This window comes from Actinomadura luteofluorescens, assembly GCF_013409365.1.
Classification (GTDB): Bacteria; Actinomycetota; Actinomycetes; order Streptosporangiales; family Streptosporangiaceae; genus Spirillospora; species Spirillospora luteofluorescens.
The window spans coordinates 6117402-6226824 of record NZ_JACCBA010000001.1; the positions used below are offsets into that span (position 1 = coordinate 6117402).

The 109423-nt window shown below is 72.1% G+C and carries 120 protein-coding genes, 1 tRNA gene, 1 pseudogene and 2 riboswitches (2 of these 124 only partly in view); of the genes and pseudogenes, 64 read left to right on the forward strand and 58 right to left on the reverse strand.

The annotated features are described in order from the left end of the window. The 9 genes from atpE to BJY14_RS28500 all read left to right on the forward strand — a co-directional run. Positions 1-157, forward strand: partial view of an ATP synthase F0 subunit C gene (atpE, locus tag BJY14_RS28460; RefSeq protein ID WP_179846409.1) — the 3' portion only. Its footprint begins 74 nt before the window's first position; only the last 157 of its 231 coding nucleotides appear in the window; its start codon lies beyond the left edge, outside the window; it ends in the stop codon at positions 155-157. Positions 158-189: 32 nt separating this feature from the next. Then, entirely contained in the window at positions 190-747 is a 558-nt protein-coding gene (locus BJY14_RS28465; RefSeq protein ID WP_179846410.1) for a F0F1 ATP synthase subunit B, read from the forward strand. Next, complete coding sequence (locus BJY14_RS28470; RefSeq protein WP_179846411.1) at positions 744-1565, forward strand: F0F1 ATP synthase subunit delta; 822 nt, start codon at positions 744-746, stop codon at positions 1563-1565. The genes BJY14_RS28465 and BJY14_RS28470 overlap by 4 nt, the downstream gene beginning before the upstream one ends. A gap of 41 nt (positions 1566-1606) precedes the next feature. Next, entirely contained in the window at positions 1607-3241 is a 1635-nt protein-coding gene (atpA, locus tag BJY14_RS28475; RefSeq protein ID WP_179846412.1) for a F0F1 ATP synthase subunit alpha, read from the forward strand. Between the two features lie 5 nt (positions 3242-3246). Then, positions 3247-4143, forward strand: a complete 897-nt coding sequence (locus tag BJY14_RS28480) for a F0F1 ATP synthase subunit gamma (protein ID WP_179846413.1) — start codon at positions 3247-3249, stop codon at positions 4141-4143. 7 nt (positions 4144-4150) lie between these two features. Beyond that, complete coding sequence (gene atpD / locus BJY14_RS28485) at positions 4151-5581, forward strand: F0F1 ATP synthase subunit beta (RefSeq protein ID WP_179846414.1); 1431 nt, start codon at positions 4151-4153, stop codon at positions 5579-5581. Positions 5582-5659: 78 nt separating this feature from the next. Beyond that, a complete protein-coding gene (locus BJY14_RS28490; protein WP_179846415.1) occupies positions 5660-6046 on the forward strand; it encodes a F0F1 ATP synthase subunit epsilon in 387 nt (128 codons plus the stop codon). Between the two features lie 22 nt (positions 6047-6068). Next, the gene (locus tag BJY14_RS28495) at positions 6069-6548 is read left to right on the forward strand and encodes a DUF2550 domain-containing protein (protein WP_179846416.1); all 480 of its coding nucleotides are present in this window, start codon (positions 6069-6071) and stop codon (positions 6546-6548) included. Positions 6549-6719: 171 nt separating this feature from the next. Then, positions 6720-8258, forward strand: a complete 1539-nt coding sequence (locus BJY14_RS28500) for a M28 family peptidase (protein ID WP_179849693.1) — start codon at positions 6720-6722, stop codon at positions 8256-8258. A 30-nt stretch (positions 8259-8288) separates the two neighbouring features. On the opposite strand, the gene BJY14_RS45715 is transcribed toward BJY14_RS28500, so the two are convergent. The 3 genes from BJY14_RS45715 to BJY14_RS28515 form a co-directional block, all read right to left on the reverse strand. Further along, the gene (locus BJY14_RS45715) at positions 8289-8864 is read right to left on the reverse strand and encodes a DUF4913 domain-containing protein (RefSeq protein ID WP_179846417.1); all 576 of its coding nucleotides are present in this window, start codon (positions 8862-8864) and stop codon (positions 8289-8291) included. A 108-nt stretch (positions 8865-8972) separates the two neighbouring features. Then, positions 8973-9899, reverse strand: coding sequence for a DUF4097 family beta strand repeat-containing protein (locus BJY14_RS28510; protein ID WP_179846418.1), 927 nt, complete (start codon positions 9897-9899; stop codon positions 8973-8975). A gap of 119 nt (positions 9900-10018) precedes the next feature. Then, a complete protein-coding gene (locus BJY14_RS28515) occupies positions 10019-10633 on the reverse strand; it encodes a cob(I)yrinic acid a,c-diamide adenosyltransferase (protein ID WP_179846419.1) in 615 nt (204 codons plus the stop codon). A 70-nt stretch (positions 10634-10703) separates the two neighbouring features. On the opposite strand from BJY14_RS28515, the gene BJY14_RS47415 reads away from it, so the two are divergent. The 3 genes from BJY14_RS47415 to BJY14_RS28530 all read left to right on the forward strand — a co-directional run bounded on the left by BJY14_RS47415 (position 10704) and on the right by BJY14_RS28530 (position 14611). Continuing rightward, positions 10704-12296 (forward strand): GMC family oxidoreductase, encoded by a 1593-nt coding sequence (locus BJY14_RS47415; protein ID WP_179846420.1) that lies wholly within the window; start codon positions 10704-10706, stop codon positions 12294-12296. A gap of 764 nt (positions 12297-13060) precedes the next feature. Continuing rightward, complete coding sequence (locus BJY14_RS28525; RefSeq protein ID WP_179846421.1) at positions 13061-14158, forward strand: DUF6745 domain-containing protein; 1098 nt, start codon at positions 13061-13063, stop codon at positions 14156-14158. 12 nt (positions 14159-14170) lie between these two features. After that, the gene (locus BJY14_RS28530; RefSeq protein ID WP_218905619.1) at positions 14171-14611 is read left to right on the forward strand and encodes a DUF8820 family protein; all 441 of its coding nucleotides are present in this window, start codon (positions 14171-14173) and stop codon (positions 14609-14611) included. Positions 14612-14617: 6 nt separating this feature from the next. On the opposite strand, the gene BJY14_RS28535 is transcribed toward BJY14_RS28530, so the two are convergent. The 4 genes and pseudogenes from BJY14_RS28535 to BJY14_RS28550 all read right to left on the reverse strand — a co-directional run bounded on the left by BJY14_RS28535 (position 14618) and on the right by BJY14_RS28550 (position 18731). After that, positions 14618-15097 (reverse strand): GNAT family N-acetyltransferase, encoded by a 480-nt coding sequence (locus BJY14_RS28535; protein WP_179846422.1) that lies wholly within the window; start codon positions 15095-15097, stop codon positions 14618-14620. Positions 15098-15150: 53 nt separating this feature from the next. After that, positions 15151-16650, reverse strand: coding sequence for an aldehyde dehydrogenase family protein (locus BJY14_RS28540; RefSeq protein WP_179846423.1), 1500 nt, complete (start codon positions 16648-16650; stop codon positions 15151-15153). Between the two features lie 66 nt (positions 16651-16716). After that, positions 16717-18076 (reverse strand): annotated as a pseudogene (locus BJY14_RS28545) (carotenoid oxygenase family protein). A gap of 37 nt (positions 18077-18113) precedes the next feature. After that, positions 18114-18731, reverse strand: a complete 618-nt coding sequence (locus BJY14_RS28550) for a hypothetical protein (protein WP_179846424.1) — start codon at positions 18729-18731, stop codon at positions 18114-18116. Between the two features lie 95 nt (positions 18732-18826). On the opposite strand from BJY14_RS28550, the gene BJY14_RS28555 reads away from it, so the two are divergent. Then, entirely contained in the window at positions 18827-19435 is a 609-nt protein-coding gene (locus BJY14_RS28555; RefSeq protein WP_179846425.1) for a PadR family transcriptional regulator, read from the forward strand. Positions 19436-19459: 24 nt separating this feature from the next. On the opposite strand, the gene BJY14_RS28560 is transcribed toward BJY14_RS28555, so the two are convergent. Further along, on the reverse strand, positions 19460-20281 hold the full coding sequence (locus BJY14_RS28560; RefSeq protein ID WP_179846426.1) for an NAD(P)H-binding protein: 822 nt from the start codon (positions 20279-20281) through the stop codon (positions 19460-19462). An 83-nt stretch (positions 20282-20364) separates the two neighbouring features. On the opposite strand from BJY14_RS28560, the gene BJY14_RS28565 reads away from it, so the two are divergent. Further along, the gene (locus BJY14_RS28565) at positions 20365-21051 is read left to right on the forward strand and encodes a TetR/AcrR family transcriptional regulator (protein WP_312879449.1); all 687 of its coding nucleotides are present in this window, start codon (positions 20365-20367) and stop codon (positions 21049-21051) included. Here the strand turns inward: BJY14_RS28565 and BJY14_RS28570 are convergent. The 5 genes from BJY14_RS28570 to BJY14_RS28590 are packed head-to-tail and all read right to left on the reverse strand — an operon-like array spanning position 20984 to position 23546. Then, positions 20984-21805 (reverse strand): site-2 protease family protein, encoded by an 822-nt coding sequence (locus tag BJY14_RS28570; protein WP_179846428.1) that lies wholly within the window; start codon positions 21803-21805, stop codon positions 20984-20986. The two genes, BJY14_RS28565 and BJY14_RS28570, sit on opposite strands and share 68 nt — an antisense overlap. A gap of 52 nt (positions 21806-21857) precedes the next feature. Beyond that, positions 21858-22466 (reverse strand): TetR/AcrR family transcriptional regulator, encoded by a 609-nt coding sequence (locus tag BJY14_RS28575; protein WP_179846429.1) that lies wholly within the window; start codon positions 22464-22466, stop codon positions 21858-21860. A 31-nt stretch (positions 22467-22497) separates the two neighbouring features. Beyond that, on the reverse strand, positions 22498-22905 hold the full coding sequence (locus BJY14_RS28580; protein WP_179846430.1) for a DUF3224 domain-containing protein: 408 nt from the start codon (positions 22903-22905) through the stop codon (positions 22498-22500). A 51-nt stretch (positions 22906-22956) separates the two neighbouring features. Continuing rightward, the gene (locus BJY14_RS28585) at positions 22957-23160 is read right to left on the reverse strand and encodes a hypothetical protein (protein ID WP_179846431.1); all 204 of its coding nucleotides are present in this window, start codon (positions 23158-23160) and stop codon (positions 22957-22959) included. Next, positions 23157-23546, reverse strand: coding sequence for an ATP-binding protein (locus BJY14_RS28590; protein WP_179846432.1), 390 nt, complete (start codon positions 23544-23546; stop codon positions 23157-23159). The genes BJY14_RS28585 and BJY14_RS28590 overlap by 4 nt, the downstream gene beginning before the upstream one ends. A 122-nt stretch (positions 23547-23668) precedes the next feature. On the opposite strand from BJY14_RS28590, the gene BJY14_RS28595 reads away from it, so the two are divergent. Genes BJY14_RS28595 through BJY14_RS28605 form a run of 3 tightly spaced genes read left to right on the forward strand, consistent with a single transcriptional unit; the run spans position 23669 to position 24788 of the window. Next, the gene (locus BJY14_RS28595; RefSeq protein ID WP_179846433.1) at positions 23669-24448 is read left to right on the forward strand and encodes a helix-turn-helix domain-containing protein; all 780 of its coding nucleotides are present in this window, start codon (positions 23669-23671) and stop codon (positions 24446-24448) included. Next, positions 24439-24612: a DUF397 domain-containing protein gene (locus BJY14_RS28600; protein ID WP_179846434.1), complete on the forward strand. Its 174-nt coding sequence runs from the start codon at positions 24439-24441 to the stop codon at positions 24610-24612. The genes BJY14_RS28595 and BJY14_RS28600 overlap by 10 nt, the downstream gene beginning before the upstream one ends. Then, entirely contained in the window at positions 24603-24788 is a 186-nt protein-coding gene (locus tag BJY14_RS28605) for a DUF397 domain-containing protein (RefSeq protein ID WP_179846435.1), read from the forward strand. Before BJY14_RS28600 ends, BJY14_RS28605 begins: the two co-directional genes overlap by 10 nt. Here BJY14_RS28605 and BJY14_RS28610 read toward each other — a convergent pair. From BJY14_RS28610 to BJY14_RS28620, 3 genes are all read right to left on the reverse strand, one after another. Then, positions 24730-25278: a GNAT family N-acetyltransferase gene (locus tag BJY14_RS28610; RefSeq protein ID WP_179846436.1), complete on the reverse strand. Its 549-nt coding sequence runs from the start codon at positions 25276-25278 to the stop codon at positions 24730-24732. The genes BJY14_RS28605 and BJY14_RS28610 overlap by 59 nt on opposite strands. A gap of 118 nt (positions 25279-25396) precedes the next feature. Next, positions 25397-26776: an amidase family protein gene (locus tag BJY14_RS28615; RefSeq protein ID WP_218905620.1), complete on the reverse strand. Its 1380-nt coding sequence runs from the start codon at positions 26774-26776 to the stop codon at positions 25397-25399. A gap of 500 nt (positions 26777-27276) precedes the next feature. Beyond that, on the reverse strand, positions 27277-27717 hold the full coding sequence (locus BJY14_RS28620) for a YybH family protein (protein ID WP_179846438.1): 441 nt from the start codon (positions 27715-27717) through the stop codon (positions 27277-27279). A 164-nt stretch (positions 27718-27881) separates the two neighbouring features. Between BJY14_RS28620 and BJY14_RS28625 the strand changes: the two genes are divergently transcribed. Continuing rightward, positions 27882-29702, forward strand: coding sequence for a serine/threonine-protein kinase (locus BJY14_RS28625; protein WP_179846439.1), 1821 nt, complete (start codon positions 27882-27884; stop codon positions 29700-29702). A 227-nt stretch (positions 29703-29929) separates the two neighbouring features. On the opposite strand, the gene nucS is transcribed toward BJY14_RS28625, so the two are convergent. Both nucS and BJY14_RS28635 read right to left on the reverse strand, forming a co-directional pair. Continuing rightward, a complete protein-coding gene (gene nucS / locus BJY14_RS28630; RefSeq protein ID WP_179846440.1) occupies positions 29930-30610 on the reverse strand; it encodes an endonuclease NucS in 681 nt (226 codons plus the stop codon). Between the two features lie 33 nt (positions 30611-30643). Further along, entirely contained in the window at positions 30644-32014 is a 1371-nt protein-coding gene (locus BJY14_RS28635; RefSeq protein WP_179846441.1) for a HEAT repeat domain-containing protein, read from the reverse strand. A 161-nt stretch (positions 32015-32175) separates the two neighbouring features. Between BJY14_RS28635 and BJY14_RS28640 the strand changes: the two genes are divergently transcribed. Continuing rightward, complete coding sequence (locus BJY14_RS28640; RefSeq protein WP_179846442.1) at positions 32176-32367, forward strand: hypothetical protein; 192 nt, start codon at positions 32176-32178, stop codon at positions 32365-32367. 155 nt (positions 32368-32522) lie between these two features. After that, complete coding sequence (locus tag BJY14_RS28645) at positions 32523-32909, forward strand: SCO5389 family protein (protein ID WP_179846443.1); 387 nt, start codon at positions 32523-32525, stop codon at positions 32907-32909. A gap of 498 nt (positions 32910-33407) precedes the next feature. On the opposite strand, the gene BJY14_RS28650 is transcribed toward BJY14_RS28645, so the two are convergent. Further along, positions 33408-34391 carry an LLM class flavin-dependent oxidoreductase gene (locus BJY14_RS28650; protein ID WP_179846444.1) on the reverse strand — a complete coding sequence of 328 codons (984 nt, stop codon included), beginning with the start codon at positions 34389-34391 and terminating at the stop codon, positions 33408-33410. 55 nt (positions 34392-34446) lie between these two features. On the opposite strand from BJY14_RS28650, the gene BJY14_RS28655 reads away from it, so the two are divergent. From BJY14_RS28655 to BJY14_RS28670, 4 genes are all read left to right on the forward strand, one after another. Continuing rightward, positions 34447-36018 (forward strand): 3-hydroxyacyl-CoA dehydrogenase family protein, encoded by a 1572-nt coding sequence (locus BJY14_RS28655; RefSeq protein ID WP_179846445.1) that lies wholly within the window; start codon positions 34447-34449, stop codon positions 36016-36018. Positions 36019-36076: 58 nt separating this feature from the next. Then, entirely contained in the window at positions 36077-36388 is a 312-nt protein-coding gene (locus BJY14_RS28660) for an Rv1322 family protein (RefSeq protein ID WP_179846446.1), read from the forward strand. Between the two features lie 58 nt (positions 36389-36446). Then, positions 36447-37169: an alpha/beta hydrolase gene (locus tag BJY14_RS28665; RefSeq protein WP_179846447.1), complete on the forward strand. Its 723-nt coding sequence runs from the start codon at positions 36447-36449 to the stop codon at positions 37167-37169. A 63-nt stretch (positions 37170-37232) separates the two neighbouring features. Next, positions 37233-38024: an alpha/beta fold hydrolase gene (locus BJY14_RS28670; RefSeq protein ID WP_179846448.1), complete on the forward strand. Its 792-nt coding sequence runs from the start codon at positions 37233-37235 to the stop codon at positions 38022-38024. Between the two features lie 28 nt (positions 38025-38052). Here BJY14_RS28670 and BJY14_RS28675 read toward each other — a convergent pair whose 3' ends face one another. From BJY14_RS28675 to mce, 3 genes are all read right to left on the reverse strand, one after another. Continuing rightward, positions 38053-39594 (reverse strand): AI-2E family transporter, encoded by a 1542-nt coding sequence (locus BJY14_RS28675; RefSeq protein WP_312879450.1) that lies wholly within the window; start codon positions 39592-39594, stop codon positions 38053-38055. Between the two features lie 100 nt (positions 39595-39694). After that, positions 39695-41020 (reverse strand): DivIVA domain-containing protein, encoded by a 1326-nt coding sequence (locus BJY14_RS28680; RefSeq protein ID WP_179846449.1) that lies wholly within the window; start codon positions 41018-41020, stop codon positions 39695-39697. A gap of 329 nt (positions 41021-41349) precedes the next feature. Next, complete coding sequence (gene mce, locus BJY14_RS28685) at positions 41350-41784, reverse strand: methylmalonyl-CoA epimerase (protein WP_179846450.1); 435 nt, start codon at positions 41782-41784, stop codon at positions 41350-41352. A 107-nt stretch (positions 41785-41891) separates the two neighbouring features. Between mce and mmgA the strand changes: the two genes are divergently transcribed. Next, the gene (mmgA, locus tag BJY14_RS28690; RefSeq protein ID WP_179846451.1) at positions 41892-43091 is read left to right on the forward strand and encodes an acetyl-CoA C-acetyltransferase; all 1200 of its coding nucleotides are present in this window, start codon (positions 41892-41894) and stop codon (positions 43089-43091) included. A gap of 209 nt (positions 43092-43300) precedes the next feature. On the opposite strand, the gene BJY14_RS28695 is transcribed toward mmgA, so the two are convergent. Both BJY14_RS28695 and BJY14_RS28700 read right to left on the reverse strand, forming a co-directional pair. Continuing rightward, positions 43301-44014, reverse strand: coding sequence for a DUF4230 domain-containing protein (locus BJY14_RS28695; protein ID WP_179846452.1), 714 nt, complete (start codon positions 44012-44014; stop codon positions 43301-43303). Between the two features lie 34 nt (positions 44015-44048). Continuing rightward, the gene (locus BJY14_RS28700; protein ID WP_179846453.1) at positions 44049-44846 is read right to left on the reverse strand and encodes a DUF2127 domain-containing protein; all 798 of its coding nucleotides are present in this window, start codon (positions 44844-44846) and stop codon (positions 44049-44051) included. Positions 44847-44969: 123 nt separating this feature from the next. Here BJY14_RS28700 and BJY14_RS28705 point away from each other — a divergent pair, with 123 nt between their 5' ends. Continuing rightward, complete coding sequence (locus BJY14_RS28705; RefSeq protein WP_179846454.1) at positions 44970-45284, forward strand: DUF3817 domain-containing protein; 315 nt, start codon at positions 44970-44972, stop codon at positions 45282-45284. 41 nt (positions 45285-45325) lie between these two features. On the opposite strand, the gene BJY14_RS28710 is transcribed toward BJY14_RS28705, so the two are convergent. Next, positions 45326-46612 carry a hypothetical protein gene (locus tag BJY14_RS28710; protein WP_179846455.1) on the reverse strand — a complete coding sequence of 429 codons (1287 nt, stop codon included), beginning with the start codon at positions 46610-46612 and terminating at the stop codon, positions 45326-45328. Next, positions 46605-47591, reverse strand: coding sequence for an ATP-binding cassette domain-containing protein (locus BJY14_RS28715; RefSeq protein WP_218905623.1), 987 nt, complete (start codon positions 47589-47591; stop codon positions 46605-46607). The genes BJY14_RS28710 and BJY14_RS28715 overlap by 8 nt, the downstream gene beginning before the upstream one ends. Before the next feature lie 379 nt (positions 47592-47970). Here BJY14_RS28715 and BJY14_RS28720 point away from each other — a divergent pair, with 379 nt between their 5' ends. Continuing rightward, the gene (locus BJY14_RS28720) at positions 47971-48921 is read left to right on the forward strand and encodes a tetratricopeptide repeat protein (protein ID WP_179846457.1); all 951 of its coding nucleotides are present in this window, start codon (positions 47971-47973) and stop codon (positions 48919-48921) included. Between the two features lie 406 nt (positions 48922-49327). Further along, positions 49328-50731 carry an NAD-dependent malic enzyme gene (locus tag BJY14_RS28725; protein ID WP_179846458.1) on the forward strand — a complete coding sequence of 468 codons (1404 nt, stop codon included), beginning with the start codon at positions 49328-49330 and terminating at the stop codon, positions 50729-50731. 214 nt (positions 50732-50945) lie between these two features. Here the strand turns inward: BJY14_RS28725 and BJY14_RS28730 are convergent, their stop codons facing one another. Continuing rightward, positions 50946-51617 (reverse strand): hypothetical protein, encoded by a 672-nt coding sequence (locus BJY14_RS28730; protein ID WP_179846459.1) that lies wholly within the window; start codon positions 51615-51617, stop codon positions 50946-50948. A 160-nt stretch (positions 51618-51777) separates the two neighbouring features. On the opposite strand from BJY14_RS28730, the gene BJY14_RS28735 reads away from it, so the two are divergent. From BJY14_RS28735 to BJY14_RS28750, 4 genes are all read left to right on the forward strand, one after another. Continuing rightward, entirely contained in the window at positions 51778-52353 is a 576-nt protein-coding gene (locus BJY14_RS28735; protein ID WP_179846460.1) for a YqgE/AlgH family protein, read from the forward strand. Positions 52354-52363: 10 nt separating this feature from the next. Next, positions 52364-52627, forward strand: coding sequence for a DUF3039 domain-containing protein (locus BJY14_RS28740; RefSeq protein ID WP_179846461.1), 264 nt, complete (start codon positions 52364-52366; stop codon positions 52625-52627). A gap of 207 nt (positions 52628-52834) precedes the next feature. Continuing rightward, positions 52835-53890, forward strand: a complete 1056-nt coding sequence (locus BJY14_RS28745) for a zinc metalloprotease (protein ID WP_312879451.1) — start codon at positions 52835-52837, stop codon at positions 53888-53890. A gap of 36 nt (positions 53891-53926) precedes the next feature. Next, complete coding sequence (locus BJY14_RS28750; protein ID WP_179849696.1) at positions 53927-55669, forward strand: DEAD/DEAH box helicase; 1743 nt, start codon at positions 53927-53929, stop codon at positions 55667-55669. Positions 55670-55673: 4 nt separating this feature from the next. On the opposite strand, the gene BJY14_RS28755 is transcribed toward BJY14_RS28750, so the two are convergent. Continuing rightward, entirely contained in the window at positions 55674-56060 is a 387-nt protein-coding gene (locus BJY14_RS28755; RefSeq protein WP_179846463.1) for a hypothetical protein, read from the reverse strand. Between the two features lie 97 nt (positions 56061-56157). Here BJY14_RS28755 and BJY14_RS28760 point away from each other — a divergent pair, with 97 nt between their 5' ends. Further along, complete coding sequence (locus BJY14_RS28760; protein ID WP_218905624.1) at positions 56158-57147, forward strand: GNAT family N-acetyltransferase; 990 nt, start codon at positions 56158-56160, stop codon at positions 57145-57147. Positions 57148-57264: 117 nt separating this feature from the next. Further along, positions 57265-57483 (forward strand): DUF397 domain-containing protein, encoded by a 219-nt coding sequence (locus BJY14_RS28765; RefSeq protein ID WP_312879453.1) that lies wholly within the window; start codon positions 57265-57267, stop codon positions 57481-57483. Positions 57484-57524: 41 nt separating this feature from the next. On the opposite strand, the gene BJY14_RS28770 is transcribed toward BJY14_RS28765, so the two are convergent. Continuing rightward, the gene (locus tag BJY14_RS28770) at positions 57525-58697 is read right to left on the reverse strand and encodes an epoxide hydrolase family protein (protein ID WP_179846464.1); all 1173 of its coding nucleotides are present in this window, start codon (positions 58695-58697) and stop codon (positions 57525-57527) included. A gap of 81 nt (positions 58698-58778) precedes the next feature. Here BJY14_RS28770 and BJY14_RS28775 point away from each other — a divergent pair, with 81 nt between their 5' ends. Beyond that, the gene (locus BJY14_RS28775; protein WP_179846465.1) at positions 58779-59354 is read left to right on the forward strand and encodes a CGNR zinc finger domain-containing protein; all 576 of its coding nucleotides are present in this window, start codon (positions 58779-58781) and stop codon (positions 59352-59354) included. A gap of 136 nt (positions 59355-59490) precedes the next feature. On the opposite strand, the gene BJY14_RS28780 is transcribed toward BJY14_RS28775, so the two are convergent. The 4 genes from BJY14_RS28780 to BJY14_RS28795 form a co-directional block, all read right to left on the reverse strand. Continuing rightward, positions 59491-59754 (reverse strand): hypothetical protein, encoded by a 264-nt coding sequence (locus tag BJY14_RS28780; RefSeq protein WP_179846466.1) that lies wholly within the window; start codon positions 59752-59754, stop codon positions 59491-59493. Between the two features lie 241 nt (positions 59755-59995). Then, positions 59996-60529, reverse strand: coding sequence for a gluconokinase (locus tag BJY14_RS28785; RefSeq protein WP_179846467.1), 534 nt, complete (start codon positions 60527-60529; stop codon positions 59996-59998). 2 nt (positions 60530-60531) lie between these two features. After that, on the reverse strand, positions 60532-61113 hold the full coding sequence (locus tag BJY14_RS28790; protein ID WP_179846468.1) for a nicotinamidase: 582 nt from the start codon (positions 61111-61113) through the stop codon (positions 60532-60534). 76 nt (positions 61114-61189) lie between these two features. Continuing rightward, a complete protein-coding gene (locus BJY14_RS28795; protein ID WP_179849699.1) occupies positions 61190-62542 on the reverse strand; it encodes a nicotinate phosphoribosyltransferase in 1353 nt (450 codons plus the stop codon). Between the two features lie 122 nt (positions 62543-62664). Here BJY14_RS28795 and clpS point away from each other — a divergent pair, with 122 nt between their 5' ends. From clpS to rdgB, 11 genes are all read left to right on the forward strand, one after another. Then, positions 62665-62961 carry an ATP-dependent Clp protease adapter ClpS gene (clpS, locus tag BJY14_RS28800; protein WP_179846469.1) on the forward strand — a complete coding sequence of 99 codons (297 nt, stop codon included), beginning with the start codon at positions 62665-62667 and terminating at the stop codon, positions 62959-62961. A 4-nt stretch (positions 62962-62965) separates the two neighbouring features. Beyond that, entirely contained in the window at positions 62966-63493 is a 528-nt protein-coding gene (locus BJY14_RS28805; protein WP_179846470.1) for a DUF2017 domain-containing protein, read from the forward strand. 21 nt (positions 63494-63514) lie between these two features. Beyond that, complete coding sequence (locus BJY14_RS28810) at positions 63515-63928, forward strand: M67 family metallopeptidase (protein ID WP_179846471.1); 414 nt, start codon at positions 63515-63517, stop codon at positions 63926-63928. A gap of 7 nt (positions 63929-63935) precedes the next feature. Continuing rightward, positions 63936-64124 carry a hypothetical protein gene (locus tag BJY14_RS28815; protein WP_179846472.1) on the forward strand — a complete coding sequence of 63 codons (189 nt, stop codon included), beginning with the start codon at positions 63936-63938 and terminating at the stop codon, positions 64122-64124. A 91-nt stretch (positions 64125-64215) separates the two neighbouring features. Next, positions 64216-64488 carry a MoaD/ThiS family protein gene (locus BJY14_RS28820; RefSeq protein WP_173391950.1) on the forward strand — a complete coding sequence of 91 codons (273 nt, stop codon included), beginning with the start codon at positions 64216-64218 and terminating at the stop codon, positions 64486-64488. Between the two features lie 21 nt (positions 64489-64509). Continuing rightward, positions 64510-65457, forward strand: coding sequence for a PLP-dependent cysteine synthase family protein (locus BJY14_RS28825; protein ID WP_179846473.1), 948 nt, complete (start codon positions 64510-64512; stop codon positions 65455-65457). A gap of 111 nt (positions 65458-65568) precedes the next feature. Continuing rightward, positions 65569-66366: a thioesterase family protein gene (locus tag BJY14_RS28830; protein ID WP_179846474.1), complete on the forward strand. Its 798-nt coding sequence runs from the start codon at positions 65569-65571 to the stop codon at positions 66364-66366. Between the two features lie 146 nt (positions 66367-66512). After that, the gene (murI, locus tag BJY14_RS28835; RefSeq protein WP_179846475.1) at positions 66513-67352 is read left to right on the forward strand and encodes a glutamate racemase; all 840 of its coding nucleotides are present in this window, start codon (positions 66513-66515) and stop codon (positions 67350-67352) included. A 29-nt stretch (positions 67353-67381) separates the two neighbouring features. Then, complete coding sequence (locus tag BJY14_RS28840) at positions 67382-68131, forward strand: MBL fold metallo-hydrolase (protein ID WP_179846476.1); 750 nt, start codon at positions 67382-67384, stop codon at positions 68129-68131. Positions 68132-68223: 92 nt separating this feature from the next. After that, positions 68224-68943 (forward strand): ribonuclease PH, encoded by a 720-nt coding sequence (gene rph, locus BJY14_RS28845; RefSeq protein WP_179846477.1) that lies wholly within the window; start codon positions 68224-68226, stop codon positions 68941-68943. Next, positions 68940-69554, forward strand: a complete 615-nt coding sequence (gene rdgB / locus BJY14_RS28850) for an RdgB/HAM1 family non-canonical purine NTP pyrophosphatase (RefSeq protein ID WP_179846478.1) — start codon at positions 68940-68942, stop codon at positions 69552-69554. Before rph ends, rdgB begins: the two co-directional genes overlap by 4 nt. A 27-nt stretch (positions 69555-69581) precedes the next feature. On the opposite strand, the gene BJY14_RS28855 is transcribed toward rdgB, so the two are convergent. From BJY14_RS28855 to BJY14_RS28870, 5 genes are all read right to left on the reverse strand, one after another. After that, positions 69582-70502, reverse strand: a complete 921-nt coding sequence (locus BJY14_RS28855) for an anti-sigma factor RsbA family regulatory protein (protein ID WP_179846479.1) — start codon at positions 70500-70502, stop codon at positions 69582-69584. After that, on the reverse strand, positions 70502-70858 hold the full coding sequence (locus BJY14_RS45720; protein WP_312879454.1) for an STAS domain-containing protein: 357 nt from the start codon (positions 70856-70858) through the stop codon (positions 70502-70504). The genes BJY14_RS28855 and BJY14_RS45720 overlap by 1 nt, the downstream gene beginning before the upstream one ends. Then, entirely contained in the window at positions 70849-71406 is a 558-nt protein-coding gene (locus BJY14_RS45725; RefSeq protein ID WP_246396146.1) for an MEDS domain-containing protein, read from the reverse strand. Before BJY14_RS45725 ends, BJY14_RS45720 begins: the two co-directional genes overlap by 10 nt. A 79-nt stretch (positions 71407-71485) precedes the next feature. After that, positions 71486-72502, reverse strand: a complete 1017-nt coding sequence (locus tag BJY14_RS28865; RefSeq protein WP_312879456.1) for an anti-sigma factor RsbA family regulatory protein — start codon at positions 72500-72502, stop codon at positions 71486-71488. Between the two features lie 156 nt (positions 72503-72658). Continuing rightward, entirely contained in the window at positions 72659-73273 is a 615-nt protein-coding gene (locus BJY14_RS28870; protein WP_179846480.1) for a TetR/AcrR family transcriptional regulator, read from the reverse strand. Positions 73274-73314: 41 nt separating this feature from the next. Between BJY14_RS28870 and BJY14_RS28875 the strand changes: the two genes are divergently transcribed. Next, entirely contained in the window at positions 73315-74928 is a 1614-nt protein-coding gene (locus tag BJY14_RS28875; protein ID WP_179846481.1) for an MFS transporter, read from the forward strand. Next, a tRNA-Leu gene (locus tag BJY14_RS28880) sits at positions 74891-74975 on the forward strand. Before BJY14_RS28875 ends, BJY14_RS28880 begins: the two co-directional genes overlap by 38 nt. A 45-nt stretch (positions 74976-75020) precedes the next feature. Here BJY14_RS28880 and bcp read toward each other — a convergent pair. After that, positions 75021-75488, reverse strand: coding sequence for a thioredoxin-dependent thiol peroxidase (gene bcp, locus BJY14_RS28885; protein ID WP_179846482.1), 468 nt, complete (start codon positions 75486-75488; stop codon positions 75021-75023). 154 nt (positions 75489-75642) lie between these two features. On the opposite strand from bcp, the gene BJY14_RS28890 reads away from it, so the two are divergent. Then, a complete protein-coding gene (locus BJY14_RS28890) occupies positions 75643-75951 on the forward strand; it encodes a DUF3618 domain-containing protein (protein ID WP_179846483.1) in 309 nt (102 codons plus the stop codon). On the opposite strand, the gene BJY14_RS46750 is transcribed toward BJY14_RS28890, so the two are convergent. From BJY14_RS46750 to BJY14_RS28910, 4 genes are read right to left on the reverse strand one after another with little or no spacing between them, the layout of a single operon-like run. Then, positions 75902-76177, reverse strand: a complete 276-nt coding sequence (locus tag BJY14_RS46750) for a zf-HC2 domain-containing protein (RefSeq protein WP_179846484.1) — start codon at positions 76175-76177, stop codon at positions 75902-75904. The genes BJY14_RS28890 and BJY14_RS46750 overlap by 50 nt on opposite strands. A gap of 49 nt (positions 76178-76226) precedes the next feature. Continuing rightward, positions 76227-76901: an SIMPL domain-containing protein gene (locus BJY14_RS28900; RefSeq protein ID WP_179846485.1), complete on the reverse strand. Its 675-nt coding sequence runs from the start codon at positions 76899-76901 to the stop codon at positions 76227-76229. A gap of 30 nt (positions 76902-76931) precedes the next feature. Continuing rightward, a complete protein-coding gene (locus BJY14_RS28905; RefSeq protein ID WP_179849701.1) occupies positions 76932-78116 on the reverse strand; it encodes an amino acid deaminase/aldolase in 1185 nt (394 codons plus the stop codon). Positions 78117-78158: 42 nt separating this feature from the next. Then, complete coding sequence (locus tag BJY14_RS28910) at positions 78159-79100, reverse strand: CE1 family esterase (protein WP_179846486.1); 942 nt, start codon at positions 79098-79100, stop codon at positions 78159-78161. A 177-nt stretch (positions 79101-79277) separates the two neighbouring features. On the opposite strand from BJY14_RS28910, the gene purU reads away from it, so the two are divergent. The 3 genes from purU (at position 79278) to BJY14_RS28925 (ending at position 81458) form a co-directional block, all read left to right on the forward strand. Beyond that, positions 79278-80147 (forward strand): formyltetrahydrofolate deformylase, encoded by an 870-nt coding sequence (gene purU, locus BJY14_RS28915; RefSeq protein ID WP_218905626.1) that lies wholly within the window; start codon positions 79278-79280, stop codon positions 80145-80147. Between the two features lie 118 nt (positions 80148-80265). Continuing rightward, positions 80266-80880 (forward strand): DUF6286 domain-containing protein, encoded by a 615-nt coding sequence (locus tag BJY14_RS28920; RefSeq protein WP_179846488.1) that lies wholly within the window; start codon positions 80266-80268, stop codon positions 80878-80880. Then, positions 80880-81458 carry a hypothetical protein gene (locus BJY14_RS28925; protein WP_218905627.1) on the forward strand — a complete coding sequence of 193 codons (579 nt, stop codon included), beginning with the start codon at positions 80880-80882 and terminating at the stop codon, positions 81456-81458. The genes BJY14_RS28920 and BJY14_RS28925 overlap by 1 nt, the downstream gene beginning before the upstream one ends. Positions 81459-81510: 52 nt before the next feature. Here BJY14_RS28925 and BJY14_RS28930 read toward each other — a convergent pair whose 3' ends face one another. Then, on the reverse strand, positions 81511-82881 hold the full coding sequence (locus tag BJY14_RS28930; RefSeq protein WP_179846490.1) for a cation:dicarboxylate symporter family transporter: 1371 nt from the start codon (positions 82879-82881) through the stop codon (positions 81511-81513). 305 nt (positions 82882-83186) lie between these two features. Between BJY14_RS28930 and BJY14_RS28935 the strand changes: the two genes are divergently transcribed. The 5 genes from BJY14_RS28935 (at position 83187) to BJY14_RS28955 (ending at position 87790) form a co-directional block, all read left to right on the forward strand. Then, positions 83187-84881: a sensor histidine kinase gene (locus BJY14_RS28935; RefSeq protein WP_312879458.1), complete on the forward strand. Its 1695-nt coding sequence runs from the start codon at positions 83187-83189 to the stop codon at positions 84879-84881. Further along, on the forward strand, positions 84878-85549 hold the full coding sequence (locus BJY14_RS28940; RefSeq protein WP_179846491.1) for a response regulator: 672 nt from the start codon (positions 84878-84880) through the stop codon (positions 85547-85549). The genes BJY14_RS28935 and BJY14_RS28940 overlap by 4 nt, the downstream gene beginning before the upstream one ends. 48 nt (positions 85550-85597) lie before the next feature. Continuing rightward, entirely contained in the window at positions 85598-85759 is a 162-nt protein-coding gene (locus tag BJY14_RS28945; protein WP_179278653.1) for a hypothetical protein, read from the forward strand. A 377-nt stretch (positions 85760-86136) separates the two neighbouring features. Continuing rightward, positions 86137-87300 carry a thiolase family protein gene (locus tag BJY14_RS28950; protein ID WP_179846492.1) on the forward strand — a complete coding sequence of 388 codons (1164 nt, stop codon included), beginning with the start codon at positions 86137-86139 and terminating at the stop codon, positions 87298-87300. 46 nt (positions 87301-87346) lie between these two features. Then, complete coding sequence (locus BJY14_RS28955) at positions 87347-87790, forward strand: winged helix-turn-helix transcriptional regulator (RefSeq protein ID WP_179846493.1); 444 nt, start codon at positions 87347-87349, stop codon at positions 87788-87790. 42 nt (positions 87791-87832) lie between these two features. Here the strand turns inward: BJY14_RS28955 and BJY14_RS28960 are convergent, their stop codons facing one another. The 8 genes from BJY14_RS28960 to BJY14_RS28995 all read right to left on the reverse strand — a co-directional run bounded on the left by BJY14_RS28960 (position 87833) and on the right by BJY14_RS28995 (position 95152). Continuing rightward, positions 87833-88453, reverse strand: a complete 621-nt coding sequence (locus tag BJY14_RS28960) for a LysE family translocator (protein WP_179846494.1) — start codon at positions 88451-88453, stop codon at positions 87833-87835. Positions 88454-88524: 71 nt separating this feature from the next. Further along, complete coding sequence (locus BJY14_RS28965) at positions 88525-88896, reverse strand: MerR family transcriptional regulator (protein WP_179846495.1); 372 nt, start codon at positions 88894-88896, stop codon at positions 88525-88527. Between the two features lie 47 nt (positions 88897-88943). Continuing rightward, complete coding sequence (locus BJY14_RS28970) at positions 88944-89693, reverse strand: SDR family NAD(P)-dependent oxidoreductase (RefSeq protein WP_179846496.1); 750 nt, start codon at positions 89691-89693, stop codon at positions 88944-88946. 188 nt (positions 89694-89881) lie between these two features. Beyond that, a complete protein-coding gene (locus tag BJY14_RS28975) occupies positions 89882-91255 on the reverse strand; it encodes an L-serine ammonia-lyase (protein WP_179846497.1) in 1374 nt (457 codons plus the stop codon). Positions 91256-91325: 70 nt separating this feature from the next. Further along, on the reverse strand, positions 91326-92582 hold the full coding sequence (glyA, locus tag BJY14_RS28980) for a serine hydroxymethyltransferase (protein WP_179846498.1): 1257 nt from the start codon (positions 92580-92582) through the stop codon (positions 91326-91328). Further along, on the reverse strand, positions 92579-92968 hold the full coding sequence (gene gcvH, locus BJY14_RS28985; protein WP_179846499.1) for a glycine cleavage system protein GcvH: 390 nt from the start codon (positions 92966-92968) through the stop codon (positions 92579-92581). The genes glyA and gcvH overlap by 4 nt, the downstream gene beginning before the upstream one ends. 72 nt (positions 92969-93040) lie before the next feature. Next, positions 93041-94135, reverse strand: a complete 1095-nt coding sequence (gene gcvT, locus BJY14_RS28990) for a glycine cleavage system aminomethyltransferase GcvT (RefSeq protein ID WP_179846500.1) — start codon at positions 94133-94135, stop codon at positions 93041-93043. A 73-nt stretch (positions 94136-94208) separates the two neighbouring features. After that, positions 94209-94298: riboswitch (glycine riboswitch) on the reverse strand. Between the two features lie 4 nt (positions 94299-94302). After that, positions 94303-94398: riboswitch (glycine riboswitch) on the reverse strand. A 409-nt stretch (positions 94399-94807) separates the two neighbouring features. Further along, positions 94808-95152 carry a hypothetical protein gene (locus BJY14_RS28995; RefSeq protein ID WP_179846501.1) on the reverse strand — a complete coding sequence of 115 codons (345 nt, stop codon included), beginning with the start codon at positions 95150-95152 and terminating at the stop codon, positions 94808-94810. Between the two features lie 232 nt (positions 95153-95384). Here BJY14_RS28995 and BJY14_RS29000 point away from each other — a divergent pair, with 232 nt between their 5' ends. Then, the gene (locus BJY14_RS29000) at positions 95385-96683 is read left to right on the forward strand and encodes a M50 family metallopeptidase (protein WP_179846502.1); all 1299 of its coding nucleotides are present in this window, start codon (positions 95385-95387) and stop codon (positions 96681-96683) included. Here BJY14_RS29000 and cds1 read toward each other — a convergent pair. Beyond that, positions 96673-97773 carry an L-cysteine desulfhydrase Cds1 gene (gene cds1, locus BJY14_RS29005; protein ID WP_179846503.1) on the reverse strand — a complete coding sequence of 367 codons (1101 nt, stop codon included), beginning with the start codon at positions 97771-97773 and terminating at the stop codon, positions 96673-96675. The genes BJY14_RS29000 and cds1 overlap by 11 nt on opposite strands. Positions 97774-97854: 81 nt before the next feature. On the opposite strand from cds1, the gene BJY14_RS29010 reads away from it, so the two are divergent. Continuing rightward, entirely contained in the window at positions 97855-98994 is a 1140-nt protein-coding gene (locus tag BJY14_RS29010) for a hypothetical protein (protein ID WP_312879459.1), read from the forward strand. On the opposite strand, the gene BJY14_RS29015 is transcribed toward BJY14_RS29010, so the two are convergent. Further along, on the reverse strand, positions 98984-100543 hold the full coding sequence (locus tag BJY14_RS29015) for an ATP-dependent DNA ligase (protein ID WP_179846504.1): 1560 nt from the start codon (positions 100541-100543) through the stop codon (positions 98984-98986). The two genes, BJY14_RS29010 and BJY14_RS29015, sit on opposite strands and share 11 nt — an antisense overlap. A gap of 123 nt (positions 100544-100666) precedes the next feature. Between BJY14_RS29015 and BJY14_RS29020 the strand changes: the two genes are divergently transcribed. Further along, positions 100667-101416 (forward strand): hypothetical protein, encoded by a 750-nt coding sequence (locus tag BJY14_RS29020; protein ID WP_179846505.1) that lies wholly within the window; start codon positions 100667-100669, stop codon positions 101414-101416. A 328-nt stretch (positions 101417-101744) separates the two neighbouring features. On the opposite strand, the gene BJY14_RS29025 is transcribed toward BJY14_RS29020, so the two are convergent. Genes BJY14_RS29025 through BJY14_RS29035 form a run of 3 tightly spaced genes read right to left on the reverse strand, consistent with a single transcriptional unit; the run spans position 101745 to position 104785 of the window. Next, a complete protein-coding gene (locus tag BJY14_RS29025; RefSeq protein ID WP_179846506.1) occupies positions 101745-102716 on the reverse strand; it encodes an AurF N-oxygenase family protein in 972 nt (323 codons plus the stop codon). Positions 102717-102770: 54 nt separating this feature from the next. After that, a complete protein-coding gene (locus BJY14_RS29030; RefSeq protein ID WP_179846507.1) occupies positions 102771-103631 on the reverse strand; it encodes an SDR family NAD(P)-dependent oxidoreductase in 861 nt (286 codons plus the stop codon). 44 nt (positions 103632-103675) lie between these two features. After that, positions 103676-104785, reverse strand: a complete 1110-nt coding sequence (locus BJY14_RS29035) for a ferritin-like domain-containing protein (RefSeq protein ID WP_179846508.1) — start codon at positions 104783-104785, stop codon at positions 103676-103678. A 125-nt stretch (positions 104786-104910) separates the two neighbouring features. Here BJY14_RS29035 and BJY14_RS29040 point away from each other — a divergent pair, with 125 nt between their 5' ends. After that, on the forward strand, positions 104911-105579 hold the full coding sequence (locus BJY14_RS29040; protein WP_179846509.1) for a TetR/AcrR family transcriptional regulator: 669 nt from the start codon (positions 104911-104913) through the stop codon (positions 105577-105579). Here BJY14_RS29040 and BJY14_RS29045 read toward each other — a convergent pair. Beyond that, on the reverse strand, positions 105536-106171 hold the full coding sequence (locus tag BJY14_RS29045; RefSeq protein ID WP_312879460.1) for a TetR/AcrR family transcriptional regulator: 636 nt from the start codon (positions 106169-106171) through the stop codon (positions 105536-105538). The genes BJY14_RS29040 and BJY14_RS29045 overlap by 44 nt on opposite strands. Before the next feature lie 82 nt (positions 106172-106253). Between BJY14_RS29045 and BJY14_RS29050 the strand changes: the two genes are divergently transcribed. The 3 genes from BJY14_RS29050 to BJY14_RS29060 all read left to right on the forward strand — a co-directional run. Next, entirely contained in the window at positions 106254-107717 is a 1464-nt protein-coding gene (locus BJY14_RS29050; RefSeq protein ID WP_179846510.1) for a flavin-containing monooxygenase, read from the forward strand. Positions 107718-107888: 171 nt separating this feature from the next. After that, a complete protein-coding gene (locus tag BJY14_RS29055) occupies positions 107889-109064 on the forward strand; it encodes a threonine synthase (RefSeq protein ID WP_179846511.1) in 1176 nt (391 codons plus the stop codon). Further along, positions 109061-109423 carry the 5' portion of a helix-turn-helix transcriptional regulator gene (locus BJY14_RS29060; protein WP_179846512.1) on the forward strand. 303 nt of this gene lie beyond the right edge of the window, so 363 of the gene's 666 nt are visible here — the first part of the coding sequence; the start codon lies at positions 109061-109063; its stop codon lies off the right edge, out of view. Before BJY14_RS29055 ends, BJY14_RS29060 begins: the two co-directional genes overlap by 4 nt.

Consider the following 109423-nt stretch of genomic DNA (forward strand, 5'->3'; position numbering starts at 1 on the left):
CGGCGTCGGCATCATCTTCGGCCAGGGCGTGAACGCCATCGCCCGCCAGCCCGAGCTGACCGGTGTCATCCGCACCAACATGCTGCTGGGCTTCGTCCTTACCGAGGCGCTCGCCCTGATCGGCCTGGTCGCGCCGTTCATCTTCAAGAACATCTGAGACCCATCCGAACCTGAGGAAGGGCTGCAGACATGACCACAGCAGCTTCCGTCCTGGCGGCGGAGAGCAACAACCCTCTCATTCCGCACCCGTTCGAGCTGGTCGTCGGCATCTTCTCGTTCCTCGTCGTCCTGATCGTTCTCGGCAAGATCCTCACGCCGCGCATCCAGAAGACGCTGGAAGAGCGGACCGAGGCGATCGAGGGCGGTCTCCTGCGGGCCGAGCAGGCGCAGCAAGAGGCCGCCCAGGTCCTCGAGCAGTACAAGGCCCAGCAGAAGGCGGCCGCGGTCGAGGCGTCCAACGAGCGACGCAAGGCCGAGGAGCAGGGCGCGCAGATCATCGCCCAGGCCAAGGAGCAGGCCCAGGTCGAGGCGCGCCGCATCGTCGAGAACGCCAAGGCGCAGATCGAGGCCGAGCGGCAGCAGGCGCTGCAGTCGCTGCGCGCCGAGATCGGGGCCATGTCGGTCGAGCTGGCCGGACGCGTCGTGGGTGAGTCCCTCGAGGACAGCGCGCGGCAGAGCCGGGTCGTCGACCGGTTCCTCGAGGAGCTCGAGGAACGCGCTCGCACCCAGGAGCAGATCACATCATGACCATCACGGGAGCGGTGAGCAGGGCGTCGCTGGCCGAGGCCATGGAACGGCTGGAGGCCGCGATTGCCTCCGCCGACCTGGCTCGGCTCGGCGGCGACCTGTTCGCGGTGCTGCACCTGATCGACCGCGAGCACGGCCTGCGGCGGGCGGTCTCCGACCCGTCGCGCGACGGTGCCGAGAAGGCGCAGCTCGTCCAGATCCTGCTGGAGGGCAAGGTGTCGCCGGCCGCTCTCGGGCTGGTCGCCGACGTCGTCCGGCTGCGCTGGTCGAGGCCCTCGGAGCTGTCGGACGCGCTGGAGATCCTCGCGGTCTCCGCCGAGTCCGCCCGCGCCGAGGCCGACGGCAGGATCGACGACCTGGAGGACGAGCTGTTCCGGTTCTCCCGGGTCGTCGAGGGCGAGCCGGACCTGCGCGGCGCCCTGGCCAACCCGGCGCTGCCGGACGAGAACAAGCTCGGCCTGGTCAACGCGCTGGTGGAGGGCAAGGTCACCGACGCGACGCTGACGCTCGTCACCGAGCTGGTGCTGCGCCCGCGAGGACGTAGCCTGGAAAGCGGGCTGGCCGACTACGGCAAGCTCGTCGCCCAGCGGCGGCAGCGGCTGGTCGCCCTGGTCCGCACGCCGGTGGCGCTGTCGGCGGCGCAGCGGACGCGGCTCGCCGCGGTGCTCGCCGCCGCCTACGGCCACGAGGTACATCTGAACATCGAGCTCGACCCCACCGCGATCGGCGGCCTTTCGGTCCAGATCGGGGACGAGATCATCGACGGCACGATCGCCGGACGGCTGGACGACGTCCGCCGGCGGCTCGGCACCGGCTGACCCGCCGGCTAGCTGACCCCATAGGGAGCAAGAGAGGAATCATGGCGGAGCTGACGATCCGTCCGGACGAGATCCGGAACGCGCTGGAGCGCTTCGTCCAGGAGTACGAGCCCGAGGCCGCCGCGCGCGAAGAGGTCGGCACCGTCGTCGATTCCGGCGACGGTATCGCCCACGTCGAGGGCCTGCCCTCCGCGATGGCGAACGAACTCCTTGAGTTCGAGGACGGTACCCGTGGCCTGGCTCTGAACCTGGACGTACGTGAGATCGGCGCCGTTGTCCTTGGCGACTTCAGCAAGATCGAAGAGGGCCAGAAGGTCCGCCGGACCGGCGAGGTCCTCTCGGTCCCCGTCGGCGACGGCTTCCTTGGCCGCGTCGTGGACGCGCTGGGCAACCCACTGGACGGCCAGGGCCCGATCGAGACGACCGAGCGCCGCGCGCTCGAACTGCAGGCCCCCACGGTCGTGCAGCGGCAGTCGGTGAGCGAGCCGCTGCAGACCGGCATCAAGGCGATCGACGCGATGACGCCGATCGGCCGCGGCCAGCGGCAGTTGATCATCGGTGACCGGCAGACCGGCAAGACGACGGTCTGCGTGGACACGATCATCAACCAGAAGGAGAACTGGGAGTCCGGCGACGAGAGCAAGCAGGTCCGCTGCATCTACGTCGCGATCGGCCAGAAGGGCTCCACGATCGCCAACGTCCGCCGCTCCCTGGAGGAGGCCGGCGCGCTGGAGTACACCACGATCGTGGCTGCTCCCGCGTCCGACCCGGCGGGCTACAAGTACATCGCCCCCTACACCGGGTCCGCGATCGGCCAGCACTGGATGTACCAGGGCAAGCACGTCCTGATCATCTTCGACGACCTGTCGAAGCAGGCCGAGGCCTACCGCGCGGTGTCGCTGCTGCTGCGCCGCCCCCCGGGCCGCGAGGCCTACCCCGGTGACGTGTTCTACCTGCACTCGCGCCTGCTGGAGCGCTGCGCGAAGCTGTCGGACGAGATGGGCGGCGGCTCGATGACGGGCCTGCCGATCATCGAGACCAAGGGCAGCGACGTGTCGGCCTACATCCCGACGAACGTCATCTCGATCACCGACGGGCAGTGCTTCCTGGAGACGGACCTGTTCAACCAGGGCGTCCGGCCGGCGATCAACGTCGGTATCTCGGTCTCCCGGGTCGGCGGCGACGCGCAGATCAAGGTGATGAAGACGGTCGCCGGCACGCTGCGCCTGGCGCTGTCGCAGTTCCGCGACCTGGAGGCGTTCGCCGCCTTCGCGTCCGACCTGGACGCCGCCTCGCGCGCGCAGCTGGAGCGCGGCGCCCGCCTGGTCGAGCTGCTGAAGCAGCCGCAGGGCAGCCCGTTCCCGGTCGAGCAGGAGGTCGTGTCCGTGTGGGCGGGCACCTCCGGCGCGCTGGACGACGTCCCGGTGGCCGACATCCGCCGCTTCGAGCGCGAGTTCCTCGACTACATGGAGCGTGAGGAGGGCGGCGTGCTGACCTCGATCCGCGAGACCGGCAAGCTGTCCGACGACGGCTTCACCAGCCTCAAGAACGCCATCACGGAGTTCAAGAAGGGCTTCCAGACCAGCGAGGGCGACCTGCTGGCCGAGGAGCCCGTCGAGGCGATCGAGGACGAGGACGTCAAGCAGGAGACGATCACCCGCGTCAAGAAGGGCTGACGGCGATGGCCGCACAGCTTCGTCAACTCCGGCAGAAGATCAAGACGGTCAAGTCGACCGCCAAGATCACTCGTGCCCAGGAGATGATCGCCACGTCGCGGATCGTCAAGGCCCAGCAGGCGGTGGCGGCCTCCAAGCCGTACGCCGACCAGATCACGCAGGCCCTGACCGCGCTGGTGAGCCATCACGTCGGGATCGACCACCCGCTGCTGGAGGAGCAGCCGGCCGACAACCGCAGCGCCGTGCTGATCATCACCAGCGACCGCGGGTTCTGCGGCGCCTACAACGCCAACGTCCTCCGCGAGGCGGAGTCGCTGATCAAGGCGCTGCGGGACGAGGGCCGCGAGCCGGTCCCCTACGTGGTCGGCAACAAGGGCATCACCTGGTACCGGTTCCGGGGCCGGGACGTCGCCGAGACCTGGCGCGGGTTCAGCGACCGCCCGAACTTCGGCAACGCCGAGGGGATCGGGCGGCGGCTGGCCGAGGACTTCCTCAAGACCGACGCCGAGGGCGGGGTCGGGGAGATCCACGTGGTCTACACCGAGTTCGTCTCGATGCTGACCCAGACCGTCCGGGTCACCCGGCTGATGCCGCTGGAGATCGAGGAGGCCGAGTCCTCCAAGGTCCCGCCGGCGTACGAGTTCGAGCCGTCCGCCCAGGCCGCGCTCGACCTGCTCCTGCCGAACTACATCGAGAGCCGCATCTTCCACATGCTGCTGCAGTCGGCGGCGTCCTTCCAGGCGTCGGTCCGGCGGGCCATGAAGTCGGCGACCGACAATGCCAACGAACTGATCGGGGTCTACACGCGCCAGATGAACCAGGCGCGGCAGGCGGCGATCACCCAGGAAATCAGCGAGATCGTCGGTGGCGCTGACGCGCTCGCCGATTCTGGCGGGGAGTGAGAAGGGTATGACTGCTCAGGTAGAGACGGCGACCGCGACCGGGCGCGTCGCCCGTGTCATCGGACCGGTCGTCGACGTGGAGTTCCCCGCCGACGCCATCCCGGAGATCTACAACGCCCTCAACGCGCAGGTCACCCTGGGCGGCGAGGCGAAGACCCTGACGTTCGAGGTCGCCCAGCACCTCGGCGACAACATGGTCAGGGCGATCTCGATGCAGCCGACGGACGGCCTCGTCCGCGGCGCTCCGGTGACGGACTCGGGCCGCTCGATCGCGGTGCCGGTCGGCGACATCACCAAGGGCCACGTGTGGAACGCCCTCGGCGACGCGCTGGACGTCCCGACCGCCTCGCTGGAGATCAACGAGCGCTGGGGCATCCACCGCAGCGCTCCGCCGTTCGACCAGCTGGAGTCCAAGACCGAGATGCTGGAGACCGGCATCAAGGTCATCGACCTGCTGTGCCCGTACGTCAAGGGCGGCAAGATCGGTTTGTTCGGCGGCGCGGGTGTGGGCAAGACCGTCCTCATCCAGGAGATGATCCGCCGCGTCGCCCGCAACTTCGGCGGCACCTCGGTGTTCGCCGGCGTTGGCGAGCGCACCCGTGAGGGCAACGACCTCTGGGTGGAGATGGACGAGGCGGACGTCCTCAAGGACACCGCGATGGTGTTCGGCCAGATGGACGAGCCGCCGGGCACCCGGCTGCGGGTGGCGCTGTCCGCGCTGACGATGGCGGAGTACTTCCGCGACGTGCAGAACCAGGACGTGCTGCTGTTCATCGACAACATCTTCCGGTTCACGCAGGCCGGTTCGGAGGTGTCCACGCTGCTCGGGCGCATGCCGTCCGCGGTGGGGTACCAGCCGACGCTGGCCGACGAGATGGGCGTGCTCCAGGAGCGGATCACCTCGACGCGCGGTAACTCGATCACCTCGATGCAGGCGATCTACGTGCCCGCCGACGACATCACCGACCCGGCGCCGCACACCACGTTCGCGCACCTGGACGCCACCACGACGCTGTCGCGAGGCATCTCCGAGAAGGGGATCTTCCCGGCGGTGGACCCGCTCGACTCCACCTCGCGGATCATGGACCCGCAGATCCTGGGGAACGAGCACTACGCGGTCGCCCAGGAAGTGATCCGGATCCTGCAGAAGTACAAGGAGCTGCAGGACATCATCGCGATCCTCGGCATCGACGAGCTCTCCGAGGAGGACAAGGTCACCGTCCAGCGGGCGCGGCGCATCGAGCGCTTCCTGTCGCACCCGATGTACGTGGCCGAGCAGTTCACCGGCCAGCCCGGTGAGACGGTGCCGAAGGACGAGACGATCTCCTCGTTCAAGGCGATCGCGGAGGGCAAGTACGACCATCTCCCCGAGCAGGCGTTCTTCATGTGCGGCGGCATCGAGGATGTCGAGAAGAAGGCCAAGGAGCTGGAGAAGTAGTCCGCTCCGGCGGGCCGCGCCCGGGCCCCGCGCCCGGGGCGGCCCGCCGGATCCGCTCCAGTAGTCGGAGGGAATGACGTGGCAACCCTGAAGGTCGGGCTGGTCTCGCCGGAGCGCGAGGTCTGGTCCGGCGAGGCCAAGATGGTGGTCGCGCAGACCATCGAGGGCTCGCTCGGCATCCTGCCGGGGCACGCCCCGGTGCTGGGCGTCCTCCTCGACGGCAGCGTGGTGAAGATCGAGCCCGCGGACGGCGGTGCGCCGGTCCTGGCGGCGGTCGGCAGCGGGTTCTTCTCCGTCGCCGCCAACGAGGTGTCGGTGCTGGCCGAGCAGGTCGAGCGGGACGAAGAGATCGACGTCAACGACGCCAAGCGGGCGCTGGACGAGGCCCTGTCCGCCGAGGGCGAGGACGCGACGCCGGAGCGGCGCGCCAGGGCGCGGCTGCGCGCGGCGGGCGTCGAGGCCTAGGTTCGGGCGGACGGCGGGGGACTTGGGCGAGCACCTGGCACTGGACGTCGGCGGGGTGCTCGCCGTGCTCGTCCTGGCGGCGGCGCTGCTGTTCGCCTCCATGGCGGTGCGCCGCTGGCTGTTCACGCGCGGCGGCGGCACCGTGGAGTGCAGCCTGCGCGAACTGCCCCAGGAGGGCGGAGCCCCCGGAGTGTGGAGGCTCGGCATCGGCCGCTACAAGGGCGATGTCCTGCACTGGCACCGCGTGTTCGGTTTCCGCAGACGGCCCCGGCAGGTGATCCACCGCCGGGGCCTCGTCGTGTCCAACCGGCGCGTCCCGGGTCGTGAGGAGGCCGAGGGCCTGCTGCCGGACGTGAGCGTCATCGAGGTCAGGGACGGCGACCTGGTGGTGGAGCTGGCGATGGGCGCGGCGGCCCTGACCGGGTTCCTGGCGTGGCTGGAGGCGGCCCCGCCCGGCTTCCCGGTGGACCTGCACTCCCCGAATGAGCACGGGCCCGAATGAGCAGGGGCCCGGACGAGGGCCGGCCCGGATGAGGGCGGTCCGGGAATGAGCTGGTAAGACCCCGGTATCGAAACGGCCTTGCCGTGCCGTCGCTGCTTGAGGCGGCCGGGGGCGCGGGGTGAGGATCGCGCTGGTCCGCTCCCTACTCCGTCCGCTGGAGTGCACGTGCGCATGCTCCTCACCGGCCGCAGGCATCCCGTCGCCCGCAGGCTCCTGTTCGGCACGGCCGTGGCGCTGCCCGCCGCCTTCTTGCCGCTCGCCCTGCCGATGGCCGGTGCCGCCCCGGCGCGGCCCGATCTCGCGGCGCTGGTCACGCTGAAGGACATCCAGCCGCATCTGGCCGCGTTCCAGGAGATCGCCGACTACAACGGCGGCAACCGTGCGGCGGGCAGGGCCGGCTACGACGTGTCCGTGCGGTACGTCACCGGCCGGTTGAAGAGGATCGGGTTCTCGCCGAAGGTGCAGAAGTTCACCTACCCGTACTGGCGGGAGCGGTCGCACGCGACGTTCGCGCGGACGGCGCCGTCGAAGGCGTCCTACAAGCGGGAGGTCGACTTCCTCACGCTCGCGTACTCCGGTTCCGGGGATGTGACGGCGCCGGCGGCGGCCGTGGACGTCCCGGCCAAGGGCGAGGGGACGAGCGGCTGCGAGGCCGGCGACTTCAAGGGCTTCGCGAAGGGCTCGGTCGCGCTCGTCCAGCGGGGGACCTGCACGTTCGCGGTCAAGGCCGCCCGCGCGAAGGCGGCCGGCGCGTCCGCCGTGGTGATCTTCAACAAGCCGGGGGAGAAGGGGCCGGTGAACGGGACGCTGTCCAAGCCGGCCGCGATCCCGGTCGTCGGGCCGACCCACGCGGTGGGCGCCGCGCTGGTGAAGGCGGCGCGCAAGGGCGGCGTGAAGCTGCGGGTGAGGACCGACGCCGTGCACGGCAGGCGGACGTCGGCCAACGTCATCGCCGACACGCGGCAGGGGCGGGCCGACAACGTCGTGGTCGTCGGCGCGCATCTGGACAGCGTCCCGGCGGGCCCGGGGATCAACGACAACGGCACCGGTGCCGCCACCCTGCTGGCCGTCGCCGCCAAGATCAAGGAGCTCGGTAAGGACGGCCTGCGCAACCGGGTGCGTTTCGCCTGGTGGGGGGCCGAGGAGGAGGGGCTGCAGGGGTCGGAGCAGTACCTGCGTTCGCTGCCCGCGGCCCAGCGGGAACGGATCGCGCTGAACCTGAACTTCGACATGCTCGGTTCGCCGAACGGCACCCGGGGCGTCTACGATGGCGACCACTCGACCGGCACGGGCACGCAGGCCCCGGCCGGGTCGGGGGCGATCGAGAGGATGTTCCGGCAGTACTTCAAGGGCCGCCGCCTGCCGGTGACCGAGAGCCAGTTCAACGGGCGCTCCGACTACGGGCCGTTCATCGAGCGGGGCATCCCGGCCGGCGGGATGGACACCGGCGCCGAGGGAGTGAAGACCGCCGCCGAGGCCAAGGCGTTCGGCGGTAGGGCGGGCAAGGCGTACGACCCGTGCTACCACGCCAAGTGCGACCGCCTGCGGAACGTCAACCTCAAGATGCTCGACAGCAACGCCGACGGTGTCGCGCACGTCCTGCAGCACCTGGCCCGGACGACGGTCGCGGTGAACGGCGGCGCCCGCCGCGCTCCGGCCCTGGACAGGGCCTACGAGCCGCTCTGGCAGGGCCCGTACCTGGTGCGTTAGCGGCGGGCAGGGGGCTCGTCCGAGGCGGCGTCACTCCGGAGGCGACAGAGGCGACCCGAAGTCCTCGATGGGGGTGGCGGGGTTCGCGTTGTGGGCGGGTCGCGCGGGATCGAGCATGCACTCTGCGAAGGGGCCGTCGGGGGCGCGGAGGCGGGCGAGCGCGGGATCGAGGTGGTCGCGGTGCCAGACGCTGGGGCCTGTGTGCCCGCAGGCCGGCGCGTCGGTGAGCCCCTGCCAGGCGATCCAGAGAGCGTGCAGGCGGGCGAGCGCCTCGGGATGCTCCCACCAGTGCGAGCACCACGGTCGCAGCGGGCTCACCTGGTTGATGTAGACGGGGACCAGAAGGTAGTTCACCCACTTGGCCATGGTCTCGAGTTCGAGGGTGTGCTCCGGGCCGTCCAGATACAGCAGGAAGGACGGTACGAGCGGATGTTCGTCATCGGGCCGGCCGGCGGTCTCGTCGGCATCGATGGAAGCGGGCGAACCGATCCGGTCGCGAAGTCCCTTGATGACCTCTGCGTGCCTGGCGAGACCGTGGCCGTGGATCTCGACGACCGCGCGCAGGTCGGCGAGATCCTCGGCGAGGCCGTCGGGTGAGTCGGTCATGGTGAGTCTCCATCGTGCTACTGGCCGCGAGCACCATGGTTGACCGTCCGGAAACTGCGGGGCGGGTCAACTCCGGCGTGACCGATAGTCCGGTATGACTGTGATGACCTATTTCGGGGTGACGGTGATGTCTCCGTCGCGGGTGCGCAGGTCGACGCGCCGCGCGGACCGCGAGTCCTGGTGGACGGCCGGGTCGATCCGCTTGCCCCCCTGGGCGGACAGGGCGATGGCGTAGCTCTCCCCGGCCGGCAGGCGCAGCCGGATCGAGCCGGTGCCGGCGGTGGCCCGGACGTTCGCGGGCGGCGAGTCCAGCCGCATCGTGATGCCGCCGTCGTCGGTCCGCACGGTGAGCCGGTCGGCGGCGAGCCCGTCCAGGGAGATCGAGCCGGTGCCGGTGCCGAGGTCGGCGGCGGCGACGCGCCCGCTCACCTCGACGCGGCCGTCGGACGCGCGGACCTTCAGCCGGTCGGCGGTGAGGTTCTCCGCGGTGACGGAGCCGGTACCGGCGTGCAGGTCGGCGGTCGCCGCGCGGCCCGTCACGCGCACCGAGCCGTCGCCGGCACTGATCGACGCCGTCGCCCCGCGCAGGTCCGTCGCCCTGATCGCGCCGCTGCCGCTGCGCAGCCGCACCGTCCCGGCGAGCCCGGACGCCTCGATCGCCCCGTCCCCGCTGTCGACCTGCACGGGCGTGCCGCGCGGGACCTGGACGCGGTAGGAGACCCCGCACGCCGCGAACCCCATCACGTTCCTGCCGCACGAGGACGACAGCGCCAGCGTGGAGCCCTCCGACACGTGCCGTGCCTTCGGCTTGTTCTTCTCGTTCGACCAGCGCAGCCGCTCGGTGATCCTGATGCCGGGGGAGTCGGACGCGGTGATCTCGACCCGGCCCCCGTGCGCCGTGATCCTCAGTCCGGCGGTGCCCGCGGGCGCGCTGTAGGAGCGGTCCTGCTGGTGCCGGCCGACGCTCACGTTGCCGCAGCCGGCCAGCGCCGCCGCCGTCACCGCCGCGGCGGCCGTGGCTGTCAGGGTCCTCACTGGTCTCTCCCCGTCGTCGGCGTGCGCCCGTCCGGCCAAGCCTGCTCCAGGCGCGCCGGCGCCGCCAGGAGGAGAGCCGGTCGACCGGGGGTGGGGTTAGCCCCACCCCCGGGGACGCCTCAGCGTTCCCCGCCGGGCTTCCAGAGGACGTCGCCGTGCTCGGCGTTGGCGACGCGGCAGAGGATGAACAGCAGGTCCGACAGCCGGTTGAGGTACTTGGCCGTCAGCGGGTTCACCCCGCCCTCGGGCGTGACGCCGGAGTCGCCGTGGGCCTCGATCGCGGCCCAGGCGGACCGCTCGGCGCGGCGGGCCACCGTCCGTGCGACGTGCAGGAGCGCGGCGCCGGGCGTCCCGCCGGGGAGGATGAAGCTGCGCAGCGTCGGAAGGTCGGCGTTGTACTCGTCGCAGGCCTCCTCCAGGCGCTCGATGTAGGACGGCTCGACGCGCAGCGGCGGATACTTCGGTTCGGGGACGACGGGCGCGCACAGGTCGGCGCCCACGTCGAACAGGTCGTTCTGGATGCGGGTCAGCAGCGTGACCAGAGCCTCGGGCAGGGATCCGAGCGCGAGCGCCGTGCCGATCGCGGCGTTGGCCTCCTCCACGTCGGCGTAGGCGGCCAGGCGCGGATCGGTCTTGGACGTGCGGGACGCGTCGCCCAGCGCGGTGGTGCCGTCGTCCCCCGTGCGGGTGTAGATCCGGGAGAGCACGACGGGATTGTCCCTGTTCTTCGCCATGGTGGCAGCCTAGCCCTGCCGCTGGCAGAAGCCCGTTCGGTAGGGTTTCGGAAAGACCCCGGAGGCCGCCGTGTACGACTACATCATCGTGGGAGCGGGCAGCGCGGGCTGCGTCCTGGCCGCCCGACTGACCGAGGACCCCTCCGTGAAGGTCCTGCTGCTGGAGGCGGGCCCGCCCGACGACGCCCCCGAGATCCACATCCCGGCCGCCGTGGCCACGCTGATCAAGGGGCCGTTCGACTGGGACTACGCGACCGTCCCGCAGGAGCACGCGGCCGGACGCAGCGTGTACTGGCCGCGCGGGCGCACGCTCGGCGGCAGCTCGTCCACCAACGCGATGATCTACATCCGCGGCGCCCGGTACGACTACGACACCTGGCGCGACTCCCACGGCTGCGCCGGCTGGGGCTACGAGGACCTGCTGCCCTACTTCGTCCGCGCCGAGGACCAGCAGCGCGGCGAGCTCCCCTACCACGGCGTCGGCGGCCCGCTGCGCGTCGAGGACCTGCGCTACCGGCACCCCCTCACCCGCGCGTGGGTGCAGTCGGCCAAGGCGTACGGCCTCGCCGCCAACCACGACTTCAACGGCGCCGACCAGGACGGCGTCGGCTTCTACCAGGTCACCCACAAGCGCGGCCGCCGCTGGTCGACCGCCGCCGGCTACCTGCACCCGATCGAGTACCGCCCGAACCTGACGGTCGTCACCGACGCCCTCGCCACCCGCGTCGTGATCGAGGACGGCCGCGCCACCGGCGTCCGCTACGAGGCGCGCGGCGAGACGATGTCGGCCCGCGCCGAGGCCGAGGTGATCCTTTCGGGGGGCGCGGTGAACAGCCCGCAGCTCCTCATGCTCTCGGGCGTCGGCCCCGCCGACCACCTGCGCTCACACGGCATCGACGTCCTGGTCGACTCCCCGGTGGGGCAGCGCCTCCAGGACCACCCGTTCGTGAACGTCATGTTCGCCACCCCCCGCACCAAGCCCATCTGGGAGCTGGCGAACGCCCGCTCCTTCGCCCTCTACCAGGCCCTGGCGCGCGGCCCCTTCGCCTCGAACGTCGCCGAGGCGGGAGGGTTCGCCCGCACGGTGGAGGGCCTGCCCGCCCCCGACCTGCAATACCACGTCCTGCCGACGCCCTTCGTCGACCAGGGCCTCACCGAGCTGTCCGAGCGGCTGCTGTCGGTCATGGTCACCGCCGTGGCGGTCGCGAGCCGCGGCGCGCTCACCCTGCGCTCCGCCAGCCCCCACGCCAAGCCGCTGATCGATCCCGCCTACCTCGCCGACAAGGCCGACCTGGACATCCTGGTCGCCGGGGTCCGGCAGGCCCGCGAGATCGCCTCCACCGGGCCGCTGGCGTCCCTGGTCGGCGGCGAGTGGGCCCCCGGCGAGCAGGTCGACTCCGACGAGGCCATCGCCGACTTCGTCCGCCGCGAGGTCGCGACGTTGTTCCACCCCACCAGCACCTGCGCGATGGGCGGGGACGACTCCGTCTGCGACACCGAACTGCGGGTGCGCGGCGTCGAGGGACTGCGCGTGGTGGACGCCTCGGTCATGCCGGCCGTCCCGCGCGGCAACACCAACGCCCCGACCATCGCGATCGCCGAACGCGCCGCCGACCTGATCCGCGGCCGCGCCCCCCTCGCATCCGCGGGCGCCCCGAAATGAGGAACGCCCCCGTCGGAGACGACGGGGGCGTGGCCGCTGGGACGCAGGCTGCGGGGCTCACCGCTTGAGCGCCTTCACGATACGGGCGCGCCGGCTGTTCTTCCCCTCCGCCCGCAGCACTCGTACGCGGTCCTCGATGACGACCTTCATGAACTCCTGGCTGAACATCTGCTTCTCCTTGTCTCTGCCGGACCCTCTTGGCCCGACATGTACAAGGTTCGTCCTAAGGCCCCACCCTCAACATCGGGACGACGCCTTATCTAGGCATGCCTAGGACGCCTTAGACCGTGTTGATTCAGTCCCGGCCCACTTCGCTCGCCTGGCGGCTGTGTTTCAACAGTCCTGGCCCACTTCGCTCGCCTGGCGGCTCGCTGCGTGACCTGGCCTGGGCGAACGCGGCATCGCTTCGCGATCTGCCCGGTTCCGCTCGCCTCCGGCTTCGCTTCACCGGCCAGGTCACGCGTTCGCGCGCGTGGCCGAGGCCCCTTCGAGACAGGCCTTAGGACGCTCAGCCCGTCCCGCCGGCAGGACCAGGCTGTGTTTTCACAGTCCCGGCCCACTTCGCTCGCCTGGCGGCTCGCTGCGTGACCTGGCCTGGGCGAACGCGGCATCGCTTCGCGATCTGCCCGGTTCCGCTCGCCTCCGGCTTCGCTCCACCGGCCAGGTCACGCGTTCGCGCGCGTGGCTCAGGTGTGGACAGAGCGGGCGTCGTGTGCCAGCATCCTGCGCATGATCAATGAAAGGGGCGCTGCCGCCCCCGTCCGGTGAGCGACGACGCGCAGCGGGAAGCTGCCGCCGTCCGCGCGGAGTGGCTCGGGCATCTGCTCTCCACCGCGCCCGCCGACCGTCCGGCCGCCGAGGCGGCCATATCCGAGCTGTACCGCCTGATCGGCCTCGATCCGCCCCGTTTCCACTGGGTGCCGTCGCCGCTGGCAGCGCTGGAGACCGTCCCGCCCGGCGTCCGGCCGCGGCCGTCCGAGAGCATGAACCGGCTGTCCGAGTGGCCTCTGCCACCGCGTTTCCGCAGGCTGGTCGGTGACTTGTTCGTACAACTGGACACCCGGGTCATGCGGAGCTCGCGGGTGCTGGACCCGATGATCCGGCAGCTCGTCCGGGCGCCGATCACGGACTCCGCCCGGAGCACGCTGCGCATGGCGCTTCTGGGGGAGCACGAGAGGTTCGGGCAGGGCTCCGCTTGGCACGCGGCCCTGTGCCCGTCCTGGAGCGCCCACTACGACGCGGTCCGCCGGACGTCCGGCGTGGTCTACACGTCCGAGGAGGAGCGGCTGCTCGACCTGTGGGCGACTCCGGCCCGGTCCTGCGGCTGGTGGTGGCCGCGCGAGGGCGTCTGCGTCGTGTCCGAGCGGCCCGTCGAGATCCACACGGAGGTCTCGGGCGACGACGGCGAGGTGCGCCTGCACCGCTCGGACGGTCCCGCGCTCCGGTACGCCGACGGCTGGGACGTGCACGCCTGGCACGGCACGAGGGTGCCGGCCTGGGTGGTGGACGATCCGAGCGTCGAGCGGATCGCGCGGGAGGCCAACGTCGAGGTCCGGCGGTGCGCGGTCGAGAACATCGGCTGGGGCGAGTACATCGAGCGGGCCGGGCTGCGGCCCGTGGCCGCCGCGCCGGACCCCGGCAACCCCGGCTCCGAGTTGCGGCTCTACGAGACCGGGCTGGAGGAGACGCCCCAGCAGGCGGCCAGGATCCTGCTCGCCGTGAACGGCTCCGTCGAACGCGACGGGAGCCGCCGCCGGTACGGGCTGGCCGTCCCCGGCGTCTTCGACGACCCGCTCGCCGCGGCCGGATGGACCTACGGGCTGTCCGCCGAGCAGTACGCACGCCTCGTCCGCCGAACCTGAAAGGTGATCTCTGTGACCGTGACTCTCGCTTCCCTCTCCGAGCAGACCGGGCTCGCCGTCCTCGACCATCTCGACCGGTCGGTGAGCATCCCCGTCGTCGACGGTATCCAGGCCCAGGGCGATCTGATCGTCGTCCCCATGGCAGAGACCCAGTCGCTGTCGTTCTGGCCTAAGGCCGAATGGACGGACGTACCGCCCGAGGGCGTCGAACTGCTCCGGGGCGTGGCGGGCGGCAACCCGCACACGCTGGTCGCCGACCCCGGCACCTGCCGCTGGACGCGGGGCGTGTCGGAGCCCGGCGGCCTGGCCATCGGCGTCTTCGAGGCGTCCGCGCCCGTCTACCTGCTGCATCCCGAGCACGGCGCGTCCGGCTGCGCGCCGGGCCGCTACGTCGTCCGCCGCCAGCGGGAGTACGCCCCCGGCGGCTGGGGCTCCCGCCTCGTGGCCGATTAGCCGGACCTAGGCGGTCTCGACGAAGCCCAGGCGGTCGTAGAGGCGGCGGGCGCGGCGGTTGCGGCGGGTCACGGCCAGCGTGAGGGTGTCGTGGCCCTGCGAGGCCAGGGCGTGCATGACGGCCTGGACGAGGCCCTGGCCCAGGCCGCGGCCCGCGTGGGCCGGGGCGGTGAACAGGAACGCGAGGAGGGGGACGTCCCTGTAGAGGGTGACGAGGGCCCCTCCCACCGGGCGGCCCTCGTACTCGGCCACGAAGGACGTCTCGGGAAGGAATGTGCCGTACTCGCCGGCCATGGTGAGGTGGATCTCACGGACGGCGCCCTGGACGTCCCCCACGTCGGCCTCGTCGGGGGTGCCGCGGTAGGCGTCCCACATCAGGGCGGCCAGTGCCGGAACGTCGGCGGAGGTGAACGCCCGGAAACCGGGCGGCGGCGGAGGCGGCGCACCCAGGGCCACCTCGAGGCGGCTCCGCACAGTGGCGTTCATGGTGTCGAGTCTAGGCGGCGCCCCCGCCGCGGACCGGCGGGGGCGTTCCCAGGTCAGCGCTTGTAGCGGCGGCCGTGGATCATGTTGATCATGCCGAGGACGCGCGCCATCTCCTTCTCGGTGCGGGCGAACGTGGTGAGGTTCATGGTCGCGAACCGCTGGCGGGTGATGGCCTTCGGGCGGGCGAACTCGCGCAGGCCGTCCGCGCCGTGGATGCGGCCGAAGCCGGACTCGCCGACGCCGCCGAACGGCAGGGCCGCGACCTGGGCGAAGGCGGCGAAGGCGTTGATGGACGTCATGCCCGACCGCATCCGGCGGGCGGCGTCCATCGCGCGGGACTTGTCGCCGGAGAAGATCGTCCCGGCGAGGCCGTAGCTGGTCCTGTTCGCCTTCTCGACCGCCTCGTCCATGTCCTTCACGCGGTGGACGGTGATCGTGGGGCCGAACGTCTCCTCGCACACGGCCGACGAGTCGTCCGGGACGTTCGTCAGCACCACCGGCTCGACGTAGGGCTTGCGGACGGACTCGGCGCCGCCGACGACCGCCTTGCCGCCCTTGTCCAGCGCGTCCTTGATGTGCCGCTCGATGACGTCGAGCTGCGAGGGCATCGTGATGGGGCCGTAGGCGGCCTCGCGGTCGAAGCCGGGACGCAGGTCGCGGGCCTTCTCGGTCAGCCTGCCGAGGAACCTGTCGTACGCCTCGTCCACCACGTAGATCCGCTCGACCCCGATGCAGGTCTGGCCCGCGTTCGACATGGCGCCCCACAGCGCGGCGTCGGCGGCGGCGTCGAGGTCGGCGCCGGCGTCGACGATGCAGGCGTCCTTGCCGCCGCACTCGGCGACGATCGGGGTCAGGTTCTCGGCGCAGGCCGCCATGACCCGCTTGGCGGTGCGGGCCGAGCCGGTGAAGGCGATCTTGTCGACGTGCGGGGACGAGGCGAGCGCCGCCCCCGTCCCGCCGAGCCCGGTGACCGTCTGCAGGACGGGGTGCTCGGGGATCACGGCGGCGAACAGCTCGGCGAGGAACACCCCGACGCCCGGGGTGTACTCGGACGGCTTGAACACCACGGCGTTGCCGGCGGCGAGCGCGTAGGCGATCGAGCCCATCGGGGTGAAGATCGGGTAGTTCCACGGCCCGATGACCCCGACGACGCCGAGCGACTGGTACTCCAGGACGCAGCGCTGGTTGATCGCCATGAGCCCGGGGTAGACGTTGCGCGGCCCGAGGATCTTCTGCGCGTTGCGCGCCGCCCAGTCCAGATGGGTGATCGCCATGATCGTCTCAAGCTGGGCGTCCTGCACCGGCTTGCCGGTCTCCTGGTGGATGAGCTCGGCCATCCGGTTCAGGTTGCGGGCGAGCGAGCCCTTGACGTTCAGCAGCCGGAGCCGGCGCTCCTTCCAGCCGAGGGCGCGCCACCAGCCGGCCGCCTCGCGGGCGCGCTCGACCGCCGCGGCCACGGCGGCGCCGTCCTGGACGGGGTGCTCGGCGACGACCTCGCCGGTGGCCGGGTTCAGCGACGCGAACGTCTCGGTGTTCTCCGTGGCCACGGACATGGGGAACCTCCCGGGAGGGGCCTGGTAAGTGACTGCTTGCACGGCAGTACCGGCTAGTAAACCACCCTAGGCGCCGGATCGGGCGTCGGGGATCCAGCTTCCGTGGAATCCGGCCGGGACCCGGCGCGGCAGCCGGACGCTCGCGGCGGGCGACAGGTCCGCCGCGTCCAGCACCAGCAGCTCGGACGCCGAGCCGCGGGTGACGATCGACAGCAGCCAGCCCTCGTCCTCCGCGCGGGCGCCCTCCGCCGGGACGAAGACCGCCTCGCCGGCGTGCGCGTCCTCGCCGAACGCGTGCGCGGACGTCCCCCGCCCCCGCAGGTCGTACTTCACGATCGACTCCTCGCCCACCGTGTAGAGGTAGCGGTGCTCCCTGCCGGTGCGGGCGTCGTCGTGCGTGGGGAACTCGACGCCGCGGTCGTCGAGCGGCTCCTCGGCCGCGCGGGCCGGACGCGGGGTCGAGGACCCAGCGGTGCAGGTGCGCGTTCTTCGAGCGCGCAGCCCCGGTGGCGGGGTCGACGGTCCCGCCGATGTCCTCCCAGAGAGTGACGAAGTTCTCGGGACGGTAGCGCGCCCCGTCCACCACGATCCGTCCGGCGGCGTCCTCGTGGGCGTTGCCGACGTGGAAGACGTAGCAGGGGTCGATCTCGTACCAGGTGACCTCGCCCGCGCCGTCGCGGCGCATCACGCCGAGCCGGGCGCCGTACGCGTCGTCCCAGACGTAGGGCATTCCGGTCGATCCGGTCAGCGCCAGGTCGACGTCGAACACCACCGGCAGGTCCAGCCAGACCACGTGGTTCTCGGTGATCGCGAAATCGTGCATCATCGTCGGGCCCGCCACCTCGACCTCGCGGCTCTCGGCCAGCGTCCCGTCCGCCGCGAGCCGGTGGTAGGTGAGGAAGGGCTCGAACGCCCCGTACCCGAAGAACAGCAGGTCGCCGGTGACCGGGTCCTCCTTCGGATGCGCGGTCATGGCGCTGGTGAGGCGCCCGCCGAAGTCGCAGGCGCCGACCGTCTCCAGCTCGGGCGTCACCTCGTAGGGGAATCCGGCCTCCACCAGCGCCCAGATCCGGCCCGCGTGCGGGACGACGTGGGTGTTGGCCTGCACCGAGCGGCGGTCGAAGGTGAGGTCGTCGCGGACGAACGGCGTCTCGTTGAGGTAGGCGTCGGTCCGCACCCACCGGTTGCGGTACCACTCGGCGCGGCCGTCCCGCAGCCGGATGCCGTGGATCATTCCGTGGCCGGTGAACCAGTGCCCGCTCGGCTCGCCGGGCTTGGGGTTCGGTCCGTTGCGCAGGTAGCGGCCGGTCAGTTCGGGGGGCAGCACGCCGGTGACCTCGAGGTCGCGGGCGTCGGTCTCGTCGGGGACGGGGGCCAGGTGACCGTCCAGCCAGGTGGCGGGGCGCTCGGTGGTGTTCTCGCCCATCTCGGTGCTCCTTTCCGGGCCGCTCCTCGGCGGGAGGTCAGCGGGAGGACGGCTCGGGCTGCGACGTGGCGGGCGCCTCCGTCAACGGTAGCCCGAGCCGGGTGAGGTGGCGCCTGCGCGCGGCCTCCGGGTACCGCGCGGTGACGACGGCCGGGACCGTGAAGCCGGCGACCTTGACGGCGACCAGCAGCGCCGTCGCGTCCGGTGTCCAGTGCTGGACGCACCCGAGGGCGGCCGCCAGCACCGTAAAGCTCGCCGCCCACACGGTGGTGAGCACGCGGTTGATGCTCCGGAAGACGTCCGTCGCGGCGATCTCCGCGGTGACCTGGCGGCGCGCGATGCCCGCGGTGAAGGGGCGGCCGAGCAGCAGCGTCGCCCAGGCGGTGAGCGCGAGCCATCCGATCGCGAGCGAGGCGCCGTAGTCCAGCACCGGGGAGCCGGGGGCGGCGAACGCGAGCGCGGTGAGCGCGGCCATGAACACCGAGGTGGAGATCTCCAGGATCAGCGAGTCGGCGCGGTGGCCCCGGCGCAGGTCCTGGCCGAGCAGGGCCAGTGCGGCGGCGAGCCCGGCGGCGGCGCCGGCCCGGTCGTCGAGGCCGCTGACGACGGCGAGCAGGATCCACGGGAGGAAGGTTCGGGCGTAGTACTTCGGCATGGCCGGAGGCTCCTGGCTTCACATTCCAACTTTGACATGTCGAAGATAGACATTCCAATTTCGACATGTCAACTGTGAAGGGTTAGAGTGCGGGCATGAGTTTGCGACATGCGGTCCTCGGGCTCATCGCCGAGATGGACGGCGCCAGCGGCTACGACCTGCTGAAGATGTTCGAGATCTCGCTGGGGAACGTCTGGCCGGCCCGGCAGAGCCAGCTCTACGGCGAGCTGGGCAAGCTCGCCGACGCGGGGCTGATCGAGGTCGCCGAGGAGGGGCCGCGCGGCCGCAAGGTGTACCGGATCACAGAGTCAGGCCGCGCGGAACTGCGCCACTGGCTGGTGGACGTCCCCTCGAAGGGGAGCCGCAAGGACGAGTCGCTGCTGCGGGTCTTCTTCCTCGGGCTGGTCGAGCCGGGGGAGGCCCAGCGCTACATGCGCGCGCACGTGGCGGGGCTCGGGAGCTACCTCGACGAGTTGGCCGCCCTGGAGAAGAACGTCGACTGGGGCGAGGACGACCTGTCGGTCTACGGGCGGCTGGTCATCGAGTACGGCAAGCGGTTCGCCGCGATGCGCCGTGACTGGTTCGACTGGGCCGCACGCGAGATCGAGACCCTCGGCGAGCGCGGCTCCGAGCGCGGCTCCGAGCGCGGCTCCGAGCGCGGCTCCGAGAGCGGCTCCGAGAGCGCGCGGGGCCGCGAGCACTGAGGCTCGCGGCCCCGCGGGAGCCGGTCAGCGGAAGTCGTCGGCGTGGTCGGCGGCCCACTCCTTGAACGTCCGGCCCGGGCGGCCGGTGATCCGCTCGACCTCCCCGGTCGGCGCGAACGGGTGGTCGACGGCGCGGGCGCGCAGCCCGAGCAGGACGTCCACCAGGCCCTCGCGCATGTAGGGGCGGCCGAGCATCTCCTCCCGCGCCCGCTCGGGAGCGACCTCCTCGAACCGCGCCGGGCGGCCGGACGCCTCCCCGATGAGTCCGACCATCTCTGGATGGGTGAGCAACTCGGGGCCGGACAGCACCGGCCTGGCGCCGACCAGGGCATCGGTGAGCAGGGCCTTCGCCGCCACGGCCGCGATGTCGCGCTCGTGGATCGGCGTGCTGCGCGCGGCCGCGTACGGCTCGCGGACGGGCTCGCCGGCGCGGATCGCCTCGCGCCATCCCAGCGCGTTGGAGGCGAACTCGCCGGGACGCGTGAACGTCCACTCCATCCCGGTCGCCTCGATCGCCCGTTCGATGTCGAGGTGGTGCGCCGCCAGCGTGTTGGACGGGTCGTCGTCCAGCGCGGCGGCGGACGACAGCATGACCACGCGCCGGACGCCGTGGTCGACGGCGCGGGTGAGCAGGTCGCCGAGGCCGTTCCAGAACACGGCCGGGTTGAGGAAGAGCGACGTGACGCCGTCCAGCGGCATCTCGTCGGTGCGGGCGACCTGCGCCTCGCTGGGCAGGTTCGCGGTGGCGGGGTCCCGGGTCAGCGCGCGGACGGCGGCGCCCGCGGTGAGCAGTTCGCCGACGAGATGGCGCCCGACGTTGCCGGTCGCTCCGGTTACGAGGATCATGCGGCCCAGCTTCAACCAGATGGATGAAGTTGTCAAACAGCCGGATGGTTGAACCCATCAGTAGCGCGGCTACCATGGGCGACGTGACGGAACCGACGAAACGGCCGGCGACGAAGCAGGCACGGCGCGCCCCCGCCCCCGACGAGCGCACGCTCGATGCCGAGCGGTCGCGGCGCCTGCTGCTGGACGCCGCGCTGGAGGAGTTCTCGGCCAAGGGCTACGCGGGCGCCCGCGTCCAGGACATCGCCGACCGCGCCGGGGTCAACAAACAGCTGATCAACTACTACTTCGGCGGAAAGCAGGGGCTGTACTGCGACCTCCACCGCCGCTGGCTGGAGCGGGAGGCCGAGTTCAACGACCCGGACGTCCCCTTCGACGAGATCGTGGTCCGGTACCTGGAGCACGCCCTGGCCGACCCGCGCGGCACCCGGCTGAACGCCTGGCGCGGCCTCACCGAGGACCTGGACGACATCCCGGCCGGTCCCCGAGAGGACCTGTCCGACATCGAGCGCCGCCAGGCCGCCGGCGAACTGCCCGCCGACCTCGACCCGGCCGCGATCATGTTCGCCGTGATGGCGCTGGTGTCGGCGCCGGTCACCAAGCCGCTCGCCGTCCGCCACGTCTTCGGGATGGACCCGCGGTCACCCGAGTTCCAGGAGCACTACACCGAGCAGCTCCGCAGCATCGTCCGACGGCTGACGACTAGTTCTTCCACCACTGGAACAGGTAGTGGCCCAGCTCGATCGGGAAGTGGTCGACCGACCCGTTGACCCGGAACGGGAACTCGCCGAGGCCGATCGCGTCGGTGAGGTAGTAGATGACGTTGAAGAAGCCCTGGTTGATCGGGCCCAGCCACAGCAGCGCGATCAGGATGAGGAACGCGTAGCCGCCGTAGGCGTTCGCCTGGTCCGCCAGGCGGCGCGGCAGGTACGGCTCGACGATCCCGAAGCCGTCCAGGCCGGGGATCGGCAGCAGGTTCAGGATCGTCGCGGTGACCTGGAGGAACGCCAGGAACGCCAGCCCCGACCAGAACAGCGCGTGGTCGGCGTCGGCGAAGTTCTTGAAGATCACCGCGAGCATGACGGCGAACAGCGCGTTCGACAGCGGGCCCGCCGCCGAGATCAGGCTGTGCCGCAGCCGGCCCTGGATCACGTGCCGGTCGATCCACACCGCCCCGCCCGGCAGGCCGATGCCGCCGAGCACGATGAACACCACGGGGATGAGGAAGCTCAGCGTGACGTCGGAGTACTTCAGCGGGTTCAGCGTGAGGTAGCCCTTGGCGGCGACGCTGCGATCGCCCGACCGGAAGGCCATGTACGCGTGCCCGAACTCGTGCAGGGACAGCGACAGGACCCACGCCGCGATCACGAACCCGAACAGCGCGACACGACCTGGCCTGTCCAGGATCGTCCCGTACCGCCAGGCGATCAGGCCGCACAGGACGGTCGCCGCCACGACCGCCAGGAACACCGGACTCGGCCGGACGGCCGCGCCTCCCCGCGCCTCGCGCGCAGTGCCATTCATCGTTCCCGGCCCTTCCCGCCGCGCGGTCCGCGCGGCGTCCCGTCCCAGGTCCTCATGCGGAGGCCGTCCGCCCGGACGCCGGCGCCGCGATGACCGGCACGACGTAGGTGCGCAGGAAGCGGCGCAGCCCGTCGTCGTCCCGGTCCCGGTCCATGACGATCAGCGAGGTGATGATGCGGAAGAGGAACTCGACCGTCCCCTCCACCTCGATGTCGGCGCGCAGCGTCCGCTGCCGCTGCGCCTGCTCGAAATGGGGCCGCACGTACTCGCAGCACAGCGCGAGCACGTGCTCGGCCGCCCCCGCCACCGCCGCCTGCATGTGCCCCGCCGCCTCCGGGACGAGGAAGTGCGCGATCGCCGGCTCCTCGCGGACGAAGGTCACCGCGTCCAGCGTCCCCTCGACGATCGCCTCCGAGACCGACCGCTCCCGGCGCAGCCGCTCGGCGAGCCGGTCCAGGAACCGCCGCAGGTCGCGCACCACCACGGCGAGGATCAGTTCGTCCCGCCCGCCGGTGACGCTGCGGTACACGGTCGCCCGCGACAGCTTCGCGGCGGCGGCGATGTCCTCCACCGTGGTCTTGGCCACGCCGAAACGGCCGAAGCACGCTTCGGCCGCGTCGATGATGCGCTCGCGCGTGGCGTCGCCGGTGACCGGGGGCATGACCCGAACATTACCGGCCGCCGGTCGGCGCTCAGTCCAGCGTGTACTCCAGCGCCCAGGTGTGCCCGCCGTCCTCGGTGACGGAGATCTGCCCGACGCCGCGGATCCCGGCGAGCTCCCCCGTCCCCGAGGTGGGGACGATCAGCCACCGCAGCCACTGGGTGTCGGCCGTCCCGTCCTCGCTGCCCGCGCTGTGCTGCAGGACGAACGTCCCCTCGCGGCCGTGCAGGATCCCCTGGACGTGCTCGATCCCCACATAGGCGACCGGCCCCGCCGGCGTCTCCACCGTGATCAGCTCGGTGGAGCTCGTCCCCACGAGGTCGCCGTGGAAGGTCTTGCCCACGTGGACCCGGGTCATCCGGTTGTCGCCCTGCTCGTCGTAGGGCTTGTCGGCGTCCCACGCCTCGATGTCGAAGCTGCCGCTGGCTTGAAACGTCATGCCCGCCATGATGCCCGCCCCGTCCGACACCGGGGGAGACCCACGCTCACCTCACCGGCCGACTTCCTCAAGCACCCGGACAGCCTCCGCCACCCCATCGGGATCAACGGTGGCGAGCACCCCGACCAGCCCCTCCCGAGACGACGCCGAGATATGGACGTCCCCCTCGGCCCGCCAGACACCACCCCGCTCCAGCCGGATCGACCACCTCGGAAAGAGCCGCTGGAGAAACAGCAGCAGAAGCGCGTCACTCATACCTCGACGGCCTCGACCTCGGCCCACACGACCTTCCCGCCCTCGTTGAGCGGACGGGCACCCCACCGCCGCACCAGCGCCTCCACGAGCTGAAGCCCCCGCCCCGACTCGGCCGCGAAGTCGACGGGACGAACGACAGGCAGCACGTCCGACCGATCCCATGCCTCGACCACGACACCGCCGCCCTCCCACCGGTAAGCCCGGACGACGACGTGATCGCCTTCCCGCGACCCGTGCCTGACGGCATTGGTGACCAGCTCACTGACCACCGTCCGGGCTGCGAAGTCGTGAAGCCTCCACCCCCCGAAGGCGAGCGCGACGAATTCCCGCGCCTCCCGCACCGCCCCCAACTCCGCCTTGATCACGATCGCCGCCGGGTCCTCCATGAACGATCACCCCTCGAATGTCTGTGACTCTGCGCACAGAATTCACTCCGAGGAGTAGCGTTAGCGGTGAAGTGGCCAGACACAAAAACAGCGGTGTCACCTGGTGTAATCAGGAGGTCCCCATGGCAACTAGGAAGCCGACTCCCCAAACCGTCGCCTTTGGCGGAGAGGTCTCCCGTTTGCGGAGAGAGCGTGACCTTTCGCGAATCGAGCTGGCCAACCTCACGGCCGTCACTCGTTCCTACATAGCTCAGGTAGAACTCGGCACGACCAGGTGCCGCGAAGAATTCGCGAGCCGCTTGGACAAGGCCATGGACTGCTCGCCAACTCTCGCGGAAGCATGGGAAGACCTCCTGCGGTCGGCTGCCTACCCCAGGTTCTTCGTTGACTACCCCAAGGCTGAGTCCACGGCTGCGCTCTTGCGCGCCTTCGAGATCATGACGGTCTATGGGCTGTTCCAGACCGAGGCGTACATGTGGGCGCTGCTCGGGACGGAACAGGCCGTCGAGGCCCGTCTCAAACGTCAGGGGATCTTGAAGCGGCAACATCCCCCCAAGATCAGCATCGTGCTCTGTGAACCGGTTCTATATACCGAGGTCGGCGGCCCGGCCATCATGAAGGAGCAGTGTGAGTACCTTGCGGAAGTCGCTCAGCTGGACAACGTAGCCTTGCAAATTGCTCCCACCGGGAGACACTGGGGATTGGGTGGATCATTCAACCTGGCGACTCAAGCCACAGGAGAGGAACTGCTCTACATGACCAACGCCCGGGGCGGAGTGACCACTAGCGATCCGGGCGACATCCTGCCCGTAGTCAGCATGTTCTCGTTCATCCAAGCTCACGCGTTGAATGTGAGCGAGTCCAATGAGTTCATACGGAAGGCGGTCGCTCGATGGAGTTGATCAAGTGGCGCAAGGCTCGGCGAAGCGAAGCTCAGGGTGATGCATGCGTTGAGCTGGCTCGTTTGCCCGGTGGCATCGGCGTCCGCGACAGCAAGGCCCCGGACGCCGGTCACCTCGCCCTCTCCCGTGAGACGTTCCGGAAGCTGGTGGAGCAGTGCAGGTAGTCACTTGGCGCAAGTCCAGCCAGTCCGTCGAGGGAACGTCTAGCCAGTGCGTTGAGCTGGCCGCTCTGTCCGGCGGGGTCGGCGTGCGTGACAGCAAGGCGCCTGAGGCGGGGCATCTCACGTTTGATCGGCGGGACTTCCGGGCGCTGCTGGCGGAACTGAAGCGGCAGGCCTGATCTCCGGCTGTGCTGCGCCTGCCGAGGGTGTGGTGAGTTCGAGCTGGAAGACGACGCGGTCGACCGTGGGGCCGTCGTAGTCGGGGATGGGGCCGGTGACCGTGAAGCCCATCGCGGTGTGGAAGGCGATGGAACCCTGGTTCTGCGGAGAGGTGATCGCCTTCACCCGGGTGCGGTGCTCGGCCGCGGCCAGGTCGAAGAACCGGTGGTAGAGGCGACGGGCGAGGCCGTTGCCGCGAAGACGGGGTGCGACGCCGACGAAGTGAATGTAGGCGGCGTCGGGCATCGAGGGCGACAAGAGCCCGATGAGGAACCCCGCCAGGCCGGCGCCGTCCTCGGCGACCAGGCTCGTGCGGTGGAAGTGATCGAGGAAGAGGCGCGGCAGGATCGACGTGACCGGCCGCCCCCACCAGTCGTCCACGACGCCGACGATTCGGTCGTAGTCATCCGGTTCGGCTGGTCGTATGCGCAGGCCCTGGTTCACGGCCATGAATCGTCCCGGCAACGCCGCCCGCTGTCCAGCATCCGTGAAGGACCATGTCGGAAGGGACCGGCCCCAGCGGGTAGCTGGGGCCGGTCGGTGTTCACCTGTCACGCGTGCCCGGCTGTCAGGCCGGGAGCGTGGGCAGGTACAGGGGCCGCTTGCGGGCCTGGGTCGCCTGCTCGAAGGAGTAGGCGAGTCCCAGCAGCTCCTCGTCGCGGTTCCTGCGGCCTGTGAACGAGACCCCCAGCGGCAGCTGGGAGTCGGCGTAGCCGGCGGGGACCGCGATGCTCGGGTATCCGCCGACCGCCGCCGGAGAGCAGGAGTGCAACCAGGCGAAGTCGCGCTCGGAGACCTCCGGCGCCCGGCCGTTGGTCGGGCTCATGATCGCGTCCAGGCGGTGACGCCCGAAGACGCGGCCGATGCTCCCGCGTATCTCCTCGGTGATCTGAGCGCGTTCTTCCAGGTAGTCGCTCGGCCGGCGGGCCATGTCCGAATCCTGGGCCTGCTCGAACTTGGCCAGCCCCAGGTCGGACGTCCGCTCGTCCGGATGGCTCCGGAAGGCGATCAGGTCGCCGAGGTCGTGCGGGCCGTCGCCGCCGACCGTGCCGAGATAGTCGTTGATGCTCACCTTGAACTCGTAGGAGAGCACCTCGGACGTGTCCGGTACGGTCAGGTCCACCTCGACGGTGGTCGCACCCAGTTCGTGCAGCATCGCCGTGGCTTCGGCGAGAACACGATTCACATCTGAGTGCTTCGCGCTGCTGTTCCGTACACCCCTCCACACGCCGATCCTGGTCCCGGCCAGAAGGGCCGTTTCCAGACGGATCGCGCGGCGGGGCGTGGCGATCACCAGGAACACCGCGGCCGCGTCGGCCACGTTCCGGGTGATCGGTCCAGCTGTGTCCTGGAACGGCGAGATCGGCACGATGCCGTCCCCGCTGACCCGCCCCATGGAGGGCTTGAAACCCACGACGGAGTTCATCCCGGCGGGCGAGACGATGGAGCCGAAGGTCTCGGTGCCGATGGTCACCGGGGCCAGGCCCGCGGCCGCCGCGACCGCGGAACCGCTGGACGACCCGTAGGGCGACCGGTCCAGGACATAGGGATTCCTGGTCTGGCCGCCGACCGGGCTCCATCCGTTGGGTACGTCGTTACTGCGGTAGGCGGCCCACTCCGTCAGGTTCGTCTTGCCCAGGATGATCGCGCCGCTTCGGCGCAACCGGGACACCAGCTCCGCGTCGCGGTGCGGCAGGACGTGGCGCAGAGCCTCGGAGCCGGCCGTGGTGGGCAGGCCGAGGGTGTCGATGTTGTCCTTCACCAGAACCGGGATCCCGGCGAGCGGTCCCAGCGGGAAGCCTGAGGCCCGAAGCCGATCGACCCGGCGGGCCTCCTCCGGCGCGTACGGATTCACGCTGATGACGGCGTGCAGCAGGGGGTTCAGACGCTCGATGCGGTTCAGGCACCGCATGGTGAGTTCTTCTGCGGTCAGGCCATCGTGCGCCATTGCTCGAAGCAAGTCGCCGACGGTCATCCTTTCGAAAAAGGCCGTTTCCATTGGCCTCCTCCTGTCTTGTTTACCTCCGCCGTTCGGCGGGGCCGCCTGCGGCGACCATCAAGAACAGTCCGGAAGAGAGGGGGTATGTCAATCTGCTGTGCCAATTGCCGCAGGTCGCGGGCTGCGAAGCCGGTTCCGGCGCTTCGTTTCCACGTGGTTTTTGTGGTGCGCTGGACCAGACCGTCGAAGTCCGTTTTGACGAGAAGGCGCACACTTTGGCTATTGCTGTGCTGCTGCGCGGCGTTTTGTGCGGCTCAAGGCCGGGGTGGACCCAGAGGCGGAGGAGCTCGCTCTGCGCCCACTGGGCGACTTTCCTGCGTTCACCGGGATGCGGTCCGGTGGGCGAGAAGCAGGGGCCGCCGACAGCGGCAAGGCCGAGCCCCTGACCTGTGAGCCCAGGTCGGAGGCCCGGCCTGCCGCAAGCGTCGGGCGTTGCCGTCAGCGTCTCGTCAGGGCTGGAGGTCCACCACTCCCTTGCCGGTCGCCACGTCGAGGGGCACGGAGACCTGGTCGTGGGCGATCAGCCATTCGTCGTCGACCTTTCGGAAGCCGAAGGTCGCCCGGACCCACATGCCGCTCGTCGTCGTTCCGTTCGCCAGCGTGCCGCTGAGCCGGCCGAAACAGTGCCCGAAGGCCACGTCCTCGCCCACGGTGAGGGTCAGGTCGCGGACCTCGTACGACGCCTCATGGAAGAACGTGAAGACGTTCGTCCAGTTCTTCAGCTTCGCGGCGACTCCGACGTGCTGGAGCGGCGGCTCGACGTCGAAGGACACGACGTCCGCCGTGTAGACCCGCTCCAGGGCCTTCAGGTCCTTGGCGCGGATCCATTCGGCGGTGCCGTCGACCAGCTGCCGGATCTTCGTCTCGTCGGTCTCGTGCCGTGCGGTCATGCCCGTCCACCCCTTGGAATCTCGGTTTCTCACCCATATGACGGAGCAGCCCGCGGAAATGTGATGCCGCGGTCGACCTCGTCCACGCCCCGGCAGGTGGTCCGAACATCCTCGCGGACGGCCGCGTCACATGATCAACAAGGCCGGGGCGGCGAGGAGCGTACGTGGGCGAGTGGAAGATCTCCGGGTTTCGCGAGGTGCGCGAACTCGGGGCGGGGGCGCAGGGACGCGTCGTTCTGGCGCGGCACGAGGAGACCGGGTTCCCGGTCGCGGTGAAGTACGTCGTCGTCGGGCCGGACCCGGCCCCGCTGGAGTCGTTGCGGCGCGAGGCCGAGATGCTGGCCCGGGTGCAGAGCCCGCACGTGGCCCGGCTCTACCAGCTGGTGGAGGGCGAGCACGGCGCCGCCCTCGTGATGGAGGCGGTCGACGGGGTCTCGCTCAAGGTGGTCCTCGCCGAGCACGGCCGGCTGGATCCGCAGGCGGCGCTGACCGTTCTGAAGGGGTCGCTGCTCGGGCTGGCGGCGGCGCACGCGGTGGGCGTCGTCCACCGGGACTACAAGCCCGCCAACGTGGTGGTGCCCGAGGACGGGCGCAGCAAGCTCATCGACTTCGGCATCGCGTCGGCCGCCGGCTCGGCGTCGCGGTCGGGCACCCCGTCCTACATGGCGCCGGAGCAGTGGGAGGCGGGCGAGGCCGGCCCGTCCGCCGACGTGTACGCGGCGACCTGCGTCTTCTACGAATGCGTCATGGGCCGGCGGCCGTTCGGCGCGGACAGCGCCGTCGGGCTGCGCGGGCAGCACCTCACCGCGGCCGTCCCGCTGGAGGACTTCTCCGTCCCGCTGCGCCCGCTGGTCGCGCGGGGACTGGCGAAGGACCCGGCGGAGCGGCACGCCGGGGCCGTGGAGTTCGTCGCCGAGCTCGAAAGCGTCGCCCGCGCGGCCTACGGGGACGACTGGGAGGGCCGCGGCATCCGCGCGCTGGCCGCCGCGGCGGCAGGCCTGTCCATGCTGTTCCCGCTCGCCGCCGCGGGGATCTCGGCGCCGGCGGGCACCGCCGCCGCGGGCGCCGCCGCCGGGACCGCGGGCGCGGGAGGCGCCGGAACGTCCGGGACCGCCGTCGCGGGCGCCGGGAACACGGCGGCGGGCTTCCTCGCCAAGGCGAGCGTGGTCAAGGCCGCGCTGGTCGTCGCGGGGGCGACCGCGGCGGGGACCGTCGGTGTGGTCACCTACGAGACGACGCGCCCGGAGGCGGCGGCAGCGCCCGCGGTCACTCTCGCCTCCCTGGACCGGACCTACCCCGACCGGGTGCTGAGGGTCCAGGGCGGCCAGTACGCGCAGGTCAAGGGGTTGAAGAACGCGACGGTCCAGACCGCGGCCAACAGGGCCCTGCGCGTCCCGCTCGACCAGGCCGTCACGTTCTACAAGGAATGGGGCAAGACCGCCGCCGCGCGCGCCGCCTGCGGTGGCGGGACGAACCTGCTCGCCATGAGCGTCGTCAAGGGCCTGACCGGCCCGGATCTGGTGTCGGTGCGCTACGTTCCGAAATTCCAGCGCAGATGCGGGAAGGGGCCCGGCTACTTCCACCCAGGGTTCGTCGTCACCGTCGACCTGCGCACAGGCCGCGCCCTGACGGCCGACGACGTCTTCAAGCCCGCCTCGTTCGGCAAGGCCGGAATGACAAGGTTGTGGGACGCGCTTCCGGACGGAGACGACAAGCTGCAGTTGATGCGGGGTCACTCCGGCTCGGGCGGGTTCTTCAACCCTCTCGGACGCCATGCGTTCTTCCTGGATCCCCAGTCCCCCGAGTCGCCCCCCATGGCGCTGCCGTTCTTCGGGAAGAGCCGGTTCGGCCTTGTCTATGCCGGGCTGGACGGAGGCGTGTCCGAATTCGATCTGGGCCGCACGAGTGCCTACGACTTCGCCATTGCCTACGGGGAGGTGAAGGACCTGTTCAGACCCGAACTGGCGGCCCGGCTCCCTGTTTAGTGACCCATGCGGCCAGGCACGTCCTGCGGGGGCGACAACGCCGCCGACCCCGCGGTCCCGCAGGACGCAAGCCCTCGCCGCGCGAGAAGGGCCGAACCGGCCCGCGCGCCCGCAGCCGGGGCGCGGGCCGTTGCCTGGAACCCGGCCCGTTGTCGGGACGCGAGCCCTGTCGGGACTCCGCCGTCAGGACGCGAATGCCGTCAGGGCGTGGGCGGGACGGGAGGGTGTCAGAAGAGGGTGCCTTCGTGCTCGATGCCGCGGAGGGCGTCGTAGTCGAGGGTGACGCAGGTGATGCCGCGGTCGGTGGCGAGGACGCGGGCCTGGGGCTTGATCTCCTGGGCCGCGAAGACGCCGCGGACGGGGGCCAGGTGCGGGTCGCGGTTCAGCAGCTCCAGGTAGCGGGTGAGCTGCTCGACGCCGTCGATCTCGCCTCGGCGTTTGATCTCGATGGCGACGGTGGCGCTGGCGGCGTCGCGGCACAGGATGTCGACCGGGCCGATGGCGGTGGGGAACTCGCGGCGGATCAGGGTGTAGCCGTCGCCGAGGGTGGTGATGTGCTCGGCGAGCAGTTCCTGGAGGTGCGCTTCGACGCCGTCCTTCTGGAGGCCGGGGTCGATGCCCAGCTCGTGGCTGGTGTCGTGCAGGAGCTCCTCGATGGTGAGGATCAGCCGCTCGCCCGACTTGCCGTGCGTGACGGTCCAGCGTGCGACGGCGCCGTTCTCCTCGTAGACCTCCTCGCGCAGCGAGCAGGGCGGATTCATCCAGTTGAGGGGCTTGTAGGCGCGGTCGTCGGCGTGCACGCTCACGCTCCCGTCCGCCTTGATCAGGATCAGGCGGAGGGCCATCGGCAGATGGGCGGTGAGCTTGCCGGCGTAGTCGACGCTGCAGCGGGCGATAACGAGACGCACGGTGCATCACCTTAGTGCGACGTCCGGCCTGCTTCAGGCGAGACCGGCGTACCGGCGGCACTCGTCGTGGACGGTGGGCAGGCCCCAGGCGCGGAGGAGCTCCAGCAGATTGCCCCACCGCCAGCTGTCGGGCGGCAGTTCGGCGATCGTGCGGACCGTCCGCTGTTGCGCCGGAGTGAGGTCGGCGAACCGGGGGAGCGGGACGGCCGGTGTGCCGAACGCCAGCCTCAGCGCCGCCTCGGCCATCGGGAACGACGCGTCGCCGTGCGTACGGGATAGTCCGCTAAGGACGGCGTCGACCGCGTCGGGCGGCACCTCGTCCAGCGACACCAGGGCCAGCGCCGAGTAGAGGCGCAGATCGCCTTCCAGAAAGGCCGCATCTCCCTCGGGCGGGGACACGCTGGAGGCCGCCAGTTCGGCGATGACGGCCGCGTCGGCAGCGCCCAGACGGGCGAGCACGATAGCCGCCGCCCAACGCGGCAGCGGCTCAGCGGCGGCCAGGTGCTCTCGGCACCGAGAGAGGAACCCCCGGCCACCCGCCGGCCCAGCGACGAGGTGCTCGCGGCTGCGAGCAAGTGCCGTTGAACCGCCCGCAGGCCCAACGACGGTGAGCCGGTCACGAGTCTGAGCGTGGGGCGTTTGCTCGCCCGACGCCGCGGGGGTGGTGAGGTGGTCGCGGGATTGGGCAGGGGGCGTTTCGCCGGTCAGCAGCCCGGCGGCGATGAGGGCGTGTGCGATGACGGTCGGGTCCTGCTCGGCGTCGAGCAACGCGTCCAGTGCGGAGAGCGTGGCGGACGCCTCCTCGGGGAACCAGCCTGCCGTGTAGGCGGCGGCGGCCCGCACTCCGGCGTCGTCGTCACCGAGCAGGGTCCGCACGGTGGGCAGAACGGTGCGGACGGCGTCGTAGGCGGCGAGTTCCGCCTCGACGGAGCGCAGCGCCCACGCGAAGTCGAAGTGGTCCCGGTCGAAGGCCCTGGCGCGGCGCTCCTGCTCGTTCGCCGCCTCCGCGACCCACGCGTCCAGCCGCCGCGCTTCGGTCGCCGGGTCGGAATTCCGCAGCCGCGCCGTTTCCTCGCGCCAGGCCGTGATGTCGACACCGGACGGCAGGTGTGCCTCGTCGTAACCGATCGCCAGGGCGGACGCCAGGTAGAGCGGCCAGGTGCGCTCGGGGGTGTCCGGGTCCGCCGCGAGGGCGACCAAGAACGGGACCGCCGCCGCGGACGCGCCGTACCGGCTTCCCTGGTGGAAGATGTTGGTGAACAGCTCGCCCACCGCCGCCTCCCGCTTTTCCTCGTCGGACGAGGAAAGGGCGCGGAGTAGGCCGGGTACGTCCTCCGCAGAGCCGTAGGCGTGGTCGAGGCCCGCCCAGTCGATACCGTCCAGCCCCGCCAGCGGTTCGCCCATACCGCGATCATGCCACCGGTGCCGGGCCGTCCGCCCTAAGCAGGCCTAAGACCGTTGGCCGGGCGATATAGGGCGTCGTGCCCATGTGGGGCCCAGGGCCTTAGCGAGAGTCTCTTGGATGTCGGGCCGTGCCGATCGGCCCGGACCATTCGGGAGGGGCCGTGTACCACCAAGAGATCATGCAGTCGCTCATGAGCGAGCGGGCCCGCGCGCTGCGCGCGGAGGCCGCGGCCGAGCGGGACGCACGACTGGTGCGCCGGGCCCGCGAGTACTGGGCCGAGCGCGCCGAGCGGTTCGCCGCCCGGCCGGCCGCGCGGCGGCGCCGCCAGCACGGCGCCGCGCCCGCGCGATGACCGAGGCCGCGCCCGCGCGATGACCAAGGCCCCGGCCGTCGGCCGGGGCCCCGTTCATAGCGGAATGAAAACCTTTGTCAAGCCTGGAATTCTCCCGGGTCCGTGATTACCGTCTGCTGGTGGGTGTTCATCCTCCGTCTGTGAAAGGACCCCGCATGTCTCTCGACGTGACCCCGGAACTGCTGGAGACGGCGCAGAAGGGCGAGGTCGGCGACGCGGACTTCGTCGAGTGCATCAGGACCTCCCTGCCCTACGCCTGGGATATGGTCAGCGGCCTCGTCGCCCGGCTCCAGGTGGACGGCGGAGACTTCGCCGACAACCTCACCCCGCCGCCGGACGAGAAGGCGCGCGGCCAACTCCTCCGCGTCCTCGCGAGCGACGCCATGCGCGGCGCGCTGGAACGTTACTTCGGGGTGAGACTGGCGTTCCAGAACTGCCACCGCGTCGCGGTCTTCCCCACCGGGGACTCCTCCGCCTACCGGACGTTCGTCACGGCCCGCGAACAGATCCTCAACCAGTCCCCCGAACTCCGCGACTGCTGACCCGCCTTCCCCGTGCGGCGCGCCGACCCGTGCGGCGCGCCGCGCGCGTGTGTTGCGGCAGAGCGCTGGCGGCCGCACTCCGCGACTGCTGCCCCGCCTTTCCCGTGCGGCGCGCCGCGCGCTCATGTGGCGGCCCGGTCTGCTGGCGCGGTTTCGTGCCGGGCTCCGCGACCGTCGACCTGTTTTCAACGGCGCGCCGATCGGTTCGGCGCGCCGCGCGTTCGGGTGTGTGCGGGCTGGGTCTCGGTGGGGCTCCGCTAGTGCTGACCAGCCTGCCCCGACCACCCCGGCGCGGCACCCGCCGTATCGCGATGTGGAAAGTGACCCGCCCGCCACTGTCCGGGCGCCGGCGAGCGCGGGAGCCGTCCCTTGGCGTCGGCCTTGCCGCCCTTCTGGACGATGTCCCAGAAGGGGCCGCGCGTTCAAGTGCATGACGGGCAGGCGATGGCCGACCGTCAGGTCCCGCCGATCCGCGCGGCCGGTTGTTGGGGTGTGCGGTCAGGTGGCGGCGCGGATCTTGGGGAGGACTTCCTGGCCCAGGCGGGCGATGTTCTCCAGGGTGGCGGCGCGGGAGCCGGCGGCCTCCACCAGGAGGATCAGGTGTCTCATGCCGGTTCGCTCGATCGTGGCGAGGAGGGATTCGGCGCAGTCGTCCGGCGAGCCGATCGGGTGGAGGTCGCACATCCGGCGCGCGTAGGCGACGGGGTCGCGGGACGGGCGCGGGCGGTCGTCCACGGCGACGTATCCCTCCAGGCCGGGGCCGAGCCAGCGCGGCATCCCGTCCATGAGGGCGGCGACCGCCTGCTCCCGCGTGTCGGCGACCTGGGCGACATGGGTGGAGACGTGCGGCAGGGACGGGTCGCCGTGCCGGGCGACGGCGGCGGCCTTCTCGTCCGGCCCGACATGCATGCCGAGGAGCATCGGCAGGCCGCGTTCCGCCGCCAGCGCCTCGGTCGCGGCGGACGTGCAGGCGACCGTCACCGGGGGCGGGACGGGAGCCCGCGGGACGACCGGCACCTCGCGGAAGGCGAAATGCTCGCCCGACCACGCGAGACGGTCGGAACGCAGCCACGCCAAGAGGAGATCGAGGGATTCGGCGAAGCCGTGCTCGTAGCGGGGGAGGCCCGTGCCGAACACCTCCAGGTCGCGCCACGGCCCGCCGCGCCCGACACCCAGCCGGAAGCGGCCGCCTGACAGCAGGGTCAGCATCGTGGCCTGCTCGGCCAGCGCGACCGGATGCTGCGTGGACAGCACGCTCACCGCCGTCCCGACGTGGACCCGTGAGGTGGCGGCCAGCAGATGCCCGGCCAGGACGGCCGCGGACGGGACCACCCCGTACGACATGAAGTGGTGTTCGGCGAGCCACACGTCGTCGAACCCGGCACGCTCGGCGGCGACGGCGGCCTCGACGGTGCGGGACAGGGCGGCGGCGTCGTCCTGACCGGGGAAACGGGCGGCGAGGAGGAAGATTCCGAGGCGCACGTCCCCCTCGTACCCGGCAGCGGCGGCGGGTGACCGCTCTGCAAGACTGCCGTCCATGACTGGTGGTTCGTTCAACAGGGTCGGGGTCGTCGGACTGGGCACGATGGGCGCGGGCATCGCCGAGGTGCTGGCGCGCGGCGGCCTCGCGGTCGTCGGCATCGAGGTGAACCGGGAGGCGCTGGAGCGCGGCCGCGGCAACCTGGAGTCCTCGACCGGACGGGCCGTCAAGCGCGGCAAGCTGAGCGAGGACGCCCAGCGCGAGATCCTCGGCCGGATCACGCTGTCGACCGACTTCGCCGACCTCGGCGACTGCGACCTCGTCATCGAGGCGGTCCCCGAGCGGCTCGACCTGAAGCGCACGGTGTTCGCCGAGCTCGACCGCGTGTGCCGGGACGACGCCGTCCTCGCCACCAACACCTCCTCCCTGTCGGTCACCAACATCGCGGCGACCACCGGCCGTCCCACCAAGATCGTCGGGGTGCACTTCTTCAACCCGGCGCCGGTCATGAAGCTCGTGGAGGTCATCGGGACCGTCCTCACCGAGCCGGAGGCCGTGGCCCGGGTCGCCGCCCTGGTCGAGGGGCTCGGCAAGACGCCGGTGACGATCGGGGACCGGGCCGGGTTCGTCGCCAACCGCCTGCTGTTCGGCTACCTGAACCAGGCCGCGACCATGCTGGAGACCGGGCATGCGACCCGCGACGACATCGACGCCGCGATGAAGGCGGGCGCCGGCCTGCCGATGGGCCCGTTCACCCTGATGGACCTGATCGGCCTGGACACCTGCCTCGAGGTGCTGGACGCGATCTACGCCGAGTCCCGCGACCGCCGCCACGCCGCCTCGCCGCTGCTCCGCGAACTCGTCACCGCCGGGCTCCTCGGCCGCAAGACCGGCCGCGGCTTCTACACCTACGACAAGTCGGAGAACGCCGAGGAGGAGACGGCCCAGGCCGCGGCGCCGACCGTGGGCGTCGTCGGCGTCGGGCCGCTCGCGGACGCGGTCGCCGCGCTGTGCGACCGGGCGGGCGCACGGGTCGGCGACTCCGCCGCCAAGCTCGCCGGCTGCGACCTGATCATCGAGGCGGCGGAGGACCCCGAGGCCGCGCGGGCGCTGCTGTCCGCCGCCGTCCGGGCCGCGGCGCCCGGCACGGTCATCGCCGTCACCTCGGTGGACGGCTCCGCGATCCGGCAGGCCATGGCCACCGGGCGCCCGTCCGACGTCGTCGGGCTGCACCTTCCCGACCCGGCCGGCGCCCTGGCGGAGATGTCCGCCACGGTCGCGACCGCGCCGGACGTCGCCGACCGCGCCGAAGACCTCCTCGCGCGCCTCGGCCTCACCGTCGTGCGCTGCCGCGACCGCGCCGGGTTCATCGTGGACGCCCTGCGCCTGCCGTACCTGAACGACGCCGCCGCCATGCTCGGCGCCGGATACGCTGACGCCGACTCCATCGACGCCGCGATGAGGCTCGGCTGCGGCTACCCGACCGGCCCCATCGCCGACCTCGACCGCATCGGGCCCGAGCGCGCCGTCACCGTCCTGCGCGCCCTGCACGCCGAGACCCGCGACCCGGCCCTCGCACCGGCCCCCCTCCTCGTGGAGCACGCGACCGCCGGAAAGCCGCTGCGTTAGCCGCACGTCACGTCCCGGGCGGCCCGTGGGGGTGGCCGGGGGTTCCTATGCTTGAAGCATGAGCCCCCGGAAGAACCGCCGTGCCGCATCTGGACGTCCCGCCCGGGGCGGAGGCGCGTCATGGGCTCAGGAGACCGAGGAGGGGCCGGACGGCGAGTGGATCGTGCGGTCGATCTCCGGGGCCGGGGCGGCCAAGCCGTACCGCTGCCCGGGATGCGACCAGGAGATCGCGCCGGGCGTCGGCCACGTCGTCGCGTGGCGGGCCGGTGACGGCGGCGACGACCGGCGGCACTGGCACCGGCCCTGCTGGCAGGCCCGGAACCGCCGGACGCCGCGCGTCCTGCGGTCGCGCAACGCCCCGCGCTACTGACGACCGGCGTCCGGAGCGCGGCGGACGCCGCCCGGCCGAACGAGAGACGGAGAGATCGATGGCGGAGATCAGGGCGGCCTCGGTGCTGCCGGCGCGGCGCGAGGACATCACGCTGCACACGTCCGACGGCCTGGAGCTGGTCGGTGAGCTGGCGCTGCCGCCGGAGCGGCCGCCGGTGGCGACGCTGGTCTGCCTGCATCCGCTGCCCACGGCCGAGGGCATGATGGACAGCCACGTCCTGCGCAAGGCGTCCTTCCGGCTGCCCGCGCTCGCCGACCTCGCCGTCCTGCGCTTCAACACGCGGGGGACGACGTCGGCGCGCGGCACGAGCCAGGGCGAGTTCGGCGACGGCGAGACCGAGCGGTTCGACGTGGCGGCGGCGCTGGAGTACACCGAGTACCACGACCTGCCGCAGCCGTGGCTGCTCGGCTGGTCGTTCGGCACCGAGCTGGCGCTCAGGTGGGGACGCGACCCGCTGGTCGAGGGCGCGATCCTGCTGTCGCCGCCGCTGAAGAGGGCCGGTGACGCCGACCTCGACGCGTGGGGCGCCGACGGGCGGCCCCTCGTGGCGCTGGTGCCGGAGTTCGACGACTACCTGCGCCCGGCGGAGGCGCGGGAGCGGTTCAAGCGCGTCCCCCAGGCCGAGGTGATCGCGGTGGACAACGCCAAGCACCTCTGGGTGGGCGAGCCCTACGTCCGGATCGTGCTGAACGAGATCGTCAAGCGGGTCGCGCCGGCCGCCTCCCCGCTCCCCACTGAATGGGATGAAACGGACAGATAAACGCTTGCGGCCGATCGCGGCCACTCCGTCCCACCGGCCGCGCCAGCGGGCGACCATTGCCCAATGACGGTGCAGCTGTACGCAAGGGACGTGGGGACCGGCACGCCGATCGTGCTGCTGCACGCCTTCCCGCTGTCGTCGGCGATGTGGCTCGCCCAGCGGGAGGGCCTCGCCGGCCGGTTCCGGGTCATCACCCCCGACCTGCGCGGCTTCGGCGGTTCCCTGCTCGGCGACGACGAACCGTCCGTCGACACCATGGCCGACGACGTCGCCCGCGCGTGCCGCTCGCTCGGCGTCCGGCGGGCCGTCGTCGGCGGGCTGTCCATGGGCGGGTACGTGGCGATGGCGCTGTGCCGGCGGCACCCCGACCTCGTCCTCGGCCTCGTGCTGGCCGCCACCCGCGCCGCCGCCGACACCGGCCCCGTGCGGGAGAACCGGCTGCGGCAGGCCGGCGCCCTGGAGGGCGAGCGCAGCACCCGCGTCCTCGTGGACGAGGTGCTGCCCGGCCTCGTCGGCCCCACCACCTTGCGGCAGCGGGCGCTGATCTACGGGCGGGTCCGCGGCCTCGTCCAGGCGGCGCCGCCGCTCGCGGCCGCGTGGGCGCAGCGCGCCATGGCGGGACGCGCGGACTCCTTCGAGACGCTCCGCGGCCTCCGCGTCCCCGCACTCGTCATGATCGGGGACGAGGACGCGCTGGCCACCGAGGACGAGGCCCGCGCCATGGCCGAGGCGATGCCGAACGCCGAGACGCTCGTCATCTCGCGCGCCGGGCACCTGTGCGCGGTGGAGCAGCCGGACCTGTTCAACCAGGCGGTGGCGGAGTTCGCCGCCGCCCTCGCCCGCACCGCGCGCTGAGCCGGGCGCGCCCGGCCCGGCGCCCGGTCTAGAGGGTCTCCTGGCGCGGCATGACGACCTCGCGGATCAGCAGCGAGATCGCGGCCGCCGTCGGGATCGCCAGCAGCGCCCCGACCACGCCGAGCAGCGCCGCGCCGACCAGCGCCGCCACGATCGTCACCGCCGGCTGGACGTCCACGGTCCGCTTCATGACCCGCGGGTAGACGACGTAGTTCTCCACCTGCTGGTAGACGACGTAGAAGACCGCGCAGACGATGAGGTCGGTGGTGGTCCCGGTCAGGAACGCCACCAGGGAGACGACCACCGCGCCGATCGTGGCGCCGATCAGCGGGATGAGGTCGGTCACCGCGACGATCAGCGCCAGCGCGAGCGCGTACTTCACCCCGAGGATCGACAGGAAGATGTACGAGCACACGCCCGCGATGAGCGCGATCGTGAACTGGCCCGCGACGTAGCCGCCGATCCGGTCGAGGATCTCGTCGCCGAGCAGGGCGACGCGGGCCCGCCGGGTGCGCGGCGCCAGCTGGTAGAAGAACGTCTTGATCTGCGGCAGCGAGCTGAGGAAGTACAGCGTCAGGATCAGAATCGTGATCGTCTGGAAGATGCCGTTGATCGCGACCTTGCCGATGCCGGTGGCGGTGTCGGTGAGGCCCTTCTGGAACCCGTCGCCGTTCACCGTCTTCTCGGCGCGTTCCAGCAGGCCGTAGCGCTTGTCCCAGTCGGCCAGCGTCCTGTTGTTCTGCAGCTGCTGGACGTACTCGGGGATGTTGTGCCGCAGCTCGGTGACCTGCTCGGACACCGGCTGGACGAGGGAGGCGACGAACCCGGCGAAGAACAGGATCACGATCAGGAACACCGTGGCGACCGCGGCGCCGCGCGGGAGGCCGAACCTGCGCAGCCGCTCCACCGCCGGATTGAGCCCGACCGCGAGGAACATCGCGACCACGATCATGACGATCACCGACTTGGCGTTCGTCGCGGCCTTCACCAGCATCCAGGCGGTGATGACGCCGAGCGCCGCGGTGAACCCGAACACGAACGGGTGCGCGCGGCCGAGCGGCTGGCCGGGCTTGCCGAACGGGAACAGGTGGTCGACGCCGGCCTCGCGCTTGCGCTGCTCGACGTCGTGCGCCGGGTCGGGCGCGCCGGGCTCGGGCGGCACCGGCTCGCTGGCCTGCTGCGCCGCCGGGAGGGTGACCGGGGCACCGGTCGCCGGGTCGCGTTCCCCCACGGGCTGCTCGATCTCCTCGGGTATCAACGCACCACTGGGCGCCTCAGGGCGGTCCTCGTCGCTCCCACCGGAGCCGCTCTCGGACGAGCCGTCCTCGCCGGAGCCGTCCCCCGTCTCGTCGGAGCCGGTCTCGCCCGCGCTCTTCCTGGGGGAGCGGGTTCCGCTGTCGCGGGCCTCGCCGGGTTCGGTCGTGTCGGTCTCGCCGGTGCCGCTCACGTCCGAGTCGGTCTCGGTCTCGTCGGCGGGGGGAGCCGGTGCGGGGACCCGGCGGCCGGTCGCGGACCGCCCCTCGCCGGGGGCGGGCTCGCGGCCGTCGTCGTGGGGGGTCTCGTCGGGCACGCCGGTCTCCTCTGTCGTGCGTCTACGGGGTTGAGACGACGGAAAGCCCGGAGGCGTTTCACCGCCTCCAGGCTTTCCGTCATGCCCGACCCTTAAGGGGTCACTCCTGCCACCAGTCCTCGTCGTCCTCGTCGGACTTCTTGGCCTGGGCCGGCTTGGCGGGCGCGGCCTTGGCGGCCGGCTGCTGCTTGGGCTGGGCCTGCTGCGCCGGGGCCGGCTTCGGCTCGGCCGCGGGGATCGCGGCCTTCTCCGGAGGCGCGGCGAGCTCGGGCTCGGGGCTCATCGTCGGCGCGACGCCGCCGATCAGCTGGCGCAGCTGGTTGAGGTGGCTGGTGATGCTGTCGCGCTGGCGGGTGAGCTCGTCGACCTGGCGCTGCGCCGCCGTCCGGACGCGGTCGGCCTCGGACTTGGTCTCGGCGAGCAGTTGCTCGGCCTGCGACTTCGCCTCGGCGATCACGTTGTCGGAGTTCTTGCGGGCGTTGGCCATCAGCTGCTTGGCGTGCGAGTCGGCCTCGCGCCGGGTCTGCTCGGCCTGCTGCGTCGCCTTCGCGGCGCGCTGCTCGGCGGACGCGGCACGCTGCTCGGCCTCGGCGACGAGCTTCTGCGTCGCGGCCTGCGCGGCGGAGTGGCGCTCGGCGTCCTGCCGGTCGGCCTCCTCGCGGCGGGCGGCGAGCTGGATCTCGAACTCGGCCTCGGCCTGGGCGCGCTGGGCCTCGCTCTCCTCCAGGATGCGCTGGGCCTGCGCCCGCATCTCGTCGGCCTGCCGCTTGGCCGTGGTGAGGATCTCGTCGCGCTCCCGCTTGGTGGAAGCGCGCAGCTGCGCCACCTCGCGCTCGGTGGTGGTGCGCAGCTTGGCGATCTCACGCTCGGCGGCGGCGCGCTTCTCGGCGACCTCGTGGTCGGCGGTGGCCCGCAGCTTGGCGACCTCGCGCTCGGTGGTGGAGGTGAGCTCGTCGGCCTCGCGGCGGGCGGAGGTGCGCACCTCCTCGGCCTCCCGCTCGGCCGCCTGCCGCATGTCGTCGCCCTCGCGCTGGGCGTTGGCGCGCAGCTCGGAGGCGTCGTTCTCGGCGGTGGCGCGCTGCTCCGCGGCGTCGACCTTGGCCGCGGCCTTGATCTCGTTCGCCTCGGAGCGGGCCGCCTGGACCAGCTCGGTCGCCTGCTCCTCGGCGAGTCGCAGCAGCTGCTCGATGCGGGCGCCGAGGCCGGAGTAGGTCGGACGTTCCTGCTCCTGCAGCTGACGGTGGGCGTCCGACAGCTCGCGCTGCAGGGCCTGTGTCTGCTCGCGGGTCTGCCGCACCTCGTTGTCGAGCTGCTTGATGTGCTCGTCGACCTGGTGCCGGTCGTAGCCGCGAAGCACCACGTCGAACTCGCGCGGGGGCGTGTCTTCAAAGAAGTTGCTGAGCTGGGCGTCGATGTCGGACTGCATGTGGCTCAATCCTGATGTGACGGGGCTACGGGTGGTTCCGGGGACCGGTTGATCGCCTGGCATGACGGACACACTTGCCCCAGACCTCTTCCGGCGAATGAAGCGTACTCCGGACACTGCCGTGTTGGGGGCTCATCTTGACGCGCTGCGTGGAATGTCCCTTTTGTTCGGGCATGTCGCGGGGCCGCAGCGGCCCAGGTGTGGGGGGTGCAAATACACCAGATGTGTCCGAACGGTCACAGAGCGGCGGTCCAGGCCGCACGGTCCATGACCGTGATATCGAACACGTCACGATCCTGGCGCGCCCCCGCCACCCCCGGCGTACAAGATCATTCGGCGGCCGGACGCTTCTGCACCAGCTCCGTCAGGACGCCGTGGCAGTCCTTGGGGTGCAAAAAGTTGATCAAGGAACCCATCGACCCGTTGCGCGGCGCGTCGTACAGCACGCGCACCCCCTTGCCGGCGATGCCGGCGGCCTCGCCGGCGACCGTCCCGTCCGTCCCGAACGCGATGTGGTGGACGCCCTCGCCGTTCTTCTCCATCCACTTGGCGACGGCCGAGTCCTCCCGGATCGGCTCGATGAGCTGCAGGTAGCTCGCCGCGCCGTCCCCCGTGTCGTTGATCTTGAGCATGCACTCCCGCACGCCCTGCTCCTCGTTCACCTCGAAGTGCGCGTCGGTGAAGCCGTAGGTCGCCTTGTAGAACTCGACGGTCGCGTCCAGATCACGGCAGGCGATGCCGATGTGGTCGATACGGGTCAGCATGGGCTTTGTCCCTCCTCGGACGGCCAGGCGGGGGCGAACAGAACCGAACACCGCTCCCGTGGGTATCGTGGCAAACGTCGCCGCAGCACCACCCTGGAGGCCCCCATATGACCACCTCGTCCGTGATCGTCGCCGGAGCGCGCACCCCCATCGGGCGCCTGATGGGCTCGCTGAAGGACTTCTCCGCGGCCGACCTCGGGGCGCACGCGATCAGGGCGGCGCTGGAGCGGGCCGGGGTGTCCGGCGACCAGGTGCAGTACGTGATCCTCGGCCAGGTGCTGCAGGCGGGCGCGGGCCAGATCCCGTCCCGGCAGGCGGCGGTCAAGGCGGGCATCCCGATGAGCGTCCCGTCCATCACGATCAACAAGGTCTGCCTCTCCGGGCTGGACGCGATCGCGCTGGCCGACCAGCTCATCCGGGCGGGCGAGTTCGACATCGTCGTGGCGGGCGGCATGGAGTCGATGACCCAGGCCCCGCACCTGCTGCCGAAGTCGCGCGGCGGCTACAAGTACGGCTCCGTCGAGGTCCTCGACCACATGGCCCACGACGCCCTCACCGACGCCTTCGACGGCGTCTCCATGGGCGAGTCCACCGAGCGCTACAACGCCGAGCTCGGCATCTCCCGCGAGGAGCAGGACGCGTTCTCCGCCCGCTCCCACCAGCGCGCCGCCGAGGCGATCAAGAACGGCGTGTTCGACGAGGAGATCGCCCCGGTCGAGATCCCGCAGCGGCGCGGCGAGCCGGTCGTGTTCTCCGCCGACGAGGGCGTGCGCGGCGACACCACCGCCGAGAGCCTGGCCCGGCTGCGCCCGGCGTTCAGCAAGGACGGGACGATCACCGCGGGCTCGGCCTCGCAGATCTCCGACGGCGCCGCGGCGGTCGTGGTGATGTCCAGGGCCCGGGCCGAGGAGCTCGGCCTCACCTGGCTCGCCGAGATCGGCGCGCACGGCAACGTCGCGGGACCGGACAACTCGCTGCAGTCCCAGCCGTCCAACGCGATCAAGCACGCCCTCGGCAAGGAGGGCCTCACCGTCGACGACCTCGACCTCATCGAGATCAACGAGGCCTTCGCCTCGGTCGGCATCCAGTCGATGCGCGACCTCGGCGTCGGCCCCGAGAAGGTCAACGTCAACGGCGGCGCCATCGCGGTCGGCCACCCGGTCGGCATGTCCGGCGCCCGCATCCTCCTGCACCTGGCCTACGAGCTGAAGCGCCGCGGCGGCGGCACCGGCGCCGCCGCCCTCTGCGGCGGCGGCGGCCAGGGTGATGCCGTGCTTATTCGTGTTCCGACTCCGGCGCTCGCCTAGCGGCTCCCTGCGCATATTCGTGGCTCGGTCGAGGGCTCGCCTGGTGGCTCGCCCTCGACCGAGCCACGGGCGATCGCTGGCATCGCTCCGGCTCGCCTTGCGGCTCGCTTCGCGATCGGATTCTCGCAAGCTCGAATCCGCCTTCGGACGCGATCGCGGGTGTTGGGGTCGTTGCGTGGTTGCGGTGGTGGCTGAGGTCAGCGCGCGCCTTACTGGGAGGCGGGGGTGATGGTGACCGTTGTGAAGCCGAGGGCCTTGAGCATGTTCTCCAGCATCGACTTCGTGTTGGCGTCGGCGCGTTGCTTCAGGCCGCTCTGGTCCGCGGCGGTCTGGATCTTCTGGGACGCCAGGACGTAGAGCTGCTGCTGGTTGTTCGGGTTGCTGCTGAAGAAGTCGCCGAAGCGGTCGAAGACACCGCGCTGGGTCGCGTAGACGTAGCTGTTCTTCGTGTCGAGGTTCGTCTTCTCCAGCTGGGCGGGCGGGAGGGTGACCGTCGCCACCGTCCGGTCCGCGTTGACCTTGAGGGCGCCCGAGCCGAGCCGCGAGAAGTCCACGTAGGCGTCGACCGAGCCGTTGCCGACGAACAGGGTCCGTTTGCCGCGCAGCGATGACGGCAGGAACTTGGCGTCCTTCTCCAGGTCCACGACGACCTGGAAGTTTCCGCTGGCCGCCTCGTAGCGGTGCAGGTCGCGGATCGACTTCAGCAGGACGGGGCCGCTGCGGTCCTTGGTCTCCACCCCGAACGGGTTCAGCCAGTGGGGGAGGCCGTGCAGCGCCTGCTGGCCGAGCAGGACGAGCGCGACGGTGGCCGCGACGATCGCGACGGGGGTGAGCAGGCCGCGCCGCGGGGGGCGGGACCGGCCGGGGGACGACTTGACGGGTGCGTCGTTCTTCGCGTCGTTCTTCGTTTCCGAGCGAGCCATGTAACCGACATTCCCGGCAGCGGCGTCCGCTACCTCATCCGGCGGGTTCGGGCGCGGGCGCGGACGGGTGCCGCAGGTCCGATTCGTGGGTCGCCTGCTCCACCTCGATCAGCGACTCGCTGCGCAGATGCGCCTCGTGGGCGGCGCGGCCGCCCCGCACGCCGAACAGCCGTTTGGTGACGACGATGTAGACGATGAGACCGATGTTGAGCGCCAGCGCGCCGACGCGCAGGGCGGTGACCTTCTCCACCAGCTCGTAGATCTCGATCGGCAGCCCGAAGCACGTCGCGACGACCGCGAAGTACTCGCCCCAGCGCTTCAGCAGCCACAGCCCGACCGCCTCGATCAGCTCGATCGCGCCGTAGACGATGAGACCGACGGCCAGCCAGCGCAGCGTCCGCGCGTCCAGGTCGAACACGTGCCGGACGGACGTGACGACCTTGGAGTGGTCGAGGTCCCAGCCGACCTGGTCGGCGATGGGGCGCAGCAGCGGGATCTCCTTCTCGAAGATCCGCTCGATCGATCCGCGGCTGCCGGCGAAGCGCCACACCCCGTACGCGGCGACCAGCACGATCAGACCGCGGATGCCGCGCTCCACCGCGAAGAACCGCATGATGAAGGCGTCGCGCAGCTCCCGGCCGCGCTTGACCAGCGGGGCCCGGTCGGCCGGGCCCTTCCCGTGCGGCTCGCCGTGCACGTAGGTCCCGCAGCGCAGGCAGCGCCACGCTTCGCCGATGGGGGACGAGACGACGAGCCGCTCGCGCAGCTTCTCCTCGTCCGGCGCATAGGTGATGTGTCCCTTGCGCGCGCAGGTCAGCAGGCTCCAGTCCACGCGGACACACTAGAGGCCCGGCGGGGTCCGCATACGTCACGGTTTGCGCACGGTCGTGTGAGCGAGGTCATAGGAGGCGCGGAAACCGCGGGCCGATGCCGCGCCGTTGAGGGGGGCGTGGACATGATTCGTGTTTTCCGGTTCGTCTCCGTCGCCGAGGCGTTCTCGTTCCTCCTCCTGCTGCTGGTCGCGATGCCGCTGAAGTACGGGGCGGACGCGCCGGTCGGCGTGCAGGTGATGGGACCGGTGCACGGCGTCCTGTTCATGGCCTACGTCGGCCTGGTCTTCCTCGTCCGCGAGCAGCTCGGCTGGGACCTCGGGCGCACGGTCCTCGCGCTCGGCGCCGCCGTCCTGCCCGTCGCGCCGTTCTTCGTGGAGCGGCACTGGACGCGGCCCGCCGCCGAGCCGGAGCCGGAGCCGGCCGGGCGGGGCGCCTGACCTCCTGCGTGACCGCGGTCGGCCGGGGGGTCCGGTCGCGGTCACGCAGGACGGGAGTCCCGCGCGTCGTGGAGGCGGCTCTCGGTGGTGCGGGGAGCGCGGAAATCCCGGGGGCCGAGCGCGCAGGCGCGGTACTCGGCGAAGTGGAGCCGCAGCCAGTCGCGGCGCCGCTGCTCGGTCCAGGACGCGAACCGGTGCCCCGCGCGCGTGCCGGCCGCGGCCGGGGGCTCGTCGCCGAGAAGCCACGCGTCGACCAGCGCGCGGTAGCCGTCGCCGGACGCGCAGGCACGCGCGTCCTTGAGCGCCTCGCTGATCTGCCGGACGGCGCGGGACGCGTATCCGGGTGAGAGGTCCTCGTCGAGATGGACGGAAGCGACGCCGTCCGCCACCGTCGACGGCATCCAGGCGGGACGCTGCTCCACCACCCTGAAGGCGCCGGGCGTGCCGTTCAGCCGCGCCGCGAGCGGGGTGGCCGCCGCCATCAGCTGGGGTAGCGCGTCCCGCAGGGCGGGGTGCACGCAGACCTCGATGGGCCACGTCCGGCACACCGGCTTGGCCTGGGCGGGCGCGACCGTCCCGCCGGAGCGATGCAGGCCGAGGGTGGCGGAGACGGTCGCGGCCAGCGCCATCGTCAGGGGCAGGACGAGCAGGAACCGCCGCGTCGCCCACATCACGTAGCCGAGGATCAGCGCGGTGGTCAGCCCGGCGGCCCAGAGGACCTGGACGGCGAACACCTCGGGGCGAAGGGTGGTGAACAGCTCGACGCGGGAGAGCGCGGCGGGGGGCACCAGGCTCCACCAGGACATGCCGGGGACGCGCAGAGCGGCCCACAGGGACGTCGCGGCGAGTACCAGGGCCGCGGTGGCGCGGTGCGGTGCGACGCGTCCCGTCAGGTAGCCCACGACGACGTGCAGGACGAGCGCGCCCGCACCCGAGACCACGCCGAGCGGGTGGGGCTGCCCGGCGTGCGCGTGCACGAGGGTGACGGCGACGACCACCGCCGTGGCCACCACGTAGGCGACCAGCGTGGCCGACGACAGCAGCAGCAGGTCGAACAGCACGCCGGTCGCGGGGGATCGGGCGGTGAGGTCGCGCAGGTAGTCGAGCGGGCGTTCCCGGACGGCCGTCCACGCGGCCAGGCCCGCGGCGGCGGGGCCGAGGAAGCGGACGGCGTTGACCAGCGCGACGACGCTGTTGTCCCAGTACGCGACCGCCGGGCTCAGCGACAGGCACGCCGCCGCCGTCGCGAGCGCGGTGAGGACCGGCACCGCGACGAGCAGTGCCGTGCGGCGGGCGTCCAGCCGGAGCACCCGCCCGAGGTCAGACACCGGTGGCGCTCTCGGCGGGCGACGGCCTCGCCCGCGCCTTCGCAAGCTGTGGCAGGGACAGGTGCGGCAGCGCGAGCTGCGGCAGGGACACCTGCGGCAGCGCGCGGCGGGCCGGGCGGCGCGGGGTCATCGCGTCGACGGTCTGCGGGTGGAGGGCGCCGCGCGGGCCGACGGGGCCTCGCTGGCCCGCGGATCCCCGCGGGGCGGGGGCGCGCCGGTCGGCGGGGGAGCGGCCGCGGCGGGCGGTGGCCGAGTGCGTGGGTTGCTCGGCGAGCCGGCCGCGGGCGAGGGTGAAGAGGCGGTCGCACCAGCCGGTGAGCGTCTCGGTGGCGTCGGCGGTGACGACCACGGTCGGCGCCAGCGCGCGCAGCACGGGGATCAGCTCGGCCATGGCCGCGGTGAGCGAGTGCCGTCCGGGGCCCGCGGCGCCCGTGGGCCAGGGTTCGGCGGCGGCGCACAGCTCGCCGAAGGGGTCGTCGAGCAGCACCAGGCCGGGCTCGTGGACGCAGGCGGCGGCCAGCCCGGCGCGCAGCCGGACGTCCGGCGGCAGCAGCGCCAGTTCCGTCCCGGCGGCCTCGGTGAGGTCGAAGCGGCGGATCATGCTCTGCGCGGCGGACGCGCTCGTCCGCTTGTAGTAGGCGGCGTAGGCGACGAACTCGCCGGCCGTCATGCCCTCCGCGCGCGAGAAGCGGGCCGGCAGATAACCGATTCCGGCGCGGGCGGCCCGCTGCCCGGCGGCGTTCGTGATGTCGTGTCCGAGAATGTGCAGCGCGCCGGTGTTCGGTCTGCGCAAGGTCGCGAACGTGGCCAGCAGAGTGGATTTACCGGCACCAGGTGGACCGGCCAGGCCGACCACGCCTTCGGGCACGCCGAAGGTCACCGGGCGCAGGAGCCACCGCCCCCCGCGGCGGACACCCATTCCTCGGGCCACGATCACGGAATGCTCCGCGATCACAAGTTTCCCCCCATTGCTCGTCATGCTGTCGCGGCGGCCGGACGGGTGCGCCTGCCGCGCCGGTGGCCTCGGGTCCCCCAACCCGCCACGCGGCGCGCCCGCAGGCCGGGCCGCCCCCCGGCGGCTCCGACCCGGTCGCTTTTGCCGGGCCGCAATGCATCGACATCGTGACTATAACCGGGCTTGGTGATGGCTGTCAGCAATCTAATCGCCTTTACGGCAGGACGACGGAACTCTTTGCCCGGGGCGTGGCGGGAAAGGGAATAAAAAGGCGGACAATTCTCTGGATATGCCGCCTATGTGTGCGGCCGTCCCGGGGCGCGGGGCGTCCGGCGCGGGCGCCGCGCTCCGCTGGGAGCGTACGGACGTACGGCCGGGGGTGGTCATGGGGCAGGATGGACCCATGCCTTCTCGGGACTTTTCGTTGCACGGGGCCATCGACCTGGGAGCGCGCCAGGCCGCGTCAAGGAAGCAGCAGGAACGCCGCGCCCAGGGCGGCGGCGCGCCGGCTCAGGGCGCGCCCGGCGGCCCCTACGTCGTCGACGTCACCGACCAGACCTTCAACACCGAGGTCGTGGAGCGGTCGCAGTCCGTCCCCGTCCTGGTGGACTTCTGGGCCGAATGGTGCGGTCCGTGCAAGCAGCTCGGCCCGATCCTGGAGAAGCTCGCCACCGAGGCGGCCGGCAAGTGGATCCTGGCCAAGGTCGACGTCGACGCGAACCCGCAGCTCGGCGCCTACATGCAGCAGATGGGCGTGCGCGGCATCCCGTTCGTGGCGGCGGTCGTCGCCGGACAGCTGCTGCCGTTCCTGAACGGCGCCGCGCCCGAGCCGCAGGTCCGCCAGGCCATCGACCAGCTCTTCGACGCGCTGCGCAAGGAGGGCATCCTTCCCGACGCCCCCGAGGGTGAGCAGCCGGCCCCCGGCGAGGAGGCCCCCGCCGCCGACCCGGTGTACTCCGCGGCCGAGGAGGCCCTGCAGCGCGGCGACCTGGACGGCGCCAAGCTCGCGTTCGAGCGCATCCTCGCCGCCGACCCGAGGGACGGCGAGGCCAAGCAGGGCCTCGCCCTGGTCGAGCTGAGCCTGCGCGTACGGTCGCTGGACGCCGAGCGCGTCCTCCAGGAGGCGGCCGAGAAGCCCGGCGACGTCCAGGCGCAGATCAGCGCGTCCGACGTGGAGATGGTGTCCGGGCGCATCGACGACGCCTTCGACCGGCTGGTGGGCGCGGTGCGGCGCGGCGCGGGCGACGACCGCGACGCGGCGCGCAAGCACCTGCTGTCGCTGTTCGAGCTGCTGCCGCCGGACGACCCGCGCGTCGGCAAGGCCCGCCGCGGCCTCCAGTCCGCCCTGTTCTGAGCAGACCCCGTTCCGGTCCGGGCCGACGTTTCGGTCCGGGCCGCTGTTCTCGGCGCGTGGCGCAGTTCCGGCGCGGGCCACCGTTTCGGCTCGTGTTCCGTGCGGTGGGCGTCTTGCTCCGGGTGCGCGCCGGAGATGATCGCGGCCGCGTTCGGCGCCGCGGACGGCGTCCGGACGGCCCGTGCCGTACGCGGTGGCCGTCGAAGCGGGCCGAGCTGGGGCGACCGGGACACCTGACCGCGATGGTGAGCGTATGCTCGTTGACTGATGACCGCGCCCGTGCGGCCACGTGAAGCACTTCCACGGGGCCGATCCGGCGGATCCGCGGCCGCGCCCCGGACGCACCGTCTCCTGGGAGCAGCGCGCTCGGATATGGACAAACCCGTATAAATAGGGAGCAGCTGTCGTGGCGAGCGTGCCAAGCGTGTCGTACTCCATCACCGTCCGGCTGGAGGTCCCGGCCGGCGGCAGGGCCGTCAGCCAGATCACCCACGTGGTCGAGAACGCGGGCGGCATCGTCACGGCCCTCGACGTCAACACCGCCGGCCACGAGACCCTGCGCATCGACGTCACGATCGCCACCCGCGACACCCAGCACGCCGAGGCGATCGCGGGCGCGCTGGAGCGGATCGACTCCGTCAAGATCCACAAGGTCAGCGACCGGACGTTCCTGATGCACCTCGGCGGCAAGATCGAGATGCAGTCGAAGGTGCCGCTGCGCAACCGCGACGAGCTGTCGATGGCCTACACGCCCGGCGTCGCCCGCGTCTCGCTGGCCATCGCCCGCAACCCCGAGGACGTCCGCCGGCTGACGATCAAACGCAACAGCGTCGCCGTGGTGACCGACGGCTCGGCGGTGCTCGGCCTCGGCAACATCGGCCCGGAGGCCGCGCTGCCGGTCATGGAGGGCAAGGCGGCGCTGTTCAAGCGGTTCGCCGGGATCGACGCGTGGCCGATCTGCCTCGACACCCAGGACACCGACGAGATCGTCCGGACGGTGCAGATCCTCGCGCCCGCGTTCGGCGGCATCAACCTGGAGGACATCTCCGCGCCGCGCTGCTTCGAGGTCGAGGCCCGGCTGCGCGAGCTGCTCGACATCCCCGTCTTCCACGACGACCAGCACGGCACCGCGATCTGCGTGCTCGCCGCGCTGACCAACGCGCTGCGCGTCGTCGGCAAGGACATCGGCGCCGTGCGCATCACGATGGCGGGCGCGGGCGCGGCCGGCACCGCCATCCTGAAGCTGCTGATGCACGCGGGCGCCCGCAACCTCGTCGTCTGCGACTACGCCGGCGCGGTGCACAAGGGCCGCGACGACCTCGACGACTCGCTGCGCTGGATCGCCGAGCACACCAACGAGGGCGGCTACTCCGGCGACCTGCGCGGCGCGGTGAAGGACGCCGACGTGTTCATCGGCGTGTCCGCCCCCGGCATCCTGAACGGCGACGACATCGCCACGATGAGCGGCGACGCGATCGTGTTCGCCCTCGCCAACCCCGAGCCGGAGGTCTCGCCGGACGAGGCGCGCGAGCACGCCGCCGTGGTCGCCACCGGCCGCAGCGACTACCCGAACCAGATCAACAACGTGCTGGCCTTCCCCGGCGTGTTCCGCGGCCTCCTGGACGCGCAGGCCAGTGGCGTCACCCTCGACATGCTCGCCGCCGCGGCCAAGGCCCTCGCCGAGGTCGTCACCCCGGACGAGCTCGGCCCGAACTACATCGTGCCGAGCGTCTTCCACCCGGACGTCAGCACCCGCGTGGCGGGCGCCGTCCGCGAGGCCGCGGGCGGCCGCCCCCGCACGGAGGCGTAGTTTTACAGGCCCGGCCCACTTCGCTCGCCTGGCGGCTCGCTGCGTGACCTGGCCTGGGCGAACGCGGCATCGCTTCGCGATCTGGCCGGCTTCGCTCGCCTTCGGCTTCGCTCCACCGGCCAGGTCACGCGTTCGCGCGCGTGGCCGAGGTGGCTTCGAGGCGGGCCCGGTGGACGCGGCCGTGGCGGGCCCGGCGGACGGGCCCGCGCTGCGGTCAGTCGGACTTCCTGCCCGCGAACATGTGCTCGCGGCGGCGCGGCCAGGTGCCGCCCCACCAGAAGATGATCGCGCCGGTCAGGATGACGGCGATGCCGGTCACGGCCCGCGCCCACAGGACGGTGTCGGGGCCGGTGTGCGGCAGCTTCCCGGGCGGCGTCTCGCGCGGCGCGGCGCCGCCCGCCTTCTTGCAGTTCGCCTTGGCGGCGGTGCTGCCGATCTGCCGGTTCGCCCACCGGACGGTGATGCGGGTGCTGCGGTCCTCGCGCAGCTTCACCGCGACCGTCCGGGTGGTGCCGGGGCCGATCTTGCCGGGGACGGCGGCGGTGTCGTCGTTCTTCTCGACGGAGAAGTCCTCGGTCTGCGTTCCGGTGTTGCGGACCTTGACGTTGACGGTGCGGTCCGGGCAGGAGACCGATCCGATCGTGGCCGTCACCGGCCGCGCCGGAGCCGGCGTGCGGCTCGGCGTGCGGGACGGGGTGTGCGTCGGAGTCCGCGTGGGCTTGCCCGAGGCGGACGGCGAGCCGCTGGACGCACTCGGGCTGGGGCTCGTGGACTCCGTGGCTGAGGTCGGCGACGCCGAGCCGTCCGACCCCAGCAGGGCCGGGATCGCGATCAGCGCCCCGATCACGATGAACACGGCGGCGATGACGACCCTGGGCAACTGCATCGCTGTCCTCCCGGCCCGCACCAAGCGGGTGGCCGATGATCCTAGATCATTCTTAACCCAGGACCTTGTGGTGCCGATATCCCCATCGATAGGAATGCGTAACAGGCTAACGAGCGAGGAGGCGTGCCGCCGGAGGTCCGGGCAACGCATCATGGGACCCATGGAAGACGGGATCAGGGTCGGGCTCCTGCTGGTGGCCACGCCGCAGCTGGAGGATCCGAACTTTCGGCGCAGCGTCGTCCTGCTGGTCGAGCACGACGGCGACGGGGGAACCCTGGGAGTCGTCCTCAACCGGCCGACCGAGATTCCGGTGGACCGCGTCCTGCCGCCGTGGGCGGAGCTGGTGACGGGACCGGCCGTGGTGTTCCAGGGCGGGCCGGTCGCCCTGGAGAACGCGCTCGCCCTGGCCCGGCTCCCCGGCGAGGACGAGCCGCTCGGGTGGCGCGCCCTGGACGGCGGCACCGAGGTCGCCCGGGTGGGCCTGGTCGACCTGGAGGCCCCGCCCGGCCTGCTCGCGGCGGAGCTGCTGCAGCTGCGCGTGTTCGCCGGATACGCGGGCTGGTCGCCCGGGCAGCTGCGCACCGAGGTCGAGGAGGGCTCGTGGTACCTGGTGCCCGCCGAGGCCGGGGACGTGTTCGCCGGCGACCCGGAGCGGCTGTGGCAGAACGTGCTGCGCAGGCAGGGCGGCGACCTGGCCTTCGTCGCCACTTTCCCCGAGGACCCGACGCTGAACTAAGGTGAACGGTGTGAGTACGAAGATCCTTCCTGACAGCGACACCCAGAGCGATGTCAAACCGGACCTCTCCCACGGTGACGGCGACCACGAGCGGTTCGCCCACTACGTGAAGAAGGCCAAGATCACCGAGAGCGCGGTGACCGGCACGCCGGTGATCGCGCTGTGCGGCAAGGTCTGGGTGCCGAACCGGGATCCGAAGAAGTACCCGGTCTGCCCGGAGTGCAAGGAGATCTACGAGTCCATGCAGTCCGGCGGGGGCAAGGGCGAGGAGTGACCGGCCGCTGAACGGCGGCCGAGGGCGCGCCGCCGGGTAGGCGTGCGCGCGTGAGGTCCTGCGGTCGTGTGCCGCGGGACCTCGGCCTTTCTTATCGCGGGACGGCCCGAAAGGGACGTCCCTGAACAATCGGGGGATTGAATGCGGCGCTTGGCCGGGGTTTCACTGTGCGCACTGTCGGTCACGGTGTGTGCCGTTCCGGGTTCGGTGAGTGAGGGGGAGTGGGAGCGGGCGAAGGTCGCTCCGGCCGCGCGGGGCGACGACTGCGCCCCCGGCCGCGCGGGCACGGGGGGCGGGACGGCCGCCGTCGGCGGGAGGGGCGCCCCGGGCGGAACGGCGCGGTCGGCGCTGGCGCGCGACCGGGCCGACCTCGGCCACGAGCAGGCGGCCGCCATGCTCGCCGACCTCCGCCGCACGCTCCTCGACCGGTTCGGGACGTCCGACGAGGCCCTCCTCGACCAGCGCCTCTTCGACGGACCGCTCGCGGGCTCGGCCCGCCGCGAGTCGCAGCGGCGGGCGACGGGGAGCCTCGTCGTGCCGGTGCGGTTCCACGTCGTCCACAGCGGGAGTTCGGGGCGGCTGTCCACGGCGGCGGTCCAGCGGCAGATCGCCACGCTGAACGCGGCCTACGGCGGACGCCTCGGCGGCTCCGACACCCACGTCAGGTTCCGGCTCGACTCCCTGGACCGCACCGACAACCCGTCCTGGTTCCACAACCCGCAGCGCAACGAGGGCCCGATGAAGCGGCGCCTCCGCAAGGGCGGCCGCGGGACGCTCAACCTCTACACGGCCGCCGTCGGGTCCGACGTGCTGGGCTTCTCCACCTTCCCGCAGTGGTACCGGCGCGACCCGCGCCTGGACGGCGTCATCGTCGACTTCCGCAGCCTCCCGTACGGGTCGTACGCGCCGTTCAACCACGGGTTCACGGCCGTCCACGAGATCGGGCACTGGCTCGGCCTGATGCACACGTTCGAGGGCGGGTGCGTGTCGCCGGGCGACGGGGTGGCCGACACCCCGTACGAGGCGGAGCCGGCGCAGGGCTGCCCGCAGGGACGCGACTCGTGCCCGCAGCGCGGCCGCGATCCGATCCACAATTTCATGGACTACGCCCACGACGCCTGCATGCGCGGCTTCACCGCAGGTCAGGGCCGCCGTGTCCGGGCGGTGTGGGCGGCGTACCGGTCCCGCAAGGCCGGCCGCAACCGTGTGGATCTCGGCACAGGTGCGCCGGGCGCGGCACGATCTGTCGGTGCGGCTCGGTAGCCTTCAATGACCGTGAGCACCTTCGCCGCATCGAGCATGCCCCCCGCCTTCCCCGAGCGGGCCGCCTGGGGGACCGCGTCCTCCCTGCGCGCCTGGCAGCAGCAGGCGCTGGAGGCGTACTTCGGCGTGGACGGAACGGCGCCCGGCCCCCGCGACTTCCTCACCGTCGCGACGCCGGGCGCCGGCAAGACGACGTTCGCGCTCCGGCTCGCCCGCGAGCTGATGGAGCGCCGCGTCGTCGCCTCGCTCACGATCGTGTGCCCGACCGAGCACCTCAAGCGGCAGTGGGCCGAGTCGGCGGCCCGCGTCGGCATCAGGATCGACCCCGAGTACCAGAACGGGCAGGGCCCGGTCGGCAAGGACTTCCACGGCGTCGCCGTCACGTACGCGACCGTCGCCGCGCGCCCGGCGCTGCACCGCAACCGCACCGAGTCACGCAAGTCGCTGGTCATCTTCGACGAGGTGCACCACGCGGGCGACGGCCTGTCGTGGGGCGACGCCGTCCGGGAGGCGTTCGAGCCGGCGACGCGGCGGCTCGCCCTGTCCGGCACGCCGTTCCGCACCGACATCAACCCGATCCCGTTCGTCCAGTACGAGGAGGGGCCCGACGGCGTCCGGCGCAGCCAGGCCGACTACACCTACGGCTACGGCCCCGCCCTCGCCGACGGCGTCGTCCGACCGGTGATCTTCCTGGCCTACGCGGGCGAGATGCGCTGGCGCACCCGCGCGGGCGACGAGATCACCGCGACCCTCGGCGAGCCGCTCACCCAGGACCAGACGTCCCAGGCGTGGCGGGCGGCGCTCGACCCCAAGGGCAACTGGATCACGCAGGTGCTGGCCGCGGCCGACCGCCGCCTCACCGAGCTGCGCCGCGTCATCCCGGACGCGGGCGGCCTGGTCATCGCCACCGACCACGAGGCCGCCCGCGCCTACGCCAAGATGCTGCGCGCGGTGACGGGGCAGGGCGCCACGATCGTGCTGTCGGACGACCCGACCGCGTCCAAGAAGATCAAGGCGTTCGGCGAGACCGACGACCGCTGGATGGTCGCGGTCCGCATGGTGTCCGAGGGCGTCGACATCCCGCGGCTGTGCGTCGGCGTCTACGCCACCTCCACCAGCACGCCGCTGTTCTTCGCGCAGGCGATCGGGCGCTTCGTCCGTGCCCGCAAGCGCGGCGAGACCGCGTCGGTGTTCCTGCCGTCGGTGCCGACGCTGATGGGCCACGCCTCTGAGATGGAGGAGGAGCGCGACCACGTCCTCGACCGCCCCGTCCGTGAGGACGGCCTCGACGACGACCTGCTCGCCGAGGCCAACCGCGAGAAGGACAGTCCCGACGTCGGCGAGGAGCTGCCGTTCGAGACGGTGGAGGCGTCCGCGACGTTCGACCGCGTGCTCTACGACGGCGGCGAGTTCGGCATGAACGCCGAGCCGGGGTCGGCCGAGGAGGAGGAGTTCCTCGGCATCCCCGGCCTGCTGGAGCCCGACCAGGTGTCGGCGCTGCTGCGCAAGCGGCAGGCCGACCAGATCGCCAACGAGCGCCGCCGCAAGACCGGCGACCCCCGCGAGGACCGCACCGCCGCCGAGGACATCGCGGCCCTGCGCCGCGAACTGAACGGCCTCGTCAACGCCTGGAACCACCGAACGGGCCAGCCGCAGGGCGTCATCCACAACGAGTTGCGCCGCGCGTGCGGCGGGCCGCCCGTCCCCCAGGCGAGCGCGGAGGAGATCCGCGAACGCATAGCCAAGATCCGCGACTGGGCCGCCAAGCGCCGCGGCTGACGCGTCACCGCCGCGTCGCGCCTGAGCCCGCCGCAGAGTCGGCGGCGCCGCCCGCGCCCAGGCGATCCCGGAGGACGTCGCTGAGGACGCCCGCCACGCGCTGAGGGCCGTCGCACGGGTACCGCATCGCCCCCGAGACCCGGTAGGCCCACCGCCCGCCGGCACGTTCCGCCGTGATGCCGACCGCGAGGCTTCCGGCGCCCTCGGGGAAGACCCACAGCACCGGCGGCGACTCTACGTAGATCTTGAGGTGGGACCAGCCGTGGGCGTGCGTCGCCGCGGCCAGGACGTCAAGGTGCCGTTCGGCGCGGCCGCACCGACCGTTATTCATGGGCAGGAACGGCCGCAGCCGGTCCCACGCCTCGTCCGTCAAATCCCCGCGAACGGTCATGCTGCGGAAAACGAGTTCTGCCGTCTGATCGGCACGGCCTACGCTTCCGTGATCGATGACGCCGCATATCCAACGTAACGGGGGTCTTGGTGTGAGCGTGAACAGCGGCAACGGGCTTGCATCGCTAGAACAGTTGCCTGGCTACGTCCTCCGGCCATATCACGGCCACGAAGACCACGGAGCCATGGCCGCTGTGCGGCTCGGCTGTGCGGAGCGGGACCGGATCGAGGCCCGCTCGGTTGTGGAAGGTCTCCCGACGGCAGCCGAGATCGCCGAAGCCTCCGCCAAGCTCGAAGACCCATCCGAGAACCAGGCATTGGTGGAGCACAACGGTGGTGTCGTCGGCTACTCGACGATCAGGCGGTGGCAGGAGCGGGACGGGACGTGGTTGTACCTGCACCGCGGCTACCTGCTGCCCGAGCACCGCGGCCAGGGCATCGGCTCAGCCCTGCTCAACTGGGCAGAAAGCCGTATCCGCCAGCTCGTGCAACAGCATGGAACCGCACAGACGGCCGTGCTCGGCGCGAACGCCATGGCCTCTGAACAGGATGCGACGGCGCTACTGCTCGACTCGGGATACCGGCGTGTCTTCAGCCTGGTAGAGCTGGAGCTGGCCGATCTCCGACAGCTCCCCGACGGCAAGCCGTTGCCAGCCGGCATCCGAGTCGGAGCCGTCGATCCAAGCAGCTACCGCGCGGCCTGGAAAACGGTCGTCGATTCATATGCGGAGGCCGCCTTCACCGAGAGGTGGACGTTCGAGAGCTTCCTCGCCACGGCCGACCCGACCTGCTGGCGGGCTGCTTGGGATCGGGAAGATATGGCCGGTGTCGCCCTGTGCTCCATCCATCGGCAGGACGCCACCGTGGGCGAAGTCGAAGAATTGAGCGTCCGGAAAGAGTCAAGGCGTCTGGGACTTGGGCGAGCCCTGCTACTGGACGGGTTGCGATGCCTTCGCGAGCACGGTGCAGAGACGGCCCGGTTGTACACCGGCACCGCGAATCCGCACCGATCCTACGACCTCTACGAGAGCGTAGGGTTCCGGCGCCAGAATGAGCACGTCCGCTACCGCAAGCCGATCACCGTCTGATCCGGCAGAGGTAGCTCCGCAGCGCCTTGTCGGTGCGGATTCCCGAAGACTGAACCCGGCTTGATCACCCGGACAGGGCCTAACTGGGACGCGTTCGTACAGTCCGCTGCGTGTCCCGTGGGCCGATCTCATCTTCTGCGCGACGAGGTTAGGACCCTGAGTACCGCCGTATGGCGCAAGGCGGCCCGTAGTTCCAACAACGGCGGCGACTGCGTCGAGGTCGCCCGCGTCGGCGAGGTCGTGGCCGTCCGTGACAGCAAGGACCCGGACGGCCCCAAGCTTCTCCTCACTCCCCAGGCGCTCGGGCGCCTCAGTGCGGCCATCAAGAACGCCTAGCTCTGGACGGCTGAACCACCCGGGGGGCGCGTCGTGACTCCTCACCGGGTGGCGGCCAGCACCGCCGCGAGACCTTCCCGCAGGTCCTTGACGAAGTACTCGGGAACCTCCAGCGACGGGAAGTGTCCGCCCTTCTCGGGCGAGTTCCAGCGGACGATCTGGCGGTACCGCTCCTTTGCCCAGGGGCGCGGACACTTCTCGACATCGCGCGGGTACATCGTGATGGCCGACGGCACGTCGACCCGGAGTTCGGGATCGAGCGAGTTGTGGCTCTCGTAATAGATGCGGGCCGCCGACGCGCCGGTCCGCGTCAGCCAGTAGAGGGTGACGTCGTCGAGGATCCTGTCGCGGGAGATCGTCTCGAACGGGCTGTCCTCGGTGTCGGACCATTCGGCGAACTTGTCGAGGATCCAGGCGAGGAGCCCGACTGGCGAGTCGACGAGCGAGTAGCCGATGGTCTGTGGCCGGGTCGCCTGCTGCTTGGCGTACGCCGCGCGGTGGCGCCAGAAATCGCGGGTGTCCTCGGTCCACTGGCGCTCGGCCGTCGTCAGCCCGTCCGTCGGCAATCCGGGCGGCGCCTCCGCGAACAGGGTGTGGATGCCGAGGACGTGCGCCGGGAACCTGCCGCCGAGGACCGTGGTGATGTTGCCTCCCCAGTCGCCGCCGTGGGCCAGGAACCTGCCGTAGCCGAGCCTCCCCATCAGTTCGACCCATGCGGCCGCGATCTTTTCCGTTCCCCACCCGGTGACGGCCGGCCTGTCGCTGTAGCCGAAGCCCGGTAGCGACGGCGCCACGACGTGGAATGCGGGGGCGTCCGGGTCTTTCGGATCCGCCAGCTCGTCCACCACGTCGACGAACTCGGCGATGCTGCCCGGCCAGCCGTGCGTGAGGATCAAAGGGGTGGCGTCAGCGCGCGCGGATCGGCGGTGCAGGAAGTGGACGCCCAGACCATCGATGGTCGTGCGGAACTGGCCGATGCGGTCGAGGCGCTCTTCGAACGACCGCCACCTATACCCGGTGCGCCAGTAGTCCACGACATCGACGAGGTCGGCGAGAGGCACGCCCTGGTCCCATCGGCGAGGGCCGGGCGCGGTGCGACGGACCGTCTCGGCCTCCGGCAGCCGCGCCGCGGCCAGCCGCGCGCGCAGATCGTCGAGGTCGGCGTCGGTCGCGCGGGCTTCGAAAGCTCGAACGTCGCTGGTCGGGCGCGGCATGAGACCTCCTGGCCATAGCGGAACCGGCTAAGACGGTTCTAGCAGCGCCTCTTCCCGAGTGCAACCGGCTAAGGTGGTTCCATGCGCGCTGGGTTCCCCGACTTCCGCCTCGGCACCGTGCTGGCGACGAGCTTTACGGCGACCCTGACGGAGCGCTGTGGCGACCCTGTGGAGCGCATTCCCGTCCCGCAACGACTCGTCGACTGGCTGGCGGTCAACGGCCTCGCCGTGGACTCCTGCACCGCCGCCCAGCTCGACCTCGCCCGGGAGTTGCGGGAATCGATCCACCTCGCCGCGACCGCGGGCGCGCTCCAGGACGCTCTCCCCGCGTCCGCCGTCCAGGTCATCAACGACCGCAGCGTCGAGGGGCGGGCCGCCGCGATCCTGACGCCCGAGGGCACGCGGCGATGGCGGCTCGGCTCGGCCTCCCGCGTGGAGGACGCCCTCAGCGTGATCGCCGCCGATGCGGTCAGCATCCTCGCAGGTGAACGAGACGGGAAGCTGGCCCTGTGCGCATCACCGACCTGCCGGGCCGCCTTCTTCGACACCAGCCAGAGCCGCACCCGCAGGTGGTGCGAGATGAACACGTGCGGCAACCGCCAGAAGAAGGCGCGCTTCAACGCCAGGCAGCGCGAACACCCCAGATCAGCGGAGTGACGCCAGGTTCAGGGACTTGAGGATGCGGGTGGACGGCTTCTTCGGGGCCATCAGGGAAGCAGAACGAGGGCCCGGCTGAGCCAGGCCCTCGTTGATGATCCGAAGAGGCGCGAGCCGCCTCACACGTGGCCGCTTGTCAGGCGGCCCGGTGTCCCCTGGAACGGGAACGTATGGTGCGGATCTCGGCCCAGATGCAGAACGCGCCGCCGGCGACGGTGCCGAGTGCCACGAAGCCGGCGCCGATGGCGACGCCAAGGCTCAGAGGGACGGCCCCACCGACGACGAAGCCGAAGATGACACCGATCAGGGCGCCGAAGACGCCGCCGACCACAGGCCAGACGACGAGGCCCACGGCGTGCCTGATACGGAGTTCGAGGTTGGCGATGTCTCTGTCGATCATGAGAACCCTCCGGTTGTATGTCGCACCTCTCGTGAGGTGAGGTGCCTACCGCGCACCGTCCGTGGCGGGGCGCCTCGCGCAAGCCGGTGCGGCCGGTCCGTTGATCATGAAATGGCCCGGCGGCCGGAGGTCATCCGGCACCCTGTGGTCGACCGCGACGTCGTCTTCGATGAGCGGTGGCTCTTCCGGCATTGCCGTCATCGCCGGATCTCCTCATGAGTTCCGGCGGGGCCGCGGGAGGTCAGCGGGGGGCCGGGTCCAGGTCCAGAGACTTGAGGATGTGGGTGACCGTCTCTTCGGGGGTGCCTGTTATGGGGGCGGTGATGATGTTCTCGTCGGGGGCCGGGGGTTCGAGGTCGGCGAACTGGGAGTCGAGGAGGTCGGCCTTGAAGAAGTGGCCCTTGCGGGAGCGCATGCGGGCGGCGATGGTGTCGCGGTCGCCGTCCAGGAGGACCAGGCGGACGTCCTCGTGACCGTCGAGCAGCATGTCGCGGTACCTGCGTTTCAGGGCGGAGCAGGTGACGACGCCGGGGCGGCCGGTGGCGAGGCGGTCGGCGATCCACGCGGCGATGGCGCGTAGCCAGGGGAGGCGGTCCTCGTCGGTGAGGGGGTGGCCCGCGCGCATCTTGGCGACGTTGGCCTCGGAGTGGAACGCGTCCGCCTCCGCGTACTCCCAGCCGAGGCGTTCGGCGAGGAGCGTGCCGACGGTGGTCTTGCCGCTGCCGGACACGCCGGCGACCAGGATGACCAGGGGCTCTGTGGCGTTCGGGGGCATGGTCAGGCGGTCACCACCGGGGCGCCGGACAGGACGACGCCCTCCTGCCCGAGCTCGTCCAGCGCCTGGTCGACGGTGGCCTTGCCGACCCCGGCGGTGAGGTCCAGCAGGACGGTGGTGCGCAGGCCCGCGCGGACGGCGTCCACCGCGGTGGCCCGGACGCAGTGGTCGGTGGCGATGCCGACGACGTCGACGGCGTCCACGCCGCGCGCGGCGAGCCAGTCGGCGAGCGGGGTCTCGTCGTCGGAGAACCCCTCGAAGCCGCTGTAGGCGGCGGTCTCGCGGCCCTTGCTGAACACGGCCTCGATGGGGGCGAGGGCGAGGTTGGGGTGGAAGTCGGCGCCGGGCGTGCCGATCACGCAGTGCGGCGGCCAGGTGTCGGCGAAGTCCGGTTCGGCGGAGAAATGGCCGCCCGGGTCGAGGTGGAAGTCGCGGGTCGCCACGATGTGCGCGTACTCGGACCGGTGCGCTGCCACGTACTCCGAGATCGCCGTCGCCACCGCCGCGCCGCCGCCGACGGCCAGCGAACCCCCCTCGCAGAAGTCGTTCTGCACGTCCACGATGATCAGAGCCTTCTTGCCCATGACCGCTCCCTTTACCGGTTGCCCCACCGGATCTGCACCGACCGTACCCCAGCCTTGTTCCCCCACGCGGGACGGCTCAACGGCGCGGGCCGCCGTTGACGAACTCGGTCGGGACGGCGGGCTCGCCCTTGGACAGCCGGCGCGCCGTCGGGGGCAGTTCGGCGACCGAGCGCGCGTGGCGTTCCCGCGCGTCGCCGAGCGCCTCGCGCCCGACGACCTCGCCGTCCCGCACCAGCGGCACCTGGAGAACGCGGTCGTGGGGGCCGGGCGTCGGCTCGGTCGTGAACACGGTCTCGGCGTAGGCGACGCCGTGCCCGTCGACGCGGCGGATGGCGGTCTTGCGGCCGCCGCGGCTCGGCTTGCCCGTCGAGCGCTTGGCGACCGCGCGCATGGGGGCGTCCTCCCGCGGGCCGTCCGCCCGCGCGACGAGCTTGTAGACGAGCGAGGCCGTGGGGGCGCCGGAACCGGTGACCAGGGACGTCCCCACGCCGTACCCGTCCACGGGCGCCGCGCCGAGCGCCGCGATGCCGTACTCGTCGAGGTCGCCGGTCACCACGATGCGGGTGCCGTGCGCGCCGAGGGAGTCGAGCTGCTCGCGGACGCGCCGCGCCATCACGCCGAGGTCGCCGCTGTCGATCCGGACGGCGCCGAGGTCCGGGCCCGCCAGCTCCACCGCCGTCCGGACGGCCCGCTCGACGTCGTAGGTGTCGACCAGCAGCGTGGTGCCCTCGCCGAGGGCCGCGAGCTGCGCCTCGAACGCGTGCCGCTCGCTGTCGTGCAGGAGGGTGAAGGAGTGGGCGCTCGTCCCGGCGGTCGGGACGCCGTACAGCCGGCCCGCCTCCAGGTTGGACGTGGTGGTGAACCCGGCGATGTAGGCGGCGCGGGCGGCGGCGACGGCGGCGCGCTCGTGGGTGCGCCGCGACCCCATCTCGATGATCGGGCGCTCCTGCGCGGCCTGCGCCATCCGGGACGCGGCGGACGCGATCGCGCAGTCGTGGTTGAGGATCGACAGGGCGAGGGTCTCCAGCAGGACCGCCTCCCCGAACGTCCCCTCGACCATCAGGATCGGCGATTCGGGGAAGTAGCACTCGCCTTCGGGGTAGCCCCAGACGTTCCCGGTGAAGCGGTACTTCTCCAGCCAGCGCACCGTGGGCTCGTCCACGATGCCGTTCTCGCTGAGGAACTCCAGCTCGGCGTCGCCGAAGCGGAACGCCTCGATGGCGTCCAGGAGCCGCCCGGTGCCGGCGACGACCCCGTACCGGCGCCCGGCGGGCAGGCTGCGCGCGAACACCTCGAAGACCGCGCGGCGGCCGTCCGTCCCGCTGCGCAGGGCGGCCTGCAGCATGGTCAGCTCGTACTGGTCGGTCAGCAGGGCCGTGCCGTCACCAAGGTCCACAAGTGGAACTTTAGGGCCGACTGCGGGCACCATGGTGACGCGGGCCGCCACACGGCGCGGGGGAGCGGCGCATAGCATCGGATGCGGCGGGCGGCCGCGTCCTCCAGGGCGGGACCGCGCGAGCGAAGAGAGGGGAGACCCGGCCAATGAGCGCCATGAGCACGGCGCCCGCACCGGTGGAGTCGAAGCGGCCGGAGGCGGCGGAGGACGTGAGCGCCGACCGGCCCTGGCTGGCGATCGTCTGGAACGACCCGATCAACCTGATGTCGTACGTCACGTACGTGTTCCAGGCCGTCTTCGCCTACCCCAAGGCCAAGGCCGAGAAGCTGATGCTCGACGTGCACCACAAGGGCCGCGCGGTGGTGGCCAACGGCACCCGCGAGGAGATGGAGCGGGACGTGGAGATCCTGCACTCCTACGGACTGTGGGCGACCGTGAAACGGGACGACTGAGCCGATGAGCCATGTGAAGAAGAAGCGCGACGGTTTCCGGGTCCGGCTGGAGCCGGAGGAGACCGCGCTGCTGCGCGCCCTCATGGAGCAGCTGCTCGCCCTCCTCGGCGAGGAGGCCGGTGAGGACGGCGAGCTGGCGTCCCTCGGCATCGCCGAGAACGCCACGAAGTCGGACGATCCGGTCCTGGCGCGGCTGTTCCCGGACGCCTACCGCGACGACGGCGAGGCCGCCGGGGAGTTCCGCCGCTACACCGAGATGGGCCTGCGCGACGGCAAGCGCGAGGCGGCCCGGACGGTGCTCGGGGCGCTGGGGGAGAACGGCACCGAAGCCGTCCTCGACGAGAAGCAGATGCAGGAGTGGCTGCGGGCGCTGAACGACCTCCGGCTGGCGCTCGGCACCCGCCTGGACATCACCGAGGACTGGTACGAGGAGGCGGGCGGCCTGGACCAGCGCGACCCGCGCGCCCCCATGTTCGCCGCCTACGACTGGCTGACGATGCTGCAGGACGGTCTCGTCCGTGCCCTGGAGTAGGCGCCGCCTAAGCTTGCGGCCATGCTGACGATTGAACGGGCCCTGGTCGACCAGATCATCGCGCACGCGCGCGCGGACCACCCCGACGAGGCCTGCGGCATCATCGCGGGCCCGGTCGGCTCGGACCGGCCCGTCCGGTTCGTCGCGATGGTCAACGCCGAGCGCTCCCCGACGTTCTACCGGTTCGACTCCCAGGAGCAGTTGAAGGTGTGGCGGGAGATGGACGACCGGGACGAGGAGCCGGTGGTGATCTACCACTCCCACACCGCGACCGAGGCCTACCCCTCCCGCACCGACATCTCCTACGCGTCGGAGCCGAACGCGCACTACGTCCTCGTCTCGACCCGCGAGGACGACCGGGCCGAGTTCCGCTCGTTCCGGATCGTGGACGGCGAGGTCACCGAGGAAGAGGTCTCGGTCGTCGAGGGGGCCTGAGGGCGGTATGCGCGGCGCGGAAGGTCCGGAGGCGGCCGGGATCGGCGGCCCCGCGGCCGGTAAACTGGTCGACATGTGGACGAGCGGGCATGGGACGGGCGGCGCCGGGCGCCGCGCCGGGGCCCCAGCGGTGCCGCCCGTGCAGAGCTTCCTGTTCGGGCACTCGCGCGCCGAAGTCGTCTACGACTGTCGCTGACGCGCTGATCACGCCTGGAATCATCCCGCCGCCCGCCCGGTTCAACACCAGGGGCGGGCAGTCCCGTACGACGTTTAAGGAGATCATCGCGATGGCGATCGAGGTCCGGATCCCGACGATCCTGCGCAACCTCACCGACGGCGCCAAGGCCGTCGAGGGCAAGGGCGGCACGCTCGACGAGCTGTTCGCCGACCTGGACACCCGGCACGCGGGCCTGCGCGACCGGCTCGTGGACGACAAGGGCCTGCGCAAGTTCGTCAACGTCTACCTGAACGACGAGGACGTGCGCTTCCTCGGCGGGCTGGGGACGGAGGTCGCCGACGGCGACAGCGTCACGATCCTCCCGGCCGTCGCCGGCGGCTGAGCCGGCCGGAACGAGCGCCACATGCGATTCGACTCACTGCTGGACTCGCTCGGCGGCACCCCGCTGGTCGGGCTGCCGCGGCTGTCGCCGGGCGAGGACGTGCGGCTCTGGGCGAAGCTGGAGGACCGCAACCCCACCGGCTCGGTGAAGGACCGCCCCGCCTTCCACATGATCGAGAAAGCGGAGAAGGAGGGGCTGCTGACGCCCGGCTGCACGATCCTGGAGCCGACGTCCGGCAACACCGGCATCTCGCTGGCCATGGTCGCCAAGCTGCGCGGCTACTCGATGGTGTGCGTGATGCCGGAGAACACCTCCGCCGAGCGCCGCCAGCTCCTGGAGATGTGGGGCGCGCGGATCATCTCCTCCCCGGCGGCGGGCGGCTCGAACGAGGCCGTGCGGGTGGCCAAGGGCCTGGCGAAGGAGAACCCCGACTGGGTGATGCTGTACCAGTACGGCAACGAGGCCAACGCGCTCGCGCACTACGAGACGACCGGCCCGGAGATCCTCGCCGACCTGCCGTCGGTGACGCACTTCGTCGCGGGGCTCGGGACGACGGGCACGCTGATGGGCGTCGGCCGGTTCCTGCGCGAGCGGGTGCCGGACATCAAGATCGTCGCGGCGGAGCCCCGGTACGGGGAGCTGGTGTACGGGCTGCGCAACATCGACGAGGGCTTCATCCCCGAGCTGTACGACGACTCCGTCCTGACGACCCGTTTCTCGGTCGGTTCGCTGGACGCGCTGCGCCGCACCCGCGAGCTGCTGGAGCAGGAGGGCATCTTCGCGGGCATCTCGACCGGCGGGGCGCTGCACGCGGCGATCGGGATGGCGAAGAAGGCGGTGAAGGCCGGCGAGCGCGCCGACATCGTGTTCATCGTCGCCGACGGCGGCTGGAAGTACCTGTCGACCGGCGCGTACGGGGGCACCCTGGAGGAGGCCGAGGCCCGGCTCGAAGGCCAGCTCTGGGCCTGATCCGCCGGCCGGCGAACAGGGCCGGCGGCCGGGGTAGAGTGCGTACTCGAACGTGATTCTAGAACCGTCCCGGCGGGCTTCCGCCGGGACGGTCGGACCGGGAGAGTGCGGATGAGCGGGTTCGGGGACTCGACGGCGGTGAAGGCGGTCGGCGAGGGCCGGTACGAGGCCGTCCTGGACGAGGGCTACGGCATCGCCCAGGCGCTGAACGGCGGCTACCTGATGGCCGTGCTCGCCCGCGCCGCCGTGGACGCCTCCCCGCACGAGCACCCGGTCTCGACCGCGGCGAACTTCCACCGTGTCGCCAAGGCGGGCCCCGCCGAGCTGGTCGTCGACTCCCGCAAGGTGGGCCGCACGGCCGCCTCGTCCTTCGTCACCCTCGTCCAGGACGGCCGGCCCGTCGTGGACGCCCTGATCACCACCGGCACCCTCGACCCGTCCGCCGAACCCGACTTCGCCGCCGAGGCGCCCGGCGCGCTGCCGCCGCTGGAGGAGTGCACGGGGTTCCGGCCCCCCGCCGCCACCGGCGGAGGGTTCGCCGACCAGGTCGACATGCGCTTCGACCGGACGACCATGGGCTGGCTGGACGGGCGGCCGAGCGGGCGCCCCGACATCCGCGCCTATTTCCGGCACGCCTGCGGCCAGGAGCCCGACGGCTACTCCCTGGCCCTCGCCGTGGACGCGCTGCCGCCCGTCGCGCTCAACCTCGGCGCGCAGGGCTGGGCCCCGACCGTCGAGCTGACCTGGCACATGCGGGCCGTCCCGGCGCCCGGCTGGCTCGCCGTGCACGGCACCGGGCGGCTCCTCGCCGGCGGCTGGTTCGACGAGGAGGTGGAGGTGTGGGACAGCGCCGGCCGCCTCGTCGCGCAGAGCCGGCAGATCGCCCGCGTCCCCCTCGCCCGCTCCTGACCGGCGCGACGCACCGGCGTTTCGGAACGACGAACGAGCGGATCTCGCGCCACCGGCGTGAGCTGGACGGTTTTCCGGTGCGTGACGGTGTGATGTCCAACGCATGACGCACCCGGGCGGGGCCGTGTCGCTTAGCCTTGTGCACCATGTCAGATCCATCCCGGGGGGACGGCCTCCCAGACGCGCCCATCGGGATCTTCGACAGCGGTTTCGGGGGCCTCACGGTGGCCCGCGCCATCCTCGACCAGCTGCCGAACGAGCCGATCGTCTACCTCGGCGACTCGGGCCGCCAGCCGTACGGTCCGCGCCCGATCGCGCAGGTCCGCGCGTTCGCCCTGGAGATGCTCGACGAGCTGGTCGACGAGGGCGTGAAGATGCTGGTGATCGCCTGCAACAGCGCCAGCTCGGCGATGCTGCGCGACGCCCGCGAACGCTACGACGTCCCGGTCGTGGAGGTCATCAACCCCGCGACCCGGCGCGCCGCCCGTGCCACGTCCAACGGGCGGGTCGGCCTGATCGCCACCGAGGCCACCGTGAACAGCCGCGCCTACGAGGACGCGTTCGCCGCCGCGCCGCACATCGAGCTGGTCAGCGCCGCCTGCCCGCGCTTCGTCGACTTCGTCGAGGCGGGCGTGACGATGGGCGAGGACCTGCTCGACGCCGCCCGCGGCTACCTGCGCCCGATCGTGGACGCGGGCTGCGACACCCTGATCCTCGGATGCACGCACTACCCGCTTTTGACGGGCGTCATCTCGTATGTGGTCGGAGACGGGGTCACACTGGTCTCAAGCGCCGACGAGACCGCCAAGGACGTGTACCGAGTGCTGCACGATCAGGGACTGGCCCGCGCCGAGGCGACGCCCCGGCCGCGGCACCGGTTCCGCGCCACCGGTGACCCCGCCGTGTTCGCCGAGCTCGGCCGCCGCTTCCTCGGACCGGAGATCGGTTCGGTGGAGAGCACGTTGAGCAAGGCTTTGACGACCTGATTCCTCGGGACCGCAGAGGAGGAGTGAGCGTGCGGGTCACTGTGATCGGCTGTTCCGGCAGTTTCCCAGGGCCGGACAGCCCCGCGTCCAGCTACCTGGTCGAGGCGGACGGCTTCTCCATGCTCCTCGACATCGGCAACGGCGCGGTCGGGAGCCTCCAGCGCTTCCACGGCCTGCTGGACATCGACGCCATCTGCATCACGCACCTGCATCCCGACCACTGCCTCGACCTCACCGTCTACTGGATCGCGCGGACGTACTGCCCGGACGGCCCGGCGCCGCGCATCCCGGTGTACGGCCCCCGCGACACCGCCGACCACATGATCAAGGCGTACGAGCTGGAACCGAACCCCGAGATGACCGCCACCTTCGACTTCCGCCTTCTGGAGCCGGGGCCGGTGCGCATCGGGCCCTTCACGATGACGACCGCGCTGATGAACCACCCGGTCGAGGCCTACGGGCTGCGGATCGAGCACGGCGGCAGCGTCCTGACCTACTCCGGCGACACCGGCCACAGCGACGACCTGGTGCGGCTGGCCCGCGGCTCCGACCTGTTCCTGTGCGAGGCGGGGTTCGCCGACCGGCCGGACCTGCCGCCGGACATGCACCTGACGGGACGGGAGGCGGGCGAGCACGCGGAGCGGGCCGGGGTCGGCCGGCTGGTCCTGACGCACCTGCTGCCGTGGAACGACCCGTCCGAGACGCTCTCCGAGGCGAAGGCCAGCGGCTTCCGCGGCCCGGTCGAGCTGGCCGAGGTCGGCGCCGTCTACGAGTTCTGACGCCGCGCCGCTTCCGCGGGCCCGCCGCGGTGAGTGCCGCGTCACCCGCCGTAGGCCGGATCCGGCGAGGGCCCGGCCGCTAGGGTGGGCGCATGGCTCGCCCCGATGATCGCGCATTCGACCGGCTCCGTCCCGTCCGCATCCAGCGCGGATGGCTCGACCACGCGGAGGGGTCGGTGCTCGTGGAGTTCGGAGCGACCCGGGTGCTGTGCGCCGCGTCCGTGCAGGACTCGGTGCCCCGCTGGCGGCGCGACAGCGGCCTCGGCTGGGTCACCGCCGAGTACGCGATGCTGCCGCGCGCGACCAACACCCGCAACGACCGCGAGTCCGTCAAGGGCCGGATCGGCGGGCGCACCCACGAGATCTCCCGGCTGATCGGCCGGTCCATCCGGGCGTGCCTGGACCTCAAGGCGCTCGGCGAGAACACCGTCCAGCTCGACTGCGACGTCCTGCAGGCCGACGGCGGCACCCGCACCGCCGCGATCACCGGCGCGTACGTCGCGCTGGCCGACGCGGTGAGCTGGATGCGCGAGCGCCGCCTGCTCAGGGGGAACCCGCTCATCACCTCGGTGTCGGCCGTCAGCGTCGGCGTCGTGGAGGGCGAGCCCCGCCTCGACCTGTGCTACGAGGAGGACTCGGCCGCCGGGACGGACATGAACGTCGTCTGCACCGGCGACGGCCGGTTCGTCGAGGTGCAGGGCACCGCGGAGGGCGCCCCGTTCGACCGGGCGGAGCTGGACGCGCTGCTCGACCTCGGCGCCGCCGGCTGCGCCGAGCTGACCCGCATCCAGAACGAGGCCCTCGGCCGATGAGCGGGATCGTCCTCGCCACCCGCAACGAGGGCAAGGTCGCCGAGCTGCGCCGGATCCTCGGCGGCCTCGACGTCGTCGGCCTCGACGGCTTCCCCGGCGCCCCCGACGTGCCCGAGACCGAGCCGACCTTCGAGGGCAACGCGCTGCTGAAGGCCCGCGCCATCGCCGCGTTCACCGGCCTGCCCGCCGTCGCCGACGACTCCGGCCTGTGCGTGGACGCGCTGAACGGCATGCCCGGCGTGCTGTCGGCCCGCTGGTCGGGACGGTTCGGCGCCGGCGACCGCGACGCCGCCAACCTGCGGCTCGTCCTCGACCAGCTCGCCGACGTGGCCGACGACCGGCGCGGCGGCTCGTTCGTGTGCGCGGCGGTGCTGGTCGTCCCGGGCGGCGCCGAGCACTGCGTCGAGGGCCGCATGCACGGCACCCTCCTCCGGGAGCCGCGCGGCACCGGCGGCTTCGGCTACGACCCGATCTTCCTTCCGGACGGCGGGACCCGCACGACCGCGGAGCTGGCGCCCGCGGAGAAGGACGCCATCAGCCATCGCGGCCGGGCGTTCCGCGCGCTCGCCGAGATCGTCCCCGGCGCCCTCCGGGCCGCCGGCCAGGCCTGATCCATCCGCCCGGCCGGCCGCGCCCGGTCAGCCGCAGCGCAGCCGGACGAAGGTGCCGTCCCAGCCGGCGCGCAGCTCCATCAGGTCGACCAGGAGCCGGACGGTCCACAGCCCGAAGCCGCGCTGGAGGGCGGAGTCGGGCGGGATGAAGCCGGTCAGCGGGTCGGGCCCGGGGCGCCAGAAGCCGTGGTCGCCGATCTCGCAGACGAGGTCGGCGCCGTCCTGCCACGTCCACAGCCCGATCGGCGGGGTGCCGTGCTGGAGCGCGTTCGCGGCGACCTCGTTGGCGGCGGTGACGAGGTTCTGCGCCTTCTGCTTGGCCAGGCCGTGCCGGAAGGCGCGCTCGCCGACGAACACGCGCAGCGCGTGCAGGTCGTCGCCGTCGATGGAGAAGTACTCCGCGCCGGCCGGGCGGTCGGTGCGGAACCGGCGGTCGCAGCCGGAACCGAACCTCACCGGGTCGATGTAGTCGCCGTTGGCCCCGTCGTGGCCCGGGGCGAGTAGCAGCGGATGGGTGCGGCGCGCCTCGTCGAGGATGCGGGGCTGCAGCTCCTCGGTGTCGTAGGGGCACAGGGCGCGCGCCCCGGACTCGCCGAAGACCACGTTGATGAGGGACTCGTAGCGAACCCATTCGAGCGTCTGGCGCTCGTCCCACCCGTCCCAGACCGGCTCGGCGAGGGCGCAGACGGTGCGCGGGGCGCTCTGCTTCACGATGGTCTGGTAGTCGCGCAGGGTGTGCACGGGGTGCTGGTAGAAGGCGGCGGAGTCGTAGTAGGTGACCGCTTCGCCGTGCGGGGCGAGGACGTCGCGCAGGGCGGTCAGGTTGGGTTCGCGGGCGACGGCGATCACGACCTGGCCGTTCTCCACGCCCGATTCGAGGTAGGGGACGGTGACGGACAGGAAGTCCTCGGTGCCCCGGTACATGAACGCCTTGTGCTCCAGTGCCATCAGGCGTTGCCCCCCGTCTCCGCGAGCCGCCGGCCTCGGGCGAGGCCGGGCAGCCGGTGCCAGCCGACCATGTCGATGACGCTCTCGACGTCGGGCGACAGGTGGTCCAGGACCAGCGCGGCGTCGGCGGGCAGCCGGGTGGCGTGCTTGGCCAGCAGGTGCAGCCCGCCGAGGTCGATGAACCCGAGCCGGGACAGGTCGAGGTGGACGTTGCGGCCGGACCGCAGCCTCCGGAGCTGCTCGGCGAACACCGAGTGCCGCGCGGCGTCCAGCTCGCCCTCGACGCGCAGCCCCTCGGGCTCGAACGTGCGCACGATCTTCAGTATCCCGTCGTCGAATTCGGGGTTCACTTCCACGAGGACCTCGTGTGTGTCGCGAAGGGCGGTGAGCTCGGCGGGCGGCACGCGTGCCGGTCGACCTGGCAGATCGCCATCGCCATGGTGCTCGGCGAGACGGTGCCGCTGACGCGGTGCTCGCAGCCCAGCATCCGGCCGAGGTCGGGTCGGCCGGGACCGTTCAGCAGCCAGCTGTGGTCGGTGGTGACGCGCGCGGCGCGGAAGCCCTGCCCGAACGCGTCGCCGACCTCGCGGCCGACGGTGTCGGCCATCTTGGCCGGTTCGAACGCGCCGCCCCGGTCGAGGCACGCCTCCCGCAGCGTGATCACCCGCAGCTGGCCGGACCTGATGCGGGCGTTCACGTCGATCGGCTGGCCAGGGCCGAGGCCGGGCAGCCGTTCGGCCGGGACATCGGTGATGTACACGACCTTCTCGGTGGTCTCCAGGCCCTCCCGGACGAAGGGCCCGATGATCTCGTCGCGCTCCTCCTGACTGCTGTAGGCCAGCCAGCCGTGATCTCCGGGACGGAGTGCGCTGACGGGGCGTTTGGCGAACCAGGATGTGTCCATGGCCTGCCCATCGGTGTGAGGCGGATCTGTTCAGCGTACGCCGGTCCGGTGCGCTTGGAAGCCCAACGCATGGAGTTCCTCACGCTCCGTTCGGCGCGTCGTGGTGGCCCCGGCGGGTCGCCGTTCCGGCGTCCGGCAGGGCGATGCGGAGCCGGACGGCGGTGCCGTCGCGGCCTGTCCGGATCTGGACGAACGAGCACAGCAGCCGCACCGCCCAGAGCCCGAACCGGTCGCCGGGCGGCCCGCCGTCCGGCCTCGGCGGGACGAGCCCGAACCCGCCGTCCGGCGCCCACCGTCCACGGTCGGTGACCTCGCAGACCAGGGCGGCGGAGCCGGGCGAGGCGTCGGCCCACACGCGCAGGACGACGGGCGGCTCGCCGTGCCGGAACGCGTTCGTGACGACCTCGGTGACCGCGACCAGGAGCCGCTGCCGGTCGCCGCCCGGCAGCGGCGTGCGCCGGGCGCAGTCGGTGACCCACACGCGGATCCAGTACAGGTCGGGGCGCTCGACCTCCAGCGTCTCGGCACCGTCCGGCGGCGGGGGCAGCGGCTCGCCGTCGCACCGCGCGCAGTACGCCCGCGGGCTCAGGAAGCCGGGGTTGGGGAGGGCCCGCGTGCCGCGCACGGTCTCGGGGTGGGTCCGGCGTCCGGCCGCGACGACGGACGCGGGCAGCGACGCCGCGTAGGGGCACATGATCGCGGCGCCGGTGTCGCGGAACGCCTCGTTCAGCACGGCCTCGGCGCGCTGCCACTCGACGACCTCCAGCGGCGGCCGCGTCGCCCAGACGGGATCGCCGAGGACGCGCAGCCGGCGCCCCGACCGGGCGCTCTCGCAGGCGTCGCCCAGGCAGTCCGCGAGCGTGCGGGACGGGTGCGCGTACCAGGCGGCGGCCTCGGTGAACTCGACGCCCTCGGCGGCGGGCCCGAGGGCGTCGCGCAGCAGCGCCTCGCGCCCGGTCCCGCACACGGCGAGGACGCGGTCGCCCGCGTCGAGGCCGGCGCGCAGGAACGGCACGGCGCCGCCGAGGAACTCCTCCGCGCCGGAGAAGGGCAGCAGGCGATGCGTGAAGCCGGCGCTCACGGAGTCAGCGCCCACGGGGTCCCGCCAGTTGTGTGATCATGTTGTCACCGGCTGCGCGTGGCGAACGGATGCGGCCAGCCTAGAGCGCCCGCCCCGGGCGCGCTGAGATTCTCTGCCCGAATCGTCCGATGTGCCGTCCGCAATCCCGTCGCGGGCGTGTCCGCTACCGGGTCACCGCGTCCGGGGGCGGCGGGACGGGCCGCGAACGGCGGCGCGGAGGCCGGGTGTGAGGTACCGGATTAATTCATCGGGCGTCATCGAGGCGACGGGTTCCAGCGCGAGGATGTAGCGCGCGAAGACCAGCCCGGAGAGCTGGGTGCCGAACGCCCCGGCCCGCGCGGTGGCGTCGGGGCCGCCCAGATGGTCGGCGATGCGGCCGACGATCTCGCGTTCCAGCAGGTCGCGTACCAGCCGGGTCAGGTCCGGGTCGTGGACGGCCGCGCGCACCATGAGCAGCAGCGGCCCGCCGCGCTCGGGGTCGTCCCAGGCGCCGACCAGCGCGCGCAGGACGCGTTCGGGCAGCTCGGCGGGGTCGCCGGGCAGCGCGCCCGCCAGCACCTCGGGCGGGTTGGCGACGAGCCCGAGCACCGCGCCGAACAGGCCCTTCTTCGAGCCGAAGAAATAGCTGATCAGCGCGGCGTCCACGCCCGCCTCGGCGGCGACCGACCGCATCGTGACCGGCCCGTACCCGTCGGCCAGGAACCGCCGGCGGGCCACCGCGAGGATCGCCTCGCGGGTGTCGGGACTGCCGCGCCGGCGCCCCCGCCCGCCCCCGGATTTATTCATCACAGTTGAAATATAGTCCGGGCCGGGCGCAGGGTCGAGGCATGAACACCCCGAAGCAGGGGCCGGGCGCCGTCCACCGAGCGGTGCTGCCGGCCGTGATGCTGTCCCTCGCCACGGTGGTCTCGGCCGTGGCCTCCCTCAACACGGCGGTGCCGTCCATCGCCCGCGACACCCGCGCCGGCCTCACCGAGCTGTCGTGGATCATCGACGCCTACGCGCTGGTCTTCGCGGCGCTGCTGCTGCTCGGCGGCGCGATCGGCGACCGCTACGGGCGGCGCCGCGCGCTCGCCGCCGGGCTCGTCGTGTTCGGCGCGGGCTCGGCCGCGGCGGCGCTGGCGGGCGACCCGAACTGGCTGATCGCGATGCGCGGCGTCCTCGGCATCGGCGCGGCCCTGGTCATGCCGGCGACGCTGTCCACGATCACCTCGACGTTCCCGGCCGCGCAGCGCACCCGCGCGGTCGGCGCCTGGGCGGGCGTCGCCGGGGCCAGCGGCATCTTCGGGCTGCTGGTGTCGGGGACGCTGCTGGAGTTCTGGTCGTGGCGGTCGGTGTTCTGGATGAACGTCGTGCTCGCCGCGGTCGCGCTGGTCGCGACGCTCGCGGTCGTCCCCGAGTCGGCCGAGCCGGACGCCCCGAGGCTCGACCTCACCGGCGCGCTGATCACCGTGGCCGGGCTCGGCGCCGGCGTCTACTCGATCATCGAGGCGCCGACGCACGGCTGGGCGTCCGCGCGGACGCTGCTCGGCCTCGCCGCCGCCCTGGCCGTCCTCGCCGGGTTCGTCCTGTGGGAGCTGAAGCGGCCGAACCCGCTGCTCGACCCGCGGCTGTTCCGCATCCGGGCGTTCTCCGCCGGAGCCCTCACGATCACGCTGCAGTTCTTCGCCTTCTTCGGCTTCGTCTTCATCATCCTGCAGTACCTGCAGCTGGTGAAGGGCGACAGCGCGCTCGTCGGCGCGGTCAGCCTGCTGCCGATGGCGCTCACGATGATGCCGTTCGCCCGGGGCGTCGCACCGAAGCTGGCCGCGCGGATCGGCCCGCGCCGCGTCATCACGGCCGGGCTGCTCCTGGTCGGCGTCGCGATGCTGGTCTTCTCGCTGCTGGACGAGGACAGCACCTACTGGCTGCTGCTCGCGGGACTCGTCCCGTTCGGCGCCGGCATGGGCCTCGCCATGACCCCGTCCACCGCCTCGATCACCGACGCGCTGCCCGCCGAGAAGCAGGGCGTGGGCTCGGCGATGAACGACCTGGCCCGCGAGCTCGGCGGCGCGCTCGGCATCGCCGTCCTCGGCAGCCTCCTGCAGTCGGCCTACCGCGCGAACCTCGACCCCGGGAACCTGCCGGGCCCGGCCGCCGAGCAGGCGAGGACGTCCGTCGCGGTGGCGATGCGGCTCGGCCCGCAGGCCGCCGACCACGCGCGGGCGGCCTTCAGCGACGGCCTCCAGTCGGCGTTCCTCACCGCGTCGATCGCGCTCGCCGTCACCGCGCTCGTCGTCGCGGCCCTGTACCGGGCGCCCCGCCGGGAGGCCGCGCGAACCGTTCCCGCGCCCGCCGATCAGGACGCTAAGCTGAACGCGCCCTCGGACGCGAGCCCGGACGAAGGCGCGGACGAGAGCACGGGCGGGCGTGGCGAAATCAGGTATACGCGGCAGGTTTAGGTCCTGTTGGTGGTGACACCGTGGGGGTTCGAATCCCCCCGCCCGCACCCGGCCCGCACCCGGCCCGCGCCGAGCGCGGGCCGGCGCGGTGCCTACAGGCCGAGGTCGCGGCGGAGGCGCTCCACGTGCCCCGTCGCCTTCACGTTGTAGTACGCCTTCTCGATCTTCCCGTCGGCGTCGATGACGAACGTGGACCGGATGACGCCGACGACGGTCTTGCCGTACAGCTTCTTCTCCCCGTAGGCGCCGTAGGCCTGGAGGACCTTCGCGTCCGGGTCGGACAGGAGCGGGAACGTGAGCCCCTCCTTGTCCCGGAACTTGGCGAGCTTGGCCGGCTTGTCGGGGGAGACGCCGACGACGGCGACGCCGCCCGCCTCCAGCTCGGGCAGGCTTCCCTCGAAGTCGACCGACTCCTTGGTGCAGCCGGGGGTCATGGCCGCCGGGTAGAAGTAGAGGATCACGCGCTTGCCGCGCAGCGAGGCCAGCGACACCGCGGTCTCGTCGGCGTCGGGTAGCTCGAACTCTGGGGCGACGTCGCCCGGCTGAAGCCGCTCGGACACCCTGTCCCGCCTTTCGCTCGGATGGTGGCTCCAACGGTACCGGCTGGGGTGCGGCGGGCATCCGCCGGGAAGACCTGCAAGACTGTGCGGATCATCGCCCGGCTCGTCACGGTCCCGGCCCGCGCGAGTACGCCCGACACGATAAGGACACGGCATGGCTGACAAGAGCCGCGACCCGGAGGCGCTGGAACGGGAGATAGAGCGCAGCCGGCAGCAACTGGCCCGCACCATCGACGAGCTCGCCGAGCGGGTCAATCCGAAGAACGTCGCGCAGCGGGGCGCGGAGCGGCTGAAGGAGGAGGCCGACCAGGTCGCCAAGGCCCTCGGCGCGATGGTGCGCCCCTCCGACGACGAGGACGGCGAGGGCGGTCAGCTCGACAGGCGGCTGGTGTTCGCGGGCGTGGGCGCCGCGGTCATCGTGACCGCCCTGGTCCTGCGGCGCCGTAGGCGCAGGCGCCGCTGAGCCCCCTTCCCGAGGCGCCGGTCCGCGGTCCGCGGCCGGCGCTTCCGCGTCTGCGGACGGAGCGGGCGAGCAGTTCGGCGACGTCGCGGAGCCGGGCGAGCTCGGTCCGGCACGGCGGGCAGCCGCTCAGGTGCGCCGACAGCGCGTCCGCCTCGGCGCCGGCGAGCCGCCCGATGGCGTAGACGCCGAGGCCGATCCGGTACACCCCGCAGTCCGTTCCTCCCACGTCCTGGAGTACGGGCGCGGCGGTCCCGCCGTTCAGCGGGCCCGCCCGTTCAGCCGAGGTCGGGCGCCGTCGCGGTGAAGCGGGCCTCGACGGTGGCGCGGACGATCTGCGTCTCGGGCTCCAGGTCGATCGGCTCGGGCTCCTCGGCGGGGCCGCCGCCCGCCACCCGCCCGTAGCCGGCGGCGAGCGCGACGGGCCCGCCCGGGACGGTGTCGCGGCCGAGCCCCTCGTCCGACAGCTCCACCAGGCCGGTGAGCCGGGCCCCGAGCGCCTCGGCGTAGCCGCGGGCCCGGTCGACGGCCTCGTTCGCCGCCTGCCGCGCGGCCCGCCGGTACACCTCGCTGCCCTGCCGCAGCTCCCACTCCGGCCCGGAGACGGAGGTGCGCTCCAGGTCGCCGAGCCGGGTGACCAGCTCGCCCAGCACCGCGAAGTCGCTGACCGTGATCTTGATCCAGACGGTGCCGCGGTAGGCGCGCACGTCGCCCTCGCGCCGCCGGTACTTCAGCAGCGGCGTGATCGACAGGCCGCCGGTCTCCAGCTTCTCCACGGCCTCGCCGTAGGACTTCACCAGGTCGAGGCACTGCTGGTTGCGCTCGGTGAGCCGGTCGAGGGCGGTGCGCCGGTCCGGCTCCTGCGACTGGACGTGCACCGACAGCCGCGCGATCTCCGGCTCGGCCTCCAGGACGGCCTCGCCGCGAACACTGATCAGGGGAGCGTCGCTCATGTCCCCCAACCTAGACGGTCGCGGGGACGCTCACAGGAACGTGCGGCCCTCGCCCCGGTAGGTGGGGACGGTGCGGACGCGCCGGCCGTCCTCGATGAGGTGCAGGGCGTCGAAGCGTTCGCACAGCTCACCGGCCTTGGTGTGGCGGAACCAGACGCGGTCGCCCACCGCCAGCAGGTCGGCGGCGCGTCCGAGCAGCGGCGTCTGCACCTCGCCCGCGCCCTCGTTGCCGTCGTAGGACAGGCCCGTCGGCAGGTAGGGCTGGGGGAGGCGGACGGTGTCGGCCGGTCCGGACGCGAGGTAGCCGCCGCCGAGGCACGTCACGACGCCGGGCGCCGGGCGCCGCACGACGGGCAGCGCGAACAGCGCGGCGGGGCGGCCGGTGAAGTTGGAGTACTGGTCGAACAGGTGCGGCTGGTAGAGGCCGGAACCGGCCGCGACCTCGGTGACGGCGCGCTCGGCCGCGGTCTTCTCGACGCTGCCGGTGCCGCCGCCGTTGACGAACTCCAGCTCGGTCAGCTCCCGGACGCCCCGGACGATCGCCGCGCGGCGCCGGGCCAGCTCCGCCCGGGACTGCCGCTGCATGGCGCGGATGACGCGGCCCCGCGCGGGGCGGCCGGGCGGCACGTCGCCGACGCCGGCGATCTGCGACTCGTAGGCCATCAGCCCGACGAGGTCGAGCGAGGGCCGCTTGAGGACCAGTTCGGCGAACGCCCGGACGTCGGCGGCGGTGTGCAGCGGGGAGCGCAGCGCGCCGATCCGGACCCGGCCGCCGAGCGTGCGGTACGAGGCGTCGATGTCGATGCAGACCCGCACGCGCCGGTCGCCCGCGGCGGACTCGATCAGGTCGAGGTGCTCGGGGGAGTCGACCATCAGCGTGACGGCGCGGGCGGCGCGGGGGTCCTCCGCGAGCGCGGCGATCGCGGTGCGGTCGGCCGTGGGGTAGGCGACGAGGATGTCGTCGCCGACGCCCTCGGCGGCCAGCCAGAGCGCCTCGGGGAGGGTGAACGCCATGATCCCGGCGAACCCGTCCATCGCGAGGACGTCCTCCAGGAGGGCCCGGCAGCGCACCGACTTGCTGGCGACCCGGACGGGCTTGCCCGCGGCGCGGCGCACGAGGTCGGCGGCGTTGGCGCGGAAGGCCGCGAGGTCGACGACGGCGAACGGCGCCTCCAACCCGGCGGTCGCGGCGTCATAGCGGTCCCGGAGGTTCATGCTCGTCACGATCCCACACTACCGGGAGAATATGAAAAGCTCTCACGTCCCGTCGCGCGGATGTGCGGCGAAGAAGCTCCACAGCATCGGGCTCGCCTCCTTGGGCCACGCGTGCCGCCCGCCGTCGATCCTGCAGAAGGTCACGGCGACGCCGTGCGCGCCCTTGCCCGTGCTCTCGCACCGGGTGTCGCCGCTGAGCGCCTTCACCCGCTCGCGCGGCTGGGGCAGCCCCGCGAGCCTGCGCCAGAAGTCGACCGCGTCCGAGACCGGCGGGAAGGGGCGCCTGTCGTTGAAGTCGCGGTTGCCGCCCCCGTTGAAGGGCACGTTCCCGTCGGCCGTCCCGTGGAAGATCATCGCCGAGACCGGACGGCCCGGATCGCACTCGGTCACCAGGGCGCCCTCGACCACCCCGATCGCCGCGACCTTGCCCGGCTTCTCGCAGGCCATCCGGTACGCCATCCCGGCGCCGTTGGAGAACCCGGTGACGTAGACGCGCTTCGGGTCGGCCAGCCCGGCGCCGGTCAGCTCGTCGATGAGCTTGCCGAGGAACCCCACGTCGTCGACGTTGCCGACCTTCGCCGCGCCGCAGCAGTCGCCCGCGTTCCACGTGGTCATGACCCCGTCGGGATAGGCGACGAGGAAGCCGTGCTCGTCCGACAGCCTGTCGAAGCCGGTCAGGTCCCGCATCTTCGACATGGTGGCCAGTCCGCCGTGCAGGGCGATGACCAGCGCGGGCCTGTCGGCCGGCTTGCCGTTCCTCCACTTCCCGTCCGCGACCTTGGACGGGACGTGCAGCAGGTACTCGCGGTGCCCGACCGTCCCCACGTCGAGCTTCTGCTTGTGCGTCCCCTCGGAGGTCGGGATGCCGCCGGCCGTCGCCGGACGTCCGTCCTTCCCGCCCTCGCCGCCCTTCCCGCCGGTCTTGCCGGTGCAGCCCGCCAGGGCCAGGGTGACCGCCAGCGCCACGAGCGCGATTCGCCGCATGGGGGCAAAGGTAACCCCAAGCCCGGGCTTCAAACTACTCACCGGTAGACAGCGCGGCGGCGGACACGGCGGCCGCGGGCCGCGCCCGACCGGCCGGTACGGCGGCGCGGCGGGGCGCCGCCGCGTAAGCTCGGAAGGGACCCGTCCTGAGCTGGCGCTTCCCGCGCCGCGTTAAGAATGAGACCCGTGAGCGAACCCGTGAACGAGTACGTGCTGACCCTGTCCTGCCCCGATCGGCCCGGCATCGTGGCCGCCGTCTCGGGGCTGCTGGCCGAGCGCGGGTGCAACATCGTCGAGAGCCAGCAGTTCGGCGATGGCGAGACCGGCACCTTCTTCATGCGGGTGCAGTTCGCGGCGCCGGGCGACACCGACCCCGACGGGCTGCGCGGCGCGTTCGCGGCCCTGGCGCCCGAGCTCGGGCTGGAGTGGCGGCTGCACCCGCTGGCCGAGCGCCCGCGCGTGCTGATCATGGTGTCCAAGGGCGGGCACTGCCTCAACGACCTGCTCTACCGGACGCGGTCCGGGCTGCTCGACATCGACATCGTCGCGGTCGCGTCCAACCACCCCGACCTGCGGCCGCTCACCCAGTCGTACGGGATCGACTACCACCACCTGCCCGCCGGCCAGGGCGGCAAGGCCGCGCAGGAGGCCGAGATCCTCACGCTGGTCGAGCACTACCGCGCCGACCTCGTCGTCCTCGCCCGGTACATGCAGATCCTGTCCGACGACTTCTGCGCCAAGCTGCCCGGCGCGATCATCAACATCCACCACTCGTTCCTGCCGAGCTTCAAGGGCGCCCGCCCCTACCACCAGGCGCACGCGCGCGGCGTGAAGCTGATCGGCGCGACCGCCCACTACGTCACCGCCGACCTGGACGAGGGGCCGATCATCGAGCAGGAGGTCGCGCGCGTCGACCACACCCACAGCCCCGAGGAGCTGGTGGCCGTGGGACGCGACGTGGAGTGCCTCGCGCTGGCCCGCGCCGTCCGCTGGCACGCCGAGCACCGCGTGCTGCTCAACGGCGACCGGACGGTCGTCTTCCGCTGACCTGCGGTTTCCTTGACGGCGAACGCGTGAGATGTCGGCATGGCGTGTTTCACTCCGCGTGACTTTCGCGCACCATGAGTGACGAGGCCGGACATGTCGAGGGCTCACGGGGGTGGCTATGGCCGAGACGCTGGTCAAGGAGCTGATCGAGGAGGCGCAGGGCAGGCGGCAGGCGCGCCGGCTCGCCGTCCGCGAACTGCGGCCCCGGCGCGCGCTCGCCGGGCTCGCCGCGGCGCTGCTGGTGACGGCGTTCGGCGGGGTGGCCGCGATCGAACTGCTCGCCGGGGCGCTCGGCTCCGCCGTCCATCCGGTGCCGGGCGTCGCCCCGGTCGTGGAGACCCTGCGGCGGCACGCGTGGAACGACCCGGACGTGCTGACGGCGGCGGGCGCGGTGGCCGCCCTCGGGGTCGCCTTCATGGCGGCCGCGCTGCCCGGACGGCTGCGCGGGGTGCCGCTGGCGGGCGCCGATCCGCGGCTCGCGGGCGTCATCGGCCGCGCCGCGCTGCGCCGCGCGCTCGCGGCCGCGGCGATGGAGGTCCCCGGCATCGAGCGCGCCCGCGTCCGGGGCCTCGGGATCTTCCGCCGGGGCGTCCTCGTGCGGGCCGCCACCCACTACCGCAACCCGGCGAACCTCGCCGACCTCGTCCACGACGCGGTCGACGCGCGCCTGGACCGGATCGAGCCGATGCACCGGCCGCCGGTCGACGTCCGCCTCGGCTGGCGGAAGGACTGATGATGAGGATCGCGATCGCCGTCACCGGGGCGGTGCTGCTGCTGGCCGGCGCGTCCGCCCTCGCCCTCGGCCTCGGCGCGTTCGACGCGTTCGGCGCGCTGTCGGAGCGCCCGCTGCTCGACCCGGCGCTGGCGCGCTTCGCCCGGGAGACCGGCTGGTTCCTGCCGGCCGCGGCGGGCGCCGCCGAGGTGCTCGCCCTCGCCGGCCAGTTGTGGCTGGTCCTCCAGGGGCGGGCCGTCGTGCACCAGCGGTGGCCCGACCTCGACCCCGAGACCCGGGCCCGCGCACGCGCCGCCGCCGACGTCCTGCACCGCGACGCCCGCGGCCTGCCGGGCGTCCAGGACGCCCGCGCCCGGCTCACCGGGACGGCCGACCGGCCGCGGCTGCGGCTGAACGTCTCCTGCGCGGGCGACGCCCTCGTGAGCGAGGTGTACGGGGAACTGGGCGCGGGCCCGGTCGAGCGGTACCGCCGCGCGGTCGGCATGCCCGACCTTCCGGTGGTGATCCGCTTCCGGCCGGAGGCCGAGCGGACCCGCGGGCGCCTGCGCGGGCGCCGCCCGCAGCCCGAGTCGGCGTGAGGCGGCCGCCCGGCGCCGGAGCGGGGACGCGCGGCGCCGGGCGGCCGGGCCGCTAGGCGGGCGCGCCCCCGGCGGCGGGCACCGGCGGCCCCTCCCGCGTCCCGGACGGCTCTGCGGCGGGGCCGTGGTCGTCCAGCAGGGTGTCCTCGTTGAACGGGTCCTCGCCGGCGAGGACGCGGCGGGCCCGCCCGGCGTCGAACTCCTTCGTCCACGTGCCGATGACCACGGTGGCGACGGCGTTGCCCGCGAAGTTCGTCAGCGCGCGGGCCTCGGACATGAACCGGTCGATGCCGACGATGAACCCCACCCCGTCCACCAGCGCGGGCTTGTGCGACTGGAGGCCGCCCGCGAGGGTCGCCAGGCCGGCGCCGGTGACGCCCGCCGCGCCCTTCGACGCGACGATCATGAAGAGCAGCAGCGGGATCTGCGCGCCGACCGACAGCGGCCGGTCCTGCGCGGACGCGATGAACAGCGTCGCCATCGTCAGGTAGATCGCGGTGCCGTCGAGGTTGAAGGAGTACCCGGTCGGCACGGTGATGCCGACGACGGGGCGGCTCACCCCGAGGTGCTCCATCTTGGCGATCAGCCGGGGCAGCGCCGACTCCGACGACGACGTCGACAGGATCAGCAGGAACTCGCGGGCCAGGTAGCGCAGCAGGGCGAACACACTGATCCGGCTGACCGCCCACAGCACCGCGCCGAGCACCGCGAACACGAACACCGCGCACGTCGCGTAGAAGCCCAGCATGATCACCGCGAGGCTCTTCAGCGCGTCCCAGCCGCTCGACCCGACCACCGCCGCGATCGCGCCGAACGCCCCCACCGGTGCCGCCCACATGATCATCCAGAGGATGCGGAACACCAGCCTCTGCAGGTGCTCGATGCCCCGCAGGATCGGCGCGCCCGCCGGGCCGAGCCCCTGGAGCGCGAACCCGGTCAGCAGCGCCACCAGCAGCGCCTGCAGCACCTGGCCCTCGGTCAGCGCCGACACCAGCGTGTCCGGGATGATGCCGAGCAGGAAGTCGGTGGTGCCCTCGCCCCCCTCGGCCTGCGACTTCGCCTCGGCGACCGACGAGGGGTCCAGGTGCAGCCCGGCGCCCGGGTGCAGCAGGTTCCCGACCACCAGCCCGATGGCGAGGGCCAGCGTCGACATCACCAGGAAGTAGGCGATGGTGACCAGGCCGATCCGGCCGACCTCGGCCGCCCTGGCGACCGAGCCGATGCCGAGCACGATCGTGCAGAAGATGATCGGCGAGATCATCATCTTGATCAGGTTGACGAACGCGGTGCCGATCGGTTTCAGCTCCTGCGCGAAGTCCGGCGCGAGCAGCCCGACCACCGCGCCCGCCACCACGGCGGCGACGACGGCGAGGTACAGGTAGCGGACGCGGTTGCGGGAGGGTTCGGAGGCGGGCGGGGTCACGGGGGACCTCCTCGGCTCAGGACCCCGGCCTCGGTGCGAGGGGCGGCGCCCGCCCGGTCCGGTCGGATCCGCGGGCGGGCCGCCGCCCCGCGGCGGCGCCCATCCTCCGGCCGGGGCCGGAGCATGCACACCGTGGGCGCCGCACTGGAGGTGAGCTCGCAGGTCAGGCGGGGGCTGGGGGTCTGTCCGCACATGAGTGTGCGCGGTTCTGTGACCGGGGTCACCCTTGTGTACATTTCGTTCACGGCACGGTGCGATGTGGTGACACCGAGACGCGGTGGGGCCGAGGCGGGAGGGGGGACGGAGTGCGTCCTCGATGGACGGCGCCGGGCCGCTGGAGCCTGGCGCGGCAGCTGCTCGCGCTCCAGGCGGCGGTCCTCGGGCTCCTCGTGGCGGCGGGCGCGGCGCTGGCCTTCCTGGACTCCGGCCGCGCCGTCGACGACAGCGCGACCCAGACGGTGTCGGCGGTCGCGGTGAGCATCGCCGACGCCCCGACCGTCCGCGCGGCGCTCGCCGACCCGGCCCCGAGCCGCCTGCTGCAGCCCTACGCCGAGCGCGTCCGGCACGACACCGGCGTCGACTTCATCACGATCATGAGTCCGGCGGGGATCCGCTACACGCATCCGAACCCGTCGCGCATCGGCGGGACCTTCGTCGGCAACACCGCCCCCGCGCTCGCCGGCCGGACGTTCACCGAGACCTACACCGGAACGCTCGGACCGTCCGTGCGCACCGTCGCCCCCGTCTTCGGCGACGACCACCGCGTGGTCGCCCTGGTCGCGGTCGGCATCACGGTCAAGGCGATCTCGGCCGAGCTGCGCCGGCGCCTGCTGGCCCTCGGCGCCGTCGCCGCGGCCGTCCTCGCCGTCGGGATGGCCGGCAGCTACCTCGTCTCCGCCCGCCTCCGCCGCCAGACCCGGGGCGTCGCCCCGGGCGAGCTGCGCGGCATGTTCGAGTACTACGAGGCGATCCTGCACGCCGTCCGCGAAGGCCTCCTCATCCTCGACCGCACCGGCCGCGTCGTGCTCTGCAACGACGCCGCCAGGCACCTGCTCGACCTTGACGCCGGGCCGTCCGGTGCGGCCGGCGGGGACGCGGCGCCGTCCCGGGCGCCCGCCGGGGAGCCGCACGGGCGCGACGTCGCGGAGCTCGGGTTGCCGGAGGAGCTGGTGGAGACGCTGGTGTCGGCCGTGCCGCGGTCGGACGAGATCCACGTGGGGGACACGCGGGTCCTCGTGGTGAACACCTCGCCCGTCCGGTCGCGGGACCGGGTGATGGGCAACGTCGTCACCCTGAGGGACCACACCGAGCTCCAGGCGCTGACGGGCGAGCTGGACACGGTGCGCGGGTTCGCCGAGTCGCTGCGCTCGCAGGCGCACGAGGCCGCGAACCGCCTGCACACGGTGGTGTCGCTGGTGGAGCTGGGCCGTTCCGAGCAGGCCGTGGAGTTCGCGACCGCCGAGCTGGCGAGCGCGCAGCGGCTCACCGACCGGGTCGTCGGCTCGGTCGGCGAGCCCGTGCTGGCCGCGCTGCTGCTCGGCAAGTCCGCCGAGGCGGGGGAGCGCGGCGTGGAGCTCGTGATCGGCGAGGACACCGTGATCGAGGGCGCGATCGAGCCGCGCGACCTGGTGACCATTCTCGGCAACCTCATCGACAACGCGGTCGACGCGGCGATCGAGGGCGCCGCCGACCGGCCGCCGCGCGTCGGCGTCAGCGCCCGCGAGGAGGACGGGGCGCTCGTGCTGGAGGTGTCCGACAGCGGGCCTGGCGTGGACCCGTCCGCCGTGCCCGCGATGTTCCGGCGCGGCTGGACGACGAAGGCGTCCGGCGGCCCGGTCGGGCACGGCCTCGGCCTCGCCCTGGTCGGCCAGGCCGTCCGCCGCAACGGCGGTGACGTGCGGGTGAGCGCGAGCGGATCCGGCCGCGGCGCGGTGTTCACGGTCCGGTTGCCCCTGGCGGCGCGAGCGGCCGGGTCCCGGCGCGGGGACGGTGAAGCGTGATCAGAGTGCTGGTCGTCGAGGACGACCCGGTGGCGGCGGAGGCGCACCGGACCTACGTCGAGCGGGTCGCCGGGTTCACCGTCGCCGGGGTCGTGCACTCGGGGGCGGACGCGCTGCGGTTCTGCGAGCGGACGCAGGTCGACGTCGTCCTGCTGGACTTCTACCTGCCGGACACGCACGGCCTCACCGTCTGCCGCGCGCTGCGCGCCGGGGGACGGGACGTGGACGTGATCGCCGTGACGTCCGCGCGGGACCTCGCGGTGATCCGCACCGCCGTGGCGGTCGGCATCGTCCAGTACCTGCTGAAGCCGTTCACGTTCGCGTCGCTGCGCGACAAGCTCGTCCGGTACGCGCGGTTCCGGGAGCAGGCGGTGGGCTCGGGGGAGGTCAGCGGGCAGGCGGACGTGGACGGGATGCTCGCCACCCTGCGCACCCCCGACCGCCACGCGCTGCCCAAGGGGATGAGCGGCGAGACGCTCCAGGCCGTGACCGACGTGCTGGCCTCGTCCGCCGACGGCCTGTCCGCGGCGGCCGCCGCCGACCTCACCGGCGTCTCCCGGGTCACCGCGCGCCGGTATCTGGAGTACCTGGCGGAGAACGGGCTGGCCGACCGCCGCCCCCACTACGGCCAGGTCGGCCGCCCCGAGGTGCGCTTCTATCCCCGCTAGACGGGGTACTTATGGACCGACAGTTGGAACGACATCGGGGGAGTTGTCGTGAACGACAAGCCTGGCAAGCCCGGGAAGCCCACGGGCAAGGCGGAGTCCGAACCGGAGCGCGAGAAGCGGCCGCGCCGCGGCGAGGAGGCCACGGGCAAGGGGCCGAAGCGCAAACCGGGCGACGCCGCGCGCAAGATGCGGGAGATGTACAAGGGCTAGACGGTCGCGTCGGGTCGGCGGCCCCGATGCTTGACGGCGGCTTGAATTCCCATTTTGGGTCTATGTCGGCTTGTGGGGCTAATGTCCAAAGGGAACGCGACGTCGAGGAGATCAGGAGGCACGCTTGTCCGACCGACGACATTCGGGCGGCTCCACCGAGGGGCTCTTCGACGCATGGAGGGTATAGACGGACAACGGCATGGGCCCCTCCCGCTGAGCGGCCCGAAGACCCGGGGGTCGTGGCGATCGGCTACGGCCCCCGGGTTTTCGCCTGCTTAGTTGTGTAATCCAACTCACCTTTGCGGTGGATTGTGCTCCCCGGTTCGCCGAGCGGATACTTCCGGAGTGAGTTGGAAAACGCAACGGAGGTGGGTTCCATGCGCGACGCGGTGATCGTGGAGGCCGTGCGCACGCCGCTCGGCAAGGGCAGGGCCGGCGGCGCCCTGCACGGCGACCATCCGGCCGACCTGCTGGCCCGGACGCTGACGTCCCTGGTCGAGCGGGCGGGCATCGACCCAGCGGCCGTGGACGACGTGATCGGCGGCGTCGTCACCCAGGCGGGCGACCAGGCGCTCAACCTCACCCGCACGGCCGTCCTCGCCGCCGGGTTCCCCGAGAGCGTCCCCGCCATGACGGTCGACCGGCAGTGCGGCTCGTCCCAGCAGGCCCTGCACATCGCGGCGCAGGGCGTGCAGAGCGGCGCCTACGACATCGCCATCGCGTGCGGGGTCGAGTCGATGTCGCGGGTCCCGATGGGATCGAGCGTCCTGCCGGGCAGCGATCCGTTCGGGACGCTGCTCCCCGACCGCTACCCGGGCGGGCTCGTCGGCCAGGGCATCAGCGCCGAGCTGATCGCCGCCCGCTGGGACCTGTCGCGGGAGGAGCTCGACGCCTACGCCTTCGAGTCCCACCGCCGCGCCGCCGAGGCGTGGAAGAACGGCGAGTTCGACCGGGAGGTCGCCTGGACGGGCCAGCGGGACGAGACCGTCCGCCCGGGGACGTCGCCGGAGGCCCTCGCCGCCCTGAAGCCCGCCTACCACGACGAGCGGACGGCCGAGCGGTTCCCCGAGATCGGCTGGAAGATCACCGCGGGCAACGCCTCCCCGGTCAACGACGGCGCCGCCGCCGTCCTGGTCATGGGCGCCGACGTCGCCGCGCGGCTCGGCCTGCGCCCGCGCGCCCGCTTCCACGCCTTCGCCGTGACCGGCGACGACCCCCTGCTGATGCTCACCGCGATCATCCCCGCGACCGCGCGGGTGCTGGAGCGCGGGGGCCTCACGCTGGACGACATCGACCTGTTCGAGGTGAACGAGGCGTTCGCCCCGGTCGTCCTGGCGTGGGCGCGCGAGACCGGCGCCGACCTCGCCCGCGTCAACGTGCGCGGCGGCGCGATCGCCCTCGGCCACCCGCTCGGCGCGAGCGGCGCCCGCCTCATGACGACGCTGCTGCACGCCCTGGAGGACCGCGGCGGCCGGTTCGGCCTGCAGACGATGTGCGAGGCGGGCGGGCTGGCCAACGCCACCATCGTGGAGCGGCTCTGACGTGCCCTGCCCAGGCCACTTCGAGACAGGCTCTAGGCTTCCCGGTATGCCGAAGGACGCCGATCCGCGCGAGTGCTCGATCGCCGACACCCTGGACCTGGTCGGCGAGCGCTGGAGTCTGCTGGCGATCCGGGAGCTGAGCTACGGGGTGCGGCGGTTCGACCAGATCGTCCGCAACACCGGCGCGTCCCGCGACATCCTCACCGCCCGCCTCCGCAAGCTGGAGGCGAACGGCATCATCAGCCGCGAGCGCTACAGCGACCACCCGGTGCGCTACGAGTACCGCCTCACGCCCGCGGGCATGGAGCTGTGCGACGTGCTGCTCGTGCTGATGGCCTGGGGCGACCGGCATCTGCACCCGGACGACCCGCCCGTCAGCTGGCGCCACTCCTGCGGCGAGGCCGTCAGCCCCCAGGTCGTCTGCCGTCACTGCGGCGGCGAGGCCCGCCGCGGCGCCCACTCCCCGACCGGCCGAGGCGCCCGCCCCTGACCCCGCCCGCGACCGGCGGGGCGGGGGTGTGGCGGCACGGTGTCAGCGCTCGGCGGCCAGGCGGACGCCGAGGCCGATGAACAGCGTGCCCACGGTGGCGTTGAGTCGCCGGCGGGCGGTGTGCCGGCGGCGCAGCCAGTCTCCGATGCGTCCGGCGAGGACGCCGACCGTGCCGTCCACGAGGAACTCCAGCGCGATCAGGACGGCGCCGAGGATCGCGAACTGCGCCCACACGTGCCCGAGCCCGGGATCGATGAACTGGGGCAGGAACGCGATGGTGAAGGTGACCATCTTCGGGTTCAGCAGGTTGGTCAGCAGCCCGTTGAGATACGCCCGCCGCCCCGAGACCCCCGCCGGCGCCGCGTCCACGTCCCTGCGGTGCCGCAGGGTCTGCACGCCCAGGAAGATCAGGTAGGCGGCCCCGGCGACCCGGACCACCGTGAACGCGACCGGCACCGCCGCGAAGAGCGCCGCCAGCCCCGCCGCCGCCACGGCGACGTGCACGGCCTCGCTCGTCGCGACCCCGGCCGTGGCGAGCAGCCCCGCCCGCGGGCCGCCGCGCATGCCGCACCCGAGGACGAACAGCATGTCGGGACCGGGGATCACCATGGCGATGACGGAGGTCACGAAGAACAGCGCGAGCAGGTGCGGATCGATCGGCATGCGGTGATCCTCACACGGTTCCGGGGAGCGGCGGAACCGGATATTCCAGGACACCCGCCGGCGGGCGCGCGTCAGCGGGCCGGGGCGGGGCGGCGGTCGGCCGCCTGGGCGAGAGCGGTGGCCAGGTGGTCGCGGGCCCTGGTCTGGGCGGCTATGCGGGCGTCGAGGACGGCGAGGCGGTCGCGTGCGATCCGGAGGCCCCGCTCGGACGGGGGCGAGGCCGCCACGTCGCCGTCCAGGCAGACCGAGAACGCGCGCACGTCGTCGAGCGTGAGGCCGACGGCGAGCAGCTCCCGGATGTTGCGGACCCGCACGGCCGCGCTCCCGTCGTAGATCCGGTACCCGTTGTCCGCCCGCCGGGACGTGATCAGCCCCGCCTCCTCGTAGTGCCGCAGCGCCCGCGGCGTCGTCCCGGTGATCCGCGCCAGCTCGCCGATCCGCACCGCCACCACCTCCGCCCCCGGTTCTACCAGGCGGTCGGCTCTCTGGCTCAGGCGACCACCGCCCCTCCGTCCACCGCGAGGACGGCCCCGGTGACGAACGAGGCGTCCGGCGAGGCCAGGCGCGTGATCGCCCACGCGACCTCCTCGGGGCGCCCGACGCGGCCGAGCGGGGTGTGCTCGATCTGCCACCGCCGGAGCGCCGCCAGCCGCTCGGCGGACAGGCCCTGGTGCGCGCCGATCGGGGTGGCGATCGCACCGGGCGCCACGGCGGCCACCCGGATGCCGCGCGGCGCGAGCTCCAGCGCCCAGCTGCGCGTGAGCGTCTCCAGCGCCGCCTTGGTGGCGGCGTAGAACGCGTTGCCCGGCCAGCCCCGCTGCCCGACGGACGTGCTGACGTTGACGACGACCCCGCCGCCGTCCAGCGCAGGCAGCGCCGCCTGGGTCAGCAGGACGGGCGCCACCAGGTTCGTCGCGAGCTGCGGCGCGATCGCCTCCGGAGCGAGCGTCTCCAGGGTTCCGCTCCGGACGACCGCCGCGTTGTTGACCAGCACGTCCAGCCGTCCGTGCGCGTCCGTCACCCTGCGCACGATCTCCTCGGCGGCGCCGTCGCCGGTGATGTCGGCGGCGAGGGGCTCGATCCGGGGGTGTCCCTGCGCGGTCTCGGCCAGCGGTTCGGGCCGCCGTCCGACGGCCACGACCCGGGCGCCCTCGGCCGCGAACATGCGGGCCGTCGCCCGTCCGATGCCGGTTCCCGCGCCGGTGACCAGAACGACCCTGTCGTGTGAGTTCGTCTCCATGGCGCCAGCGTGCAACCCTGCCGCCAACGGCAGGGTCAACCCCGGGCGTTCCTGTCCAGGAGGAGTTCGGTGCCGGCGCGGGCACGGGCGGCGGCGGTGGGGTCGCCGTGGATTCCGGCGACCGCATCCACGGCCCGCGCCCCGCCGGCGAGCACGGGCTCGACATCCCGCTCCGGTAGCGCCGGAGCTCAGCACTCGATGACGTTGACGGCGAGGCCGCCGCGCGAGGTCTCCTTGTACTTGTCGAGCATGTCGCGGCCGGTGTCGCGCATGGTCTTGATGGCCTTGTCGAGCGAGACGAAGTGGCGGCCGTCGCCCCGCAGCGAGATCCGGGCGGCGCTGATGGCCTTCACGGCACCGACGGCGTTGCGCTCGATGCAGGGCACCTGCACCAGGCCGCCGACGGGGTCGCAGGTCAGGCCGAGATTGTGCTCGATCCCGATCTCCGCGGCGTTCTCCACCTGCTCCGGGGTGCCGCCGAGGACCTCGGTGAGCCCGGCGGCGGCCATCGAGCAGGCCGAACCGACCTCGCCCTGGCAGCCCACCTCGGCGCCGGAGATCGAGGCGTTCTGCTTGAACAGCACGCCGATCGCCCCCGCGGTCAGCAGGAACCGCACCACGCCCTCGTCGTCCCGGCCCGGGATGAACCGGTCGTAGTAGTGCAGGACGGCCGGGATGATGCCCGCGGCGCCGTTGGTCGGGGCGGTGACGATGCGGCCGCCCGCGGCGTTCTCCTCGTTGACGGCGAGCGCGAACAGGGTGATCCAGTCCATCGCGTGGAGCGGATCGGACGCCTTCTCGACCGAGAGCTGGCGGTGCAGCTGGGGAGCGCGGCGGCGCACCTTGAGCCCGCCCGGCAGGAGGCCCTCGCGGGTGCAGCCCCGGGAGACGCAGGCGCGCATGACCTCCCAGAGTTCGAGCAGCCCGTCGTGGATCTCGGCGGCGCCGCGGCCGAACGCCTTCTCGTTCTCCAGCATCAGCGCGGAAATCGACAGGCCCGTCTCCCGGCAGCGTTCGAGCAGCTCGGCGGCCGTGTCGAACGGGTACGGCAGGACGGTGTCGTCGGGCTTGATGCGGTCGGCGCCGGTGGCGTTCTCGTCCAGGATGAAGCCGCCGCCCACCGAGTAGTACACCTTGGCGCGCAGCTCCTCGCCCGAGGCGTCCAGAGCCGTGAAGCGCATCCCGTTCGGGTGGCCGGGCAGCGACTCCTTGCGCTCGAACACCAGGTGCTCGTTGACCACGAACGGGACGTCGTGGTCGCCGAACAGGCGCAGGGCCCCGCGCTCGCGGATCGCGGCGAGCCGCTCGTCCACCCGGTCGACGTCGACGAGCTCCGGCTTGTCGCCTTCCAGCCCGAGGATGACGGCCTTGTCGGAGCCGTGGCCCTTGCCGGTGAGGCCGAGCGACCCGTAGAGGGTCACGGCGACGGACGCGGTCTTCTCCAGCAGCCCGTCACTCTGGAGGCCCCGCGCGAACCGGTGCGCCGCCGCCATCGGCCCGCCCGTGTGGGACGACGACGGACCGATACCGATCTTGAAAAGGTCGAAAACGCTGATGGCCATAGCTACCTCGTTGTAGCCGCGCCCCCTCCCCCGGAGGGGAACCCCGGCCGGGGGAGGGGGCGCCGGAACGTCACAGGTTCGGGTACAGGGGGTGCCTGTCGGCCAGCGCCTTCACCCGGGCCGCGAGCGCGTCCCGGTCGAAGGACGGCTGCAGCGCCAGCGCGATCACGTCCGCGACCTCGGCGAAGTCCTCGGCGGTGAAACCGCGGGTCGCCAGGGCCGGGGTGCCGATGCGCAGACCGGAGGTCACCATCGGCGGACGCGGGTCGTTCGGCACCGCGTTGCGGTTGACCGTGATGCCGATGTCGTGCAGGCGGTCCTCGGCGTCCCGCCCGGTGAGCTCGGAGTCCACCAGGTCGACCAGCACGAGGTGGACGTCCGTCCCGCCGGTCAGCACCCTCACGCCGGCCTTGGCGGAGTCCTCGGCGAGCAGGCGCTCGGCGAGCAGCTTCGCGCCCTCCACCGTCGCCGCCTGCCGGGCACGGAACTCCTCCGACGCGGCGATCTTCAGGGCGACGGCCTTCGCGGCGATCACGTGCTCCAGCGGGCCGCCCTGCATCCCGGGGAACACCGCCGAGTTGATCTTCTTGCCGTACTCCTCGCGGGCGAGGATCAGCCCGCCGCGGGGGCCGCCGAGCGTCTTGTGCGTCGTGGTCGTCACGATGTCGGCGTGCGGGACGGGCGACGGGTGCAGCCCCGCCGCGACCAGGCCCGCGAAATGCGCCATGTCGACCATGAGCAGCGCCCCGACCGAGTCGGCGATCCGCCGGAACGCGGCGAAGTCGAGCTGCCTCGGGTACGCCGACCAGCCCGCCACGATCATCTTCGGCCGGTGCTCGGCCGCGAGCGAGGCGACCTCGTCCATGTCGACCAGGCCGTCCTCGGCGCGGACGTGGTACGGCACCACGTTCAGCACCTTGCCGGAGTAGTTCAGCCGCATCCCGTGCGTGAGATGCCCGCCGTGCGCGAGGTCGAGGCCGAGGATCGTGTCGCCGTGCTGGAGCAGCGCGAAGTACACCGCCGTGTTGGCCTGCGCCCCGCTGTGCGGCTGGACGTTCGCGTGCTCGGCGCCGAACAGCGCCTTCGCCCGGTCGATGGCGAGCTGCTCGGTGACGTCGACGAACTCGCAGCCGCCGTAGTAGCGGCGCCCCGGATACCCCTCGGCGTACTTGTTCGTCAGGACCGACCCCTGCGCCTCCAGCACCGAGACGGGCGCGAAGTTCTCCGACGCGATCATCTCCAGGGTGCCCTGCTGGCGCCGCAGCTCCGCCGCGACGGCCTCGGCGACCTCCGGATCGGCCGTCGCGAGGGAGTCGTTCAGGCTCATGCTTCCTCGATCAGCTTGTCGTAGGCGGCGGAGTCGAGCAGGTCGCCCGGCTCCTCCGAGATCCGCACCTTGAAGATCCAGCCCTCGCCGTACGGGTCGTCGTTGATGACCTTCGGCTCGTCCACCACCGCGGTGTTCACCGCGGTGATCTCGCCGCTGACGGGGGAGTAGAGGTCGCTGACCGACTTGGTCGACTCCACCTCGCCGCACGGCTCGCCCGCCTCGACGGCGTCGCCCTCCGACGGCTGCAGCTCGATGTAGACGATCTCACCGAGGGCGTCGGCGGCGTGCGCGGTGATGCCGACCGTGACGATGCCGTCCTCGCCACCGAGGCCCGACACCCACTCGTGCTCCTCGCTGTAGCGGAGCTCCTCCGGAACGCTCACGATCACTTCTCTCTTTCCACTGTGGGGGCGCGCCCCACACCGCCGGACAACTTGTTCAGGAACGCTTGCAGATCAGGGACGCTTGTAGAACGGCAGGGCCACCACGTCCACCGGCTCCTGCCGGCCGCGGACGTCCACGGCGAGGCCCGCCTCCTCGACGCCGCTGTCGAGGTACGCCATGGCGATCGGCGTGCCCAGTGTGGGCGACGGGGCGCCGCTCGTCACGATTCCGCACGGCGCGCCGCCGGACGTGACCACCTGGTACCCCTTGCGGGGCGCGCGACGCCCCCGCGCGACCAGTCCCACGAGCCTACGGCCCGGCGGGGTCTGCGCCTGCGCCGCCAGAGCCGACTTCCCCACGAAATCGCCTGGCTTGTCCAGCTTCACGACCCGGCCGAGGCCCGCCTCGAACGGCGTCGTCTCCGCCGTCAACTCGTTCCCGTACAGCGGCATCCCCGCCTCCAGGCGCAACGTGTCACGAGCCGACAACCCCGCCGGGACGACCCCCTCCACCGCCGCGAGCGCCCGCCACAACCCGACCGCGTCGGCCGCGTCCACGAACAGCTCGAACCCGTCCTCGCCCGTGTACCCGGTGCGCGCCACCAGCGCGTCCACGCCCGCGACCCGCCCCGCCAGGATCGCGTAGTACTTCAGGTCCCCCAGCGGCGCGTCCGTGAACCCCTCGAGGATCCCCTGGGAACGCGGCCCCTGCAGCGCGATCAGCGCGTACGAGTCGGACCGGTCGTCCACCGCGGCCTCGAACCCCGCGGCGCGCTCGACCAGCGCCTCCCGGACCACGGCGGCGTTCGCGGCGTTCGCCACCACCATCCACGTCTCGTCGGCGAGCCGGTAGACGATCAGGTCGTCCAGGACGCCGCCGTCGTGCCCGCAGATCATCGTGTAGCGGGCCTTGCCCACCGGCATCGGCGACAGATTCCCGACCAGCGCGAAGTCCAGCGCGGCCCCCGCGCCCGGCCCCGAGAGGAAGATCTCCCCCATGTGCGACAGGTCGAACAGCCCCGCACCCGTGCGGACGGCCTGGTGCTCGGCGGTCTCGCTCGCGTAGCGCAGCGGCATCAGATAGCCCGCGAAATCGACGAGATTCGCGCCGAGGTCCTCATGGACGTCGTGCAGCGGCGTCTTCTTCACGGTCGGATCGGCGGACATGGGATCGGCTCCTTCGTCACGGGCGCGCGTGGTCCATCGTCCCACTCGCGCACCGGGCGTATCGGTGCCTCCCCCTCTGTCATCGGCGCCTGAGAGCTTCACCCGCCGCAACGCGGCCGGCTTTCACCTTCGGCGGGGGACCACGGTCCCCGCTTTCCAGAGGTCGCCTGGCCCGTGCGGTCCATGGGCCTGAGAGGTTCCGGGGAGGATTTGCTCCTTCGGCGTCCCCCACCGGCTGCGAGGGACTCTCCCGCACGGGATCATCAGCTGTCGAAGAAGGCTAGCAGTGTTCATTGCTTTTTTTCAGGTCGGGGCCTTGGGGGCCCCGACCTGAAAAAACGCGTGCGATCGCTGCATCGCTCCGGCTCGCCTGGCGGCTCGCTGCGCGATCAGGTTCTCGCAAGCTCGAACCTGCCTTTGGACGCGATCGCGAGTGTTGAGGCTGTCGCGGGGCTGAGGCGGCGGCTGAGGTGGCTTCGTTAGACGGTGCTGCTGGGGTGCGCCTGTTCCGCCAGTCCCTTGGCCCGGGTCGTCTCGGCTGTTGCGCTCCTTGTTGGTGTTGCGGTCTCCCCCGCTTCGGCTCGGGACGATGGTTGGGGTTCGGGTCGCCTTCGGCGTTGCGCGGGTGGGGGTTCGGGTCGCCTTCGGCGGTTTGGGGGTGGGCGTCTTTGTTTAGTGGGGGGTGGGGGGAGTGGACATGGACTTCACGCAGGTTTGGAGGGCGGTTCTGATCTTCTGTAGCTCGTCGGGGGCGGGGGTTCTCGTGGGGTTGGGGGTCGGCATCTGGACGCCTTGCTTTTGCATGCAGTCGTTGAAGGCCTTGACCGCCTTGGACTGGGCCGGGGGCAGGGGCGTCGTCTCGGTGCCCTTGCCGGGCTTGGGGGTGGACGGGGCCGTCGTCGCGGCGGTCGGGGGCGGGGGTGACGAGGCGCTCGTCGGCTTGCCGTCGTCGCCGCCGCAGCCGGCCAGGGCCAGGGGCAGGATCAGCGCCGTTGCCGCTATGTGACCGCGCTTCAAGGGAACCTCCGTGGGGCGGGTGGGGGCTCATGATGCGGGGTCGGCCCTTCCCGTGGATACGGGCTCCCGTGCCAATGACGCGCGGGCGGGTTAGCACCGCGCATCAAAGCGGCCTCCGGCGCGTGCGGCTTCTGCGTTCGCTTCAACCGGAACGCGGGCCGTAACGTACTCTGAACTGGTTGTCGGAGATCACCCCCGGGTGCGGGGTGGACGGACCCGGAGGGCACGCCGCATGGTCTACTACCTGGCTGGAGCGTTGATCCTCTTCTTCGGCCTGCTGGTCTCCATCGCGCTGCACGAGCTCGGGCACTTCACCTTCGCGAAACTGTTCAAGGTGCGGACCACGCAGTTCATGGTCGGGTTCGGGCCCACCATGTGGTCGAAGACCAAGGGCGAGACCGAGTACGGCGTCAAATGGATCCCGCTCGGCGGCTACATCCGCATGATCGGCATGCTGCCGCCGCGCAAGGGCGACGCGCCGGGGCAGGTGCGGCGGATCAGCACCGGGCCGTGGCAGGGACTCATCGAGTCCGCGCGGGGCGCCTCGCTGGAGGAGGTCGGGCCCGGCGACGGCGACCGCGTGTTCTACGCCAAGAAGTGGTGGCAGAAGATGCTCATCATGTTCGGCGGGCCCGCGATGAACCTGCTCCTGTCGGTGATGTTCTTCGCGATCCTGCTGATGGGCATCGGCGTCAACCAGCCGCAGCCGGTGATCAAGGAGGTGGCCGAGTGCATGGTGCCGGCCAGCGCCAAGGTCACCGAGTGCCCCGCGAACGCGGCGCCGACGCCCGCGCGGCAGGTCGGCCTCCAGGCCGGCGACCGGATCGTGGCCTTCGACGGCAAGAAGATCGACGAGTATCCGCAGCTGCAGCGGCTGATCCGCGAGGACGGCGGCAAGACCGTCCCGATGACCGTCCGGCGGGACGGCAGGGACGTGCGGCTGAACGTCCCCATCACCCGCAACCAGATGTACGACCTCAAGGACGAGGACAAGGTCGTCAACGTCGGGTTCCTCGGCATCACCCCGTCCAGCGGGATCGAGCGGCAGGGGCCCGGCGCGGTCGCGAGCACCATGGGCGACCTGACCGCGCGCACCGTCGGCGCGCTGGTGCGCATGCCGCAGAAGATGGTCGGCGTGTGGAACGCCGCCTTCGGCGGTCACGAGCGCGACCCGAACGGGCCGATCGGCGTCGTCGGCGTCAGCCGGATCGGCGGCGAGGTCGCCGCGTCCCACGACTTCACCGGCACGCAGAAGGTCTCCTTCTTCGTGATGCTGCTCGGCTCGCTGAACCTCGCCGTCGGGCTGTTCAACCTCATCCCGCTGCTGCCGCTCGACGGCGGGCACATCGCCGGCGCCCTCCTGGAAGCGATCAAGAAGGCGTTCGCGCGGATCCTGCGCAGGCCCGACCCGGGTTACGTGGACGTCGCCAAGGCGCTGCCGGTCACCTACGTGATGGCCGTCGTCCTGATCGTCATGGGCGGCCTGCTGATCTACGCCGACCTGTTCAATCCGATCCGCGTCACCGGGTGACGTCCGGCATCGTGCCGGTCTTCAGGAAACCGTCCAGCGCGGCCCGGTAGGGGGCGATGTCGAGGCCCTGCCGCGCCAGCCACGCGTCCGACCCGTAGGTCCCCGCGTAGCGCTCGGCGCCGTCGCAGATGAGCGTGACGACGCTGCCGCGCTCGCCGCGGGCCCGCATCTGCGCGATCAGCTCGGCCGCGCCCCACATGTTCGTGCCGGTCGAGCCGCCGACGCCGCGGCCGCTGACCTCGCTCGTCCAGCGCATCGCCGCGATGGACGCCGCGTCCGGCACCCGGATCATCCGGTCGATCACCGTCGGCAGGAACGACGGCTCGACGCGGGGACGGCCGATGCCCTCGATCCGCGAGCCCGCCGCCGTCCGGGCGGGATCGCCGTCGGCGAACGAGCCGTGGAACGCCGACCCCTCGGGGTCGACGACCGCGAGCCGCGTCTGGAACCGCTGGTAGCGGGCGTACCGGCCGATCGTCGCGGACGTCCCGCCGGTGCCCGCGCCCACCACGATCCAGGACGGCTCGGGGAACCGCTCCAGCCGCATCTGCTCGAAGATCGACTCGGCGATGTTGTTGTTGCCGCGCCAGTCCGTCGCCCGCTCGGCGAAGGTGAACTGGTCCATGAAGTGGCCGCCGCACTCCGCCGCGAGCCGCCGCGACTCCTCGTAGATCGCCGACGGGTCGGCCACCAGATGGCAGCGGCCGCCGTGGAACTCGATGAGCTGGATCTTCTCCGGGCTGGTGGTGGCGGGCATGACCGCGACGAACGGCAGGCCGAGCAGCCGCGCGAAGTACGCCTCCGACACCGCCGTCGACCCGCTGGACGCCTCGATGATCGTCGTGTCCTGGCGGATCCAGCCGTTCGCCAGCCCGTACAGGAACAGCGACCGCGCGAGCCGGTGCTTCAGCGAACCCGTGGGATGGACGGACTCGTCCTTCAGGTAGAGGTCGATGCCCCACTCCGGCGGCAGCGGGAACACGTGCAGGTGCGTGTCGGCGCTGCGGTTGGCGTCGGCGTCCACGAGCCGGATCGCCTCGGCGATCCACGCCCGGTATCCGGGATCGCAGCGGTCCACGATGCGGCTCATGGCGGCTCTCTCCTTGATCGTCGGCAGGGTCCCACGATATCCGCGCATGTCACGGTGCATCATTGAGGAGGCGGGGGGCAGATGATCGAGATGTTCGACGAACGCATCGTGGCGACCGGGCGGCTTCCGCTGTTCGGCTTCTTCGTCGCGTTCATGGTCACTTTCGTGCTGACGCGGGTGAACGTCCGGCTGATCCGCGCGGACGTGCGCTGGTGGTTCCGGAACGTGAAGGCCGGCGACGTGCACATCCACCACGTCGTGTTCGGCGTGGTGCTGATGCTGATGGGCGGGGTGGCGAGCCTCGCCGTCCCGGACGCCTACGTCGGCCTCGACCTCGCCGCGGCGGTGGTGTTCGGCATGGGCTCCGCCCTCGTCCTGGACGAGTTCGCGCTGATCCTGCACCTCAGCGACGTCTACTGGACGGAGAAGGGCCGCGCGTCCGTCGACGCCGTGTTCGTCGCCATGGCGGTGACCGGGCTGCTGCTGCTCGGCATCCGCCCCCTCGGCTACGAGGGCATCGCGCCCGACCCGGGCACCGGACTGATCACCCGCGTCTACGTCGCCTCCCTCGCGGTCAACCTCGTCCTCGCCGTGGTCACGCTGCTGAAGGGCAAGATCTGGACGGGGCTGCTCGGGCTGTTCGTGCCCGCGCTGCTGATCTTCGGTGCGATCCGGGTGGCGCGGCCCGGCTCGCCCTGGTCGCGCTGGCGCTACGACCCCGGCTCGCGCCGCTACCAGCGGGCCGTCCGGCGCGAGACGAGGCTCAGGCGGCCGCTGATCCGCGCCAAGATCTGGGTGCAGGAGTTCATCGCGGGCCGGCACGACCTCATCCCGCCCGAGCTGCTGCAGCGCCGCACCGAGGCCGCCGAGCGGGCCCGCCGCCGCAAGCTGGCCCGCGCCGCCGCCCGCGCCGAGCGGCGCGCCGAACGCCGGGCCGAACGCGGCCGGGCGCGCCGGGCCGAGCGCAGGGCTGCACGTCGCGCCGCCGCGCGGGCGCAGCGGGAGGCCGTCGAGCGTGCCGAACGCAACGCCGCGGCCCGCGCCCACCGGGAGGCCGCCGCCCGGGCGCGCCGCCGCACCCTGTCGCGCGTGCGGGGGCAGACCGGGTCGCGCCTGCGGACCCGCGCCGCGTCCGCCCGGCGTGCCCGCGGCCGCGCGCACGGCGACGAGCCGCCGTCCGGGGAGCAGCCGCCCGCGCAGGCCCCCGAGCTCAGTCCATGACGGGGGCGACGGCCCGGACCGTGTCGATCGTGTCGGCTTCGGCGGCGGACTTGTCGGGCCGGTAGCGCAGGACGCGGGCGAACCGCAGCGCGATGCCGCCGGGATAGCGGGGGCTGTGCTGGACGCCGTCGAACGCGATCTCGACGACCAGTTCGGGCCGGACGTGCACCGTCCAGGAGTCCTCGCGCACGGCCAGCGCGCGCAGCTTCTCCGTCTGCCAGGCGAGCAGCTCGTCGGTGAGCCCCTTGAAGGTCTTGCCGAGCATGACGAAGCCGCCGGTCTCGGGGTCGCGGGCGCCGAGGTGCAGGTTGGACAGCAGGCCCTGCCGGCGGCCGTGCCCCCACTCGACGGCGAGGACGACGAGGTCGAGGGTGTGCCGGGGCTTGACCTTGATCCAGCCCGCGCCGCGCCGCCCGGCCGTGTACGGGGTGTCGAGGGACTTGACCACGACGCCCTCGTGGCCGCGCGCGACGGCCTCGTCGAAGACCTCCTTGGCCCGCGCGGGGTCGCCGGTGACCGCACGGGGCATCCGCAGCTCCTCCGGGACGACCCGCGCGAGCGCCTCGTACCGCTCGGCCCCGGGCGCGTCGAGCAGGTCCTCGCCGCGCGCGCCCTGCGGAGGGGCGTCGCCGGCCTCCACGAGGTACAGCACGTCGAACAGGAAGACGGCCAGCGGCACCGGCTCGGTGTCCTTCGCCGTGCGGGTCGCGGTGCGGGCGGAGGTGACCTGGAACGGGTGGGGGCGGCCGTCCGGCCGCAGGGCGATCAGCTCGCCGTCGAACACGGCCTCGCGGACGGGCAGCCCCCGCACCGCCTCCACCACCTCCGGCAGCCGGGAGGTGATCTCGTCCAGCGTCCGGGTGAACACCCGGACCCCGCCGCCGGACACGTGCACCTGCGCGCGGATGCCGTCGAGCTTCCACTCGACGGCCGCCTCGCCCCTGAGCTTGGCGAAGGCCTCGTCGACCGACGGCGCGGCGGCGGCCAGCATCGGCTTGACCGGCCGGCCCACCTCCAGCGTGAACGCGCGCAGCCCGTCCACCCCCTCGGCGAGGGCGGTCGTCGCGACCGGGCCGAGCGAGCCGCGCAGCATGAACGCGCGCCGGACCTCGGCGGACGGCACCCCCGCCGCCGCCGCGATCGCCTCGGCCATCACCCCGTCCAGCGCGCCCTGCCGCAGCTCGCCCGCCAGCAGCCTGATGAGGAAGCCCTGCTCGGGGGCGGTGGCGCGGCCGAACAGCGCCGCGAGCAGCTCGCGCCGCCGGGCGACCGAACCGGGCCCGGACACCGCGCCGATCTCGCCGAACGCCGCGTCCACCCCGGGGACGGTCAGGGACGGCTCCGCGGCGGGCGGCGGGAGGTCGCGCAGCGCGGCGTACCCCACCCCGATCTGGCGTTGCGGCAGCTCGCCGGACAGGTAGGCGACCACGGTCGCGGCCTCGCCCGCGTCGGCCGCGCGCAGGCACTCCGCGAGCGCGGACACCTTGGCCTTGCGGCCCGAGGTGCCCGCGACCGCCTCCGAGGTCCGTGCGATGTCCGCTATCAGCATCCCTTCATTGTGACCACCGGGTCTGACGAACGGCACCGCCAGGGGGCCTGGTCACGCGCGGCGGCCCTGGTTACGTTGGCGGGTGGCGGGAACGGTCGGCGGGACGGGAGTGAGGAGCGCGGCGTGGGCCTTCAGCGTCCGGTCGAGCCTTTCCACCGCCCCTACTCCGGCCCGGAGCCGCCGGCCCCGGGACGCCGCCCGCGCAGGCTGATCGCGCTGCTCGCGGCGGCCATGGCGCTCGCCGCCGCGGCGGTCGTGGTCGTCCTGGTCATGTCCGGGGGGAGCGAGCAGCAGGCCGCCCGGCGGACGCCCCGGGGCGGCCCGTCGCGGACGCCGCCGGGCAGCCCGTCCGCGACGCCGGGCCCGCCCGAGAAGGTGATCAACGCGCTCCCGGCGCCGTGCGGGACGGTCGCGGCGGCCACGGCCGAACGGGCCGTGCCGAAGGCGACGCGGCGGCAGAGCGCGAACTCGACGCTCACGACGTGCACGTTCTCCTCGACCGGCTCGGCGTTCCGCTGGCTGCGAGTGGAGGCGCACCTGTACGCGCCGGGCGACACCGCTTCGCCCGTCCAGGACGCCGAGGGCTACTACGACGCGCAGTGGGCCCAGGCGCACGACGCGCCGCTCGTGCGGACCGTCACCCTGGAGCGCCGGGACGGCATCGGGGACGAGGCGTACCGCTGGTTCAAGACCGACGAGGGGCAGCCGACCGTGGTCGGGCAGGTCACGGCACGGATCCGCAACGCGGTCTTCACGGTCAGCTACAGCGAGCAGGCGCCGCGCGGGGGACGGGCGGACGCCCGGGAGCGCGCCTGCCTCGAGACCGCCACCGCGGTCGCCCGCGAAGTCCTCGCCGCGCTGAACCGTTCCTGACCTGAATCGGCCGATCATGGCTTCATTTCTGGCGGCACCTTCTAAGGTGAACCGGTAAAGGGGAGGGTGTGCGCCGATCGAGCTTTCCCGCCGGGCATGATGATCGGTGCGCAGCGAGTCTGGGGAGGAGGGGGTCGACGTCGTGACCATGCCATCGTTCGGAGTGTCCTGGGTGCGTGACATCCGGGGCTAGCAGCCCTTACTTGCCTGAGGGCCGCGGAGTGGTCCCCGCTCCGCGGCCCTTTCGCATGCCGTGTCCGGACCAGTGCCCCGCCATTGCCGAACCATTTTCTAATAATCGGTTCGAGGCTGGGGCGAATGGCGGCCGTCAGGGCTCCAGCAGTCCCGCCCCGGCCCATACGCCGCGCGCCCGGCCGTCCAGGAAACCGACCTCGTCCAGGAACGCGGTGCATTTACGGAACGACCACGCCATCGTCGCGCGCCGGTGCGGGCTGCGCGCCGCCACGCGCCGCGCCAGCCGCGGGTCCAGCCCCACCGCCGTGTAGCAGGACGGATGGACGAGCTGCGCGGCCATCAGCCGCGTGGCCTGCGCCATCCAGTACGCCGCCATCCGCCGCCGCACCGCGGGCATCTCCGCGACCAGCCGCTTCAGCTCCTCCCGCGCGTACCTGATGTGCCGGGCCTCCTCGACGACGTGGATCCTGGTGACCTGGCGGATCAGCGGCTGGACGTTCTCGTCCGGGAAGGTCAGCCGCTGGAACGCGTCGGTGAGCTCCTCCACGATCAGCGTCCCGGCGAACATCGGCACCGGGTCGTACACGGCGCCGAACAGCTTGGCGAAGTGGAACTCCAGCGCCCGCGGCCGGTGCGTGCGCAGCCCGCACGTGCGCACCATCCGGGCGAACATCCGCGAGTGGCGGCACTCGTCGGCGATCTCCGTCAGCGCGTAGGCCACATGGTCGCTGTCGTAGCGGTGCCGGTAGGCGTGCATCACCAGCGACTGCATCAGCAGCATCTCCGACCAGATGCCGAACGAGGCGATGCTGCACATCTCCCGCTTGGTCAGCTCCACCCGCTGCCGGTGCGTCAGCCCGTCCCACAGCGGCGTCTCGTAGACCGACGTGAGCCGGGGCGGGAAGTAGAACACGTCCGGGTCCTGCGGGACGTCCCAGTCGACGTCCACGTCCGGGTCGAAGGAGTGCTTGCGGGAGGCGCGCAGCAGCCGTTCGGCGACCACCTCCCGATGGGTCAGCTCCAGCGTGTGGTCGCCGTCGCCGCACCGGATCCGCGCCGTCCGGTTCCGGGGGCGGCCGTCGCTCGGCAGGACATCGGGGGGCATCGAACCTTCTCCTCTCACCGCGGGGGAGAGTCGGGGGGCCGCGCCCGGCGGGCGCTAGCCCCGGGCGGGAATCCTGGCCAGCAGGCGCAGGGAGGCGGGGGACACCCTGGAGAGGGCGTGCAGAAGGTGCCCCTCGGCGTTGACGGGCACGACGGGCTTGTTCTTGATGATGGCGTGGACGACCCGCTCGGCGACCTTCTCCGGCGGGTAGTTGCGCAGCTTGATGGCGCGCTGCCCGCGCTCGCGCAGTCGTGCCCGGGCCTCGGCGTCGCCCTCCAGATGGATCGCGTTGTCGACGATGCTGGTGCTGACGAACCCGGGGCAGACGGCCGTGACGCCGATGCGCGAGCCGGCCAGCTCGGCTCGCAGGCACTCGCTGAGCATGAGGACGGCGGACTTCGTCGTGCAGTAGGCGGGCATGGCGCGCCACGGCGCGAACGCGGCCGCGGACGCGATGTTGACGATGTGGCCGCCGAGGTTCGGCTTGTCGGGCTTGTTGGGCAGCGCGTTCACGCGGTCGCGCATCTGGCGGCCGAACAGCCGGCAGCCGTGGACGACGCCCCACAGGTTCACGCCGAGGATGCGCTCCCAGTCCTCGACGCCGGTGTCCAGGAAGGGGCCGGTGACGGCGATGCCCGCGTTGTTGACGACGATGTCGGGGACGCGGTGGGTCTCCTTCACCCGCGTGGCGAAGTCCTCCATCGCGGCCTCGTCCGCCACGTCCACCTCGTAGGCGGTGCCGCCCGCGCCGAGCGTCTTGGCGAGGGCGGCCGTGCGCTCGGCGGCGGGAAGGTCGATGTCGGCCGCGACGACGGAGGCGCCGTTCCCGGCCAGGGCGAGGGCGACGGCCCGGCCGATGCCGCTGCCGGCTCCGGTGACGACGGCGAGCGCTCCGTCGAAGTGCGCGAGGGGCATCCAGACCTCCGAGGTGTGCGGCGGATCGAATGATCTGAACTTACTCAGCCCGCCGCCGCCGCGTCGGCGATGACGGCGTCCACCTCCGCTTTGCGGGCGGTCTCCTCGGCGGCGAACCGCTCGGCGTCGACCGTCTCGGCGATCTCCTCGTCCTGGTGCATGAGGGCGTCGAGGTCGGCCTTGGACATGTCCAGGACGCCCATGTCGTCATAGGCGCGCCGGATGCGGTCGCTCCACAGCCCGATGTCCTTCACGCACGGCACGATGCGGCTGAACAGCAGGCTCTGGAACATCCGCATGTACGGCGAGTTCTCGACCATCTCGTCGACCTCCTTCGGGTCGATCCCGAAGTTGGTCCAGATCTCCCGGCCGCGGATGCGGTCGCGCATCAGGTAGCAGCCCTCGATGACGAAGTCCTCGCGCTCGCGGAGCTCGGCCGGCGAGAGCTGCCTGTAGTAGTCGCGCAGCGCCAGCCGGCCGAACGCGACGTGGCGCGCCTCGTCCTGCATGACGTAGGCGAGGATCTGCTTGGGCAGCGGCTTGGTGGTGACGTCGCGGATGACGCCGAACGCGGCGAGCGCGAGGCCCTCGATGAGCACCTGCATGCCGAGGTAGGGCATGTCCCAGCGCGAGTCGCCGAGGGTCTCGTTCAGCAGGTCCTGCAGCTTGGTGTTGATCGGGTAGACCATCCCGACCTTCTCGTGCAGGAACCGCGTGAACAGCTCGACGTGGCGGGCCTCGTCCATCGTCTGGGTGGCGGAGTAGAACTTGGCGTCCAGGTCGGGCACCGACTCCACGATGCGGGCGGCGGTGACCATCGCCCCCTGCTCGCCGTGCACGAACTGGGAGAACTGCCAGGACGTGGAGTGCCGCCGCAGCTCGCCGCGCTCCTTCTCCGAGAGCATGTCCCAGTACTTCGTCCCGTAGATGGCGAGGGACTGGTCGGGGACGCCGAGGACGTCGTGCGGATCGACCTCCAGGTCCCAGTCGATGCGCTTGACCGAGTCCCACTGCTTGTCCTTGCCCTTCTGGTAGAGGGCGAGGAGGCGGTCGCGGCCGTCGTCGTACTCCCAGGTGAACCTGGCGTCGCCGGTCATCGGCACGGTCCAGGTCTCGGACGGGACGGAGTCGGTGTACAGGTCGTGGGTCGACATGGGCGTCCTCCCCGAACGCGGGCGCGCACCGCCCGCTGGTACGTACGCTGTACGTCTTACGTACAGCGTACGTACCGTGTCATGGGACACTTGCGGGTGTCAACGGCGAGGAGGAGCGCAGAGCGATGGCGAGTCGTGTGACCTCCGACACCCCGCGGCCGGGTCTGACCCGCGCGCGCATCGTGCGGGCGGCGGTCGAGCTGATCGAGCGGGAGGGCGCGGACGCGCTGTCGATGCGCCGGGTCGCCGCCGAGCTGGACGTCGCCGTGATGTCGCTCTACAACCACGTCCCGAACAAGGGCGCTCTGCTGGAGGGCGTGGCCGAGCACGTCGTCGCGGGCCTGGAACTGCCCGACGACCCGTCCGAGCCGTGGCAGGAACGCGCGCGTGCGCTCGTGCGGGCGTTCCGGAAGGTCGCGCACGACAACCCGCGCTGCATGTCGATCGTTCTCACCCACAAGGTCGACACGCCGGTGGGGCTGCGTCCGGCCGAGCGCGCCCTGGCCCTCGCCGACGCGGCCGGGTTCGACGGCGAGACGGCCGTGCGCATCATGCGGGCGCTCATCGCCTACGCGCTCGGCGCGCAGATGCGCGAGATCGGCATGGCGAAGATGCTGGGGCACCTCGCCGAGACGGGCGCCCAGGCGTGGTCGCGGCTCGACCCGGAGGAGTTCCCGCACGTCATCGCCTACGGTCCGGCGCTGGCCGACGTCGATGCCGAGACCGACTTCGAGTTCGGCCTCGACCTGCTCATCGGGGCGCTGGACGCGCTTCCCCGGTCAGGTACGGGCTGAGGCCGTTCCAGCAGAAGTCGGTCATGTAGCGGGCCGCGTCCTCCGCCGACACGTCGGGCCGGCCCGTCTGCCACAGCGCCAGGCGCTCGCTCGCGCCCATGATGATCTGCGTGAACGCCTCGATCGCGCCGGCCGGCGCGGACGGTGCGAACGTGCCGAGCACGCCGGCGATGAGCGCGCTCTGCTGCCGCCGGGTGTCGTCCACGGCCTGGGCGGCCTCCGGGGTGGCGGCCAGCGGCTCGCGCAGCAGCATCGCGAACGACCTGCTGTGCTCGTCGATGAAGCGGAAGTAGGCGACCATCCCGCGCCACAGGATGTCCTCAGGGGTGGTGGCGCCCGCCATCGCCTTCTGGGTGACCTCGAACAGCTCGGCCTTGGAGCGGCTCACGCACGCCACGAGCAGGCCGTCCTTGGAGCCGAAGTACTCGTAGAGCATCGGCTTGGAGATCCCGCAGCGCTCGGCGATCTCGTCCATGGAGGCGGCCTGGTAGCCGCGCTCGCCGAACACCCGCTCCGCCACGTCCAGCATCTGGCGCTCGCGCTCGGCGCGCGACATCCGGCGGCGGCGGGGCGGGGGTGTGGCGGCACTCACAGGAGAACCCCTCTGTTGGACCTACCGTCAGTAACCTACTCGCGGTAACTTACTGCGAGTAGGTTATCTGAGAGGAGGGGTCATGAGCGACCGCGCCCCGGCGATCGTCATCATCGGCTCCGGGTTCGCCGGCCTCGGCATGGCGATCCGGCTCAAGCAGTCCGGCTTCCACGACTTCGTCGTGCTGGAGAAGAGCGAGGCGCTGGGGGGCACCTGGCACGACAACACCTATCCGGGCTGTGCCTGCGACGTCCCGTCGCACATGTACTCCTTCTCCTTCGAGCTGAACCCGGGGTGGACGCGGATGTTCGCGCCGCAGCCGGAGATCCGCGCCTACATGGAGCGCACCGCCGACAAGTACCGGGTGCGCGAGCACATCCGGTTCGGCGCGGCGGTCGACTCCATGGAGTACGACGACGACGCCCGCCGCTGGAAGGTGGCGCTCGCCGACGGGACGGTGCTCACCCCGAAGGCCGTCGTGTCCGGCATCGGCGCGCTGCACGTCCCCTCCTACCCGGACCTGCCGGGCGTCGAGCGGTTCAAGGGGACGGCGTTCCACTCCGCCGAGTGGGACCACACCTACGACCTCACCGGCAAGCGCGTCGCCGTCATCGGCACGGGCGCGTCCGCGATCCAGTTCGTGCCGAAGGTCGCCCGGCAGGCGGGCGAGCTCGTCGTCTTCCAGCGGACGCCGCCGTGGATCCAGCCGAAGCCCGACCTGCCCATCCCCGCGCCGCTCCGCGCGGCGTTCGGGAAGGTGCCGGGCGCCGCCCGCGCGTTCCGCGGCGGCATCTACTGGGCGCTGGAGGCCCGCGCCGTCGGCTTCACCATCGACCCCCGGCTGTCCACCCCGCAGGAGAAGATCGCCCGCCGGCACATCGCCAACCAGGTCGCCGACCCGGAGCTGCGCGCCAAGGTGACGCCGGACTACACGATCGGCTGCAAGCGGATCCTGCTGTCCAACGACTACTATCCGGCGCTCTCGCGCCCGAACGTCGAGGTGGAGACCTCCGGGATCGCCGAGGTGCGGGAGAACTCGGTCGTCACCGAGGACGGGCGCGAGTACGAGGTCGACTGCGTCATCTACGGCACCGGCTTCAAGGTGACCGACGCGCTCACCGACCTGCGCGTCACCGGCCGCGACGGCGTCAAGCTCCAGGAGATCTGGGCGGACGGCATCGAGGCGCACCGCGGCACGACGATCCCCGGCCTGCCGAACTTCTTCATGCTGCTCGGCCCGAACACCGGCCTCGGCCACAACTCCGTCGTCTTCATGATCGAGGTGCAGATCCGGCACGTGCTGAGCTGCCTGCGCCTGATGCAGGAGGCCGGCGCCGACACCATCGAGCCGAAGCCGGAGGCCGCGCGCCGGTTCAACGACCGCCTCCAGCGGCGGCTGCGCCGCGCCGTGTGGAACGAGGGCGGCTGCAACAGCTGGTACCTCGACGACCAGGGCGTGAACCGCACCCTCTGGCCGGGGCACACGTTCGAGTTCTGGGCCGGGTCCCGCAAGGCGAGGCCGGAGGAGTTCGTCCTCACCCGCTGAGCGCGCGTCGGCGTGCTCGCCGCCGCAGGGTCGCACGTCTTCACGACCCGCACGGTCGACGCCCCCATTTGGAAGAATCTTGCATTTCTGCAATTTCTGTCCAAGAATACGGGTGGCCGGATCGGACGGGCCGGCTGACGACACGGGACGGCGACTTCCCCGCGGAGGCTCATGAACGACACCACCGGCACGCTGACGGACACCCTGTTCCTCTACGACAGGTCCGGGCGGCGCTACGCGTCCACCGACCGGCGCTGGCGCGGTGAGGACGGCTCACCTCTCGCGCTCAGCCCGGTGCCCGGGCCCGCACCCGACCGGATCGACACGAGCGAGCGCTCCCTCTGGCGTTACCAGTCCGCGATCCCGGTCTCTCCCCGGCACCGTGTGAGCCTCGGGGAGGGCTTCACCCCCATGCCGCCGCTGGACTGGGACGGGCGGCGCGTCCACTTCAAGCTCGAATGGTTCAACCCCACCTCCAGCTTCAAGGACCGGGGGGTCACGGTGATGATCTCCCATCTGCGGGGGCAGGGGGAGGCGCGCGTCCTGGAGGACAGCTCCGGCAACGGCGGCTCCTCGGTCGCCGCCTACGCGGCCGCCGCCGGGATGGACGCGAAGATCATCGTTCCCGCGGCGACGTCGGCCGCCAAGATCCTTCAGGCCCGCGCGTACGGCGCCCGGATCGAGCTCGTCGCGGGCACCCGCGAAGAGGTCTCCGACGAGGCGATCCGCCAGTCCGAGCAGACCTTCTACGCCAGCCACAACTGGCACCCCTACTTCCTGCAGGGCACGAAGACGATCGCCTACGAGATGTGGGAGTCGCTCGGGTTCAGGGCGCCGGACAACGTCGTGCTCGTCGCCGGCGCGGGCAGCAACGTCCTCGGCTGCGACATCGGATTCGGCGAACTGCTCGAAGGAGGCCGGATCGACCGGCTCCCCAGGCTTCTGGTCGGCCAGCCGGAGCACTGGGCCGCGATCGCCGACACGGTGAACGGGATCGACCCGCGGAGCCGGGGACCACGGGTGCCGACGATCGCGGAGGGCGCCTCCATCGCCGCTCCGGTCCGGCTCCCGGAGGCCGTCGAGGCGATCCGCCGCTCGGGCGGGGCGGCGGTGGCGGTCACCGAGGACCGGATCCACCTGGCCGTGCGCAAGCTCGCCTCGCGCGGACTGTACGCCGAGCCGACCAGCGGCGTCGCCGCGGCGGCCCTCGACCACTTCCTGGCCGACGGCACCATCGGCCCTGGCGAGACCACCGTCGTCGTCCTCACCGGCGCCGGACTCAAGTCGGCGGAGGCGATGGCCACCGTCTTCGACGACGGCGCCCCGGACGGGAGGAGCCGCACGTGACCGCCGACGTCCCCGAGGACTCCGACGCCCCCGCCGACCCCGACGAGCACCTTCTCCTGGAAGCCGAGAAGATCGCGATCGCGATCGGACGCATGTTCCCCGGCCTCTGCGAGGTGGTCCTCCACGACCTGCGCCGGCCGGAGCACGCGATCCGCGTCATCGAGAACAACCTGTCGGGCCGCAGGGCGGGGGACTCCGCCACCGAACTGGGGCTCCGCCGGATCGCGGACCCGGACTACCCGAGCGTGATCCAGAACTATCCCAACCGGTTCCCCGACGGCCGTCCGGTGAAGAGCACGTCCATCGGGATCAAGAACGCCCGGGGCCGCTACGTCGCGGCGCTCTGCCTGAACCTCGAC

Coding starts and splice junctions, on each gene's coding strand:
- BJY14_RS28695 (WP_179846452.1), bottom strand. CDS start 44,014: ATGGCTCGCTCGGAAACGAAGAACGACGCGAAGAACGACGCACCCGTC.
- clpS (WP_179846469.1), top strand. CDS start 62,665: ATGAGCACGGCGCCCGCACCGGTGGAGTCGAAGCGGCCGGAGGCGGCG.
- BJY14_RS28875 (WP_179846481.1), top strand. CDS start 73,315: ATGAACACCCCGAAGCAGGGGCCGGGCGCCGTCCACCGAGCGGTGCTG.
- BJY14_RS28795 (WP_179849699.1), bottom strand. CDS start 62,542: ATGGTGCCCGCAGTCGGCCCTAAAGTTCCACTTGTGGACCTTGGTGAC.
- BJY14_RS28820 (WP_173391950.1), top strand. CDS start 64,216: ATGGCGATCGAGGTCCGGATCCCGACGATCCTGCGCAACCTCACCGAC.
- BJY14_RS28515 (WP_179846419.1), bottom strand. CDS start 10,633: ATGGCGAAGAACAGGGACAATCCCGTCGTGCTCTCCCGGATCTACACC.
- BJY14_RS29055 (WP_179846511.1), top strand. CDS start 107,889: ATGAACGACACCACCGGCACGCTGACGGACACCCTGTTCCTCTACGAC.
- BJY14_RS28655 (WP_179846445.1), top strand. CDS start 34,447: ATGACTGGTGGTTCGTTCAACAGGGTCGGGGTCGTCGGACTGGGCACG.
- BJY14_RS28615 (WP_218905620.1), bottom strand. CDS start 26,776: ATGGCGCACGATGGCCTGACCGCAGAAGAACTCACCATGCGGTGCCTG.
- gcvT (WP_179846500.1), bottom strand. CDS start 94,135: ATGTCCGCCGATCCGACCGTGAAGAAGACGCCGCTGCACGACGTCCAT.
- BJY14_RS28680 (WP_179846449.1), bottom strand. CDS start 41,020: ATGCAGTCCGACATCGACGCCCAGCTCAGCAACTTCTTTGAAGACACG.
- BJY14_RS28770 (WP_179846464.1), bottom strand. CDS start 58,697: ATGCCGCGCCCGACCAGCGACGTTCGAGCTTTCGAAGCCCGCGCGACC.
- BJY14_RS28890 (WP_179846483.1), top strand. CDS start 75,643: ATGGCTGACAAGAGCCGCGACCCGGAGGCGCTGGAACGGGAGATAGAG.
- BJY14_RS28975 (WP_179846497.1), bottom strand. CDS start 91,255: ATGGCCATCAGCGTTTTCGACCTTTTCAAGATCGGTATCGGTCCGTCG.
- BJY14_RS28645 (WP_179846443.1), top strand. CDS start 32,523: ATGTCTCTCGACGTGACCCCGGAACTGCTGGAGACGGCGCAGAAGGGC.
- BJY14_RS28735 (WP_179846460.1), top strand. CDS start 51,778: ATGGAAGACGGGATCAGGGTCGGGCTCCTGCTGGTGGCCACGCCGCAG.
- BJY14_RS28610 (WP_179846436.1), bottom strand. CDS start 25,278: ATGGCCGTGAACCAGGGCCTGCGCATACGACCAGCCGAACCGGATGAC.
- murI (WP_179846475.1), top strand. CDS start 66,513: ATGTCAGATCCATCCCGGGGGGACGGCCTCCCAGACGCGCCCATCGGG.
- BJY14_RS28570 (WP_179846428.1), bottom strand. CDS start 21,805: ATGAATGGCACTGCGCGCGAGGCGCGGGGAGGCGCGGCCGTCCGGCCG.
- BJY14_RS28550 (WP_179846424.1), bottom strand. CDS start 18,731: ATGCCGAAGTACTACGCCCGAACCTTCCTCCCGTGGATCCTGCTCGCC.
- rph (WP_179846477.1), top strand. CDS start 68,224: ATGGCTCGCCCCGATGATCGCGCATTCGACCGGCTCCGTCCCGTCCGC.
- BJY14_RS28790 (WP_179846468.1), bottom strand. CDS start 61,113: ATGGGCAAGAAGGCTCTGATCATCGTGGACGTGCAGAACGACTTCTGC.
- BJY14_RS28830 (WP_179846474.1), top strand. CDS start 65,569: ATGAGCGGGTTCGGGGACTCGACGGCGGTGAAGGCGGTCGGCGAGGGC.
- BJY14_RS29015 (WP_179846504.1), bottom strand. CDS start 100,543: ATGCTGATAGCGGACATCGCACGGACCTCGGAGGCGGTCGCGGGCACC.
- BJY14_RS28920 (WP_179846488.1), top strand. CDS start 80,266: ATGGCCGAGACGCTGGTCAAGGAGCTGATCGAGGAGGCGCAGGGCAGG.
- mce (WP_179846450.1), bottom strand. CDS start 41,784: ATGCTGACCCGTATCGACCACATCGGCATCGCCTGCCGTGATCTGGAC.
- BJY14_RS28730 (WP_179846459.1), bottom strand. CDS start 51,617: ATGCAGTTGCCCAGGGTCGTCATCGCCGCCGTGTTCATCGTGATCGGG.
- BJY14_RS28775 (WP_179846465.1), top strand. CDS start 58,779: ATGCGCGCTGGGTTCCCCGACTTCCGCCTCGGCACCGTGCTGGCGACG.
- BJY14_RS28470 (WP_179846411.1), top strand. CDS start 744: ATGACCATCACGGGAGCGGTGAGCAGGGCGTCGCTGGCCGAGGCCATG.
- BJY14_RS28825 (WP_179846473.1), top strand. CDS start 64,510: ATGCGATTCGACTCACTGCTGGACTCGCTCGGCGGCACCCCGCTGGTC.
- BJY14_RS28815 (WP_179846472.1), top strand. CDS start 63,936: ATGCGCGGCGCGGAAGGTCCGGAGGCGGCCGGGATCGGCGGCCCCGCG.
- BJY14_RS28925 (WP_218905627.1), top strand. CDS start 80,880: ATGATGAGGATCGCGATCGCCGTCACCGGGGCGGTGCTGCTGCTGGCC.
- BJY14_RS28900 (WP_179846485.1), bottom strand. CDS start 76,901: ATGAGCGACGCTCCCCTGATCAGTGTTCGCGGCGAGGCCGTCCTGGAG.
- BJY14_RS28910 (WP_179846486.1), bottom strand. CDS start 79,100: ATGCGGCGAATCGCGCTCGTGGCGCTGGCGGTCACCCTGGCCCTGGCG.
- BJY14_RS28585 (WP_179846431.1), bottom strand. CDS start 23,160: ATGAGTGACGCGCTTCTGCTGCTGTTTCTCCAGCGGCTCTTTCCGAGG.
- atpD (WP_179846414.1), top strand. CDS start 4,151: ATGACTGCTCAGGTAGAGACGGCGACCGCGACCGGGCGCGTCGCCCGT.
- BJY14_RS28905 (WP_179849701.1), bottom strand. CDS start 78,116: ATGAACCTCCGGGACCGCTATGACGCCGCGACCGCCGGGTTGGAGGCG.
- BJY14_RS28580 (WP_179846430.1), bottom strand. CDS start 22,905: ATGACGTTTCAAGCCAGCGGCAGCTTCGACATCGAGGCGTGGGACGCC.
- BJY14_RS28480 (WP_179846413.1), top strand. CDS start 3,247: ATGGCCGCACAGCTTCGTCAACTCCGGCAGAAGATCAAGACGGTCAAG.
- BJY14_RS28785 (WP_179846467.1), bottom strand. CDS start 60,529: ATGCCCCCGAACGCCACAGAGCCCCTGGTCATCCTGGTCGCCGGCGTG.
- glyA (WP_179846498.1), bottom strand. CDS start 92,582: ATGAGCCTGAACGACTCCCTCGCGACGGCCGATCCGGAGGTCGCCGAG.
- BJY14_RS28465 (WP_179846410.1), top strand. CDS start 190: ATGACCACAGCAGCTTCCGTCCTGGCGGCGGAGAGCAACAACCCTCTC.
- BJY14_RS29000 (WP_179846502.1), top strand. CDS start 95,385: ATGGTCTACTACCTGGCTGGAGCGTTGATCCTCTTCTTCGGCCTGCTG.
- BJY14_RS28780 (WP_179846466.1), bottom strand. CDS start 59,754: ATGATCGACAGAGACATCGCCAACCTCGAACTCCGTATCAGGCACGCC.
- BJY14_RS28620 (WP_179846438.1), bottom strand. CDS start 27,717: ATGACCGCACGGCACGAGACCGACGAGACGAAGATCCGGCAGCTGGTC.
- BJY14_RS28665 (WP_179846447.1), top strand. CDS start 36,447: ATGGCGGAGATCAGGGCGGCCTCGGTGCTGCCGGCGCGGCGCGAGGAC.
- BJY14_RS28670 (WP_179846448.1), top strand. CDS start 37,233: ATGACGGTGCAGCTGTACGCAAGGGACGTGGGGACCGGCACGCCGATC.
- BJY14_RS29040 (WP_179846509.1), top strand. CDS start 104,911: ATGGCGAGTCGTGTGACCTCCGACACCCCGCGGCCGGGTCTGACCCGC.
- BJY14_RS28535 (WP_179846422.1), bottom strand. CDS start 15,097: ATGAACGCCACTGTGCGGAGCCGCCTCGAGGTGGCCCTGGGTGCGCCG.
- BJY14_RS45715 (WP_179846417.1), bottom strand. CDS start 8,864: ATGACCGACTCACCCGACGGCCTCGCCGAGGATCTCGCCGACCTGCGC.
- BJY14_RS28715 (WP_218905623.1), bottom strand. CDS start 47,591: ATGACGAGCAATGGGGGGAAACTTGTGATCGCGGAGCATTCCGTGATC.
- BJY14_RS45725 (WP_246396146.1), bottom strand. CDS start 71,406: ATGGACACATCCTGGTTCGCCAAACGCCCCGTCAGCGCACTCCGTCCC.
- BJY14_RS28555 (WP_179846425.1), top strand. CDS start 18,827: ATGAGTTTGCGACATGCGGTCCTCGGGCTCATCGCCGAGATGGACGGC.
- BJY14_RS28960 (WP_179846494.1), bottom strand. CDS start 88,453: ATGCCGATCGATCCGCACCTGCTCGCGCTGTTCTTCGTGACCTCCGTC.
- BJY14_RS28750 (WP_179849696.1), top strand. CDS start 53,927: ATGCCCCCCGCCTTCCCCGAGCGGGCCGCCTGGGGGACCGCGTCCTCC.
- BJY14_RS28810 (WP_179846471.1), top strand. CDS start 63,515: ATGCTGACGATTGAACGGGCCCTGGTCGACCAGATCATCGCGCACGCG.
- BJY14_RS28595 (WP_179846433.1), top strand. CDS start 23,669: ATGGCAACTAGGAAGCCGACTCCCCAAACCGTCGCCTTTGGCGGAGAG.
- BJY14_RS29050 (WP_179846510.1), top strand. CDS start 106,254: ATGAGCGACCGCGCCCCGGCGATCGTCATCATCGGCTCCGGGTTCGCC.
- BJY14_RS29035 (WP_179846508.1), bottom strand. CDS start 104,785: ATGTCGACCCACGACCTGTACACCGACTCCGTCCCGTCCGAGACCTGG.
- BJY14_RS28755 (WP_179846463.1), bottom strand. CDS start 56,060: ATGACCGTTCGCGGGGATTTGACGGACGAGGCGTGGGACCGGCTGCGG.
- BJY14_RS28575 (WP_179846429.1), bottom strand. CDS start 22,466: ATGCCCCCGGTCACCGGCGACGCCACGCGCGAGCGCATCATCGACGCG.
- BJY14_RS28855 (WP_179846479.1), bottom strand. CDS start 70,502: ATGGCACTGGAGCACAAGGCGTTCATGTACCGGGGCACCGAGGACTTC.
- BJY14_RS28500 (WP_179849693.1), top strand. CDS start 6,720: ATGCTCCTCACCGGCCGCAGGCATCCCGTCGCCCGCAGGCTCCTGTTC.
- BJY14_RS28705 (WP_179846454.1), top strand. CDS start 44,970: ATGATTCGTGTTTTCCGGTTCGTCTCCGTCGCCGAGGCGTTCTCGTTC.
- BJY14_RS29030 (WP_179846507.1), bottom strand. CDS start 103,631: ATGCCCCTCGCGCACTTCGACGGAGCGCTCGCCGTCGTCACCGGAGCC.
- rdgB (WP_179846478.1), top strand. CDS start 68,940: ATGAGCGGGATCGTCCTCGCCACCCGCAACGAGGGCAAGGTCGCCGAG.
- BJY14_RS28590 (WP_179846432.1), bottom strand. CDS start 23,546: ATGGAGGACCCGGCGGCGATCGTGATCAAGGCGGAGTTGGGGGCGGTG.
- BJY14_RS28560 (WP_179846426.1), bottom strand. CDS start 20,281: ATGATCCTCGTAACCGGAGCGACCGGCAACGTCGGGCGCCATCTCGTC.
- BJY14_RS28720 (WP_179846457.1), top strand. CDS start 47,971: ATGCCTTCTCGGGACTTTTCGTTGCACGGGGCCATCGACCTGGGAGCG.
- BJY14_RS29025 (WP_179846506.1), bottom strand. CDS start 102,716: ATGCCCCCCGATGTCCTGCCGAGCGACGGCCGCCCCCGGAACCGGACG.
- BJY14_RS28660 (WP_179846446.1), top strand. CDS start 36,077: ATGAGCCCCCGGAAGAACCGCCGTGCCGCATCTGGACGTCCCGCCCGG.
- BJY14_RS28600 (WP_179846434.1), top strand. CDS start 24,439: ATGGAGTTGATCAAGTGGCGCAAGGCTCGGCGAAGCGAAGCTCAGGGT.
- BJY14_RS28805 (WP_179846470.1), top strand. CDS start 62,966: ATGAGCCATGTGAAGAAGAAGCGCGACGGTTTCCGGGTCCGGCTGGAG.
- mmgA (WP_179846451.1), top strand. CDS start 41,892: ATGACCACCTCGTCCGTGATCGTCGCCGGAGCGCGCACCCCCATCGGG.
- purU (WP_218905626.1), top strand. CDS start 79,278: ATGAGACCCGTGAGCGAACCCGTGAACGAGTACGTGCTGACCCTGTCC.
- BJY14_RS28955 (WP_179846493.1), top strand. CDS start 87,347: ATGCCGAAGGACGCCGATCCGCGCGAGTGCTCGATCGCCGACACCCTG.
- BJY14_RS28635 (WP_179846441.1), bottom strand. CDS start 32,014: ATGGGCGAACCGCTGGCGGGGCTGGACGGTATCGACTGGGCGGGCCTC.
- BJY14_RS28970 (WP_179846496.1), bottom strand. CDS start 89,693: ATGGAGACGAACTCACACGACAGGGTCGTTCTGGTCACCGGCGCGGGA.
- BJY14_RS28950 (WP_179846492.1), top strand. CDS start 86,137: ATGCGCGACGCGGTGATCGTGGAGGCCGTGCGCACGCCGCTCGGCAAG.
- cds1 (WP_179846503.1), bottom strand. CDS start 97,773: ATGAGCCGCATCGTGGACCGCTGCGATCCCGGATACCGGGCGTGGATC.
- BJY14_RS29010 (WP_312879459.1), top strand. CDS start 97,855: ATGATCGAGATGTTCGACGAACGCATCGTGGCGACCGGGCGGCTTCCG.
- atpA (WP_179846412.1), top strand. CDS start 1,607: ATGGCGGAGCTGACGATCCGTCCGGACGAGATCCGGAACGCGCTGGAG.
- BJY14_RS28870 (WP_179846480.1), bottom strand. CDS start 73,273: ATGAATAAATCCGGGGGCGGGCGGGGGCGCCGGCGCGGCAGTCCCGAC.
- BJY14_RS28540 (WP_179846423.1), bottom strand. CDS start 16,650: ATGTCCGTGGCCACGGAGAACACCGAGACGTTCGCGTCGCTGAACCCG.